Origin of the sequence: Streptomyces adelaidensis (assembly GCF_016598475.1) — a bacterium.
GTDB classification, from domain to species: Bacteria; Actinomycetota; Actinomycetes; order Streptomycetales; family Streptomycetaceae; genus Streptomyces; species Streptomyces adelaidensis.
Window position 1 is genome coordinate 1 of record NZ_JAEMUX010000017.1, and the last position, 113,906, is coordinate 113,906.

General features: G+C 71.2%; 99 protein-coding genes and 3 pseudogenes (1 of these 102 running past the window's edge). 34 read left to right on the forward strand and 68 right to left on the reverse strand.

Annotation, left to right across the window (positions count from 1 at the left end):
* Window positions 1–135: 135 nt before the first annotated feature.
* A complete protein-coding gene (locus I8N67_RS12470; protein ID WP_200303025.1) occupies window positions 136–1,524 on the forward strand; it encodes an OFA family MFS transporter in 1,389 nt (462 codons plus the stop codon).
* An 84-nt stretch (window positions 1,525–1,608) separates the two neighbouring features.
* Here I8N67_RS12470 and I8N67_RS12475 read toward each other — a convergent pair whose 3' ends face one another.
* The 19 genes from I8N67_RS12475 to I8N67_RS12560 form a co-directional block, all read right to left on the reverse strand.
* Window positions 1,609–2,628 carry a sugar phosphate isomerase/epimerase family protein gene (locus tag I8N67_RS12475; protein ID WP_200303026.1) on the reverse strand — a complete coding sequence of 340 codons (1,020 nt, stop codon included), beginning with the start codon at window positions 2,626–2,628 and terminating at the stop codon, window positions 1,609–1,611.
* A gap of 60 nt (window positions 2,629–2,688) precedes the next feature.
* Window positions 2,689–4,110 (reverse strand): alkaline phosphatase family protein, encoded by a 1,422-nt coding sequence (locus tag I8N67_RS12480; RefSeq protein WP_200303027.1) that lies wholly within the window; start codon window positions 4,108–4,110, stop codon window positions 2,689–2,691.
* Complete coding sequence (gene eboE, locus I8N67_RS12485; protein WP_200303028.1) at window positions 4,107–5,276, reverse strand: metabolite traffic protein EboE; 1,170 nt, start codon at window positions 5,274–5,276, stop codon at window positions 4,107–4,109. Before eboE ends, I8N67_RS12480 begins: the two co-directional genes overlap by 4 nt.
* Window positions 5,277–5,279: 3 nt before the next feature.
* Entirely contained in the window at window positions 5,280–6,128 is an 849-nt protein-coding gene (locus tag I8N67_RS12490) for a TatD family hydrolase (protein WP_200303029.1), read from the reverse strand.
* A complete protein-coding gene (locus tag I8N67_RS12495; protein ID WP_200303030.1) occupies window positions 6,128–6,811 on the reverse strand; it encodes an EboA domain-containing protein in 684 nt (227 codons plus the stop codon). Before I8N67_RS12495 ends, I8N67_RS12490 begins: the two co-directional genes overlap by 1 nt.
* Window positions 6,808–7,878, reverse strand: a complete 1,071-nt coding sequence (locus I8N67_RS12500; RefSeq protein WP_234045577.1) for a sugar phosphate isomerase/epimerase family protein — start codon at window positions 7,876–7,878, stop codon at window positions 6,808–6,810. The genes I8N67_RS12495 and I8N67_RS12500 overlap by 4 nt, the downstream gene beginning before the upstream one ends.
* Entirely contained in the window at window positions 7,875–9,041 is a 1,167-nt protein-coding gene (locus I8N67_RS12505; RefSeq protein ID WP_200303031.1) for an inositol-3-phosphate synthase, read from the reverse strand. Before I8N67_RS12505 ends, I8N67_RS12500 begins: the two co-directional genes overlap by 4 nt.
* A 206-nt stretch (window positions 9,042–9,247) precedes the next feature.
* Window positions 9,248–10,657: a ThuA domain-containing protein gene (locus I8N67_RS12510; protein WP_200303032.1), complete on the reverse strand. Its 1,410-nt coding sequence runs from the start codon at window positions 10,655–10,657 to the stop codon at window positions 9,248–9,250.
* Window positions 10,658–10,666: 9 nt separating this feature from the next.
* Window positions 10,667–13,171 (reverse strand): PQQ-dependent sugar dehydrogenase, encoded by a 2,505-nt coding sequence (locus I8N67_RS12515; protein ID WP_200303034.1) that lies wholly within the window; start codon window positions 13,169–13,171, stop codon window positions 10,667–10,669.
* Window positions 13,172–13,286: 115 nt separating this feature from the next.
* Entirely contained in the window at window positions 13,287–14,291 is a 1,005-nt protein-coding gene (locus tag I8N67_RS12520; protein ID WP_200303036.1) for a sugar phosphate isomerase/epimerase family protein, read from the reverse strand.
* A 25-nt stretch (window positions 14,292–14,316) separates the two neighbouring features.
* Window positions 14,317–15,606, reverse strand: a complete 1,290-nt coding sequence (locus I8N67_RS12525) for a Gfo/Idh/MocA family protein (RefSeq protein WP_200303037.1) — start codon at window positions 15,604–15,606, stop codon at window positions 14,317–14,319.
* A 129-nt stretch (window positions 15,607–15,735) separates the two neighbouring features.
* A complete protein-coding gene (locus tag I8N67_RS12530; protein ID WP_200303038.1) occupies window positions 15,736–16,773 on the reverse strand; it encodes a substrate-binding domain-containing protein in 1,038 nt (345 codons plus the stop codon).
* A 47-nt stretch (window positions 16,774–16,820) separates the two neighbouring features.
* A complete protein-coding gene (locus tag I8N67_RS12535; protein ID WP_200303039.1) occupies window positions 16,821–17,837 on the reverse strand; it encodes an ABC transporter permease in 1,017 nt (338 codons plus the stop codon).
* Window positions 17,834–19,498, reverse strand: coding sequence for a sugar ABC transporter ATP-binding protein (locus I8N67_RS12540; protein ID WP_234045579.1), 1,665 nt, complete (start codon window positions 19,496–19,498; stop codon window positions 17,834–17,836). The genes I8N67_RS12535 and I8N67_RS12540 overlap by 4 nt, the downstream gene beginning before the upstream one ends.
* Before the next feature lie 116 nt (window positions 19,499–19,614).
* Window positions 19,615–20,796: an ROK family transcriptional regulator gene (locus I8N67_RS12545; protein WP_200303040.1), complete on the reverse strand. Its 1,182-nt coding sequence runs from the start codon at window positions 20,794–20,796 to the stop codon at window positions 19,615–19,617.
* A gap of 236 nt (window positions 20,797–21,032) precedes the next feature.
* Entirely contained in the window at window positions 21,033–21,707 is a 675-nt protein-coding gene (locus I8N67_RS12550; protein WP_200303041.1) for a GntR family transcriptional regulator, read from the reverse strand.
* A gap of 171 nt (window positions 21,708–21,878) precedes the next feature.
* Entirely contained in the window at window positions 21,879–22,823 is a 945-nt protein-coding gene (locus I8N67_RS12555; protein WP_200303042.1) for a beta-ketoacyl-ACP synthase III, read from the reverse strand.
* Between the two features lie 139 nt (window positions 22,824–22,962).
* Entirely contained in the window at window positions 22,963–23,100 is a 138-nt protein-coding gene (locus I8N67_RS44905) for an MFS transporter small subunit (protein ID WP_443729042.1), read from the reverse strand.
* A complete protein-coding gene (locus tag I8N67_RS12560) occupies window positions 23,066–24,400 on the reverse strand; it encodes an OFA family MFS transporter (protein ID WP_200303043.1) in 1,335 nt (444 codons plus the stop codon). Before I8N67_RS12560 ends, I8N67_RS44905 begins: the two co-directional genes overlap by 35 nt.
* Window positions 24,401–24,645: 245 nt before the next feature.
* Between I8N67_RS12560 and I8N67_RS12565 the strand changes: the two genes are divergently transcribed.
* The 7 genes and pseudogenes from I8N67_RS12565 to I8N67_RS12595 all read left to right on the forward strand — a co-directional run bounded on the left by I8N67_RS12565 (window position 24,646) and on the right by I8N67_RS12595 (window position 33,529).
* Window positions 24,646–25,617, forward strand: coding sequence for a 2-dehydropantoate 2-reductase (locus I8N67_RS12565; RefSeq protein ID WP_200303044.1), 972 nt, complete (start codon window positions 24,646–24,648; stop codon window positions 25,615–25,617).
* 11 nt (window positions 25,618–25,628) lie between these two features.
* Window positions 25,629–27,554, forward strand: a complete 1,926-nt coding sequence (locus I8N67_RS12570) for a molybdopterin oxidoreductase family protein (protein ID WP_200303045.1) — start codon at window positions 25,629–25,631, stop codon at window positions 27,552–27,554.
* 5 nt (window positions 27,555–27,559) lie between these two features.
* On the forward strand, window positions 27,560–29,503 hold the full coding sequence (locus I8N67_RS12575) for an NAD(P)H-dependent oxidoreductase subunit E (protein WP_200303047.1): 1,944 nt from the start codon (window positions 27,560–27,562) through the stop codon (window positions 29,501–29,503).
* Complete coding sequence (locus I8N67_RS12580) at window positions 29,500–30,360, forward strand: 2Fe-2S iron-sulfur cluster-binding protein (protein ID WP_200303048.1); 861 nt, start codon at window positions 29,500–29,502, stop codon at window positions 30,358–30,360. Before I8N67_RS12575 ends, I8N67_RS12580 begins: the two co-directional genes overlap by 4 nt.
* An 8-nt stretch (window positions 30,361–30,368) precedes the next feature.
* Window positions 30,369–31,232: a formate dehydrogenase accessory sulfurtransferase FdhD gene (gene fdhD / locus I8N67_RS12585; protein ID WP_200303049.1), complete on the forward strand. Its 864-nt coding sequence runs from the start codon at window positions 30,369–30,371 to the stop codon at window positions 31,230–31,232.
* A 195-nt stretch (window positions 31,233–31,427) separates the two neighbouring features.
* Window positions 31,428–32,283 (forward strand): annotated as a pseudogene (locus tag I8N67_RS12590) (LamG domain-containing protein); the annotation flags it as partial.
* A 10-nt stretch (window positions 32,284–32,293) separates the two neighbouring features.
* Window positions 32,294–33,529 (forward strand): DUF5005 domain-containing protein, encoded by a 1,236-nt coding sequence (locus I8N67_RS12595; RefSeq protein ID WP_200303050.1) that lies wholly within the window; start codon window positions 32,294–32,296, stop codon window positions 33,527–33,529.
* Here I8N67_RS12595 and I8N67_RS12600 read toward each other — a convergent pair.
* Window positions 33,468–34,508, reverse strand: coding sequence for a bile acid:sodium symporter family protein (locus I8N67_RS12600; protein ID WP_200303051.1), 1,041 nt, complete (start codon window positions 34,506–34,508; stop codon window positions 33,468–33,470). The two genes, I8N67_RS12595 and I8N67_RS12600, sit on opposite strands and share 62 nt — an antisense overlap.
* A 141-nt stretch (window positions 34,509–34,649) precedes the next feature.
* On the opposite strand from I8N67_RS12600, the gene I8N67_RS12605 reads away from it, so the two are divergent.
* The gene (locus I8N67_RS12605; protein WP_200303052.1) at window positions 34,650–35,525 is read left to right on the forward strand and encodes a LysR substrate-binding domain-containing protein; all 876 of its coding nucleotides are present in this window, start codon (window positions 34,650–34,652) and stop codon (window positions 35,523–35,525) included.
* A gap of 313 nt (window positions 35,526–35,838) precedes the next feature.
* Window positions 35,839–37,665, forward strand: a complete 1,827-nt coding sequence (locus I8N67_RS12610; RefSeq protein ID WP_200303053.1) for an AMP-dependent synthetase/ligase — start codon at window positions 35,839–35,841, stop codon at window positions 37,663–37,665.
* A 20-nt stretch (window positions 37,666–37,685) separates the two neighbouring features.
* Here I8N67_RS12610 and I8N67_RS12615 read toward each other — a convergent pair whose 3' ends face one another.
* Window positions 37,686–38,468, reverse strand: a complete 783-nt coding sequence (locus I8N67_RS12615; protein WP_200303054.1) for a Tat pathway signal sequence domain protein — start codon at window positions 38,466–38,468, stop codon at window positions 37,686–37,688.
* Window positions 38,469–38,725: 257 nt separating this feature from the next.
* Between I8N67_RS12615 and I8N67_RS12620 the strand changes: the two genes are divergently transcribed.
* Window positions 38,726–39,562, forward strand: coding sequence for an aldo/keto reductase (locus I8N67_RS12620; protein WP_200303056.1), 837 nt, complete (start codon window positions 38,726–38,728; stop codon window positions 39,560–39,562).
* Between the two features lie 136 nt (window positions 39,563–39,698).
* Here the strand turns inward: I8N67_RS12620 and I8N67_RS12625 are convergent, their stop codons facing one another.
* The 3 genes from I8N67_RS12625 to I8N67_RS12635 form a co-directional block, all read right to left on the reverse strand.
* Window positions 39,699–40,631 carry a class I SAM-dependent methyltransferase gene (locus I8N67_RS12625; protein WP_200303058.1) on the reverse strand — a complete coding sequence of 311 codons (933 nt, stop codon included), beginning with the start codon at window positions 40,629–40,631 and terminating at the stop codon, window positions 39,699–39,701.
* A gap of 95 nt (window positions 40,632–40,726) precedes the next feature.
* A complete protein-coding gene (locus tag I8N67_RS12630; RefSeq protein WP_200303060.1) occupies window positions 40,727–41,323 on the reverse strand; it encodes a dihydrofolate reductase family protein in 597 nt (198 codons plus the stop codon).
* A gap of 217 nt (window positions 41,324–41,540) precedes the next feature.
* Window positions 41,541–43,256, reverse strand: a complete 1,716-nt coding sequence (locus I8N67_RS12635) for a glycoside hydrolase family 6 protein (RefSeq protein ID WP_200303062.1) — start codon at window positions 43,254–43,256, stop codon at window positions 41,541–41,543.
* 591 nt (window positions 43,257–43,847) lie between these two features.
* Here I8N67_RS12635 and I8N67_RS12640 point away from each other — a divergent pair.
* Together I8N67_RS12640 and I8N67_RS12645 are read left to right on the forward strand one after the other, a co-directional pair.
* Window positions 43,848–46,763 (forward strand): glycoside hydrolase family 48 protein, encoded by a 2,916-nt coding sequence (locus I8N67_RS12640; protein WP_200303063.1) that lies wholly within the window; start codon window positions 43,848–43,850, stop codon window positions 46,761–46,763.
* A gap of 129 nt (window positions 46,764–46,892) precedes the next feature.
* Window positions 46,893–49,559: a cellulose binding domain-containing protein gene (locus tag I8N67_RS12645; RefSeq protein WP_200303064.1), complete on the forward strand. Its 2,667-nt coding sequence runs from the start codon at window positions 46,893–46,895 to the stop codon at window positions 49,557–49,559.
* Between the two features lie 232 nt (window positions 49,560–49,791).
* Here I8N67_RS12645 and I8N67_RS12650 read toward each other — a convergent pair whose 3' ends face one another.
* The 5 genes from I8N67_RS12650 to I8N67_RS12670 all read right to left on the reverse strand — a co-directional run bounded on the left by I8N67_RS12650 (window position 49,792) and on the right by I8N67_RS12670 (window position 54,109).
* A complete protein-coding gene (locus I8N67_RS12650) occupies window positions 49,792–51,657 on the reverse strand; it encodes a rhamnogalacturonan lyase (RefSeq protein WP_200303065.1) in 1,866 nt (621 codons plus the stop codon).
* A gap of 38 nt (window positions 51,658–51,695) precedes the next feature.
* On the reverse strand, window positions 51,696–51,854 hold the full coding sequence (locus I8N67_RS12655) for a WCX domain-containing protein (protein ID WP_307835219.1): 159 nt from the start codon (window positions 51,852–51,854) through the stop codon (window positions 51,696–51,698).
* 45 nt (window positions 51,855–51,899) lie between these two features.
* Window positions 51,900–52,640, reverse strand: coding sequence for a class I SAM-dependent methyltransferase (locus tag I8N67_RS12660; protein ID WP_200303066.1), 741 nt, complete (start codon window positions 52,638–52,640; stop codon window positions 51,900–51,902).
* 5 nt (window positions 52,641–52,645) lie between these two features.
* The gene (locus tag I8N67_RS12665) at window positions 52,646–52,951 is read right to left on the reverse strand and encodes a 4a-hydroxytetrahydrobiopterin dehydratase (RefSeq protein WP_200303067.1); all 306 of its coding nucleotides are present in this window, start codon (window positions 52,949–52,951) and stop codon (window positions 52,646–52,648) included.
* A gap of 90 nt (window positions 52,952–53,041) precedes the next feature.
* Window positions 53,042–54,109 carry an ADP-ribosylglycohydrolase family protein gene (locus tag I8N67_RS12670; RefSeq protein WP_200303068.1) on the reverse strand — a complete coding sequence of 356 codons (1,068 nt, stop codon included), beginning with the start codon at window positions 54,107–54,109 and terminating at the stop codon, window positions 53,042–53,044.
* 36 nt (window positions 54,110–54,145) lie between these two features.
* On the opposite strand from I8N67_RS12670, the gene I8N67_RS12675 reads away from it, so the two are divergent.
* Both I8N67_RS12675 and I8N67_RS12680 read left to right on the forward strand, forming a co-directional pair.
* The gene (locus I8N67_RS12675) at window positions 54,146–55,030 is read left to right on the forward strand and encodes a helix-turn-helix domain-containing protein (protein WP_200303070.1); all 885 of its coding nucleotides are present in this window, start codon (window positions 54,146–54,148) and stop codon (window positions 55,028–55,030) included.
* Between the two features lie 39 nt (window positions 55,031–55,069).
* A complete protein-coding gene (locus I8N67_RS12680; protein WP_200303072.1) occupies window positions 55,070–55,933 on the forward strand; it encodes a Sco1979 family transcriptional regulator in 864 nt (287 codons plus the stop codon).
* Between the two features lie 38 nt (window positions 55,934–55,971).
* Here the strand turns inward: I8N67_RS12680 and dnaK are convergent, their stop codons facing one another.
* From dnaK to I8N67_RS12700, 4 genes are all read right to left on the reverse strand, one after another.
* On the reverse strand, window positions 55,972–57,852 hold the full coding sequence (gene dnaK / locus I8N67_RS12685) for a molecular chaperone DnaK (protein WP_200303079.1): 1,881 nt from the start codon (window positions 57,850–57,852) through the stop codon (window positions 55,972–55,974).
* 227 nt (window positions 57,853–58,079) lie between these two features.
* Entirely contained in the window at window positions 58,080–58,505 is a 426-nt protein-coding gene (locus I8N67_RS12690) for an OsmC family protein (protein ID WP_200303081.1), read from the reverse strand.
* Window positions 58,506–58,592: 87 nt separating this feature from the next.
* On the reverse strand, window positions 58,593–60,722 hold the full coding sequence (locus I8N67_RS12695; protein ID WP_200303176.1) for a phage holin family protein: 2,130 nt from the start codon (window positions 60,720–60,722) through the stop codon (window positions 58,593–58,595).
* 214 nt (window positions 60,723–60,936) lie between these two features.
* Window positions 60,937–61,416 (reverse strand): hypothetical protein, encoded by a 480-nt coding sequence (locus I8N67_RS12700; protein ID WP_200303177.1) that lies wholly within the window; start codon window positions 61,414–61,416, stop codon window positions 60,937–60,939.
* 92 nt (window positions 61,417–61,508) lie between these two features.
* Here I8N67_RS12700 and I8N67_RS12705 point away from each other — a divergent pair, with 92 nt between their 5' ends.
* Both I8N67_RS12705 and I8N67_RS12710 read left to right on the forward strand, forming a co-directional pair.
* Window positions 61,509–62,282, forward strand: coding sequence for an MBL fold metallo-hydrolase (locus I8N67_RS12705; protein WP_200303083.1), 774 nt, complete (start codon window positions 61,509–61,511; stop codon window positions 62,280–62,282).
* Window positions 62,283–62,316: 34 nt separating this feature from the next.
* The gene (locus tag I8N67_RS12710) at window positions 62,317–62,940 is read left to right on the forward strand and encodes a DedA family protein (RefSeq protein WP_200303085.1); all 624 of its coding nucleotides are present in this window, start codon (window positions 62,317–62,319) and stop codon (window positions 62,938–62,940) included.
* A gap of 147 nt (window positions 62,941–63,087) precedes the next feature.
* Here the strand turns inward: I8N67_RS12710 and I8N67_RS12715 are convergent, their stop codons facing one another.
* The 4 genes from I8N67_RS12715 to I8N67_RS12730 all read right to left on the reverse strand — a co-directional run bounded on the left by I8N67_RS12715 (window position 63,088) and on the right by I8N67_RS12730 (window position 67,303).
* Window positions 63,088–64,230 carry an MBL fold metallo-hydrolase gene (locus tag I8N67_RS12715; RefSeq protein WP_200303087.1) on the reverse strand — a complete coding sequence of 381 codons (1,143 nt, stop codon included), beginning with the start codon at window positions 64,228–64,230 and terminating at the stop codon, window positions 63,088–63,090.
* 96 nt (window positions 64,231–64,326) lie between these two features.
* Window positions 64,327–65,544, reverse strand: coding sequence for an aminotransferase class I/II-fold pyridoxal phosphate-dependent enzyme (locus tag I8N67_RS12720; protein WP_200303089.1), 1,218 nt, complete (start codon window positions 65,542–65,544; stop codon window positions 64,327–64,329).
* Between the two features lie 102 nt (window positions 65,545–65,646).
* On the reverse strand, window positions 65,647–66,351 hold the full coding sequence (locus I8N67_RS12725) for a hypothetical protein (protein WP_200303090.1): 705 nt from the start codon (window positions 66,349–66,351) through the stop codon (window positions 65,647–65,649).
* Window positions 66,352–66,586: 235 nt separating this feature from the next.
* Window positions 66,587–67,303 (reverse strand): ANTAR domain-containing response regulator, encoded by a 717-nt coding sequence (locus I8N67_RS12730; RefSeq protein ID WP_200303092.1) that lies wholly within the window; start codon window positions 67,301–67,303, stop codon window positions 66,587–66,589.
* Window positions 67,304–67,426: 123 nt separating this feature from the next.
* On the opposite strand from I8N67_RS12730, the gene I8N67_RS12735 reads away from it, so the two are divergent.
* Entirely contained in the window at window positions 67,427–68,536 is a 1,110-nt protein-coding gene (locus I8N67_RS12735) for a PAS domain-containing protein (protein WP_200303094.1), read from the forward strand.
* A 154-nt stretch (window positions 68,537–68,690) separates the two neighbouring features.
* Here the strand turns inward: I8N67_RS12735 and I8N67_RS12740 are convergent, their stop codons facing one another.
* On the reverse strand, window positions 68,691–69,485 hold the full coding sequence (locus I8N67_RS12740) for an RNA polymerase sigma factor SigF (RefSeq protein ID WP_200303095.1): 795 nt from the start codon (window positions 69,483–69,485) through the stop codon (window positions 68,691–68,693).
* Window positions 69,486–69,718: 233 nt separating this feature from the next.
* Between I8N67_RS12740 and I8N67_RS12745 the strand changes: the two genes are divergently transcribed.
* Window positions 69,719–71,527 (forward strand): thiamine pyrophosphate-requiring protein, encoded by a 1,809-nt coding sequence (locus I8N67_RS12745; RefSeq protein ID WP_200303096.1) that lies wholly within the window; start codon window positions 69,719–69,721, stop codon window positions 71,525–71,527.
* A 78-nt stretch (window positions 71,528–71,605) separates the two neighbouring features.
* Here I8N67_RS12745 and I8N67_RS12750 read toward each other — a convergent pair whose 3' ends face one another.
* Window positions 71,606–71,743: a hypothetical protein gene (locus tag I8N67_RS12750; protein WP_200303097.1), complete on the reverse strand. Its 138-nt coding sequence runs from the start codon at window positions 71,741–71,743 to the stop codon at window positions 71,606–71,608.
* A gap of 205 nt (window positions 71,744–71,948) precedes the next feature.
* Between I8N67_RS12750 and I8N67_RS12755 the strand changes: the two genes are divergently transcribed.
* From I8N67_RS12755 to I8N67_RS12775, 5 genes are all read left to right on the forward strand, one after another.
* Window positions 71,949–72,356, forward strand: coding sequence for a DUF2795 domain-containing protein (locus I8N67_RS12755; RefSeq protein ID WP_200303098.1), 408 nt, complete (start codon window positions 71,949–71,951; stop codon window positions 72,354–72,356).
* Window positions 72,357–72,481: 125 nt separating this feature from the next.
* The gene (locus I8N67_RS12760) at window positions 72,482–72,922 is read left to right on the forward strand and encodes a CBS domain-containing protein (RefSeq protein ID WP_200303099.1); all 441 of its coding nucleotides are present in this window, start codon (window positions 72,482–72,484) and stop codon (window positions 72,920–72,922) included.
* A gap of 91 nt (window positions 72,923–73,013) precedes the next feature.
* Entirely contained in the window at window positions 73,014–73,721 is a 708-nt protein-coding gene (locus I8N67_RS12765) for a diguanylate cyclase (protein ID WP_200303179.1), read from the forward strand.
* 6 nt (window positions 73,722–73,727) lie between these two features.
* The gene (locus tag I8N67_RS12770) at window positions 73,728–74,273 is read left to right on the forward strand and encodes a type 1 glutamine amidotransferase domain-containing protein (protein ID WP_200303100.1); all 546 of its coding nucleotides are present in this window, start codon (window positions 73,728–73,730) and stop codon (window positions 74,271–74,273) included.
* Entirely contained in the window at window positions 74,270–76,402 is a 2,133-nt protein-coding gene (locus I8N67_RS12775) for a catalase (RefSeq protein ID WP_200303102.1), read from the forward strand. Before I8N67_RS12770 ends, I8N67_RS12775 begins: the two co-directional genes overlap by 4 nt.
* Before the next feature lie 67 nt (window positions 76,403–76,469).
* Here the strand turns inward: I8N67_RS12775 and I8N67_RS12780 are convergent, their stop codons facing one another.
* The 3 genes from I8N67_RS12780 to I8N67_RS12790 all read right to left on the reverse strand — a co-directional run bounded on the left by I8N67_RS12780 (window position 76,470) and on the right by I8N67_RS12790 (window position 79,046).
* Window positions 76,470–77,048 (reverse strand): TIGR03086 family metal-binding protein, encoded by a 579-nt coding sequence (locus I8N67_RS12780; protein WP_200303104.1) that lies wholly within the window; start codon window positions 77,046–77,048, stop codon window positions 76,470–76,472.
* Window positions 77,045–77,278, reverse strand: coding sequence for a DUF6158 family protein (locus I8N67_RS12785; RefSeq protein WP_200303106.1), 234 nt, complete (start codon window positions 77,276–77,278; stop codon window positions 77,045–77,047). Before I8N67_RS12785 ends, I8N67_RS12780 begins: the two co-directional genes overlap by 4 nt.
* A gap of 148 nt (window positions 77,279–77,426) precedes the next feature.
* Entirely contained in the window at window positions 77,427–79,046 is a 1,620-nt protein-coding gene (locus tag I8N67_RS12790) for an ABC-F family ATP-binding cassette domain-containing protein (protein ID WP_200303108.1), read from the reverse strand.
* 150 nt (window positions 79,047–79,196) lie between these two features.
* On the opposite strand from I8N67_RS12790, the gene I8N67_RS12795 reads away from it, so the two are divergent.
* The 3 genes from I8N67_RS12795 to I8N67_RS12805 all read left to right on the forward strand — a co-directional run bounded on the left by I8N67_RS12795 (window position 79,197) and on the right by I8N67_RS12805 (window position 81,835).
* The gene (locus I8N67_RS12795; RefSeq protein ID WP_200303110.1) at window positions 79,197–80,690 is read left to right on the forward strand and encodes a bifunctional phosphatase PAP2/diacylglycerol kinase family protein; all 1,494 of its coding nucleotides are present in this window, start codon (window positions 79,197–79,199) and stop codon (window positions 80,688–80,690) included.
* 103 nt (window positions 80,691–80,793) lie between these two features.
* Window positions 80,794–81,621, forward strand: coding sequence for a class I SAM-dependent methyltransferase (locus I8N67_RS12800; protein WP_200303111.1), 828 nt, complete (start codon window positions 80,794–80,796; stop codon window positions 81,619–81,621).
* A 43-nt stretch (window positions 81,622–81,664) separates the two neighbouring features.
* The gene (locus tag I8N67_RS12805; RefSeq protein ID WP_200303112.1) at window positions 81,665–81,835 is read left to right on the forward strand and encodes a hydrophobic protein; all 171 of its coding nucleotides are present in this window, start codon (window positions 81,665–81,667) and stop codon (window positions 81,833–81,835) included.
* Between the two features lie 64 nt (window positions 81,836–81,899).
* Here the strand turns inward: I8N67_RS12805 and I8N67_RS12810 are convergent, their stop codons facing one another.
* From I8N67_RS12810 to I8N67_RS12870, 13 genes are all read right to left on the reverse strand, one after another.
* The gene (locus I8N67_RS12810) at window positions 81,900–82,181 is read right to left on the reverse strand and encodes a gas vesicle protein K (protein WP_200303113.1); all 282 of its coding nucleotides are present in this window, start codon (window positions 82,179–82,181) and stop codon (window positions 81,900–81,902) included.
* Window positions 82,178–82,366 (reverse strand): gas vesicle protein, encoded by a 189-nt coding sequence (locus I8N67_RS12815; protein WP_200303114.1) that lies wholly within the window; start codon window positions 82,364–82,366, stop codon window positions 82,178–82,180. The genes I8N67_RS12810 and I8N67_RS12815 overlap by 4 nt, the downstream gene beginning before the upstream one ends.
* The gene (locus I8N67_RS12820) at window positions 82,363–83,121 is read right to left on the reverse strand and encodes a GvpL/GvpF family gas vesicle protein (RefSeq protein ID WP_200303115.1); all 759 of its coding nucleotides are present in this window, start codon (window positions 83,119–83,121) and stop codon (window positions 82,363–82,365) included. Before I8N67_RS12820 ends, I8N67_RS12815 begins: the two co-directional genes overlap by 4 nt.
* A complete protein-coding gene (locus I8N67_RS12825; RefSeq protein ID WP_200303117.1) occupies window positions 83,118–83,483 on the reverse strand; it encodes a gas vesicle protein in 366 nt (121 codons plus the stop codon). Before I8N67_RS12825 ends, I8N67_RS12820 begins: the two co-directional genes overlap by 4 nt.
* Window positions 83,480–84,616, reverse strand: coding sequence for an SRPBCC family protein (locus I8N67_RS12830; RefSeq protein ID WP_200303118.1), 1,137 nt, complete (start codon window positions 84,614–84,616; stop codon window positions 83,480–83,482). The genes I8N67_RS12825 and I8N67_RS12830 overlap by 4 nt, the downstream gene beginning before the upstream one ends.
* Entirely contained in the window at window positions 84,609–85,175 is a 567-nt protein-coding gene (locus I8N67_RS12835) for a DNA primase (RefSeq protein WP_200303120.1), read from the reverse strand. Before I8N67_RS12835 ends, I8N67_RS12830 begins: the two co-directional genes overlap by 8 nt.
* The gene (locus I8N67_RS12840) at window positions 85,172–85,435 is read right to left on the reverse strand and encodes a gas vesicle protein GvpG (protein WP_200303122.1); all 264 of its coding nucleotides are present in this window, start codon (window positions 85,433–85,435) and stop codon (window positions 85,172–85,174) included. The genes I8N67_RS12835 and I8N67_RS12840 overlap by 4 nt, the downstream gene beginning before the upstream one ends.
* Before the next feature lie 77 nt (window positions 85,436–85,512).
* A complete protein-coding gene (locus I8N67_RS12845) occupies window positions 85,513–86,262 on the reverse strand; it encodes a GvpL/GvpF family gas vesicle protein (RefSeq protein ID WP_200303124.1) in 750 nt (249 codons plus the stop codon).
* Complete coding sequence (locus I8N67_RS12850; protein WP_200303125.1) at window positions 86,259–86,699, reverse strand: gas vesicle structural protein GvpA; 441 nt, start codon at window positions 86,697–86,699, stop codon at window positions 86,259–86,261. The genes I8N67_RS12845 and I8N67_RS12850 overlap by 4 nt, the downstream gene beginning before the upstream one ends.
* A gap of 64 nt (window positions 86,700–86,763) precedes the next feature.
* Complete coding sequence (locus I8N67_RS12855; protein WP_200303126.1) at window positions 86,764–87,126, reverse strand: gas vesicle protein GvpO; 363 nt, start codon at window positions 87,124–87,126, stop codon at window positions 86,764–86,766.
* Window positions 87,127–87,195: 69 nt separating this feature from the next.
* Window positions 87,196–88,155, reverse strand: coding sequence for a non-homologous end-joining DNA ligase (gene ligD, locus I8N67_RS12860; RefSeq protein ID WP_200303127.1), 960 nt, complete (start codon window positions 88,153–88,155; stop codon window positions 87,196–87,198).
* A 28-nt stretch (window positions 88,156–88,183) separates the two neighbouring features.
* Window positions 88,184–90,031, reverse strand: a complete 1,848-nt coding sequence (locus tag I8N67_RS12865) for a transketolase (RefSeq protein ID WP_200303128.1) — start codon at window positions 90,029–90,031, stop codon at window positions 88,184–88,186.
* Window positions 90,028–91,488: an NAD(P)/FAD-dependent oxidoreductase gene (locus I8N67_RS12870; RefSeq protein WP_200303129.1), complete on the reverse strand. Its 1,461-nt coding sequence runs from the start codon at window positions 91,486–91,488 to the stop codon at window positions 90,028–90,030. The genes I8N67_RS12865 and I8N67_RS12870 overlap by 4 nt, the downstream gene beginning before the upstream one ends.
* 217 nt (window positions 91,489–91,705) lie before the next feature.
* On the opposite strand from I8N67_RS12870, the gene I8N67_RS12875 reads away from it, so the two are divergent.
* Window positions 91,706–92,671 carry a TIGR03557 family F420-dependent LLM class oxidoreductase gene (locus I8N67_RS12875; RefSeq protein WP_200303130.1) on the forward strand — a complete coding sequence of 322 codons (966 nt, stop codon included), beginning with the start codon at window positions 91,706–91,708 and terminating at the stop codon, window positions 92,669–92,671.
* 83 nt (window positions 92,672–92,754) lie between these two features.
* Here I8N67_RS12875 and I8N67_RS12880 read toward each other — a convergent pair whose 3' ends face one another.
* Entirely contained in the window at window positions 92,755–93,228 is a 474-nt protein-coding gene (locus tag I8N67_RS12880) for a phage holin family protein (RefSeq protein WP_200303131.1), read from the reverse strand.
* A 112-nt stretch (window positions 93,229–93,340) separates the two neighbouring features.
* On the opposite strand from I8N67_RS12880, the gene I8N67_RS12885 reads away from it, so the two are divergent.
* Window positions 93,341–93,694, forward strand: a complete 354-nt coding sequence (locus I8N67_RS12885) for a VOC family protein (RefSeq protein WP_200303133.1) — start codon at window positions 93,341–93,343, stop codon at window positions 93,692–93,694.
* Window positions 93,695–93,715: 21 nt separating this feature from the next.
* Here I8N67_RS12885 and I8N67_RS44590 read toward each other — a convergent pair whose 3' ends face one another.
* The 11 genes and pseudogenes from I8N67_RS44590 to I8N67_RS12940 all read right to left on the reverse strand — a co-directional run bounded on the left by I8N67_RS44590 (window position 93,716) and on the right by I8N67_RS12940 (window position 106,757).
* Complete coding sequence (locus I8N67_RS44590) at window positions 93,716–94,132, reverse strand: DUF5709 domain-containing protein (RefSeq protein WP_200303181.1); 417 nt, start codon at window positions 94,130–94,132, stop codon at window positions 93,716–93,718.
* Window positions 94,133–94,150: 18 nt separating this feature from the next.
* Window positions 94,151–94,471: pseudogene (locus I8N67_RS12895) on the reverse strand (GNAT family N-acetyltransferase); the annotation flags it as partial.
* A gap of 78 nt (window positions 94,472–94,549) precedes the next feature.
* A complete protein-coding gene (locus I8N67_RS12900) occupies window positions 94,550–94,804 on the reverse strand; it encodes a LapA family protein (RefSeq protein ID WP_200303135.1) in 255 nt (84 codons plus the stop codon).
* 83 nt (window positions 94,805–94,887) lie between these two features.
* Window positions 94,888–95,844, reverse strand: coding sequence for a S66 peptidase family protein (locus I8N67_RS12905; RefSeq protein ID WP_307835221.1), 957 nt, complete (start codon window positions 95,842–95,844; stop codon window positions 94,888–94,890).
* Window positions 95,841–97,823: a dipeptidyl-peptidase 5 gene (locus tag I8N67_RS12910; protein WP_200303137.1), complete on the reverse strand. Its 1,983-nt coding sequence runs from the start codon at window positions 97,821–97,823 to the stop codon at window positions 95,841–95,843. Before I8N67_RS12910 ends, I8N67_RS12905 begins: the two co-directional genes overlap by 4 nt.
* Window positions 97,824–97,850: 27 nt before the next feature.
* Entirely contained in the window at window positions 97,851–99,227 is a 1,377-nt protein-coding gene (locus I8N67_RS12915) for a M20/M25/M40 family metallo-hydrolase (protein WP_234045581.1), read from the reverse strand.
* The gene (locus I8N67_RS12920; RefSeq protein WP_200303139.1) at window positions 99,220–100,053 is read right to left on the reverse strand and encodes a M55 family metallopeptidase; all 834 of its coding nucleotides are present in this window, start codon (window positions 100,051–100,053) and stop codon (window positions 99,220–99,222) included. Before I8N67_RS12920 ends, I8N67_RS12915 begins: the two co-directional genes overlap by 8 nt.
* Before the next feature lie 102 nt (window positions 100,054–100,155).
* Window positions 100,156–100,881: a class I SAM-dependent methyltransferase gene (locus I8N67_RS12925; RefSeq protein WP_200303141.1), complete on the reverse strand. Its 726-nt coding sequence runs from the start codon at window positions 100,879–100,881 to the stop codon at window positions 100,156–100,158.
* A 125-nt stretch (window positions 100,882–101,006) separates the two neighbouring features.
* Window positions 101,007–103,511 carry an ATP-binding SpoIIE family protein phosphatase gene (locus I8N67_RS12930; protein WP_200303143.1) on the reverse strand — a complete coding sequence of 835 codons (2,505 nt, stop codon included), beginning with the start codon at window positions 103,509–103,511 and terminating at the stop codon, window positions 101,007–101,009.
* A gap of 237 nt (window positions 103,512–103,748) precedes the next feature.
* The gene (locus I8N67_RS12935) at window positions 103,749–106,121 is read right to left on the reverse strand and encodes an MFS transporter (protein WP_200303144.1); all 2,373 of its coding nucleotides are present in this window, start codon (window positions 106,119–106,121) and stop codon (window positions 103,749–103,751) included.
* 192 nt (window positions 106,122–106,313) lie between these two features.
* Entirely contained in the window at window positions 106,314–106,757 is a 444-nt protein-coding gene (locus I8N67_RS12940; protein ID WP_200303146.1) for an SRPBCC family protein, read from the reverse strand.
* 210 nt (window positions 106,758–106,967) lie between these two features.
* Between I8N67_RS12940 and I8N67_RS12945 the strand changes: the two are divergent.
* The 3 genes and pseudogenes from I8N67_RS12945 (at window position 106,968) to I8N67_RS12955 (ending at window position 110,336) form a co-directional block, all read left to right on the forward strand.
* Window positions 106,968–108,010, forward strand: a pseudogene (locus I8N67_RS12945) (Rv2578c family radical SAM protein).
* A 160-nt stretch (window positions 108,011–108,170) separates the two neighbouring features.
* Window positions 108,171–109,742 (forward strand): alpha/beta hydrolase, encoded by a 1,572-nt coding sequence (locus I8N67_RS12950; RefSeq protein ID WP_200303148.1) that lies wholly within the window; start codon window positions 108,171–108,173, stop codon window positions 109,740–109,742.
* 72 nt (window positions 109,743–109,814) lie between these two features.
* Window positions 109,815–110,336: a GNAT family N-acetyltransferase gene (locus I8N67_RS12955; RefSeq protein ID WP_200303150.1), complete on the forward strand. Its 522-nt coding sequence runs from the start codon at window positions 109,815–109,817 to the stop codon at window positions 110,334–110,336.
* A 70-nt stretch (window positions 110,337–110,406) separates the two neighbouring features.
* Here the strand turns inward: I8N67_RS12955 and I8N67_RS12960 are convergent, their stop codons facing one another.
* A complete protein-coding gene (locus tag I8N67_RS12960) occupies window positions 110,407–110,982 on the reverse strand; it encodes an adenylosuccinate lyase (RefSeq protein WP_200303152.1) in 576 nt (191 codons plus the stop codon).
* Between the two features lie 379 nt (window positions 110,983–111,361).
* Here I8N67_RS12960 and I8N67_RS12965 point away from each other — a divergent pair, with 379 nt between their 5' ends.
* Together I8N67_RS12965 and I8N67_RS12970 are read left to right on the forward strand one after the other, a co-directional pair.
* Window positions 111,362–113,164 (forward strand): 3-hydroxyacyl-CoA dehydrogenase family protein, encoded by a 1,803-nt coding sequence (locus tag I8N67_RS12965; protein WP_200303154.1) that lies wholly within the window; start codon window positions 111,362–111,364, stop codon window positions 113,162–113,164.
* Between the two features lie 172 nt (window positions 113,165–113,336).
* Window positions 113,337–113,906 carry the 5' portion of a TetR family transcriptional regulator gene (locus tag I8N67_RS12970; RefSeq protein ID WP_234045582.1) on the forward strand. 240 nt of this gene lie beyond the right edge of the window, so only the first 570 of its 810 coding nucleotides appear in the window; it begins with the start codon at window positions 113,337–113,339; its stop codon lies beyond the right edge, outside the window.

The following is a 113,906-nucleotide window of genomic DNA, read 5'->3' on the forward strand; positions in this document are numbered from 1 at the left end:
TGGGGGGCGGTCGATGAGCTGAGTCACGGCTCGAACCACGGGGCCTGCGGCGACCGCTCACCGCGGGCCCCGGCGCAAAGAAGCACGGACAGGGGGCGCTGGCCAGACTTCTTCCACGCGAGGGGTTCGATCGACATGGCAACAACTGACATCTCCACATCCGTCCCCTACAGGGAGGTGACGGACGCCAACGGCCGGATGTACCGGGTCGGTGAATCCGACCTGGACATCATGGGCCGCAAACGCAAGTGGATGGTCATCCTGCCGTGGGTGGGCATGATGGGCATCAGCTCGGCCGAGTACGCGTTCGCGTCCGCCGAGGACACCCTGCACACGGCGCACAGCTGGAGCAGTGCGCACATCTTCTGGATGCTGGGCGTCTGGGTCTTCTTCCAGGCGGCCGTGGCCTTCCCCGCGGGCAAGCTGCGGGAGAGCGGCAAACTTCCGGCCCGCTGGGCGATGATGTGCGGCGCCGTGGGCACGCTGCTCGGCTATCTCTCGCTGGCGTTCGCGCCGCATGTGATCGTCGCGTACATCGGCTTCGGCATGTTCAGCGGCATGGGCGCGGGCATGGTCTACGCGACCTGCGTGAACATGGTCGCCAAGTGGTATCCGGAGCGCAAGGGCGGCAAGACCGGCTTCGTGAACGGCGGTTTCGCCTACGGTTCGGTGCCGTTCGTCTTCATCTTCACCGGCTACATGGACCTCACCAACTTCCGCTGGGTGCTCGTCGCGGTGGGTGTGTTCCTGGCCTCGGTCGTGGCCGGGGCCGGCTACTTCTTCCGGGACCCGCCGAAGAACTGGTGGCCGCCCGAGGTGGACCCGCTGAAGAAGCCCACCGACGCGCGCGCCCGGCGCGCACTGGAGAAGAACCCGCCGGCCGTGCACCAGTACACCCCCAGGGAGGCGTGGAAGACGGGCCGCGTGGGCCTCATGTGGTTCTGTCTGCTGTGCACCTCGGGTGTGAACATCTTCGGTATCGCCTTCCAGGTGCCGTTCGGTGACGAGGCCGGCTTCGCCGGCGGCATCGTGGCGACCGCGATGTCACTGAAGGCGATCGTGAACGGCACGGGCCGCGGTGTCATCGGCTGGCTGTCCGACCGCTACGGCCGCAAGCAGTGCCTGATCTTCGTCTGTATCGTCCTCGGGCTGTCGCAGTACGGCATCCTGTTCGCCGGGAACATCGGCAACCTGCCGCTCTTCCTGCTGTTCTCGTCGATCTCCGGTTTCGGCGGCGGCGCCATCTTCCCGATGTTCGCCGCGATGACCGCGGACTACTTCGGTGAGAACAACAACGCCTCCAACTACGGCCTGGTCTATTCGTCAAAGCTGGTGTCGGGCCTGCTCGGTTCCGGCATGGGCGCGGTGGTGGTCAGCGCCTGGGACTACGCCGGCGCCTTCGTCCTGGCCGGCTCGATCTCCCTCTTCGCCGGTTTCATGGCCCTGTTCCTGCAGCCGCCGGGGCGGCCCAGGAGCCGGCACATCACTCCCAACCCCCGTCCGCTCGGGGACGAGGTGGCCTGACGCCTCGGCGTACGGCAGCAGGCGGCCGCTCCGTGGTCCCGCACCACGGGGCGGCCGCCTGCTGCCGTTCTCACCCGACCTCGGTCAGCATTTCTCCCGCAGCGAGTGCAGGTGCTCGCTGGAGCGGCGGGCGAAGGTGAAGGACTCGGTGGGATTGTCGTGTTCGGCCTGCCAGTGGTGGTCGAATCGGTGGCCCTTGAGGCGGGTCACCGCCGAGATGAACTTCTGGTAGTCGATGTCGCCGTCGCCGACGTCCACCATGCGGTAGCCGAAGGGATTCGACGGGTCGCTCTCGCCGTCCTTCACATGGAACAGCGGGTAGCGGTTCGGGCGCCTGAGGACGTAGTCGAGGGGCTCGAACGGCGCGGGCTTGCCGTCGGGCCGCTTCGAGAAGCGGAACTGGGCCACGTACGCCCAGAAGATGTCCAGCTCCAGGAAGACGAGGTCGGGATCGGTCTCGCGGAGCAGGACGTCGTAGAGGCGGACCTTCGGGTTGTCGGTGGCGAAGGAGAACTCCTCGGAGTGGTTGTGCTGGTAGAACTTCATGCCCCGCGCCCTGGCCGCGGCGCCATAGGTGTTGAACTCCTCGGCCGCCCGCTTCCAGGCGTCGACGGTGGAGCCGTAGCGGAACGGGCCTGAGGCGGTGCCGATGTGCTTGAGGCCGAGGGCCTGGGCGTCGTCGAGCACCTTGTCGAGGTTCTGGGCGAAGGTGTACGCGTTCGGGTCGCTGGAGTAGTAGCCGACGTGGCTGCCTATCGGGGTGAGGCCGTAGTTGCGGGCCAGCCGCTTGAGCTGGGCGAGCGTGATGGGGCCCGCCGAGCCCTGGGTGTAGCCGGCGAACTCGACCTCGTCGTAGCCGTACTTCGCCAGTTCGGCGAAGACGGGCGCGAAGCCGAGGGTGGAGACCTTGTCGCGCAGGGAGTAGAGCTGGACGCCGAGTCGGCCGGGCGGGAGGACGGGGCGGCTCCGGCCTGTCGCCGCCGTGGCGGGAGTGGCCGCGGTGCCCAGCAGTGCGGCGGCCGTGGCGCCCGCGGCGACGCCGAGCATGCCTCGTCTGCTGAGACGGTGGGTGAGTTCGGGATCCGTGCGGTGAGTGCGGCTCATGACTGGAACTCCTCTGGGTGGAAGGGCGTTGTCAGTGGTGAGTGCTTCACTTGTGACCAGTCAGGACTTGTGAGTACTTGTCACCGGCCGGGAGAGACCGGCCAGTCGGAGCAGCAGTGCTTTCACATCGGTGGCCGCGACACGGTCGCCGACAGCACGGGGGGTGGAGCAGATGATGAGCGGACCGTCGTCGTCGCTCATGGGCAGGCGGCCGTGGCTGCCGCGAATAGGCGAGGGATCCAGCGGCACGACCGCCATGCGGTAGCGCAGGCCGAGTTTCTTGCGGGCCAGCGCCGTGGCCGCCTTGAGCTTCACATACGGGTCGAGCGGGTCCATGAACAGCTCGACCGGGTCATAGCCGGGTTTGCGGTGGATCTCGACCAGACGCGCGAAGTCGGGCGCGCGGGCGTCGTCGAGCCAGTAGTAGTACGTGAACCAGGCGTCAGGCTCCGCGACGGCGACGAGTTCGCCGGAGCGCGGATGGTCGAGGTGATGGGCCTTCTTGCCCTCGTCGTCGAGGAGTCGCTCGATGCCGGGCAGGTCCGCGAGGGCTTTCCTGGTCGCTGCCAGGTCCTCGGGGCGGCGTACGTAGACGTGGGCGATCTGGTGGTCGGCGACCGCGAAGGCCCGTGAGGCCATCGGGTCCAGGTACTCCATGCCGTCCTGTGTGTGTACGTCGAGGAGGCCGGCGCGGCGCAGGGCGCGGTTGATGTCGACGGGGCGGTTCACCGGGGTGATGCCGTATTCGGAGAGCGCGACGACGGTGCGGCCTTCCGCCCGGGCGTCGTCGAGCAGGGGGGCCAGGGCCTGGTCGAGGTCGGCGGCCGCCTTCAGGGAGCGCGGGTCGTCGGGGCCGTGGCGCTGCAGGTCGTAGTCGAGGTGAGGGAGGTAGCACAGGGTCAGGTCCGGGTGTCGGGTCCGGATGATGTGGCGGGTGGCGTCGATGATCCATCGGCTGGAGACCAGGTCGGCGCCCGGTCCCCAGAAGTGGAAGAGGGGGAAGGTGCCGAGTTTCGCGGTGAGTTCGTCGTGCAGGGCCGGGGGCCGGGTGTAGCAGTCGGGTTCCTTGCGGCCGTCGGAGTAGTAGATCGGACGGGGGGTGACGGTGATGTCGGTGTCGGCGCCCATGGCGTACCACCAGCAGATATTGGCGACCGTGTAGCCGGGGTGTACGCGGCGGGCGGCGTCCCAGAGCTTGTCTCCGGCGACGAGACCGTTGTGCTGCCGCCACAGCAGGACGTCGCCGAGGTCGCGGAAGTACCAGCCGTTGCCGACGATGCCGTGCTCGGCGGGGAGCGTGCCGGTCAGGAAGGTGGACTGGGCGGCGCAGGTGACGGCGGGCAGGACGGTGCCGAGCGGGGCGCGGGAGCCGGACCGGCCGAGGGCCTTGAGGCGGGGCATGTGGTCGAGGAGACGGGGGGTGAGGCCGACGACGTCCAGGACGAGGAGCGGGGTGGGAGCGGCTGGGGTGCGGCCGGTCATGGCAGCTCCTTGAGGCCGAGGTCCGTCAACAGATCTCGGGCCAGGGCGAGTTCGGCGGCGATGCCGTCGGCGAGCTGGGCGCGGCCGCGGGGGCGGAGTTCGGGTGGGAGGGCCTGCCAGGTGTAGGTCTCGACCTCCAGATGGCGGGTGAGGGGGTGGGGGCCGCCGACCAGGTGGGTCAGGGCGGCCTTGAGTACCGGGAGCGTGGAGGTGAGGGGTGCGGCGGGGGCCGCGTGCAGGGGGACGTGGAAGTGGGCGCGCCAGGGTGCGGCGTCGGGGAGGACGTCGCCGGTGAGGGCTTCGCCGAGGTCGTCGGTGCCGCGCGGGCCGGCGGCGGTGGAGGTACGGGTCTGGTGCAGGAAGCGAGGCTCGTCGAAGGCGGCGAGGGCTTCGCGGACCTCGGGGTGGTGGGGGTGTTCGGCGTGCAGGGCGGCCGAGAGCTGGGATTTGACGACGGGGACGCCGGCTCGGGTGAGTGCGTCCAGGGCGGTGCGCGGGTCTTCGAAGGAGGTGGCGAGGTGGCAGGTGTCGACGCAGATGCCGATGCGGTCGTGGCCGATGTCGGTCAGGGGGCCGATGGCGTCGGCGGTGGTCTCGACGGTGCAGCCGGGTTCGGGTTCCAGGCCCACGCGGATGGAGCGGCCGGTCAGTTCGGCGACGGCGTCGAGGCGTTCGGCGAGGGTGCGCAGCGCGGTGCGGGCCCGGGCGGCGCGGGTGTCGTCGTAGACGGTGCGCCAGGCCAGGGGCAGGGTCGAGATGCTGCCCTCGGTGACGTCGTCGGGGAGAAGGTGGGCGAGGACGCGGGCGAGGGAGGTGGTGTGTTCGAGGCGTTCCGGGTCGGCCCAGTCCGGCCGGTAGACGCGGTACTTGACCTCTTCGGCGCCGAAGCCCTCGTAGGGGAAGCCGTTGAGGGTGACGACTTCGAGGCCGCGCCGGTCGAGTTCGGTGCGCAGGCCGCGCAGGGCGGACGGGTCGGTGACCAGCACCTGGGCGGCGTCCTTGGCCAGCCAGAGGCCGATGCCGAGGCGGTCGCGGCCGAGGCGGCGGCGTACGGGTTCGCAGTGGTCGCGGAGTTGGGCGAGGATGCCGTCGAGGGTCTCGGCCGGGTGCACGTTGGTGCAGTAGGCGAGGTGGACGGTGGAGCCGTCGGGGTGGCGGAAGCGCATGGGTCACTCCCCGCCGCGCAGGATGCTGTTGCCCTCGTGGGTGGCGTCGGGGGCGGTGACGTCGAGGGCGAGGCGGCCGCTGAGTCCGTAGAAGGCGACCGGGTTTCGCCACAGGACCAGGTCCACGTCGTCCTCGTCGAATCCGGCGTCGAGGAGGGCGTCGCCGACCCGACGGGTCTTGATGGGGTCGCTTCTGCCCCAGTCGGCGGCGGAGTTGACCAGCACCTTCTCCGTGCCGAACGCCTTGATGACGGCGACCATCCGCTCCTCGTCCATCTTGGTGTCCGGGTAGACGGAGAAGCCGAGCCACGAGCCGCTGTCCTTGGCCTCCTTGACGGTGGTCTCGTTGAGGTGGTCGAGGAGGACCCGCTCGACCGGGAGCTCGGAGGCCCGTACGGCGTCGAGGGTGCGGCGCAGGCCGGTCGGTTTGTCGCGGTGCGGGGTGTGTACGAGGGCGGGCAGGCCGTGGTCCGCGGCCAGTTGCAGCTGGTGTTCGAGCGCGAGGTCCTCGGCGGGTGTCATGGAGTCGTAGCCGATCTCTCCGACGGCCACGACCCGGTCCTTCAGCAGATAGCGGGGCAGCAGATCGAGCACGGGCGTGCATCGCGGGTCGTTGGCCTCCTTGGGGTTGAGGGCGATGGCGCAGTGGTGGGCGATGCCGTACTGGGCGGCACGGAAGGGTTCCCAGCCCAGCAGGGAGTCGAAGTAGTCGGTGAAGGAGGCGGGCGAGGTGCGGGGCTGTCCCAGCCAGAACGCCGGCTCGACGACGACGCGGACGCCCGCCTGGTGCATCGCCTCGTAGTCGTCGGTGGTGCGTGACGTCATGTGGATGTGGGGGTCGAAGATGCGCATCAGGACTCCTTGCCGTCGATGCCGTTCTCGTCGGCCGGTGGGGGCGCGGTCAGGGCCAGGACGCGGTACAGGTCCTCGGGCACGGGACGGCCCGCGGCGGTGCGTTCCTCGGCGAAGTCGCCGAGCATGCGGGCCAGTTCGCTGTCGCCGTGGGCGCGGCGGGCAAGGTCGGTGATCTCGTCGACACGGACGCCGGTGAAGAGGCACTTGAGGACGGCGTGCCGCCAGTCGTGCGAGGCGAGACGGCGGGCGCCGTACGGGCCGAGTGCGGCGGCGACGAGCCGGGTGTCGTTGGTCCGCAGGGCGTCCTCGACGAGATGCAGCGCGTCGGGGCCGGGCACCAGGTGGGGCAGCGCGTGCAGCACTGCCCGGCGTTCGTCGGCGGTGCCCTGCCGGTAGACGCGGGTGAGCGCGTCGGTGTCGGCGCGGGCCGCGTGCAGGATCAGGACGCGGACGGCGTCGGCGTGTTCGGGACCGCAGCGGCGGCCCGCCTCGGCGAGGCGCAGCTCCCAGACGGAGATGGGTCCATGGGTTCCCGGATGATCGGCGGCCTCGTCGAGCGCCCGGCCCAGCCAGGCGCGGGCGGCGCCCGCGAGGTGGGCGTTCAGGTGGCCGCGCAGTTCGGCGGGGGCGGTGCGGGCCGGGTGGGCGGCCGGGGTGGCCCGCGCGTGGTGGTGGATCACGTGGCGCTCCCGTTCGGCGGCGGCGTCGGCGTCGGCGTCATGGGGCTGTCCTGCGGTGCCCGGGGCCTGGCGGTGCCGACTCCGGCCGAGCCGGTGGGGGTGACTGCTCGGAGGAAGGAGAGGGACTGTTCGGCGAAGTGGGGGCCGGCGTGGGAGTGCCGGGGTAGTTCCACGACGGTCAAGGCCCGGTAGTCGATGGCGGCCAGGGCTTCGAGGACGGGTGGGAAGTCGATCTCGCCGTCGCCGAGGGGGAGGTGTTCGTGGACGCCGCGGCGCATGTCCTCGATCTGGACGTGGCGGAGCCAGGGCGCGGCGGCGCGGACACAGTCGGCGGGAGGGAGGGGTTCGAGGCACTGGCAGTGGCCGAGGTCGAGCGTGAGGCCGAGGGCGGCCGGGCTGTCGAGGGCCACGCGGAGGCGGTGGAAGTCGGCGAGCGTGGCGAGGAGGTGACCGGGTTCGGGTTCGACGGCGAGGGGGATGCCGGCGTGGGTCGCGGCGTCCAGGACGGGGGTGAGCGCGTCGGGGAGGCGTTTCCAGGCGGTGTCCGCGTCCGTGCCGGGTGGGGTGACGCCGCTGAAGCAGTGCACGGCGTGGGCGCCCAGGTCGGCGGCGACCCGGACCGCCCGGACGAGCAGGTCGGCCCGGCGGGCGCGGTCGGCGGGCTCGGGGTCCAGCAGGGTGGGGCCGTGTTTGCGGCGGGGGTCGAGGACGTAGCGGGCGCCGGTCTCGACGGTGACGGTCAGGCCGAGGGCGTCCAGCCGTCGGGCGAGCCGCCGGGTGCGGGCGGCGAGGTCGGGGGCGAGGGGGTCGAGGTGCATGTGGTCGAGGGTCAGACCGACGCCGTCGTAGCCGAGGTCGGCGAGCAGGGCGAGGGCGTCGTCGAGCCGGAGGTCGGCGAGGCCGTTGGTGCCGTAACCGAAGGAGAGGGAGGTGGGCGGGGTGGTGGTGCTTGACGAGGTCGGCCGGGGCGACTGACCGGGCTGATGTGACTGGTAGGGCTGGTGGGGCTGTGGTGTGAGTGGTGAAGGCGTACCGATGTTCGTCGGGAAGGGCGGCGGTGGCTTCATGCCGGGCCCCCCTCGGAGAGCCCCGGCCGCTGTCGCGGAATCCGTCGCGGCCGGAGCCGCTCCGCGAACCCCGCCAACGCCGCGTACTGCTCGCCCAGGGACGCGGGCCCCTCGCCCAGCGGGTCCTTGAAATAGAAGCCCAGCTCGGTCAGGGGGCCGGTGAGACCGCGTTCGTGGGCTCGGGCGAGGAGGCGGGCGAGGTCGAGGACGAGGGGGGCGGCCAGCGCCGAGTCGCAGCCCTGCCACGTGGTCTGGAGGACCATCCGCGTGCCGAGGAAGCCGTCGAAGGCGATGTGGTCCCAGGCGGTCTTCCAGTCGCCGAGGGCGGGCACGTCGTCGATGTGGGTCTCACCCTCGGGGGCCGTGCCCAGCGTGTCGGCGACGACGCGTGCCTTGCCGGCGTTCTTGGCAGCGGCGGCGGCCGGGTCGGCGAGGGCGGCGCCGTCACCACCGCCCAGGAGATTGGTGCCGGACCAGGCCCGGACGGTCAGGGCCCGCTGGGCGAACATCGGGCCAAGGACGGACCTCAGGAGTGTCTGGCCGGTCTTGCCGTCGCGGCCCGCGTAGGGGAGGGCGGAGGAGGAGGCGAGGGAGGCGAGTTCCGGGTGGTGGAGACCGGTCGAGGGGGTGAAGTTCACGTAGGGGCAGCCCGCCCGGAGCGCGGCCGCCGCGTACAGGGAGCTCGGGGGGAGGGTGGTGGTGCCGGTGGGCGCGGGTTCCGTCGAGGCCAGGTTCACCACCACGGCCCGGGTCAGTCCCCGTCGCCGTACGAAGTCCTGGATGTCTGCGGTGAAGGACGCGATCAGTTCGGCGGGGGCACGGGTGTCGCCGGGGAGGGGGCCGCCGGGCCTGATCTCCTGGTCCGCGGCGGCCAGTTCGGCGGTGACGGCGGCGGGGAGGTCGTGGGGCAGGACGCCACCGGCGGCGAGGGCCTCCGCGCGTTTGGGCAGAGGGCAGTCGAGTGTGTCGTGGCCACCGAAGACGAGGGTGGCGAGTGCGGGCAGGCCGGAGTCGGTGAAGAGCGGGGTTTCGGTGACCAGGCCCGTCGGGGCGTGCAGGCCCGCTGTCATGGCCGCGCAGCCCGCGACGACGGTGGTGGCGACGGAGCCGCGTGCCCCGATCAGCCATACGCCGACACGCGGTGGGGAAACGGACACGGACATGGGCTGCCTCCTTGTCGAACACGTCGAACACGTCGAGCACATCGAGCACATCGAGCACATCGAGCACGTGGAGCACGTGGAGCACGTGGAGCACGTGGAGCACGTGGAGCACGTGGAGCACGTGGAGCACGTGGTGCGGAATCCCTCGAAGGGACGGGAGAGGGGAGACGGCGGGCGGGGGTCCGGCGTCCCCCGCCCGCCGTCGCTCAGTCGCCCGGAGCCGGAGCCGGGGCCTGGATCGGCGCCGGAGTCGCCGACCCGTCGGCTCGCGCGGGCAGTTCCTTGATCCGGATGTCGCGGAAGGACACCTGGTCCTCGGCACCGTGGTTCTGGATGCCGAAGTGACCGTCGCGCAGGCTCCGCGCCGGATCGGTGTTGGTGAAATCGTTGATCCGCACGCCGTTGAGCCAGACCTGGAGGCGCTCGCCCTCCACGCGGATCTCGTAGGTGTTCCACTCCCCCGGCGGGTTCAGGGCGCGGTCGCGCTTCCTGATGTCGGCGGACCGGAAGCCGTAGACGGACCCGGTGGTCCGCTCGGGTACGTCGGTGGCGTCGATCTGGATCTCGTAGCCGTTGTTCACGGCCGACCACGGGTCGTCCGAGGGCGGGAAGCCCACGAAGACACCGGAGTTGTCGTCACCCGAGGCGCCCGCCATCTTCCAGTCGAGCTTCAGGGAGTACGAACCGAAGCCCGAGGCGGCGTACCAGAGCATGCCCATGCCGCCCGACGACGTCAGCGTGCCGTCGTCGGCCGTGGTGAACGAGCCGGGGCCCGCCTGCCGCCAGCCGGCGAGCGAGGTGCCGTCGAAGAGCGGACGGTAGCCGTTCTCCGGCCGGCAGTCGGCCTGGGCCTCGCCGATCGCCCACCGGATGCCGCCCAGCAGGTGCTGCCGGAAGGCGGGTTCGGCGAACGACTCCTTGGTGTGGCCGCCGCCGGTGTAGAAGGAGCGGCCACCTTGGTAGTTCTGGCACCAGGCGATCGGGTGGTCGCCGTTCATGGTGCCGCCGCTGTACGACGACTCGTCGAGCGAGGCGAGGACATGGGCCCGGTCGCGCGGGTTGGAGCGGTAGTCGTACCACTCGTCCGTGCGGTTCCAGGTCGCGCCCAGGCCGGCGGTGGCCGGATGGGCGTGGTCCTCGACGTCGAGCGTCGCGGGCTGGATCGCGGGGTGCGACCGGAAGTACGCGCCCGCGAGTCCGCCGTAGAAGGCCCAGTCGTACTCGGTGTCGGCGGCCGCGTGGACGCCCACATAGGCAGCCCCGCGTTTGATGTACCGCTCGAACGCGCCCTGTTGGGCCGCGTCGAGGACGTCGCCCGTCGTCGAGAGGAACACCACCGCGTCGTAGCGTCCGAGGTTCCGGGCGGTGAAGGCGGCGGCGTCCTCCGTGGCGTCGACCGCGAAGCCGTGGGCGGCGCCCAGCTCCCGTACGGCCGCGATTCCCTCGGGGATCGAGTCGTGGCGGAAGCCCGCGGTCTTGGAGAACACCAGTACCCGGGACTTGTCGGAGTGGGGAGCGGAGCCGCCCGCCTCATCCGACACGGCCGGTCCCGACACACATCCGATCAGCAGGGCGGCACCGCCCAGCGCGGCCCACATGCGTCCGTTCGTCGTCATGACGCCCCCTCACCGCTTGGTGAAGGTGAAGTCGTCCACGTCGAACAGGCTGCCGGAGCCGGTCCCCTTGAACACCAGATAGAGGGTGGTGGTGGAGCGCGGGGCCCGGGACAGGTTCGCGGTGACGTCCTGGAAGGTCTCCCAGCCGCCGGTCACCGGCACGGTCGTACTGCCGAGGAGACGGCCGGTCGGAGATCCCGCGCGAACCTCCAGCTTGCCGCCGGCGCCCCCGGAGGAGACACGCGTGGTGAGCTTCGTGGCGTCGGACAGGACGTACGGCGTGAAAGAGATCCAGTCGCCGCTGGAGATGTCGCCGACGGTCTTGCCGCCGTGGGCGGTCTCCTTCGACTGCACGGTGATGCCGGAGGAGTCGCCGTAGTGCTCGGCCTGGCGGTGCGTGGGCTGGACGACGCTCTGGTCGTGGGTGGTCAGCGGGGCCTGGCCGCCGCCTCCGCCGTCGGTGTACTCCGCGTCGAAGACCCCGAAGATGTTGGCGTTCTCGTCGTGGCCGCCGTCGGCGCTGGTCTGGATGGTGCCGGTGCAGCCGTTGACGGAGGTCACGGGGTGGCCGTGGCTGTCGTGGCCGAGGACGAAGGTGACCTTGACCTTGGAGCAGTCGATCGGGCGGCCGTCCTCCGGGTCGCTCACCTTCACCTTGAACGGTACGGCGTCACCGAACGCGAACAGCTGGCCGTCCCGCGGGAGTTGCAGCTCGACCTTGGGCGCGGTGTTGCCGACGACGATCTGCACGCTCGCGCTGCCGGTCCGGCCCGAGGCGTCCTCGGCGGTCACGGTCGCCGTGTAGGTGCCGTTCTTCTTGTAGGTGTGCGCCGGGTTCGCCGCCGTGGACGGGCCGCCGTCGCCGAAGTCCCAGCGGTAGGTGAGGGCGTCGCCGTCGGCGTCGGTCGTGCCGGCGGAGGAGAAGCGGACCTTCAGCTTCGCCTGGCCCGAGGTGCGGTCGGCGGCCGCCTGGGCGACCGGGGAGTGGCCGTCGGTGGCGTTCTCTATGCGGTAGAGCGCGGAGTGCTCGTCGCCGCCGAACCAGGAGACGCCGTAGTCGAGGACGTACAGCGCGCCGTCCGGGCCGAAGGTCATGTCCATGATCTGGGTGCCGGTCCACGGGACGGAGTTGATGGACTGCACGGTGCCGTCCTCGTCGGAGGTGATCCGCTTGATCCAGCGGCGGCCGAACTCACCGGCGAAGAAGTCGCCGTCGTACGCCTCGGGGAACTTCACAGGGGAGTCGAGCGAGGCATCGTAGTGGTAGACCGGGCCGCCCATCGGGGATTCGGAGCCGTCGCCGAACTCCGGGACGGAGGCGCCGTTGTAGGGGATCCAGGCGGTCTCGGCGGGTGGCAGATCGGTGAGGCCGGTGTTGTTGGGCGAGGTGTTCTTCGGGGCCGCGCAGTCGAAGGCCGCGCCCGAGGTGCCGGTGGCGAAGTCGTAGTCGACGTAGGCGTCGTTGGCGCCGGTGCAGTACGGCCAGCCGAAGTTGCCCGGCTTGGTCACGCGGGCGAACTCGACCTGTCCGGCCGGGCCGCGCGAGGGGTTGGCGGCGCCCGCGTCGGGGCCGTACTCGCCGACGTAGAGGATGCCGGTTTCCTTGTCGACGCTGAAGCGGAACGGGTTGCGGAAGCCCATCGCGTAGATCTCGGGGCGTGTCCTGTCCGTGCCGGGGGCGAAGAGGTTGCCGTCGGGGACGGTGTACGAGCCGTCGGCGGTCACCTTGATGCGCAGGATCTTGCCGCGCAGGTCATTGGTGTTGCCGGAGGTGCGCTGGGCGTCGAAGGCCGGGTTGCGGTTGGACCGCTCGTCGATGGGGGTGAAGCCGTCCGACTGGAACGGGTTGCTGTCGTCGCCCGTCGACAGATAGAGGTTTCCGTCCTTGTCGAAGTCGATGTCGCCGCCGACATGGCAGCAGATGCCGCGGGAGGCGGGGACGTCGATGACCTTCGTCTCGCTGGCGGCGTCGAGGGTGCCGTCGGTCTTCAGGACGAAGCGGGAGAGCCGGTTGACACCGTCGAAGGGCGCGAAGTCGGCGGCCGTGCCGGTCTCGGGGGCGTCGCCCGCGGGGGTGTCCAGCGGGGGCGCGTAGTACAGGTAGATGAAGCGGTTGTCGGCGAACCCCGGGTCGACGCCGATGCCCTGCAGGCCCTCCTCGTCGTGGCTGTACACGTCGAGCTTGCCCGCGAGCCTGGTGTTGCCGGCCGCGTCGGTGAGACGGAGTTCGCCGTCGCGCGAGGTGTGCAGGACCGAGCGGTCGGGGAGGACGGCGAGCGACATGGGCTCACCCGTCTCCGGTTCGCCCTTGGCGAGGGTGACTTGCTGGAAGTCCTCGGCCGCGGCGGCCTGCGAGGCGGCCCGCGGGGCCGCTTCGGCCGCGCCCGCGGCGGGCGAGGTCAGCGAGAGCGATGCGCCCGCGAGCAGCAGACCGCTCAGCAGTGCGAGGGGCCCGCGGAGTCTCCGGCGTCTGAAGAGACTGGTGGGGTGTCTGTTGTCGTCGTACGGGTGCACGAGATGCCTCCAAGGAGGGGCTGGTCGTACCGAGGTGTGCGGGTGTGTGCGGTACGCCGGGGTGCGCCGTCACCCCGGAGCGACAAGGGGCCGTGTCGGCCGAGCTCGTTCGGGCCTAGTCGTTGCCGCCGAACGCCGCGTCGAAGGCGGCCGTGGGCGGTTCGAAGTCGTACGCCTTGAGGTGGGTCAGGGCCTCGGGGGCGCCCTGGAGCCGGTCCATGCCTGCGTCCTCCCACTCGACGGAGATCGGGCCCTGGTAGTCGATCGAGCGGAGCATCCGGAAGACGTCCTCCCAGGGCACGTCGCCGTGGCCCGCGGAGACGAAGTCCCAGCCGCGGCGCGGGTCGCCCCAGGGCAGGTGCGAGCCGAGGCGGCCGTTGCGCCCGTCGAGCCGCTTGCGGGCCTCCTTGCAGTCCACGTGGTAGATCCGGTCGCGGAAGTCCCACAGGAAGCCGACCGGGTCGAGGTCCTGCCACACGAAGTGCGAGGGATCGAAGTTCAGACCGAAGGCCGGGCGCCGGTCGACCGCCTCCAGTGCGCGCTGGGTCGTCCAGTAGTCGTACGCGATCTCGCTCGGGTGGACCTCGTGGGCGAACCGGACGCCCTGGGCGTCGAAGACGTCGAGGATCGGGTTCCAGCGCATCGCGAAGTCGTCGTAGCCGCGCTCGATCATCGACTCGGGGGCGGGCGGGAACATGGCGACCAGATGCCAGATGGCGGAGCCGGTGAAGCCGATGACGGTGTCGACGCCGAAGGCCGCCGCGGCCCGCGCGGTGTCGGCCATCTCGGCCGCGGCCCGCTGCCGTACGCCCTCGGGCTCGCCGTCGCCCCAGATCCGGGCGGGCAGGATGGCCTGGTGGCGTTCGTCGATGATGGCGTCACAAACGGCCTGCCCCACCAGGTGGTTGGAGACGGCCCAGCACTTCAGGCCGTACTTCTCCAGGAGTCGGTGACGCGAATCTACGTACGACGGGTCCGCGAGGGCCTTGTCGACCTCGAAATGGTCGCCCCAGCAGGCGAGTTCGAGTCCGTCGTAGCCGAAGTCGCGGGCGAGGCGGCAGACCTCTTCGAGGGGCAGGTCTGCCCACTGGCCGGTGAAGAGCGTGAAGTCGCGCGGCATGTGCGGGGGCCTCCTCGGACCGGGGTCAGACTGCTGTCGGGGTGTCGGTCGGTGTGTAGACCGAGTTCTTCGCCGCGCTCTCCTCGACCGCCGCCAGCACCCGCTGCACCTGGAGTCCGTCGGCGAAGGACGGCTCGGGACGGGTTCCGGCCGCGACGGCGTGCACGAGGTCGCGGGCCTGGTGGACGAAGGTGTGCTCGTAGCCGAGGCCGTGCCCCGGCGGCCACCAGGCGTCGAGGTAGGGGTGGTCGGGCTCGGTGACGAGGATGCGGCGGAAGCCGGCGTGGGCGGCGGGTTCGGTGTGGTCGTGGTAGGAGAGCTCGTTGAGCCGTTCCAGGTCGAAGGCCAACGAGCCGCGCTCACCGTTGAGTTCGATGCGCAGGGCGTTCTTGCGGCCGGTGGCGAAGCGGGTCGCCTCGAAGGAGGCGACGGCGCCGGAGGCGAACCGGCCGGTGAACAGGGCCGTGTCGTCGACGGTGACCGCCCCGCGCCCGGCCGTGCCACCGGCGAAGGCGAGACCGCCGGCCGCCCCGGCGGGCAGCGGCCGTTCCCGTACGAAGGTCTCCATCAGCGCGGACACCCCGGTCACCGGTTCCCCCGCCAGGTACTGCGCGAGGTCGACGATGTGCGCGCCCAGGTCACCGAGCGCCCCGGAGCCCGCGGACTCCTTGCGCAGCCGCCAGGTCAGCGGGAACTCCGGGTCCACCAGCCAGTCCTGAAGGTACGTCACCCGTACGTGCCGCAGCGCGCCGAGCCGTCCCTCGGCGACCATACGGCGGGCCAGCGCGGTGGCGGGCACCCGACGGTAGTTGAAGCCGACCATCGCCAGCTGGCCGCGCTTGTACGCCCCTTCGGCCGCCCCCGCCATCGCCTCCGCCTCCTCGACCGTGTTGGCGAGGGGCTTCTCGCAGAGCACGTGCTTGCCGGCGGCCAGGGCGGCGAGGGCGATGTCGGCGTGGCTGTCGCCGGGGGTGCAGATGTCGACGAGGTCGATGTCGTCGCGGGCGATCAGGTTCCGCCAGTCGGTCTCGGTCGCCGCCCAGCCGTGCCGGTCCGCCATGGCCCGTACGGCCTGCCCGTCGCGGCCGCACACGGCGGAGAGGACGGGGCTGAGCGGCAGGTCGAAGACGTGGCCCGCGGTGCGCCAGCCCTGGGAGTGCGCGGCGCCCATGAAGGAGTAGCCGACCATGCCGACCCGCAGCGGGGGCTTCCCGGCGCCTCCGCCTGCCGCCTCCACCGGCGAGTGCCCGGCATCGGGCTCGCCGGCCCCCGCCTCCTCCGCCTCGGCCTGGTCGGGCTGCTGCGGCTGTCCCATGCGTGTGTCCTCCTCGTCGTCGCGGCGCGGTGGGGGGTGAGGCCTGCCGACGTTGCCCGGACAGGTGATGCCCGGTCAGGTGTTGCCCGGTCAGGTGTTGCCCGGTCAGGCCCCGTCCGGCAGGACTCGTCACTTGAAGCCGGTGGGCATGTACTGGTCGACGTTGTCCTTGTCGACGACGGCCGAGTAGAGCGTCAGCGAGGACGGGATCTCGAACTCGGCGAGGCCGCCGACGCCCTTGCCCTGGCCGAGGGCGCGGGCGAGGTCGATCGCGGAGGCGGCCATGGTCGGCGGGTAGAGGACGGTGGCCTTGAGAACGCCGTCGTCCTTCTTGATGGCCTGGAACGCGGACAGGGCGCCCGCGCCGCCGACCATCAGGAAGTCGTCGCGTCCGGCCTGCTCGATGGCGCGCAGGGCGCCGACGCCCTGGTCGTCGTCGTGGTTCCACAGCGCGTCGAAGTTCGACTGCGCCTGGAGGAGCTGGGCCATCTTGGCCTGTCCGGACTCCACCGTGAACTCGGCGGCCTGCCGGGCGACCTTCTCGATGTTCGGGTAGTTCTTCAGCGCGTCGTCGAAGCCCTTGGTGCGCTGCTTGGTCAGCTCCAGGTTGTCGAGCCCGGCCAGCTCGACGACGCGGGCGTTTCCCTTGTCCTTGAGCTGCTCGCCGATGTAGTGCCCGGCGCTGAGGCCCATGCCGTAGTTGTCGCCGCCGATCCAGCAGCGGTACGCCTGTGGGGAGTTGAAGATCCGGTCGAGGTTGACCACGGGGATGCCGGCCCGCATCGCCTTGAGGCCGACCTGGGTGAGGGCCTTGCCGTCGGCGGGCAGGACGACCAGGACGTCGACCTTCTTGTTGATCAGGGTCTCGATCTGGCCGATCTGCTGGGCGGTGTCGTTGGAGCCCTCGGTGATCTCCAGGGTGACGTCCTCGTACCGCTCCGCGCGGCTCTTGGCGTTCTGGTTGATGGCGTTGAGCCAGCCGTGGTCGGCCTGCGGTCCGGCGAAGCCGATGGTGACCGCCTTGCCGGGCTTGTCGTCGGCGGCCGTCTGCTCGGCGGCGGCCGGGTCGTCGTCGGATTCGTTGCTGGTGCAACCGGTGAGGAGGGCGCCGGCCGAGACGGCGGCGGTCCCGAAGAGCAGTCCTCTGCGACTCGTGAACTGTGGCATGGCGGTGGACCCTTCGTGTCGGCTCTTCGTGTCGGCTCTTCGGTGTCTCAGGTGGTGTTCGCCGTACGTCGCTGGACCAGGACCGCGGCGACGATGATCGCGCCCTTGGCTATCTGCTGGACATCGGTCTGCAGGTTGTTGAGCGCGAAGAGGTTGGTGATCGTGGTGAAGATCAGGACGCCGAGCACGGAGCCGGTGATGGTGCCCCGGCCGCCGCTGAGCATGGTGCCGCCGATGATCGCGGCGGCGATGGCGTCGAGCTCGTAGAGGTTGCCGTTGGTGTTCTGGCCCGAGCCGGAGAGCACGATCAGCAGGAACGCGGCGATGCCGCAGCACAGTCCGGAGAGCAGGTACAGGTACAGCCGCTGCCGGCGGACGTCGATGCCCGCGAGCCGGGCCGCCTCCGCGTTGCCGCCGACCGCGACGGTACGCCGGCCGAAGGTCGTGCGGTTCAGCACGAGCCAGCCGGTGATCGTCACGAACGCGAAGACCAGGACGAGGGGCGGGATGCCGAGCACATAGGCGTCCCGCTCGCCGAGGCCGAGGATGGAGTCGACGGTCACGACCTGGGTGCTGCCGTCGGTGATCTGGAGGGCGAGGCCGCGGGCCGAGGCGAGCATGGCCAGGGTGGCGATGAAGGGGACAATCCCGCCGTACGCGATGAGCAGCCCGTTCACCAGGCCGCAGCCCACGCCGACGATCACCGCGGTGAAGAGGATGCCGGCGAAGCCGAACTCCTGGGTGGCGACCGTCGTGGCCCAGACGGAGGACAGCGCGACGATCGCGCCCACCGAGAGGTCGATGCCGCCGGAGGTGATCACGAAGGTCATGCCGACGGTGACGACACCGATCACCGAGGCCTGGGTGAGGACGAGTTGGAGATTGCGGGTGTCGAGGAACTCGTCGGGCCTGGTGACGCCGCCGATCAGGATCAGCACGGCGAGGACGCCGAGGAGCGAGAGGGTGCGGACGTCGGCGCGGAACGCGAGGGCGCGCCAGGCGGGGGGTTCGCTGACAGGTGTCACCTTGTCGGCGCCCCGGGGCGGAGACACGGGCTGGGTCATGAGGCCTGACTCCCTTCACCGGCCACCGGGCGATCCGAACCGGTCGCCGATCGATCCGAACCGGTCGCCGATCGATCCGCACGGGTCGCCGGGCGGCCCGCTCCGGTCGCCGGACCGCCCGAACCGGTGGGGCTGCCTGCACTTGCCACGGGGCTTCCTTCCAGGACTAGGTCGAGTACGCGGTGTTCGTCGAGTTCACGGGCGGGTGCGGTGTGCACGACGCGGCCCTCCCGCAGGACGAGCACCCGGTCGGCGAGGCCGAGGACTTCGGGCACCTCGCTGGAGACCAGCAGCACGGCCAGCCCCTCGTCGGCGAGGCGCCGCACGACGGCGTACAGCTCGGCGCGGGCGCCCACGTCGACGCCCCGGGTCGGTTCGTCGAGCAGCAGCACCCGGCAGCCGCGCAGCAGCCAGCGGGCGAGCACCGCCTTCTGCTGGTTGCCACCGGAGAGGGTGCGGACCGGTACGGCCGGGTTGTCGGGACGCAGGGACAGCTCGCGGGTCGCGGCCCGGGCGGCCCGGAACTCGGCGCCCCGGTCGATCCATCCCACGCGCGCGAAGCGGGACATCGACGACACGGAAACGTTTCTGGTGACGGACTCCAGCATCAGCAGGGCCTGCGCCTTGCGCTCCTCGGGCGCGAGTCCGAGCCCGGCACGTACGGCGGCCCGTACACTCCCCGGCCGCAACGTCCGTCCGTCGACGCTCACTTGGCCCGCGCTGGGCTTGCGGGCGCCGTAGATCGTCTCCAGGATCTCGGAGCGTCCGGAGCCGACGAGTCCGGCCAGGCCCACGATCTCGCCGGGCCGTACCTCCAGGTCGAAGGCCTCGAACTCCCCGTCGCGCGCCAGCCCCCGCACCTGGAGCACGGGCGTGGTGCCGGCGGCCGGGGCGAGCGGCCGGTCCGGGAACACGTACTCGACGTTCCGCCCCGTCATCAGCGCCACGACGTCACGCGTCGGCGTCGACTTCGCGGGCAGGCCACCCGCGACGGCCCGCCCGTCCTTCAGTACGGTCACCCGGTCGCCGATCCGCCGGATCTCCTCCAGCCGGTGCGAGATGTAGACGACGGCCACCCCGGCCGCGGTCAGGTCGCCCACGATCCTGAACAGGTTGTCGACCTCGTCCGGGTCGAGCGCGGCCGACGGTTCGTCCATGACGATGAGCCGTACGTCGTGGGAGAGCGCCCGGGCCATGGACACGATCTGCCGCTGGGCGGCGGACAAGTCTCCGACGAGCCGCGCCGGATCGACTTCGGGATGTCCAAGTCGCTTCAGCAGGGCGGCGGTCGACGCCCGAGAGGCCTTTCCCCGTACGACGAAGCCGGCGGCCGTGGGTTCATGGCCGAGGTGGACGTTCTCGGCCACCGACAGGCCTTCCACCAGGTCGAGTTCCTGGTAGATGGTGGCGATGCCGAGGCGCATGGCGGCGATCGGCGACTTGAGGGTGACGGGTTCGCCCTGCCAGGTGATCGTGCCGTCGTCGGGCTGGTGGGCGCCGGCCAGGACCTTGATCAGGGTGGACTTGCCCGCGCCGTTCTGGCCGAGCAGGCAGTGCACCTCTCCGGCCTGGACGTCGAGGTCGACGCCGTCCAGGGCCCGGACTCCGGGGAACGACTTGGTGATGCCGGACATGGTGAGCAGCGGTGGTTCTGGTGCCATGAGTTCCCCTTGGCGGGCGTGCGGGCCGGTTTCAGGGCGAAGCCGTCTGCTGGGCAGGCGTGTTCGGGCAGGGCAGAGCTGGGCGCTGTACTGGTGATCTCTGTCGGTGGCGTTGCTTACGCGGGCGAGAAGAGATGGTCGCTGATGAGGCGGGCCGCGCCGATGACTCCGGCGGTGGGCCCCAACTCCCCCAGCACGATGGGCAGATTGTTGGTCGCGAGGGGCAGTGACTGGCGGTAGACCTGGGTGCGGATGGCGGCGAGGAGGGTGTGGCCGAGGCCGGTCACCCCGCCGCCGATCACCACCAGGCCGGGGTTGAAGAAGCTGACGAGTCCGGCGATGACCTGGCCGGTGCGGTTGCCGCCCTCGCGTATCAGGTCGAGTGCGGTGGCGTCGCCGGCGGCGGCCGCCGCGGCGACGTCGACGGCGGTCAGGGTGCCGTTGGTCTCCAGGCGGGACGCGAGTTCCGCCGAGAGTCCCTGCTGGGCGGCGTCCTTGGCGTCGCGGGCGAGCGCGGCGCCGCTGAAGTGGGCCTCCAGGCAGCCCCGGTTGCCGCAGGCGCACGGACGGCCGTCCGGTACCGCGAGGATGTGCCCTATGTCGCCGGCGCTGCCGGTCGTACCGCGGTGGACCTCGCCGCCGACGACGATGCCGCAGCCGATGCCGGTGCCGATCTTGACGCAGAGGAAATCGCCCACGGATCGGGCCACGCCCGCGTGCTGCTCCCCCATCGCCATCAGGTTCACGTCGTTGTCGACCATGACGGGGCAGCCGAGGTCCTGGCTGAGTGCCTCGCGCACCGGGAACCCGTCCCAGCCCGGCATGATCGGCGGGGCCACCGGGACGCCCTCGGGAAAGCGGACCGGACCGGGGACGCCGATACCGGCGCCGTCGAACCCCTCCGCGAGCCCGGAGGCCTTCAACTTGGCGGCCATGGACAGGACTTGCTCGAAGACGGCTACGGGGCCGTCCCGTACGTCCATGGGCTGGTTGATGTGCCCGAGTATCTCCAACTCGGCGTTGGTGACGGCCACATCTATCGAGGTCGCGCCGATGTCGACGCCTAGGAAACGGAGTTGGGGAGCGAGCCGGATGTTGTGCGAGCGGCGCCCACCGCGCGAGGCGGCCAGCCCGTCGGCCACGACCAGCCCTGTCTCCAGCAGCCGGTCCACCTCCACGGCGAGCTTCGACCGCGAGAGATCAACCCGGTCCCCGAGCTGCGCACGGGAGTTGGGTCCACCGTCTCGCAACAGCCGCAGCAGCCGGGCCTGATGCGCGTTGGCGGGTCGAGCCGTCATCCGTCTCACAAGCCCCTCCCGCCTCAATCGGCCGCCGAGTCCGCCGCGTATGGCCGTCGCCCTCCGGCCACATCCTCATGACCGACCTTTCGCAGGGGAACGTAGCAGCGGCTGCCGGGAGTGGGAAGAAGTCGCGCATGAATTGCCGTCAACTTTCTCCACTCACAGGACAAAGAAGGGGGCACCGACAAGTCAAAGCGGCGGCCCGCCCGGCCGCCGCTCGGTGTGAACCCCGGTTACTTCTCGCGCTCGTGGTACGTCTTCCGCGTGTGCTCCGTGTGCTCCCGCATGACCTCCGTCGCCCGCTGTTCGTCGCGGGCGGAGATCGCGGTGATCAGATCGCGGTGTTCGATCCAGGACTGGTGGCCGCGCTGGCGGGCGACGGGGGTGTAGTACCAGCGGACGCGGCGGTCGACCTGGGCGGCGAGTTCGGCGAGGACCGCGTTGCCGGCCAGTTCCATGATCTTGGCGTGGAAGCGGGCGTTCACGGTGACCGCGGCGTCGACGTCGTCGGCGTCGACGGCGTGCTCGCCCTCGGCGCACAGCTCCTCCAGGGCCGTGATGCCGGCCGTGCCGGCGTTGGCCGCGGCGAGGCGGGCCGCTTCGGCCTCCAAGAGGGTGCGGACCGTGAGGAGTTGGTCGGCCTCCGCCTCGGTCGGTTCATGGACGAAGGCGCCCTGGGCGGGGCGGAGGTCGACCCAGCCCTCGGTGTTGAGGCGCTGCAGGGCCTCGCGGACGGGCTGGCGGGAGACGCCGAGGTGCCCGGCGAGCTCGCTCTCGACGAGGTGCTGGCCGGGGCGCAGGGCGCGGGTGGTGATGAGTTCGAGCAGGGCCTCGTAGACGCGGTCGCGCAGGGGGCCGGGACGTTCGAGCTTGGGCACGGTCCCTTGCGGAAGTCCTGTCGACAACATCGGGTCCCCCTCCAGAGCACCACCGGGTGTACTGCACACGGAAAGTCAACGGCCCGTACCGGAAAGTCGAGGTCAACAGCCAGTATGGATTGTCTTTCGTCTACAGTCTACGACCGTTGTTGACCAGGGAGCCGACGAGTATGCCTCGTCACATCACCACGGATGTCCTGGTCACGGGCAGCGGACGACCTGTCCCGCGTACGACAGATTGCCGCCGAAGCCGAACAGCAGGACGGGGTCGCCGCTGGAGATCTCGCCGCGTTCGACGAGCTTGGAGAAGGCGATCGGGATGCTCGCGGCCGAGGTGTTGCCGGACTCGGTGACGTCCCGGGCGATGACGGCGTTGACGGCGCCGATCTTCTGGGCGAGGGGCTCGATGATGCGCAGGTTGGCCTGGTGGAGGACGACGGCGGCCAGGTCCTCGGGGGTGAGCCCGGCCTTCTCGCAGGCCGCGCGGGCGATGGGCGGCAGCTTGGTGGTGGCCCAGCGGTAGACGCTCTGCCCCTCCTGCGCGAAGCGGGCGGGCGTGCCCTCGATCCGTACGGCGTGGCCCATCTCGGGCACCGAACCCCACAGCACCGGCCCGATGCCGGGTACGTCCGAGTCCGCGGCCTCGACGACCGCGGCGCCCGCCCCGTCCCCGACGAGTACACAGGTCGTACGGTCGGTCCAGTCCACGATGTCGGACATCTTGTCGGCGCCGATGACGAGCGCCCGGGTGGCGGCCCCCGCGCGCACGGCGTGGTCGGCGGTGGCGAGGGCGTGGGTGAACCCGGCACAGACGACGTTGACGTCCATCGCGGCCGGGGACGGGATGGAGAGCCGGTTCGCGACCCGGGCGGCCATGTTCGGGGAGCGGTCGACGGCGGTGGAGGTGGCGACCACGACGAGGTCGATGGCCTCCGGGCCCAGGCCGGCCGCGGCGAGCGCCTTGGCGGCGGCGTGCCCGGCCAGCTCGTCGACGGGTTCGTCGGGTCCTGCGATGTGCCGGGTGCGGATGCCCACGCGGCTCATGATCCACTCGTCACTGGTGTCGACCATGCCCGCCAAGGCCTCGTTGGTGAGTACCTTGGCGGGCTGGTAGTGGCCGACGGCGGCGATTCGCGAGCCGTTCATGGGTGGTTCCCCTCGTAGCCTGTGGTCAGCGGGATCCACCAGTCTGTTCAGTGACTCGCCGGTACGAGGGCGGGTGAGGCGACAGTAATGCGCGGCCCGTGTTGTGGGCTTCTGTCAGACCTCGGGACGTGCGAACGCCTTACCCGGTGAACAATTGCGTAGCCTTCCGGACGAGTTCGTACAGTCCGTAACCGAGAGGCACACCCACCCAGAGCCAGGCAAAGATGATCAACGGCCGCCGGTCAGGCGGATTCGGGCTGCTGTCGCTGGACGACATCGGCGGCCTCCCTCGGGGCGGGGATGTGGAAGCGGGGGTGGACCGGCCGGACCAGCTCGTTGGCGACGAAGCCGATCACCAGCAGCCCGATCATGATGAAGAAGGACGTGCCGTAGAGGTCGGGGCCGGACTTGCCCGCCTCTTCCTGCCGGTCGGCGATCCAGTTGACGATCAGCGGTCCGAGGACACCGGCCGTGGACCAGGCGGTGAGCAGCCGGCCATGGATGGCGCCGACCTGGTAGGTGCCGAAGAGGTCCTTCAGATACGCGGGGATCGTGGCGAAGCCGCCGCCGTAGAAGGACAGGATCACCAGGGCGCAGACGACGAACAGCGGCTTGGAGGCGTCGCCGAACAGGGCGATCAGCAGGTACATCAGCGCGCCCACGCCCAGGTAGACGCGGTAGATGTTCTTGCGTCCGATCAGGTCGGACGTCGACGACCAGACGATACGGCCGGTCATGTTGGCCGCCGAGAGCAGCGCGACGAAGCCGGCGGCCGCGGTGACGGAGACCGGGGTGGAGGAGTTTGCGAAGAAGTCCGTGATCATCGGGGCGGCCTTCTCCAGGATGCCGATGCCCGCGGAGACGTTCATGCAGAGGATGACCCACAGGCACCAGAACTGGGGGGTGCGGATGGCGTTGCGGGCGGAGACCTGTACCCCGTCGAGGACGGCCGGTCCGGACTCGACCGGCTTCTCGGTGCGCGGCACCCGGACCAGCAGGACGCCGAGCAGCATGAACACGGCGTACGACAGCCCGTGCACCAGGAAGGCGAGGGCGATGCCGGAGGAGTCCGAGCCGAAGGACTCCAGCATCTGGGCGGACCACGGCGAGGCGATGAGCGCGCCGCCGCCGAAGCCCATGATCGCTATGCCGGTGGCCATGCCGGGCCGGTCCGGGAACCACTTGATCAGGGTCGAGACGGGCGAGATGTAGCCGATGCCGAGGCCGATGCCGCCGACGAAGCCGTAGCCGAAGACGATCAGCCAGTACTGCTCGGTGGCCGCACCGAGCGAGGCGATCAGGAATCCGGAGGAGAAGCAGATCAGCGCCACGGTCATCGCCCAGCGCGGACCGTTGCGCTCGACGAGCGTGCCGCCGAACGCGGCGGACAGGCCGAGCATGACGATGCCGAGTTGGAAGGGCAGGGCGCTCTGCGTGCCGCTGAGGCCGAGCGCGGATTCGAGCGGCGGCTTGAACACGCTCCAGGCATAGGCCTGGCCGATGGAGAGATGAACGGAGAGAGCGGCCGGGGGTACGAGCCAGCGGCTCCAGCCCGGGGGTGCGACGGGGGGACTCATGATCCCGGACGGTAGGGAGTGGTGGGGGAGAAAAAAAGGCCGCACGTCGACCGTATGCGATGAGCGGTATCCACCGCGCGCCGAACGGTAGTTCCCCGCCACCTTCATGACCGGGTAATGCCTTGCCCTTCCGTTGCGCGAACCCTTGCTGGGCCAACTTCCATACTGTAGACAATATTTCGTCGACAGAGTTCGGCAGTGCGCCATCTCCGCGGTATCCCTCGACCGAACGGAGCTCCCTCACCATGAAAGTCGCAGTTCTCGGCGCCGGTGCGATCGGCGCCTATGTCGGCGCCGCGCTCCACCGCGCCGGCGCGGACGTGCATCTCGTGGCCCGTGGACCGCATCTGGCGGCCATGAGGCGCGGCGGGGTGCGTGTGCTCAGCTCGCGCGGGGACTTCACCGCCCGCGCCCACGCCACGAACGACCCGGCCGAGATCGGCCCGGTCGACTTCGTCTTCCTGGGCCTCAAGGCCAACTCGTACGCGGCGTGCGGGCCGCTGATCGAGCCCTTGCTGCACGGGACCACGGCGGTGATCGCCGCCCAGAACGGCATTCCCTGGTGGTACTTCCACCGGCACGGCGGCCCGCACGACGGCCACCGCGTCGAGAGCGTGGACCCGGCCGGCGCGGTCAGTGCGGTGCTCGCGCCCGAACGGGCCGTCGGCTGTGTCGTCTACGCCGCGACCGAGCTCGAAGGACCCGGCGTCGTACGGCACTTGGAAGGCACCCGGCTCTCCGTCGGAGAACCCGACCGTACGGTCTCGGCGCGCTGCCGGGCGTTCAGCGACGCCATGGTGGCGGGTGGCCTGAAGTGTCCGGTGGAGCCCGACATCCGGGGCGACATCTGGATCAAGCTGCTCGGCAACATCTCGTTCAACCCGATCAGCGCCCTGTCCCGCGCGACCATGCGGCAGATGTGTCTGCACGGCGGCACCCGCAAGGTCATCGAGACGATGATGGCCGAGACGCTCGCCGTCGCCACCGCCCTGGGCTGCGAGGTCGGCGTCTCGATCGAGCGGCGGATGGCCGGCGCCGAACGCGTCGGCGACCACCGCACCTCCACACTCCAGGACCTGGAGCGCGGCAAGCCGCTGGAACTCGACGTCCTCCTCACCGCCGTCGTCGAGCTGGCGGACATCACCGGCGTCGAGGTGCCGACGCTCCGCACCGTCCACGCCATCTCGGACCTGCTCGCCCTGAGGAGCGCCGCATGAGGAACGGGAACATGAGGAACAGGAAACGGCAACCGAAGACCTACACCCGGCTCACCCACCCGCTCGTCCGGGACTCGCGCGACGAGCCGCTGCGGCGGGCGAGCTGGGAGGAGGCGCTGGACCGGACCGCCCGCGGACTGCGGGCGCACCGCGGCGCGTTCGGCATGTTCTCCTGCGCCCGCGCCACCAACGAGATGAACTACGTGGCGCAGAAGTTCGCCCGCGTGGTCATGGGCACCAACAACGTCGACTCCTGCAACCGCACCTGTCACGCGCCGAGCGTCGCCGGTCTGTCGGCCGCCTTCGGTTCGGGCGGGGGCACCTCCTCGTACGAGGAGATCGAGCACACCGACGTCATCGTGATGTGGGGCTCCAACGCCCGCTTCGCCCACCCGATCTTCTTCCAGCACGTGCTGAAGGGGATACGCAACGGCGCCCGGATGTACGCGGTCGACCCCCGGCGGACGAGCACCGCCGAGTGGGCGGAGAGCTGGCTGGGGCTGAACGTCGGCACCGACATCCCGATGGCGCACGCGATCGGCCGCGAGATCATCCACGCGGGCCTCGCCAACGAGGCGTTCATCGGGCGGGCGACCACCGGCTTCGAGGAGTACAGGGCGCTCGTCGAGCCGTGGACGCTGTCGCTCGCCGAGAAGGTGACGGGCGTACCGGCCGCTGCCATAAGGCAGTTGGCGCACGCCTACGCCCGTGCCGAGCGCGCCCAGCTGTGCTGGACGCTCGGCATCACCGAGCACCACAACGGCACGGACAACGTACGCGCGCTGATCAACCTGTCGCTGCTGACCGGCCATGTGGGGCGCTACGCCTCGGGGTTGCAGCCCCTGCGCGGCCAGAACAACGTGCAGGGCGGCGGCGACATGGGCGCCATCCCCAACCGGCTGCCCGGCTTCCAGGACATCCTCGACCCCGACTCGCGGCTGAAGTTCGAGTCGGCGTGGGACACCGCGATCCAGCCGCGCTACGGGCTGAACCTGACCGAGATGTTCGAGGCCATGGAGGAGGGCTCGCTGAAGGCCGTGTACTGCATCGGGGAGAACCCGGCGCAGTCCGAGGCCGACAGCGAGCAGGCCGTACGGCGGCTGTCGGCCCTCGACTTCCTCGTCGTCCAGGACATCTTCCTGACGAAGACCGCCGAGCTGGCGGACGTCGTGCTGCCCGCCACCGCCGGGTGGGCGGAGACGGACGGGACGACCACCAACAGCGAACGGCGGGTTCAGCGGGTACGCCGGGCCGTCACCCCGCCCGGTGAGGCCCGCGAGGACATCGACATCCTCTGCGACCTCGCCGGGCGCCTCGGGCACGAGTGGAAGTACGCCGACGCCGAGGCCGTCTGGAACGAGCTGCGGTCGGTGTCGCCGGAGCACTACGGGATGACGTACGAACGCCTTGAGGAGCATCAGGGCATCCAGTGGCCCTGTCCGGACACCGACGGGCTCGAACCGACGTATCTGCACGGCCGGTTGTGGGACCCCGATCCGGCGAACCGGGGCCGGCTCGCGCCCTTCGGGATCGTGGAACACGATCCGCCGGTGGATCTGACGGACGAGCGGTTCCCGGTCCGGCTCACCACCGGGCGGCGGCTGGACTCGTACAACACCGGTGTGCAGAGCGGGAGTTACGCCTCGCCGCTGCGGCGCGGGGAGTACATCGAGCTGTGCCCGGAGGACGCCGAGCGCTACGGGGTCGTGGTGGGCGAGGAGGTCCGGGTGTCCTCGCGGCGCGGGTCGGTGGTGGCTCCGGTGTGGATCGATCCGGCGCTGCGGCCCGGGCTCGCCTTCATGACCATGCACTTTCCCGACGAGGTGGACACCAACCAGCTGACGATCGAGGCGAACTGTCCGATCGCGGGGACGGCGGAGTTCAAGGCGTCGGCGATCCGGATCGAGAAGCTGACCGTCGCGACCATCGTGAGGTGACGTAAGTGGACCTGCACTTCGGCGACAGCAAACCCACGGACGAGGAGAGGGAGGCCGTCGACGCGCTGCTCGGGCCGCCGGAGTCCTCCTGGGAGGGGGCGGACCGCACCGACGCCGATCTTCGCTGGGCGCGGGGTGGGCGGGAGGCCCGGGAGCGTCGTGATCTGCTGTTGCCGGGGTTGCACGCGGTCAACGACCGGGTGGGGTGGATCAGTGAGGGGGCGCTGGACCATCTGTGCCGGCGGCTGACGGTGCCGCCCGCGGAGGCGTACGGGGTGGCCACGTTCTACTCCATGTTCTCGGTGAAGCCCCGGCCCACGACGGTCCTGCACGTCTGCACGGACCTCGCCTGCGCGGCGGCGGGGGCGGCGGAGTTGTGCGCGGGGGTCGAGGCGCGGCTGGGGCTCGGGAGCGGGGTTCAGGTCGAGCGGAGCCCGTGTCTGGGGTTGTGCGAGCGGGCGCCGGCGGCGTTGGTGGTACGGGCCGGCCCCCAGGGGGATTTCGCCCCCGCCGCCCCTGCCCGTCCCATCCCACAGGGCTCCGCCCCGGACCCCGCTCCTCGAACGCCGGAGGGGCTGATTGACGCGGACCCCAGCCGGGTGCGGAATCCGCTTCGCGCCACCGCCGTCGTCGCGCCGGCCACCGTTGACGGCGCGGTCGTCGCCGCCACCGCCCCCGAGGCGGCCGGCGCGGAGCCCCCGGCCGCGATGGCGGTCCCGCAGGCGGGGCAGGCCGGGCTGAACCTTCTCTCCCGGATAGGTGTTGTCGACCCCACCTCCCTCGACGACTACCGCGCCCACGGGGGCTACACGGCCCTGCGGCGGGCCTTCGAGATCGGGCCCGCCGGCGTCATCCGTGAGGTCACCGACTCGGGCCTGGTCGGGCGAGGCGGCGCCGCGTTCCCCACCGGCAGGAAGTGGCAGGCGACGGCGTCGCAGCCGGACCATCCTCACTATCTCGTCTGTAATGCGGACGAATCCGAGCCGGGCACGTTCAAGGACCGCGTACTCATGGAGGGCGACCCGTTCGCGCTGGTCGAGGCGATGACGATCGCGGCGTACGCGACGGGGGCGCACAAGGGCTACCTGTATCTGCGCGGCGAGTACCCGCGCGCCCTGCACCGCCTGGAGCACGCCGTCGCGCAGGCCCGCGCACGTGGGCTGCTCGGGGACGACGTCCTCGGCCAGGGCTACGCCTTCGACATCGAGATCCGACGCGGCGCGGGCGCCTACATCTGCGGCGAGGAGACGGCGCTCTTCAACTCCATCGAGGGGTACCGGGGCGAGCCGAGGTCGAAACCGCCGTTCCCGGTGGAGAAGGGCCTGTTCGGGAAACCGACGGTGGAGAACAACGTCGAGACGCTGGTGAACGTGCTGCCGATCCTGGCGATGGGCGCCCCGGCGTACGCGGCGATCGGGACCGGCCGGTCCACCGGGCCGAAGCTGTTCTGCGTGTCGGGGAGTGTGGAACGGCCCGGCGTCTACGAGCTGCCGTTCGGGGCGACGCTCGGCGAGCTGCTCACCCTCGCCGGGGTACGGGACCGGCTGCGCGCCGTCCTCCTCGGCGGCGCGGCCGGCGGGTTCGTGCGCCCCGACGAGCTGGACATCCCGCTCACCTTCGAGGGCACGCGGGAGGCGGGCACGACGCTCGGCTCGGGCGTCGTCATGGCCTTCGACGACACGGTCCCGCTGCCGAGGCTGCTGCTGCGGATCGCGGAGTTCTTCCGGGACGAGTCGTGCGGGCAGTGCGTGCCGTGCCGGGTGGGGACCGTCCGCCAGGAGGAGGCGCTGCACCGGATCGTGGAGCGGACGGGCGCGGACGCGGCGTCCGACATCGCCCTGCTGCGCGAGGTGGGCCGTGCCATGAAGGACGCCTCGATCTGCGGTCTCGGACAGACCGCGTGGAACGCCGTGGAATCCGCCATCGACCGTCTGGGGGCGTACGAATGACCGTGATACCGCTGGGGGTGCCGCGTCGCCTGCTGGAGTTCACCATCGACGGGGAGCCGGTGCGCGCCCCCGAGGGCGCCACGATCCTCGACGCCTGCCGGGCCGCCGGCAAGGACGTCCCCACCCTCTGCCACGGCGACACCCTCACCCCGAAGAACGCCTGCCGGGTGTGCGTCGTCGAGGTGGAGGGGGCCCGGACCCTCGTCCCGGCCTGCTCCCGCGAGGCCGAGCCCGGTATGGAGGTGAGGACGGACACCGAGCGGGCCCGGCACAGCCGGAAGATCGTCCTCGAACTCCTCGCCTCCTCGGTCGATCTGTCGACGACCCCGCAGGTCGCCGGGTGGATCAAGGAGTACGAGGCGAAGCCGGACCGTTTCGGGCCGGACGCGGCCCGCGTCGACGAGGAGCCCCGGGTCGACAACGACCTGTATGTGCGCGACTACGACAAGTGCATCCTCTGCTACAAGTGCGTGGACGCCTGCGGCGACCAGTGGCAGAACACGTTCGCGATCTCCGTCGTGGGCCGTGGCTTCGACGCCCGGATCGCCGTCGAGCACGACGCGCCCCTGACCGACTCGGCCTGTGTGTACTGCGGGAACTGCATCGAGGTGTGTCCGACGGGCGCGCTGTCGTTCAAGTCGGAGTTCGACATGCGGGCGGCGGGCACCTGGAACGAGTCGGCGCAGACGGAGACGACCACGGTGTGCGCGTACTGCGGTGTGGGCTGCAACCTCACGCTCCATGTGCAGGACAATGAGATCGTGAAGGTCACCTCGCCGCACGACAACCCGGTGACCCACGGCAACCTGTGCATCAAGGGCCGCTTCGGCTATCAGCACGTACAGAACCGGGACTGAGAGACGACATGGGACGAGTCACGGAACGACGCAAGGTGATCCGCATCCGGGACGGGGTGGTCTCCACGCGCCCGGACACGCTCGTCGCCGAGGAACCGATGGAGATCCGGCTGAACGGCAAGCCGCTCGCGATCACCATGCGCACCCCGGGTGACGACTTCGCGCTGGCGGCGGGGTTCCTGGTGAGCGAGGGCGTGCTCGCCGAGCAGTCCGACCTGCAGAACATCGTCTACTGCGCGGGCGCGACGGCGGACGGCTCTAACACATACAACGTGGTGGACGTGAGGACGGCGCCGGATGTCGTCGTCCCCGACATCACGCTCGAACGGAACGTGTACACGACGTCGTCCTGCGGCCTGTGCGGCAAGGCGTCGCTGGACGCGGTCCGTACGACCGCCCGCTGGCCCGTCGACGACACGCGCGGCGGTGACGCTCCCCCGGTCCGTCTCGACCCCGAACTCCTCGCGAGCCTCCCCGACCGGCTCCGCGCGGCCCAGCGGGTCTTCGACCGGACCGGGGGTCTGCACGCGGCGGCCCTGTTCAGCGAGGACGGTGAGCTGCTCGACGTACGGGAGGACGTGGGGCGGCACAACGCGGTGGACAAGCTGGTGGGGCGGGCCCTGCAGAGCGGGTCGCTGCCGCTGTCCCGGGTGATCCTGCTGGTGTCGGGGCGGGCCTCCTTCGAGCTGGCGCAGAAGGCGGTGATGGCGGGGATCCCGGTGCTGGCGGCGGTCTCGGCGCCGTCCTCGCTCGCGGTCGACCTGGCGGCGGAGACCGGACTGACCCTGGTGGGCTTCCTGCGGGGGGCCTCCATGAACGTGTACGCGGGTGAGCACCGGATCGCTCTGCGGGCCACGGCCGCGCAGGGCTGACCGGACTCCCCGCGACACGTCGGCGGGGCCCCGGCGGGGAGCGCCCCCTGCGCCGGTTGGCCCCGCCGGTTGGCCCCGCCGGTTGAACGCCGGGTACGCGTCGTGGGTCCGCCTGTCTCGTTGCCGGGTGCGGCTTCGGTGGGGGCTGGTCGCGAAGTTCCCCGCGCCCCTGAAAAGCAGGGGCTGCGCCCCTTGCCCTGGGAGAGCGTGGACCGGGGCACGGTCGTCACCACGGACTGGTCCGGCTACTCGGACCTGGTGCGGATCGGCGGAACGCATGGCAACGATGTCGTGGGCCTGCTGTACGAGGGCGGCGCGGTCGACGCCCGGGACGAGATCCGCTTCGCCCGCTTCACGCAGGACTGGCTGACCCCGCGCCGGGGCCCGGACCCGACGACGCCCGACAAGGCTCCCGGTGGCCGGCCCGCGGCTGTGCTCGGTGGGGCGCGGCCGACGGACGGGGCGTTCGGCGGTGCGATCGAGTTCGACGGCACCGACGACGCCGTACGGCTGCCGTATCGGTCTCGACTCCCATTGCACACCAAGGACTTCACGGCGTCGCTGTGGTTCCGCTACTCGGCCACCACCGGGGAGCAGCCGATGCTGTGGGTGGGCGGGGTGGGGACGACGCAGCCGCAGGTGTGGCTGCGCGGGGAGCCCGCGGCGGGGCGGCTGACCGGGCTGATCACCGTGCGGGACGGGGCCGCGCCGCCCCGCACCGCGTCCGTACGGTCCACGGGCGCGTACAACGACGGGCAGTGGCACCGGTTGGTGCTGCGGCGGGGTGGCGGGGGCGCTCACGCTCTTCGTCGACGGTACGCCGTTCAGCACCGCCGACATCCCCGGATCGGTCAGCCGCAACTCGCCGTTCGGGGCGCACATCGGGCAACGGGTCGACAGCCGGGCCCACTTCACCGGGGCGATCGACGAAGTACGCGTCCATGACCGGGCGTTGAGCGACGCGGAAGTGGCCGGGACGCACCCGCCGGGCGCGGCGACGCGGGGCGCGATCCTGTGGCTGCCCATGGACCAGGTGCACGGAGGCAACTAACGTCCCTTCCGTGCCCGACGACCCGAGAGCACGACAGCGGACGGGGGCCGGACCGGTGCTCGTCCTGGCACTGGTGCTGGCCCTCGTGGTCGTGCTGCTCACCGCCCTCCCGGACGACGACCGGGAGGGCGGCTCCACCTGCACGGCCCGCACGGTCCGCGACTGGGACCCGGATGCCTCCCTGACCGACGAGTTCACCCGGTACGGCGACGACGCCACCCGCACGGACGACTGGACCGGCGGCGACGGCACCCACTCGGTGCGGCTCCCGGACGGGCGGGTGCTGTGGCTGTTCTCGGACACCTATCTGGGCCAGGTGCACGCCCCGCCCAACCCGGTGGGCGAGTCCGTGGCGTGGCGGGACGTCTCGACTCCCCTGGTGCGCAACTCGGCGGTGGTGATGTCCCCCTCGGGCCGCCTCGAATCCACACTCCCCGCCCCCGTCTTCCCGGACCCGGCCCCCCAGCGGTGGCGCTGGCCGGTGGCCGCCCGCGTCGAGCCCCGCTCCCCCGGCTCGGACGAGAAGGTCGTACGGGTGCTGCTGTGGACCCGTACGGCGGGGCGGTCCCCGTGGATCTACGGGGTGCCCACGGCGACCGAGGTCGCCACGCTGTCGCTGCCCGATCTGCGGCTGGAGGGCATCACGACGGTGCTGGACCAGGCGTCGGTCGCCGATCCGGCCCGGCGGGTGCTGTTCGGTACGACGGCCGTGGACGCGGGCGACTGGAGTTACGTCTTCGGCGGCACCGACGCCCAGGCCGCGTCCCGGCCGACCTCGCACGCGTATGTGGCCCGGGTGCCGCGCGGCAGGCTCGGGGAGCCGGGCGCGTGGGAGTACTGGGACGGCTCGCGGTGGGCGGTGCGGGGGCGGCCGGCGGCGGTGCTCGGGGACGGGGCGGACAAGGGGGTGGGCAGCGCCTTCACCGTCGTACGGGACGGCCGTACGTATGTGCTGTTCACCATGGCCGCCGGGACCGAGGGGCTGACGACGGTCACCGCGTACTGGGCCTGCTCCCCCACCGGGCCCTGGCACGGGCCCGCCAAGGGCTTCAGCCCGCCACTGCCGGCCGGCGGGGTCGCGGCGTACAACCCGCAGGCGCACCGGGCGGTCGACGACGGCCGGCTGGTCCTGAGTTACGACGTCAACTGGCTGGACGCGGACGCGGCCTCGGCGCAGCTGAACATCACGCGGAACGTGTCCCTGTACCGACCGCGGTTCGTATCGCTTCGTCTCGCTGCTCCGTGACGGCCGGCTCGACCGGGTCCTTGGCGCGGCGCTTGGCGATGACCGCGCAGACCATGAGCTGCATCTGGTGGAACAGCATCAGCGGCAGCACGGCGAGGGACGCATCGGGGCCGAACAGGACGCTCGCCATGGGCAGTCCGGAGGCGAGGGACTTCTTGGAGCCCGCGAACTGGATGGCGATACGGTCCGCCCGGTCGAAGCGCAGCGCCTTCGCGCCGTACCAGGTGAGGAGCAGCATCACCGCGAGCAGGACGGCCTCGACGACGAGCAGTCCGGCGAGCCACAGCGGGCTGACCTGGCTCCAGATCCCGCGCACCATGCCCTCGCTGAACGCGACGTAGACGACGAGGAGGATCGAGCCCCGGTCGACGAGACCGAGGATCTGCTTGTGCCGGGTGAGGAAGCCCCCGATCCAGCGGCGGGCGAGCTGCCCGGCGAGGAAGGGCACCAGCAGCTGGAGCACGATCTTCAGCAGCGCGTCGGCCGAGAAGCCGCCGACGCTGCCGCCGAGCAGGCTCGCCGCGAGCAGCGGGGTGATGACGATGCCGGCGAGGGAGGAGAAGGAGCCCGCGCAGATCGCGGCGGGCACATTGCCCCGCGCCATCGAGGTGAAGGCGATCGACGACTGGACGGTCGACGGGACGAGCGTGAGGAAGAGCAGACCGGTGTAGAGGGAGTGGTTCAGGAACACCGGTTCGAGGCCGCGGGCGGCCAGGCCCAGCAGCGGGAAGACGACGAACGTGCAGGCCAGGACGGTGATGTGCAGTCGCCAGTGCTTGAGGCCGTCCAGGGCCTCACGGGTGGAGAGCCGGGCGCCGTAGAGGAAGAACAGGAAGGCGATCGCGGCCGTGGACGCGCCCGACGCGACCTCGGCGGCCGTACCCCGCGCGGGCAGCAGCGCCGCGAGACCCACCGTCCCGAGCAACAGCAGGATGTACGGGTCGATCGGCATCCAACTCGGCCACTGCAGGCGTTTCACGGTGCTCCACGTGCGTTCGAAAGATCGGGCGTCGGGGCCGGAAAGCCCCTCTCCATCGTCCTCTGCGGGCCCTTGATCGGGAATCCGTCATACGGCTCTGACTGTGATTGCTTTTTGCGATAACCGGTTAGGGTGTCCGGTATGTACGACCCTTCGCAGCTGCGTACCTTCCTCGCCGTGGCCCAGACTCTGAGCTTCACACAGGCCGCCCGGCGGCTGGGGCTGCGCCAGTCCACGGTCAGCCAGCACGTGCGCCGACTGGAGGACGCGACCGGGCGGCAGCTGTTCACCCGCGACACACACTCCGTGGAGCTGACGGAGGACGGCGAGGCCATGCTCGGTTTCGCGCGGCGGCTCCTTGAGGTGCACGAGCAGGCGACGGCGTTCTTCACCGGGACGCGGCTGCGCGGGCGGCTGCGCTTCGGCGCGTCGGAAGACTTCGTGCTGACCCGGCTCCCGGAGATCCTGGAGGGCTTCCGCCACCATCACCCCGAGGTGGACCTGGAGCTGACCGTCGAGCTGTCCGGCACGCTGCACGAGCGGCTCGCGGCGGGCAAGCTCGACCTGGTGCTGGCCAAGCGGCGCCCCGAGGACCCGCGCGGCGAGCCGGTCTGGACGGACCGGCTGGTGTGGATCGGCGCGGAGCGCCTGCGCCTCGACCCCGACCGTCCGGTGCCGCTGATCGTCTATCCGCCGCCCGGCATCACCCGCGCCCTGGCCCTGGAGGCGCTGGAGCGCGAGGGCCGCGCCTGGCGTATCGCCTGCACCAGCGGCAGCCTCAACGGGCTCATCGCCGCCGCCCGCGCGGGCCTCGGCGTGATGGCGCATTCACAACGGCTGCTGCCGCCCGGTCTGGTCCGGGTCCCGGACCGCGCGGAACTGCCCGAACTGGGCGAGGTCGACTTCGTCCTGGTCCACGGACGGCGGCCCGGCGCGGCCGCCGGCGCCGCGGACGCGCTGGCGGCGGCCATCCTCTCCGGCGGCGACCGGCTGCACGGCAGCGCGCGAGGGGTGTGACGGGAAAGACCGCCGCGCTGGTACTTGTGTCGGTCCCTGCGACCGGGCGGCACTGGGGGCGTTCGCGTTTCCCCAGGCCAGACCGTGTCCATGGGGACGCGGACCGTAGCCGCGCCGTGCGGGTTCGGTGGAGATTGCAATGCCGGAACCCACTACGACGTCAGGAATTACGCCGGACACCTCCCCGTCTGCGTACATTTCCTGTCGGCGACCCGTGCCGTGGGTCCGAATTCGTCCTTTCCGCAACCCCTCCCGTCCGTTCTCCTGGTGAGGTAGCTTTCACGCGCTGTGCGGAGTGCCACGAGGAGCGGGTTTGCGCGAATTCACCAACCCTCCGTTGGCGTCGGCGCCGCCGGTCGGCGGTCTGGCCGACGTCGTCTTCGAGTACGCCCTGGAGGACCCGACATACATCGCGCTCGGCCGTAAGGACGAGCGCGGCGAGTGGCGCGATGTGACCGCCGCCGAGTTCCGCGACGAGGTGCTCGCGCTGGCCAAGGGGCTGCTCGCGCAGGGCATCCGGTTCGGCGACCGCGTCGCCATCATGTGCCGTACGCGCTACGAGTGGACCCTGTTCGACTACGCCCTGTGGACCGTCGGCGCCCAGGTCGTCCCCGTCTATCCGACCTCCTCCGCCGAGCAGGTCTTCTGGATGCTGTACGACTCCCAGTGCACGGCGGCCATGGTCGAACACGAGGACCACGCCATGACCATCGCCACGGTCATCGACCGGCTGCCCCAGCTGCGCCGGCTATGGCAGCTGGACGTGGGGGCGGTGCAGGAGCTGTACGAGGCGGGGGCGCACCTCGACGACGAGGTGGTGCACCGGCACCGGCGGGCGGTGACCCCCGAGTCGATCGCGACGATCATCTACACGTCCGGCACGACGGGCCGCCCCAAGGGCTGCGTCATCTCGCACGCCAACTTCATGATCGAGGCGGACACCGTCATCGAGCGCTGGGCGCCGCTGTTCAAGTCCCGCAAGGGCGACGAGGCGGCGACGCTGCTGTTCCTGCCGCTCGCACACGTCTTCGGGCGCATGGTGCAGGTCGCCGGTATCCGCGGGAAGGTCAAGTTCGGTCATCAGCCGCAGCTCAACGCGGCCGTGCTGCTGCCGGACCTCGCCGCCTTCAAGCCGACCTTCTTCCTCGCGGTGCCGTACATCTTCGAGAAGGTCTTCAACGCGAGCCGGCGCAAGGCCGAGCGGGAGGGCAGGGACAGGCCGTTCGAGAAGGCCGTCGAGGTCGCCGTGAAGTACGCGGACGCGATGGAGGCGCGGGCCTGGGGCACCGGGCCCGGCCCGTCGGCGGGGCTGCGGATGCAGCACCAGTTCTTCGACAAGGTCGTCTACGGCAAGATCCGGGAGGCGATGGGCGGCCGGATCAAGTACGCGATGTCCGGCGGCTCGGCGATGGACCGGCGGCTCGGACTGTTCTTCGCGGGCGCCGGCGTCCACATCTTCGAGGGGTACGGCCTGACGGAGTGCACGGCCGCCGCGACCGCCAACCCGCCGGAGCGCACCCGGTACGGCACGGTCGGCCAGGCCATCCCGGGCATGACCGTGCACATCGCGGACGACAGCGAGATCTGGCTGCGCGGCCCCAATGTCTTCCAGTGCTATCTCAACAACCCCAAGGCCACCGACGAGACCCTGCACGAGGGCTGGCTGGCCACGGGCGATCTGGGCTCCCTCGACGAGGACGGCTATCTCACCATCACCGGGCGCAAGAAGGAGATCCTGGTGACCTCGGGCGGCAAGAGCGTCTCCCCGGCGATCCTGGAGGAGCGGGTGCGCGACCATCCGCTGGTCGCCCAGTGCATCGTCGTCGGCAACGACCGCCCGTACATCGCCGCCCTCGTCACCCTGGACGGGGAGGCCGTCGAGCACTGGCTCCAGATGCACGGCAAGGCGAAGCTGTCGGCGGCCGAGCTGGTGCGCGACCCGGAGCTGGAGACCGAGGTGCGGCGGGCGGTGGTCGCCGCCAACACCCTGGTCTCGCAGGCCGAGTCGATCCGTACGTTCCGCATCCTGGCGCATCAGTTCACCGAGGAGCACGGCCTGTTGACGCCGTCGCTGAAGCTGAAGCGGAAGGCGATCGAGAAGGCGTACGCGACCGAGGTGGAGGCGCTGTACCGGGCGTGAGCGACAACCGCCCCGGGCGGTCACACCAGTTGGTAGCCCCGCAGGTTCCGCAGGAGCAGATGGCAGTTCCGCAGGGAGCCCGAGGTGTCGCCGAGGGAGCGGTAGATGCCCCACTTGGGGCGCAGTCGGTCGGCGAGGAAGGTGTCGACGCCGGTGCGCGAGACGTCGATGAGCGTCGTCGAACTCCTCTTGAGGATCCAGCGCACCGAGCCGGCCGAGCCGTTGCCGACCTTGACCTGGAAGTCGACGTCGACCCAGGAGTCGTGCAGGGGTGCCAGGTCGGTGCGGCCGACGAGGATGTCGTCGACGGGCAGCTTCAGTTCGATGGTCTGCGCGCCGTTCACCCGGCGCAGCGACTGCACGACGAGGGGCGAGGTGCCGCTGCCGGGCTGCTTCATCTGCATGATGTGGGTGAAGGAGGTGGTCGCCTTCAGCGAACTCGGTATGTACATCCCGTAGGTGACGCGCCAGGTCTGCCCCTCGGTCCACCGGAGAAAGCCGCTGCCCGTGCGCAGGCCGGTGACCTCGTGGCGCTGGCGGTCGGTCGAGGTGTCCCGGTCGACGGTGTGCATGTCGAAGCGCCAGGTGTCGCCGGTCGCGTAGATGTGCGGCGAGGCGGAGGTGTGCGAGTCGGCGCGGTCGTCCTCGAGCGTCTCGAAGGCGCGGAGTCCGTCGGCGCTCGCGGACGGGGACCACTTCAACTGCCAGGAGGCGGCGTGCGCGAGAGGGGCCGGCAGTCCGGCAGCCGCGGCGGCACCGCCGCCGAGGGCGGCGCCGAGGAGGTTCCTTCGGGTGGGGATCATGGGCTCCATCCATTCACGTATGTGACCAGAATTCACCGATGTGCGTTGACGCAGAGGACAGAATCCCCGCGCGGCCGTGTTCGGTCAATGGTCCAGACCGATACGGATCGAGATCATGGAACCGCTGGGTCCGTTTCCGGCCATTCTGCGATTCGGCGCGCGATTCGGGGCGTGAGCGGTCCGCTCAGGAATGCATCACGGGCCGTGATCGTTGACGATGGGTTGTACCAACCGACGACTTCAAGGATCGAGAGCTCGTGAGCAGCAAGGTCCCCCCGATCATCCTGAACAACGGCGTCGAGATGCCCCAGCTGGGTTTCGGCGTGTGGCAGGTGCCGGACGACGAGGCCGAGCAGGCGGTCACCACGGCGCTGGAGGCCGGCTACCGCAGCATCGACACGGCCGCGGTCTACGGCAACGAAAAGGGCACCGGCAAGGCCATCGCCGCTTCCGGCGTCCCGCGCAAGGACCTCTTCGTCACCACCAAGCTCTGGAACAGCGATCAGGGCTACGACTCCACCCTCCGCGCCTTCGACGAGTCCCTGGACAAGCTGGGCCTGGAGTACGTGGACCTGTATCTGATCCACTGGCCGCTGCCGGCCCGGGGCACGTTCGTCGACACGTACAAGGCGTTCGAGAAGCTGGCGGCCGACGGCCGCGCCAAGTCCATCGGTGTCTCCAACTTCCTTCCGGAGCACCTTCAGACGCTGATCGAGGCCACGGCCGTCATCCCGGCCGTCAACCAGATCGAGCTGCACCCCCACCTTCAGCAGCACGCGTCCCGCGAGTACCACGCGGAGCAGGGCATCGCCACCGAGGCCTGGTCGCCGCTCGGCCAGGGCAAGGGTCTCCTCGAGGTCCCGGCGATCATCGCCATCGCGCAGAAGCACGGCCGCACCCCGGCCCAGGTCGTGCTGCGCTGGCACCTCCAGCTGGGCAACGTGGTCATCCCGAAGTCCGTGACGCCGTCCCGGATCAAGGAGAACATCGAGGTCTTCGACTTCTCCCTGGACACCGAGGACATCGCCGCGATCAGCGCGCTGAACGAGGACCGCCGCATCGGTCCCGACCCGGCGGCCCTCGACATGGTCTGAGGCCGACGGTCCACGACGGCTGACATCGAATACGGAGACCGCCCGCGGGATGCGATCCGGCGGGCGGTCTCGTGCGTTCGGAGCGGGCCGTGGTCCCAGCCCGGCCCGGCCCGGTCGCGGTGGCGTCAGGCCGGCGTCACAGCTGGGCCAGATGCACGGTGTGTGCCGCGAGGAGATGGACGTCCGTGCGGTGGTGCAGGCTCTTCTTGTCGTCGGGGTCGAGGAGCCGGTCGAGGGTGGAGAGGTCGGACGCGTCGAGCAGTTCCGCGCACTTTTCCCGGCGGCCCCGGAAGGAGGCCACGGCGTAGGCGCGGGCGGATTCCGACAGGGGGGCCGGGAGGTCGAGCAGGAAGGTGCGTGACGTGGCGTCGCGCAGGCCCACGGCGGTGAGCAGCCCCGGCCAGTCCTCGGTCTCCGTGACGCTGCCGGGCAGCGCCGCCCGCATCTCGCTGAACCACAGCGCCTCGGCGACATCGAGCCGGGACTCCAGTCCGGGGCGGCCGATGCCGATGTCACGCGGCAGGAACCGCGCGGGCAGCCCGCCCTCGACGAGCGCCAACACACCGCCGGGGGCCAGCCGTCGGGCGAAGGCGGCGAGTCCGGCACGCTGGTCGCCGAGGTGATGCAGGCTGCGGCTCGCCCACATCAGATCGGCGGGATACTCCAACTCGGCCAGTCCCTCCGGCAGTTCGACCTCAAGGGTGCCGAACCGGTCGGCGCAGCCGAGGCGTTCGGCCCGGGCGCGAGCCCGCTCCAGGAGCGGCCCGGAGCCGTCGACGGCGACGACCCGGGCGCCGGGGAACCCGTCGGCCAGCAGACAGCTCACGACCCCCGGGCCACTGCCGATGTCGACGATCAGTCCCGGCTCGGGCTGCCGTGCGGCCACCCAGGACACGGCCTGCCGGTTCAGCGGTGCGAACAGTTCCGCCTGCTCCTCCAGATGCTCGGCCTGCTCGGCCCAGTCGATGTCGGTGTGATCGTGACGGCCGTGATCGTGACGGCTGTGGTCGTGACGGCCGTGGTCGTGGCTGTGGTCGTGCCGACCCTGACCGTGGTGGTGCTGTCCCATGACGGTGAGCCTCTCTTCCGGGTGCCGTCAGCCTGCTCCGGCGCACCGCGAAGCCGCCACTTCCCTTGCCGTATCGGCAAATTAGGCGTGCCGATTCAGCCCTTTTCCGCCACCCGGTACGTGCAGACGTTCACGCCCGTGCCGCTCGTGGCCGTGGAGACCAGCTCCAGGGTGTGCTTGGCGCCGTCGCCGGGGAAGATCGTCTTTCCGCCGCCGAGGAGCACCGGCATGACGATCAGGACCAGCTCGTCGGCCAGGCCCTCCGCCAGGAGGGTGCGGGCCAGGGTCGGGCTGCCCATGACGAGGAGGTCGCCGCCGTCGGTCTCACCGAGCTTGCGGATGTGGGCGAGGGCCTCCTCGCCGGGGATACGGGTGGTGTTGGCCCAGGTCAGCTCGGAGTCGGCGAGCGTGGCGGAGACGACGTACTTGGGGATCGAGTTCATCCGGTCGGCGAAGGGGTCGCCCGCGCGGGCGGGCCACGCCCCGGCCATCGCCTGCCAGGTGCGGCGTCCGTACAGCAGCGCGTCCGCCTTGTTCAGCGCGGAGTCCCAGGCGCCGCCGACGACCTCCGGGTCGAAGAAGGGGTGCGTCCAGCCGCCGTGCGCGAAGGCGCCCTCGGTGTCCTCCTCGGGACTGCCGGGCGCCTGCACGACACCGTCCAGGCTGATGAACGCGCAGATCACGATACGCATGGGATTCTCTCTTCTTCCGCTGACGGGCTGACGGGGGTGACGAGGTGACGGCGGTGAAGACCACCCCGCCGCCCGGAACTCATCGCTCCCGCCCACCTCCGCCATCGTGACGTAGCTCACACCGACCCGCCACCGGTATGCGCACACGCCGGAACGGTCCGCCAGGGGTTGGGGGAAGCACTGCTCACCCCTGGCGGACCGGTTCAGCCGATCGGCCTTACAGCGCCGGGTAGGCGTTCTGCATCAGCTGCTGGAACTGGGCGGAGAACCAGTGCCCGGAGAGCGGTGAGTTCGGCAGGGCGCCGGAGAGGTTGTTGCCGTTGCGCGGGTTGCCCGTGTACGTCGGGTCGCACATGCGGTCGAAGCCCTTGCCCTCGTCGTTCGGGATGGCGGAGCTGGACCCGTCGGACTCGCCCGGGGGCTTCATCCAGACGTAGGCGTCGATGCCGGTCGCGGGGGCCGCCTGCGGACGCTCACCGAGGCCGGCTCCGGACTGGTTGCACCAGTTGCCGATGTGGATACGACGGTCGTAGCGGCCGCCGTTGACGTAGGTGTCGACGTCGGTCGTGGCGCCGGGGCCGGTGGGCCGTGCGGTGCCGCCCCAACCGTTCCTGGAGGTGTCGATCAGCATGCCGATGTCGGAGTTGAAGCCGACCGAGACCAGCTGGGTGCGGAAGGCCTGGGCGAAGGAGAGCTCGTCGACATAGCGGTTCCAGTCGACCCAGTCCGACTCACGGACGGAGGTGCCGTTCACCGTCGAGCCGATGGTGAAGTTGTTCTCCTTCAGAGCGCTGTAGTTCGCCGTGTTGGTGATGAAGCCGTGGACGTCGTTGACCGTGGCGCCCTCGGCGGTCGCCGCCTCCTTGAAGACCGTGGCGGAGGCGCCGAAGTTGTCGTCCCAGCCGATCCAGCCGTGGTGGCCGGCGTCGACGTAGTTGTAGACGTTCGCCACGTCACCGAGCTTGTTGAGCGCGTAGCCGACGCCCTTGACGTAGTTGCCGTTGGCCTTCATCACATCGCACTCGGGGGTGGCCGTCGGGCGGCTGCCGGTGTTGGTGACGAGGTTGGGCAGCGAGTCGATCTCGACGGTCGTGACGATCCGCAGGGACGCGTACTTCGCGTCGGCGAGGATGGCCGCGATCGGGTCGATGTACTCGGTCCTGTAACGGCCGATCTCCGTCGGGCCCAGTTCGCCGTTGGAGGCGAGGGCCGCGCAGTCACGGCCGGGCAGGTTGTAGATGACCAGCTGGACGACGAGCTGGTCGGAGCCCTTCTGCTCCAGCGCCTCGTCGAGGTGGTCGCGCAGGCCCATGCCGCTGCCCACGCCCTCGATGGCGGCGGTCCGGTCCAGCCACACACCCGTGGGCTGACTGGAGATCCGGCTGCCGCCCGGCTCGGCGGCGGCCTTCGCGGACCACTCGGGGTTCACGTACACCTTGGCGCCCGAGTAGGGGTTGTCGACCTTGGCGCCGGGGGTGCCCGGGTCCGGCGGGTCGGTGGGTCCGCCGCCGCCGTCGTCGACATTGCAGGTCACGCCGTCGAGCGTGAACGTCGTCGGGAGGGCGTTGGTGCCGCTGTAGGTGGCGTTGAAGCCGAAGCTGACCGAACCGCCGGTCGCGAGCGACCCGTTGTACGTCTCGTTGGCGGCCGTCACGGTGGTGCCGCTCTGGGTGAGCTTCGAGTTCCAGCCGTTGGTGACGGTCTGGTTCCCGGCGTACGACCACTTCACTGCCCACGACGACTTCGCGGCGCTGTTGTTGGTGATCGTCACGGCGGTGGTGAAGCCGGTGGACCACTGGTTCTGCACCTTGTAGTCGACCGTGCAGGGGATCGCCTTGGCGCCGACGTCGTCCGGTACGGCGGCTATCGCGGTCCCGGCGGCGCCGGCGACCAGCGCCAACGCCGCGAGGAGTGCTGTTCTGGTACGGCTCATGAGTGCGGGTTTCCTCTTCCGTAGTGGGGTTTACGTGGAGGTTCCGAGAGGGGTGTACGGGAGGTTCCGAGAGGGGTGTACGGGAGGTTCCGAGCGAGGTGCACATGGTGGTCCCGAGGGGGACCGAAGTGGCCCGGGCAGGGCGGACCCGGAAGAGCGGTTCCGGGTGTTCTCGCCGATCTCGTGGGCGCCCAGCGGGACCTGGGCGGCATCTACGCGGGCACGGCGGTGCTCTCCGGCCACGACGCGATGAGCGCGGCGCTGACGCTCGCGCCGACGAGTAAAAGACCTGAACGCGGGGGGTGTCGCATGAGCGACTCCTTACAGATCGGACGTCCGTGACGGACGTGTCGACTGATGGAACCGCTCCCACTGGTGTTGGTGAAGGTAGCGCCAAGTGACGGTAAAAGACAGAGGTGTTGCGTTATTGCGCGTGACGAATCTTTTCGCCTCGTCGAATCTTTTCGACTCTTCAAGCACCTTGACCCCTAGCACCCCTCTCCTCAATATGGGAGCGCTCCCACTGGTTCAAGGCTTGTTGTTGCTGCTCCGCCCCCACCTTCGTAAGAGCCGCACGGAAGGAACCAGAGCATGCACCCCAGACCCGGACGCCGCATCACGCGGCGCCTGTGGACCGCCGTGGTCGCGGCCTTCGCCCTCCCCCTGACGATGCTGAGTGCGGGTTCAACTCCCGCAAGCGCAGCGGCAGTTGCCTGCAGCGTCGATTACAAGACGAACGACTGGGGTTCGGGCTTCACCGCCGAACTCACGATCACCAACCGGGGCACCGAGGCCATCAGCGGCTGGGCCCTGACGTACGCCTACGCGGGCAACCAGACGCTCTCCAACGGCTGGAACGGCACCTGGTCGCAGTCCGGGAAGACGGTCACGGCACGCAACCTGTCCTGGAACGGCACGATCGCCGTCGGGGCCGCGGTGACCACCGGCGCCCAGTTCACGTACAGCGGCACGAACGCGGCGCCGGCCGGCTTCGCGGTCAACGGCACTCCTTGTGTGGGCGCGCACCAGCCGCCGATCACGGTGCTGACCAGCCCGACCGCGGGCGCGGTGTACTCGCAGGGCGACGCGGTGCCGATGGCGGCCACCGCGGCCGCCGCGGACAGCGCGACGATCTCCAAGGTCGAGTTCTACGACGACACGACCCTGCTGGGCACGGACACGACCTCGCCGTACACGTTCTCGGCCACCGGGCTGAGCGTGGGCGGTCACTCGCTGGTCGCCAAGGCGTACGACAGTCTGGGCGCGTCGGCGGACTCCACGCCGGTCGGCATCACGGTCGCCTCGGGTCCCGCCGTGGTGGTCTCGCCGACCCAACTGGGCGTGCGGCAAAGTGAGTCGGGCACGTACGACGTAAAACTTTCGACACAGCCGTCGGGCAGTGTGACGGTGACGACCGCGCGGGCGTCCGGCAACACCGGGCTCTCCGTGACGGGCGGCGCGTCGCTGACCTTCACGTCGTCGAACTGGAACACCGCCCAGAAGGTGACCATCGGCGCCAATGCCTCGGGCACCGGCTCGGCGGTCTTCGAGTCGACGGCCACCGGCCATGCCAAGGCCGCGGTGACCGTGACCCAGCTGGCCTCGTCGGGTGAGTACGACGCACGGTTCCTGGAGCTGTACGGCAAGATCACCAACCCGGCGAACGGCTACTTCTCCCCCGAGGGCATCCCCTACCACTCGGTGGAGACACTGATCGTCGAGGCGCCGGACCACGGTCATGAGACCACGTCGGAGGCGTACAGCTACCTCCTGTGGCTCCAGGCCATGTACGGCAAGGTGACGGGCGACTGGTCCAAGTTCAACGGGGCCTGGGACATCATGGAGAAGTTCATGATCCCGACCCACGCCGACCAGCCGACCAACTCCTTCTACAACGCCTCCAAGCCGGCGACGTACGCGCCCGAGCACGACACCCCGAACGAGTATCCGGCGCAGCTCAACACCGGTGTCTCGGTCGGCCCGGACCCCATCGCCGCCGAGCTGAAGAGCGCGTACGGCACGGACGACGTGTACGGCATGCACTGGCTGCAGGACGTCGACAACGTCTACGGCTACGGCAACTCGCCCGGCAAGTGCGAGGCGGGCCCGACCGACACCGGCCCGTCGTACATCAACACCTTCCAGCGCGGCCCGCAGGAGTCCGTGTGGGAGACCGTCCCGCAGCCCACCTGCGACCAGTTCAAGTACGGCGGCACGAACGGGTACCTGGACCTGTTCACCGGTGACGCGTCGTACTCGAAGCAGTGGAAGTTCACCAACGCCCCGGACGCCGACGCGCGTGCCGTGCAGGCCGCGTACTGGGCGGACATCTGGGCCAAGGAGCAGGGCAAGGGCGCCGACGTCTCCGCGACCATCGGCAAGGCCGCGAAGATGGGCGACTATCTGCGCTACTCGATGTACGACAAGTACTTCAAGAAGATCGGCAACTGTGTGGGGGCGACCAGCTGCCCCGCCGGTACCGGCAAGGACGCGTCCCACTACCTGATGTCCTGGTACTACGCGTGGGGCGGCGCCACCGACACCGCGGCGGGCTGGGCCTGGCGCATCGGCTCCAGTCACACGCACGGCGGCTACCAGAACCCGCTGGCCGCGTACGCCCTCGCCAACTACGCCCCGCTGAAGCCCAAGTCGGCCACCGGGCAGGCGGACTGGGCCACGTCCCTCAACCGGCAGATCGAGTTCTACCGCTGGCTGCAGGCCGACGAGGGCGGCATCGCGGGCGGCGCCACCAACAGCTGGGCGGGGCGGTACGCCACTCCCCCGGCCGGTACGCCGACCTTCTACGGCATGTTCTACGACGAGAAGCCCGTGTACCACGACCCGGCGTCCAACCAGTGGTTCGGCTTCCAGGCCTGGTCCATGGAGCGCGTCGCCGAGTACTACCAGCAGACGGGCAACGCCGCCGCGAAGACCGTCCTCGACAAGTGGGTCGACTGGGCGCTGTCCAAGACCACGATCAACCCGGACGGGACGTACCGCATTCCGTCGACCTTGCAGTGGTCCGGCGCGCCCGACACCTGGAGTGCGTCAAGTCCCGGCGCCAACGCGGGACTTCACGTCACCGTCGCCGACTACACCGACGACGTGGGCGTGGCGGCCGCGTACGCCAAGACCCTGACGTACTACGCCGACCGCTCCGGGGACGCCGACGCGGCCCGGGTCGCGAAGGCGCTGCTCGACGGCATGTGGGACCACCACCAGGACTCGCTCGGCATCGCCGTTCCTGAGACCCGGGCCGACTACAACCGGTTCGACGACGGGGTGTACGTGCCGAGTGGGTGGACCGGGACGATGCCGAACGGGGACGCGATCAACTCGTCGTCGACGTTCGACTCGATCCGGTCGTTCTACGAGGACGATCCGGCTTGGTCGAAGATCGAGGCGTATCTCGCCGGCGGGGCCGCGCCGTCGTTCACGTATCACCGGTTCTGGGCTCAGGCGGACATCGCCTTGGCCATGGGTTCGTACGCGGAGTTGTTGGAGTAGCTCCGGGTCGTATGTCGGCCGCGGGTGATCCGTGGCTGGTCGCGCAGTTCCCCGCGCCCCTTGAGGGCGCGGGGTTGCTGTGCCCTTTTCTGAGAACTTCCCCCCACTCGTCAGGAGAGGACCCCCACGTTGCGAAGAACCCGCATCCTCACCACCGTCCTGGCCCTCGCGGCCGGTCTTCTCGCGGGATCCCCACCCGCGCTCGGCGCCGAGAAGGCCGACAAGCCGGTGTCCATCGCCGCCGACACCTACACCTGGAAGAACGCCCGTATCGACGGGGGCGGCTTCGTCCCCGGCATCGTCTTCAACCGCGAGGAGCAGAACCTCGCGTACGCCCGTACGGACATCGGCGGGGCCTACCGCTGGGTGCAGTCGTCGAAGACCTGGACCCCGGTGCTCGACTCGGTCGGCTGGGACAACTGGGGGCACACGGGTGTCGTGAGCCTCGCGTCGGACTCGGTCGACCCGAACAAGGTGTACGTGGCGGCCGGTACGTACACGAACAGCTGGGACCCGGGGAACGGGGCGATCCTGAGGTCGTCGGACCGGGGCGCGAGCTGGGCGAGGACGAACCTGCCGTTCAAGCTGGGCGGGAACATGCCCGGGCGGGGCATGGGCGAGCGCCTGGCGGTGGACCCGAACAAGAACAGCGTGCTGTATCTGGGCGCGCCCAGCGGCAAGGGGCTGTGGCGGTCGACGGACTCGGGGGTCACCTGGTCGCAGGTGACGGACTTCCCCAACGTCGGGAACTACGTGCAGGACGCGAGCGACACGAGCGGCTACGCGTCCGACAACCAGGGCATCGTCTGGGTCACCTTCGACGAGACCACCGGCACGTCCGGCAACGCGACGAAGAGCATCTACGTCGGGGTCGCCGACAAGGACAACGCGGTCTACCGCTCGACGGACGCGGGCGCGACCTGGTCGCGGGTGGCCGGCCAGCCGACCGGCTATCTGGCCCACAAGGGCGTCCTCGACGCGACGAACGGACACCTCTACCTCTCCTACAGCGACAAGGGCGGCCCGTACGACGGCGGGAAGGGCCGGCTGTGGCGGTACGCGACCGCGACGGGCGCCTGGACGGACATCAGCCCGGTGGCGGAGGCCGACACGTACTACGGGTTCAGCGGGCTGACGGTCGACCGCTCGGACCCGGGCACGGTCATGGCGACGGCGTACAGCTCCTGGTGGCCGGACACCCAGATCTTCCGCTCGACGGACAGCGGCGCCACCTGGACCAAGGCGTGGGACTACTCGTCGTACCCGAACCGCTCGAACCGCTACACCATGGATGTGTCGTCGTCGCCCTGGCTGACCTGGGGCGCGAACCCGTCGCCGCCGGAGCAGGCGCCGAAGCTGGGCTGGATGACGGAGGCGCTGGAGATCGACCCGTTCGACTCGAACCGGATGATGTACGGGACGGGCGCGACGGTCTACGGCACGGAGAACCTGGGGAACTGGGACAGCGGCGGCCAGTTCACCATCAAACCGATGGTGCAGGGCCTGGAGGAGACCGCGGTCCTCGACCTGGCCTCTCCCCCGTCCGGCGCCCCGCTGCTCAGCGCGCTCGGTGACATCGGCGGCTTCCGGCACACGGACCTGACGAAGGTCCCGTCGATGATGTTCACCTCGCCGAACTTCACGACGACGACCAGCCTGGACTACGCGGAGTCCAACCCGAACACGGTCGTCCGGGTCGGCGACCTGGACTCCGGCCCGCACATCGCCTTCTCCACGGACAACGGCGCCAACTGGTTCGCGGGCACCGACCCCTCGGGCGTCAGCGGCGGCGGTACGGTCGCGGCGGCCTCGGACGGCAGCCGGTTCGTGTGGAGCCCGGACGGCACCGGCGTGCAGTACGCGACCGGCTTCGGCACCTCGTGGTCGGCGTCGAGCGGCATCCCGGCCGGCGCGATCGTCGAGTCGGACCGGGTGGACCCGAAGACCTTCTACGGCTTCAAGTCCGGGAAGTTCTACGTCAGTACGGACGGCGGCGCGACCTTCACCGCCTCCTCGGCGACCGGCCTGCCCGGCGGTGACAGCGTCCGCTTCAAAGCGCTGGCCGGTGTGAAGGGTGATGTGTGGCTGGCGGGCGGCGCGACGGACGGCGCCTACGGTCTGTGGCACTCCACGGACGGCGGCACCACCTGGACCAAGCTCTCGAACGTCGAGCAGGCCGACACCATCGGCTTCGGCAAGGCGGCCACCGGGGCCTCGTACCAGACCCTCTACACCAGCGCCAAGATCGGCGGCGTGCGCGGCATCTTCCGCTCGACGGACAAGGGCGCGACCTGGACCCGGATCAACGACGACGCCCACCAGTGGGGCTGGACGGGCGCGGCGATCACGGGTGATCCGCGTGTCTACGGCCGGGTCTACGTCGCGACGAACGGGCGCGGCGTCGTCTACGGCGACTCCTCCGACTCGGCAGGAGGAGGCGGCGGTACCGATCCCGACCCGGAGCCGGAGCCCACGGGCGCCTGCGCGGTGACGTACAAGATCACCAGTGAGTGGTCGGGCGGCTTCCAGGCGGACGTGCGGCTGGCCAACACGAGTACGAGCGCGTGGACCGGCTGGTCGCTGGGCTGGACCTTCCCGAACGGCCAGAGCGTCTCCCAGCTCTGGAACGCCGACCACACCCAGTCGGGGTCGGCCGTCACGGCGAAGAACATCAGCTGGAACGGGAACGTGGCGGCGGGTTCGTCGGTGAGCTTCGGCTTCACCGGAAGCTGGTCGGGGACGAACGGGAAACCGACCGCGTTCAAGCTCGGTGACCAGTCCTGCGCGGTGACCTGACACCCCCGGGCAGGACGAGAAAGAGGGCGCGCGCCGGGTCGGCGCGCGCCCTCACTCGTCCTCGTCGTCACGGTGGCGGATCCACCAGAAGAGCATCACCGTGGCGGCTATCAGCGTGATGATCGCCGGAGCGGCGGTCACGAGGCGGGACAAGGTCATCGACGGATGGTCCCGCCCTTGTCCGCCGACGTCACTAGGACGGCTGAAAATACACCCGTTCGTGTCGCATGAGTTATGGCGTGTACACCGTCGGCCTGGGTGCCGTGGGCATCCCGTTCCCGATGAAGAAGCTGGTGTGCGGGGGCTGGTTGTAGGCGGTGTTCTGCCAGGCCAGACCCGTGCGGTACATCGTGTCGTGCAGCAGGGTCGTGATCTTCGTGCCGGTCTCGACGGGGGTCGAGTAGATCCGCAGCGCCGTGTTGCTGCTGGTGCGCCAGACGACCTCTTCGCGCCAGTCGCCGAGGATGTCGCCGGAGAGGGCGGGGGTGGCCTTGGTGCCGTTGTTGGAGGACACCCCGGAGCCGGTCAGCAGGCGGGTGTCCGAGGAGGTGCCGTACTTGTCGATGCGGGTGCCGTCGAGGAGTTCACGGACCGGGTCGCCGTCCCACCAGGAGAGGAAGTTGACGGAGGAGGGCTCCCGGCCCTTCGTCGCGCCGCCCTCGTCGCGGATGGACGAGTCGGAGGCGGACCACATCTCGGGCCCGTCGTTGCCGGCGTAGATGTCCCCGGCGACGCCCCGGCCGTTGTCGCAGCAGGCGGCGAGCTGCCAGCGGATCGCGCCGTTGGCCGGGTTGATGTACAGCTCGGCGGGCTGCGAGGTGGACTCGGAGACCTTGAAGTACTCCAGGCCCGAGGTGGACGCGTCGAGGTCGCCCAGGTGCTGGGCGTCGCCGTGGCCCGTCCTGGTGGTCCACAGGGCGTTGCCGTTGTCGTCCACGGCCATCGCCCCGTACACGATCTCGTCCTTGCCGTCGTTGTCGACGTCACCGACGGAGAGGCTGTGCGAACCCTGCCCGTCGAAGCCCTTGCCGCTGTTGGTGGAGGAGTTGGTGTCGAAGGTCCAGCGGCGGGTGAAGGAGCCGTTCCGCCAGTCCCAGGCGGCGATCACCGAACGGGTGTAGTAGCCGCGCGCCATGATCAGCGAGGGGCGGGCGCCGTCCAGGTACGCCGTCCCGGCGAGGAAGCGGTCGACGCGGTTGCCGTAGGAGTCGCCCCAGGACGAGACCGTGCCGCGGGCCGGGACATAGTCCACGGTCTGCATCGCCCTGCCCGTCTGGCCGTTGAACATGGTCAGGTACTCGGGGCCGGACAGGATGTAGCCGCTGGAGTTGCGATGGTCCGCGGACGAGCTGCCGATGACCGTGCCGGCGCCGTCGACCGTGCCGTCCGCCGTCTTGGCGGCGATCTCGGCCTTGCCGTCACCGTCGTAGTCGTACACCTGGAACTGCGTGTAGTGCGCGCCCGAGCGGATGTTGCGGCCCAGGTCGATACGCCACAGGCGGGTGCCGTCCAGCTTGATGCCGTCGATGATCGTGTTGCCGGTGTAGCCGGACTGCGAGTTGTCCTTGGCGTTCGTCGGCTGCCACTTCAGGACGAACTCCAGGGCGCCGTCGCCGTCGAGGTCCCCGACGGAGGCGTCATTGGCCTCGTAGGTGTACGCGACGCCGTCCGGGGTGGTGCCCCCCGCGGGCGCGCTGATCGGTACGTCCTTGTAGCCGGTGCGGAGTTGGACCGCGTGGACCGAGTCGCCCTGCTCCACTCCGTTCACGATCGCCCGGACCGTGTAGTCCGCCTGGGAGGGCGCCCCGGAGTGGAAGTAGTTGGTGGAGCCGGTGACCGGCGTCGAGTTGACCTTCGTACCGGCCCGGTAGACGTTGAACGACACGTCGTTCGGGTCGGTCCCCAGCCAGCGCCAGCTGACCAGGTTGCCGCTGTCGACGTGCACACTGACCACGCCTCGGTCGAGGGCCTCGACCTGGCGGGCGGTGGCCGCCTCGGCGGGGGTGACGGTGAAGGTGACGAGTCCGGCGGCGACGAGGGCCGCTGTCACCGCCGAGCGCAGGGCTCGGCGTCTGTGGTACCTGTGCGGGTGCTGCACGTGACGAACCTCCAGAAAGGACGGACGGGTTCCGCCTCTCAGTCGCCGCCGTTCCCGGCCACGTTGCCGTACCTTTCGGCCAGTTCGGCGACCGTGCGGCCGATCCTCGCGCGCAGCTCGCCCGGTGCCAGCACCTCGATGTCCGCACCCAGCCGCAGGAACTCGCCCTGAGCGTGTTCGACCGACTCGATCGGCACCCTGAGGGTGGCCCAGCCGGCCGACGGTCTCCTGAACCCGGACGCTCAGCCCTTGCGGAACGCGCGCAGGGTGAACTCCGGGTCCGGGCGGGCCCGGTCCTGGTCGGGCAGGGCCGCGAGCCGGACCGCGAACCCGTCGGCGCGCGGGTCGCCCGGCGGCAGCGTCACGAACCAGCCGCGCCGCAGGTCGGCGACGGTGCGGCGGGGGCTTCGGCCCTGGCCACGACCGGGGAAGCGGGCGTGTCCGTTGGTGCGCAGGCCGTGTTCGTCGGCGTACTTCTCGACGGTCGCCGCGGTGTCCATGGCCGGGGTCCGGGGGCGTGGGGCGAGGACGGCGTCGATGTCGCTGCCCACGTTGTGGGCGGCGGCCTTGTCGACGGTGGTGACGTAGACCCCGCCGGGGCGGAGCACCCGGGCGCACTCGGCGACGACGGTCCGTACGTCTTCGGCGCCGCCCAGCAGGTGCAGCAGCCACACGCTGGTCACGGCGTCGAACTCCCCGTCCCGGAAGGGGAGTCGGCGGCCGTCGGCGATCACGACGGAGCCGGGCAGCCGTTCGGCGGCCCGGCTCGCCATCGCGTGCGTGAGGTCGATGCCGGTCACCCGCATCCCGTGCCGCCCGGCCGCGAACCGCCGGGTCACGATCCCGGTGCCGCAGGCGAGGTCGAGCAGCCGGCGGGTGCCCTCGGGGACGAGGCCGAGCACCGCCTCGGCGGCGGCCTCGGCCCGGGGCTCGCCGCCGCGCAGCGCGTCGTAGTCGACCGCTTCCTTGTTGTAGTCCAGCACCCGCCTCAGCCCGCCCCGTGGCCGGGCGCGAGCGCCTCCACCTTGCGGGCCAGCTCGAAGTCCTTCTCGGTGACGGCGCCGCCCGCGCTGTGCGTGCTGATGGTCAGCGAGACGGTGTCGTAGCCGAGGGTGAGATCGGAGTGGTGGCCGAGCTCCTCCTGCGTCCGGGCGATGTGCACGACCAGCGCGGTCGCCGCGAGGTGCGAGGCCAGCCGGTAGGAGCGGGCGATCCGGTCCCCGTCCAGCGACCAACCGGGCAGCTCCGCCAGCCGGTCCTCGATCTCCTTCTGCGACAAGGCTTCGACGGCCATGGCCGACTCCTTCCGTGACGTCCCCTCCATGACGTGCGGTCTCTCTCAGCCTGCCACAGCCCGGCCGCCGGGTCCCTGGTCGGACGGTTCTCAGATCCTTGCGCACTCCGTCGCGAAGTCGTCCGCCAGGACGGTGATGTCGGCGCGGCCCTCCGTCACCGCCACCCAGTCGTGCGGCAGGCCGTGGTCGCCGTAGTGGGCGCCGAGGAGGTTGCCGCAGATGGAGCCGGTGGAGTCGCTGTCGCCCGAGTGGTTGACGGCGAGGAGCAGGGCTTCCGTGACGCTGTGGGTGGCGAGAGCGCAGTAGACGCCCATGGCGAGGGCCTCCTCGGCGATCCAGCCGGCGCCCAGGGACTCGACCTTCTCGGCGGTGGGCGCTCCCTCGGCGGCCAGGTCGAGGGCGCGGTTCAGGGCCGTGCTGGTCTCCTCGTGGCCGGGGTGGCGGGCGAGCAGCCGCAGTGCGCGCAGCACGGCGCCCTCCAGCGACTCGTCGGCCACCAGATACGCGACGATGGCGGCCAGGGCGCCTGCGGCGTAGTAGCCGGTGGGGTGGCCGTGGGTCATACGGGCGCCCTGTACGGCCCGCTCGAACGCGGTCTCGGCCGGGACGCGGGCCAGCCCGAAGGGGGCCGAGCGCATGACCGTGCCGCAGCCCTTGGAGTCCGGGTTGATCGGCCCGGGCCGGCCCGGCGGGACGGCCGGCTCGGCGTGGAACGGCTGGGCGAGGCCGGAGAGACAGGCGTTGCCGGGGGCGCGGAGGGCGTACAGCCAGGGGAGGGCGGCGAGGCCGGAGCCGGCGCGCGGGTCGGGGCCGGGCTGCCGCTGGGTGTCGAGCCAGCGGCCGTAGGCGCCCCGGAGCAGCTCGGTCCAGGTGCCGTCGGCTCCCTTGAGGCGCTCGTGCTCGTGGGCCTGGTGGAGTCCCTCGACGGTGAAGAGGGTCATCTGGGTGTCGTCGCTGATCCGCCCCACGACCCCTTCGCCGTCCGGCACCAGCCCGGTCACCCCGCGGCCGCCGTGCTGGGACCGGATGATGTCGAGCGAGGCGAACTCGATCGGATAGCCGAGCGCGTCCCCGACCGCCCCGCCCAGCAGGCATCCTCGTACCCGGGCCCGGTAGACGGCCGTCGCCTCCCAGGACGGGTTCCACGGGTTGTACACGCGCCACACCTCGATCGCCTCGACTACGTTCTTCGCATGACCATTGTCCCGACCCGCGCCGCGGACCGCCCCGCCACCCCCGCCGACCAGGGCGTCGGCCCGCTGCTGCGGTCCTGGCGGGAGCAACGTCGGCTCAGCCAGCTGGAGTTGGCGCTGCGGGCCGGTTCCTCGGCACGGCACATCAGCTTCGTCGAGACGGGCCGCTCCCGGCCGAGCGAGGAGATGCTCCTGCGGCTCGCCGAGCACCTGGACGTACCCGTGCGGGAGCGCAACGCGCTGCTCCTGGCCGCCGGTTACGCCCCGCGTTACCCGGAGACCCCGCTGGACGATCCGGCGCTGGCGGCCCTGCGCGAGGGCATGCAACGGCTGATCCAGGGCTACGAGCCGTATCCGGCGCTGGTGATGAACGCGACGTACGACGTCATGGCCGCCAACCAAGGCATCGCCATGCTGCTGGACGGCATCCCCGACTCCCTGCTCGCAGCACCGCTCAACGGCCTGCGGCTGACCCTGCACCCCGAGGGCCTGGCACCCCGCATCCGCAATCTGCGCGCCTGGCGGGGCCATCTGCTGGACCGGCTGGAGCGCCAGATCGCCCTGCGCCGCTGGGAACCGCTGCGCGCGCTGTACGAGGATGTGGCGGCGTATCCGCTGCCGCCGGGCACGCCCGAGGAGGATCCGGACGGGGACGGGGGCCGGGAGCCCGGAGCCGCGGCGAGCCCCTACTTCGCGCTGCCGATGCGGATCGAGCACGAGGGCCGGGTGCTCTCCTTCGTCTCGTCGGTCTCCACCTTCAACACCCCCATGGACGTGACAGTGGCCGAGCCGGCCATCGAGACGTTTCTCCCGGCCGACCCGGCTACGGTCACGTACCTCCACTCACGGATGACCCGGCCCCATGAGATGTCCACCGGAACATGACAGACTGGTCGCATACTTCGGCGCGTGGGGAGGCGTGGCGTGAGTGAGCGGCGGGCCGCCCCCACCGTGGGCCAGGTGGTCCTCGGAAGACGGCTGCAGGAACTGCGCGAGGCCGCCGGGCTCAAGCGCGAGGAGGCGGCACGCGTCCTCCGGGTCGCCCCGGCGACCGTACGGCGCATGGAGACCGCGGATGTCTCGCTCAAGATCCCGTACGTCCAGGTCCTGCTGACGACGTACGGCATCGCCGAGCACGACGTCGCGGCGTTCGTGAGGCTGGCCGAGGAGGCGAACAAGCCCGGCTGGTGGCAGCGGTTCCACGATGTGCTGCCCGATTGGTTCAGCGTGTACGTCAGCCTTGAGGGCGCGGCGCATCTGATCCGGCAGTACGAGCCGCACTTCGTGCCCGGGATGCTGCAGACCGAGGACTACGCGCGGGCCGTCATGGAGGCCGGAACGGTCGGGCAGACCGGCCCCGAGACGATCGAACGCCATGTGTCGCTGCGCATGGCCCGGCAGAAGCTCCTCACTCAGGAGAACCCTCCGCACCTCTGGGTCATCATGGACGAGACGGCCCTCCTGCGGCCGGTGAGCATCCGCTCCCAGGTCATGCGCGACCAGATCGACCGCCTCCTGGAGATCACCCGGAAGGACCACGTCACCCTTCAGGTCTCCGAGTTCGCCAGTGGGCCCCACCCGGGCACGTACGCCCCGTTCTCCCTCTTCCGCTTCGCCGAACCCGAGCTTCCCGACATGGTCTACACCGAGTACCTCACCGGCGCGCTCTACCTCGACTCCCGCGGTGAGGTCGCCATGCACCTGGAGGTCCTCGACCACATGGCCGCGCACGCGGCCTCCGCCGAACGGACCACGGAGATCCTGCGGCACTACCGCGAGAAGTACTGAGGCCGGTCTCAGCTCCGCCCCCGCCCCGGACCGCCGCCCTACGCGGCGCCCCCCTTCGTGCCCTTCTGATCCCTCTCGTCGTCCACGATCTCCGCGTCCACTACGCCTTCGTCCTCCGCAGGACCCGAGGACGCGTCGTTCGCCGAGTCGCCCGGTGAACCGCCGGCGGCGGCCGCCGCGTACATGGCCTGGCCCATGCGTTGGCTGACGGTGGCGAGTTTCTCGGTGGCGGCGCGGAGGGCGGCGGTGTCCTCGGGGTTCTCCAGGAGGCGTTTGAGGTCGGCGGTCGCGGCCTCCACCTCGGATTTGGCGTCGGCGGGGACGCTTTCCTCGTTCTCGCGGAGGAACCTCTCGGTCTGGTAGACGAGTTGCTCGGCGTGGTTGCGGGTCTCGGCGGCCTCGCGGCGCCGGCGGTCGTCGTCGGCGTACTGCTCGGCCTCCCGCATCATGCGGTCGATGTCGTCCTTGGGGAGGGCGGAGCCGCCGGTGACGGTCATCTTCTGTTCGCGGCCGGTGGCCAGGTCCTTCGCCGAGACGTGCATGATGCCGTTGGCGTCGATGTCGAAGGCCACCTCGATCTGCGGCACCCCGCGCGGCGACGGCGGCAGCCCGGTGAGGTCGAAGACGCCCAGCTTCTTGTTGTACGCGGCGATCTCCCGCTCCCCCTGGTAGACCTGGATGCCGACCGAGGGCTGGTTGTCGGCGGCCGTGGTGAAGATCTCCGAACGCCGGGTGGGGATGGTGGTGTTGCGCTCGATGAGCTTGGTCATGATGCCGCCCTTGGTCTCGATGCCCAGGGACAGCGGGGTGACGTCGAGCAGCAGGACGTCCTTCACGTCGCCGCGGATGACGCCCGCCTGGAGCGCGGCGCCCACGGCCACCACCTCGTCGGGGTTCACGCCCTTGTGCGGGTCCTTGCCGGTGAGTTCCTTCACCAGGTCGGTCACGGCGGGCATCCGGGTCGAGCCGCCGACGAGGATGACGTGGTCGATCGCGGCGAGCTTGACCCCGGCGTCCTTGACGGCCTGGTGGAACGGCGTTTTGCAGCGGTCGAGCAGGTCGGCGGTCAGCTCCTGGAACTGCGCGCGCGTCAGCTTCTCCTCCAGGTGGAGGGGGCCCTCGGCGGAGGCGGTGACGTACGGCAGGTTGATGGAGGTCTCGGAGGAGCTGGACAGCTCGATCTTGGCCTTCTCGGCGCCCTCGCGCAGCCGTTGGAGCGCCATCTTGTCGTTGCCGAGGTCGATGCCGTACTGCCCCTTGAAGCGTTTGACGAGGTATTCGACGACCCGCTGGTCCCAGTCGTCGCCCCCCAGACGCGTGTCGCCGTTGGTGGCCTTCACCTCGATGACCCCCTCGCCGATCTCCAGCAGCGAGACGTCGAACGTGCCGCCGCCGAGGTCGAAGACGAGCACGGTCTGCTCCTCGCCCCGGTCGAGGCCGTACGCGAGGGCGGCCGCCGTCGGCTCGTTGACGATCCGCAGGACCTTCAGCCCCGCGATCTCCCCCGCCTCCTTGGTCGCCTGCCGCTGGGCGTCGTCGAAGTAGGCGGGCACGGTGATGACGGCGTCGGTGACGTCCTCCCCGAGATACGACTCGGCGTCCCGCTTCAGCTTCTGCAGGACGCGCGCCGACAGCTCCTGGGCCCGGTAGCGCGTACCGTCCACGGAACCCTGATCGGGGAAGCGCCAATGCGTGTCGCCCATACGGCGTTTGACGGAGCGCGCGGTGCGCTCCACGTTCGTCACGGCCTGCCGCTTGGCGACCTCGCCGACGAGGACCTCGCCGTTCTTGGCGAAGGCCACCACGGACGGTGAGGTCCGCTGTCCCTCCGCGTTGGCCACGACGGTCGGGTCGCCGCCCTCCAGTACGGCCACCACCGAGTTCGTCGTACCGAGATCGATTCCGACCGCGCGTCCCATCGCCGTCCCCTTCCAGCAAGGTTCCGCCAGCTGTTCCCCCCTCCAGCACAAAACTTGAGTGAGTTCTTGTCAATGGGGTGGGCGGCGGTCCGCGCTCAGGGGTGGGGGCGTAACGGATTCATCTGCGGGGCGCACGACGGCGTCCGGCCCGGAGCCGTGTCACGGCGACGGCCGGGCAGGCCGCCCGCTGGGGCGCCTGTCCGGCCGTCGTGGAGCGGAGCCGCAGGTCAGGCCAGCTCGGCCGTCAGCGTGATGGTCGTGCCGGTCAGGGCCTGGCTGACCGGGCAGTTCTTCTTGGCGCCCTCGGCCGCCGACTGGAAGCCGTCCGCGTCCAGGCCGGGGACCTCACCGCGGACGGTGAGGTGGATGCCGGTGATGCCCTCGCCGGGCTGGAAGGTCACGTCGGCCTTCGTCTCCAGGCGGGTGGGCGGGGTGCCCGCGCCGGTGAGGCCGTGGGAGAGCGCCATGGAGAAGCAGCTGGAGTGGGCGGCCGCGATCAGTTCCTCGGGGCTGGTCTTGCCGTTCGCCTGCTCCGCGCGCGACGGCCACGACACCGGCTGCGAACCGATGCCGGAGGAGTCGAAGGTGACGGTGCCGCTGCCCTTGAGGAGCTCGCCCTCCCAGACCGTGTGTGCGGTGCGCGTGGTTGCCACGATGTGTCCTTTCGATGGGGTCCCGTTGCCGGGTTCCGTGCCCCCATCCGATCACACTCGGGTGCGTTCTTCTTCGAGTGCGGGTGCCTATGCGTCCGCCGGGTTCTGTGTTTTGGCGGGTGCGGGTCCCTCGTGGCCTGTCGCGCGGTTCCCCGCGCCCCTGTCGGGCGCGTCGGTGTGGGCCGGCAACGGGACCTGCGGGCCGTTGGATTCGCGCAGCCACCGCCTCAGTACTCGGTGGATCTGTTCGGCGCCCGTCAGTTGCTCGTCCTCCTCGACCGGCGCGGAGAGGGCCAGCGGGGACAGCAGGAAGGGGCGGGACTGGCAGCCGCCGAGACCGCCGTGGGAGCCGATCTGTTCCTCGAAGGCGAGGACCTCGCCCTCGGCCGGGTCGTACCAGGAGTTGACCATGATGTCGGCGACGTGCGGGAAGGTGTGCGTACGGCGGACGGCGTCGGCGGCGCCGGGCCCGAAGTCGGCGAGCGGGCCCGGGTGTTCGTCGCTCAGCTCGTCGACGGGGATCTCCGCGCCGTGCGCGCCGAGCACGACACCGCCGTGCTTCTCGCTGTGCACGAGGACGAAGCCGATGCCGGGGTGGTTGGCGAGCGTCGACAGCAGCGCCGGGTGACGGGCGTCCATCTCCTCCCGGCTCATCCGGTGCGGCACGTCCGGGAAGGAGACGAGGCCGAGGTTGCCGGAGGCGAGGACGATCGGCTCGGAGCGACGGGTAGGCCGGTACTCCTCGACGCCCTCCTCGACGGGTATGCGCAGCGCGGCCCGTACCGCCGCCCGTGCCTCGGCGCCACTGTGGGTGCGCTCGGCGCGCCTCGGTACGGGCAGGCCGCAGCCGGCGCGGACCAGGCTGCCGAGGGTGAGGCCGTAGCGGCCGAGGAAGGTCTCGCCGGGGCTCTGGCCGTGGTCGGACAGCAGGACGATCCGGTAGGCGCGTGGGGCGTGTTCGGCGACCTGCGCGATCAGCGCGAGGGAGCGGTCGAGACGTTCGAGGACCTGCTCGGCGTCCCGGCTGTGCGGGCCGGAGTGGTGGGCGACCTCGTCGTACGCCACCAGGTCCGCGTAGATCGCCGCGCGGCCCGCGAACATGTCGCCGATCACCGCGGCGACGACGACATCGCGCTCGACGACGGTCGCGAAGGCGCGGATGAACGGGTAGAGGCCGCCGCGCTTGACGCGGGGCCGCTGTCCGGCGAACCGGGCGCGGGTGGACTGGCCGGTCTCCCGCAGGACGTCGGCGACGAAGGAGAAGGCGGTGCGGACGGCGTTGGCGGGGTCGGAGAAGTAGGCGAAGTACCCGGCGCGGGACCGGTTCCGCCTGTCCCGGCGGGCCGCGATCGACAGGACGAGGGCGAGCTGGTCCGCGCCGCCGCTGAAGAGGTTGCCGCGGCTGGCGCCGTCGACGGTGAGCAGTCCGCCGTCGCCGGTGCGGTCGATGGCCCGGCGCTGGAGTTCGGCGGCGCTGGAGGGCCGGTTGCAGACCATCACCTCCCGGCTGTCCTTCTCGTACCAGCGGAAGGCCGGCACGTCGTGGTTGGTGCCGTGCAGGATGCCGAGCTGGCTGGCGCCGGTCTGGCTGGACCAGTCGGTGCGCCACGGGGTGAGCCGGTGGGTGGGCCGGGGGGTGGGCGGTACGCGCGTGGCCCCGGCCGCCGGCCGGCCGAGCCAGCGGGCCACGGTCGGCATGAGGCCCTTGTCCATCGCCGCCTCCAGGACGTCGTGGCCGACGCCGTCGAGCTGGAGGAAGAGGGCGCCGGGACCGGCGGGCCCCGGCCGGCCGCGGGCGTGCCTGCGCCTGCGGTCGGCCAGCCGGTAGAGGCGCCGCCGGTACGCGTCGTCGTCCCGTACGGCGAGGGCACCACCGGTGGCGGAGGCGACGGCGGACATCACCGCGGCGACCACCACGGCGGTCTCGGGCGCGGCCTCACCCTGTCCGGAGGGGTTGACCCACAGGGCGAGCAGGAGCAGCGAGCCGTTGAGGAAGAAGACGAGCAGGCCGAGCACGAGAGCCGGTACGAGCAGCAACGCCCGGACGAGCAGCGGCCACGCCAGGGAGGACAGCAGGCCGAACATCCCGGCGCCCAGGGCGGCGGTCACGGCGATCTGCGTGGCGGTGCTGCCGTCCGCGGACTGCAGCCTGAAGTCGGGCAGCGCCCCCGCGAGCACGAGCATCGTCAGCGTGGACACGGCCCACACGGCGAGCATCCGCCAGACTCCGCTCAGCACCCTCCGCCAACGCCCACCGCCCACGCCCGGCCACCTCACGTCCTGGTCCCGCGCCCAGCCTGTCACACGCCGGGGGCGCCGGGGCGCCGCCCGAGGGGTGGCACGGAGGCAGGGACGGGGCACGCGCGAGCACACCTGGGCAGGCGTGCGAGCGGGCGGGTGCGGCCCTGCGCGCACCGCCGGCGAGCAGGGCTCAGCGTCCGTCGTACCCGGCCGTCGGCATGGACAGACGGCGGTGGACACTGGCCTTCATCTGGGCGTCGTACGCGGGTTCGGCGCGGCCGACGGTCTCGACGCGAATACCGCGTCTCGCGCACTCGGCGGTGAAGTCGTCGACGGAGGCGAGGGCGCGTTCGAGGACGCGGCGGCTGGGGGCGACGAAGAGGTCGACGAGGCCGGCGTCGACATCGGCCCACAGGGCGCCGTGGTCCGGGCGCAGCGCGCGTACGAGCAGCTCGCGCGTCACGACATAGCCGCGCTCGGCGGCCCAGCGGGCGCACATGGCGTGCTGGCTGCGGGAGTCGACCAGGAAGGGATCGGCCTCCAGCTCCTCCAGCGGGGTCAGGCTGGCGATGGCCGCGACCCGCACCACCGTGCCACGCCCGGCCGCCCCACCGCACCCACGGGACACCTCCCGGCAGGGCATGCCGGAGGCGTCACGCTTGTCTCCCATTCCCATGGAGTCCCCCCTCACCTCCGGTCCAGGGCCTGAGACCCTACTCCAGCCCGTACGCTCGGGGGAGTAGCGCGAAGGAGGCGAACGGAGTGCCGGTGGAGATCACCTGGTGGGGTCATGCGACCTGCACCGTGGAGGACTCGGGCACGCGGGTGCTCACCGACCCCCTCTTCACGCGCCGGCTCGCGCATCTGCGCAGGCGCCGGGGTGCGCCGCCCCCGCCGGAGGCGGCGGTCGCGGACGTGGCGCTGGTGTCGCATCTGCACGCCGACCATCTGCACGTCCCGTCGCTGGCCCGGCTCGCCCCGGGCACCCGGCTGGTGGTGCCGAGGGGCGCGCCGCGCCAGGTGCCGGGGCTGCGCAGGCTGGCGCATCTGCGGCTTTCCGAGGCAGCTCCCGGGGACGAGGTCAGGGTCGGTGACCTGGTCGTACGTGCCGTTCCTGCCCGGCATGACGGGCGGCGGCTGCCGGTCGGGCCGCATCGTTCGCCGGCGCTCGGCTTCGTGATCGAGGGTGACGCGCGGACGTACTTCGCCGGGGACACCGGGCTGTTCGAGTCGATGGCCAAGGAGGTCGGGCCGGTCGATGTGGCGCTGCTGCCCGTCGGCGGCTGGGGACCCTATCTCGGCGAGGGGCATCTGAACGCGGGGCGCGCGGCGGAGGCGCTTGCGCTGCTCGCGCCCCGGAGCGCGGTTCCGGTGCACTACGGCACGTACTGGCCGATCGGCATGGACGCCGTGCGCCCCCATGAGTTCCATGCCCCCGGCGAGGAGTTCGTCCGTCTCGCCGCCGCCCGCGCCCCCGAGGTGGCCGTGCACCGGCTGGGCCACGGGGAGAGAGTACGGCCGGGGGCGGCGCGATGAGCCGTCGGCCGAGCGGAGTGGCGGAGGGCGCCCGGTGATCGTCCTGTCCGCCGTGAGCACTCCCCTGCCGCACGAGTCCACGCAGCAGGCCATCGGCTATCCGACGCTGTTCCTGCTGGTGTTGATCGGCGCTCTGGTGCCGGTGGTGCCGACGGGGGCGCTGGTCAGTTCGGCGGCCGTGGTGGCGTTCCATCAGGCGGCGCCGTTCGCGCTGCTGCTGTTGTTCGTGGTGGCGTCGGCGGCCGCGTTCCTCGGGGACATCGCGCTGTACTGGCTGGGGCGGCGCGGGATGGGCTCGAAGAACGGCTCCCGCTGGCTGGAGGCGATCCGCCGGCGGGCGCCGGAGGACCGGCTGGCCCAGGCCCAGGCGAAGCTCGACGACCACGGGGTGACCGTGCTCGTGGTGTCCCGGATGCTGCCGGCCGGGCGTCTCCCGGTGATGCTGGCCTGTCTGCTGGCGAAGATGCCGCTGCGGCGGTTCGCGCGGGGCAACCTTCCGGCGTGCCTCGCCTGGGCGGTCACGTATCAGCTGATCGGCATTCTCGGCGGGTCGCTGTTCAGTGAGCCGTGGGAAGGGGTGCTGGCGGCTGTGGTGCTGACGCTGCTGATCAGTGTGGTGCCGAGTCTTTGGCGACACGTACGGGAGCGCTCCGCTTGAAGGCGTGCGGGCGCCGGGGGGAGCTCGGGAGTTGCCGGTTCGTTGCGGGCTGCGGGTTCGTGGGGGCTGGTCGCGCCCAGGCGGCGGAGCCGCATATCGACGCAGCCCCGCGCCCCTTTGGGGCGCGTCGGTGTGGGTCGGCGGAATTCAGTCGAGCATCTGGGAGGCGCCTACCGGTAGGTCCCACAGGTTCTCGCGCGGTAGGCGCGCCGCTCTCCATGCCGCTCGTACTCGGGTCAGGGGTTCCAGGACCGGTTCCGCGGAGAGGACGAAGGTGGCCCAGTGCATGGGGGCCATGCGGTGGGCGCCCAGATCCTGGAAGGCTCGTACCGCCTCCTCCGGGTCGCAGTGGACGTCGCTGAGCCACCAGCGGGGGTCGTAGGCGCCGATCGGCAGGAGGGCGAGGTCGATGCCGGGGTAGCGGCGGCCGATGCGTGAGAACCAGTGGCCGTAGCCGGTGTCGCCGGCGAAGTAGAGGCGCTTGCCGTCGGGGGCCGTGAGCACCCAGCCGCCCCAGAGCGAGCGGCAGGTGTCGGTGAGGGTGCGCTTGGACCAGTGGTGGGCCGGTACGAAGTCGAAGCGGACGCCGTCGAGTTCGGCTGCCTCCCACCAGTCCAGCTCGGTGACGCGGCCGAACCCGCGCCGCCGGAACCAGCGGCCGAGGCCGGCCGGCGCGAAGACGGGGGTGTGGCGCGGGAGCCGGGCCAGCGTGGGGGCGTCGAGGTGGTCGTAGTGGTTGTGGCTGATGGCGACCGCGTCCACCCGGGGCAGCTCGTCCCAGGCGATACCCACGGGGGTGATCCGGGTGGGCGTGCCGAGGATACGGCGGGACCAGACGGGGTCGGTGAGGACGGTGAGCCCGCCGATCCGCACCACCCAACTCGCGTGCCCCGCCCAGGAGACGGCGAGGGTCCGCGCGCCCACCCGGGGCAACGGCCGGGGCTCGTACGGCAGTCGCGGGATGTCGGTGAGCCCCTCGGCCCCGGGGCGGACCGAGCCCTCGCGGGCGAACCGGGCGAAGGCCTTCAGGCCGGGCAGCGGCGTGGTCAGCCGATCGGCGAAGGAGTGCGGCCACCGGCGCCGCTCGCCGAGCGGGCGGGGCTCGGCGAGCGGCGGGGGCGGGGGCGCGAGGGGGCGGGCGAGGGACGAGGACGGGACGGACGTCGGATCGTCGGTGTCCTCAGTGGTCGTCGTGGAGTTGGTCGCCGAGGTGGTCGCTGAGTTGGTCGCCGAGGTGCTGACCGAGCTGCTGTCTTCGACCGAGGTGGTCGACTCGGACTGCTGCGTCATCGAGGAGGCTCCCGTCGCCGAGCGTCATCACGAAGGGTCGTCGTCGCTGAAGGTCGCTGAGGAGGAGTTGCCGTCCGCCGGCCCGGAGAGCCGTCGTCATCGAAGGTCCTCCAGGGCCGTTCCGAAAGCGGTCAACGCATGTTCCACATGCGGTAGTTCCAGGGGGTCCGGCGCGGTGAGGGCCTTCGCCCGCTCCTCGTCGGTGGTGCCGAGGAACGCGTCGGTGGACAGCCGCACGCGCAGCGCCGCGAGGTCGTCCCCGAACCGGTGGCCGCCGGGTGCGGGCATACCGAGCCGGGCGGTGAGAAAGTCCTCCGCCTCCTGAGCGTCGCCGACGCCGTGCGCGGCGAGCGCCGAGCGCAGCGGGGCGAGGTCGGCGTACAGATGCCGGCCGGCGCGCGGCGGCAGCGCGAACGCCCCGGCGGCCATCACCGCCCGGTGCGCGGCCGCGGCGACCCGCGCGTGCAGTCGTACGGCGGTGGCGAGCCGTTCGGTGACGGGGTCCGGCTCGCCCAGGGCGTAGGCGGCGGCCGCGGCGACCGGGGTGGCGACGCGGGCGCCGAGAGCGGTGAGCACGTCGAGGACCCGGTCGCGCAGACCTGTGCCGTCCCCGTTGGCCGGGAACCGGGCGACGGCGGCCGGCCAGCCGGGGGGCAGGAAGGGTCCGGCGAGGTCGGTGACGACGGTGACCCCGTCGGGCAGCATCTCGGCGGGGCTGAGCAGCACGGTGTCGTGCGGATCGTGCAGGGTGTCGCGCCAGGTCTCGTCGCTGACCAGGTGCAGCCCCTCCCCCAGGGCGGCCTCCATGGTCTCGTGCACCAGTTCGGGAGGGGCGACGGTGGCGGTCGGATCGTCGGCGACGCACAGCACGAGCAGCCGGGGGTCACCGCCCTCGGCCCGGATCCGGCGCACGGTCTCCAGCAGCGCGTACGGGTCCGGTACGCCCCCGCACTCGACGGGCGTGGCGACATGGAACACGGATCTGCCCAACGCCCTCGCCTGGGGCTCCCACCAGGCGGCGCACGGCCGTGGGAGCAGGACGTCGCCGCCGATCGCGGCGGTCAGTGCGAGGAGCAGGGCGGGGGCGCCGGGGGCGGCGACGGCCCGGTCGGGTTCGGTGGGCAGACCACGCCGGTCCCAGTAGCCGCAGGCGGCGTCCAGGAGCGCGGGCGGACCGCCGGGGGGTACGGCGTGGGGCCGGCCCGCCGCGGCGGAGAGTACGGCGGCCAGTTCGGGCAGGACCGGGAGTCCCTGGCCGGGAAGGGGCGGCCCGTAGCGGACCGGACCGTGCCCCTCCGGATCCGTCCGCCGCATGTGTGCCTCCGCGCAGTCGTGGCAGGAAGGCGCCGGGCGCGCCCTCGGCCTGTCAGTACCCAGGTCCGCGCGCCGCATGGGCGCCCGTACGGGTTACCTCGGTCACGGTGTCCACCGGTCCCGGCGGCGCAGCCGGTGTACGGCGGCGCCGAGCGCTCCCGCGATGAGGAGGCCACCGGCGACGAGGGCCGGGACGGAGTCGGTGAAGGCACCGCCGCCGCCCGCCTGGACGCCCCGCTGGACCGACGCGGTGGGGTGCGTGGGGTCATGAGCGGGGTCGTGAGCAGGATCGTGCGTGGGGTCATGAGCGGGGTCATGAGCGGGGTCGTGCGTGGGGTCGTGCGTGGGCTGGTGCGTCGGCTGGTGGGTGGGGTGGTGCGGGTCGCCGCCGAGGGAGACGGTGAAGGTGGCGCTCCACTGCTTGCCCTGACCGCCCGGTGCCGCCGGGCAGGTGCCGTCGACGTTCCACTCGCTGGGGCCCTTCGCGTCGGGGCCGGTCTCGAAGTCCGCGGCGGGGGCGATGCGGGCGGTGCCCTGGTAGGAGGGGCCGCCCGCGGAGTCGTCGTTGCCTGGGAGGCGTTGCAGCTTGACGGTGCCCTGCTCGAAGGCCTGCGAGCTGGCGTCGATCGTCTCGGGGGCGGGGCCGCCGGTGGGGTCGCAGGAGACGGAGACGGTGAGCGTGCCGCCCGGCTCGACGGTGTTCGGATTCACCTCGGCCGCCGGTTCCGCGTACGCGGCCGGTGCTGCGGCGCCCAGAGCGGCACCGATCAGGGCGGTGGCGGACAGGACACGGGCTCTGCGGCGCATGGGGCTCCTTCGACGCGGGGTTGCTCCGCGGTCCATCAGAGCGTGGGGGGCCGCGCCGCGCGCGCGGCCGGGCACCATTCGCGGTAGTCGTGGCCGCCGAGTGGGTGACCTTTCGGTCCGCTCCGGTTCAGCCGATGGGCGCCATTGGAGTTCGGGTCCCTTGTCGGCTACCGGTTCACCGTGGCTGGTCGCGCGGTTCCCCGCGCCCCTTAGAAGCAGGGCGCTGGTTCTGGACTCAGTTCGACAGTGAGACCAATTCGTCCTCCAGGCCCCTGCCTCTCCTGTCCACCACCGCCGACGCCACGTCGGACAGCTTGCGGTTGGTGGTCTGGGAGATTCGGCGGAGGACGGTGAAGGCGGTGTCGGCGTCGCAGGCGAGGACGTGCATGACGATGCCGCAGGCCTGGTCGACGACGGGGCGGGTGCGCAGGGCGGCGCCGAGTTGGCCGAGTTGGGTGAGGGCGTCCCGGTAGGAGCGGTCGCGGACGATGCAGGTCGCGGCGAGGTCGCCGAGGGCGCGGGCTGGGCCGTGGGGGACGTCCTCCAGGACGCCGGGGCGGAAGCTGTAGAGGCTGAGGGTCACGGCGAGACCCGAGCGCCTGAACGGGAGGGTGACACTGGACCGTACGCCCGCGTCGAGGGCCACGGCCCGGTACTCCGGCCAGCGTTCCTCCCGGAGCAGGTCGCCGGAGTCGACGGGCGCGCCGCGCTCAAGGGCGGCCGGGATCGGCCCGTCGCCCGAGCGCAGTTGGACCGAGACCAGTCCGGCGAGGTCGGGGTGGGTGACCGCGGCGGGTCGTTCGGCGCCGCAGTCGGACACCGTGCTGCTGGCGCCGCAGCAGTCGGTGGTGCAGCGCGCGGCCTGTTCGACGAGCTCGGAGAGCCTCCTGCCCGGATGAGCCGATTCCGGGGATTCCCGGCCCAGCAGGCCGAGGTGTTCGGTTTCCGGCATTCTGCCCGCCTCCTCTTCCGATCGCCTTCCCGCTCGCCCGCACCGAAAACGGATCTCCGGCGTTCCGTACCCCCGTTCGCCGGCCCGTCCCCTTCGGCGCCTCCCAGGCATTACGTTCGTCGCATGACGCAGACGGACGAATTCGGTGAGGAACTCGCGGACTTCGTACGCCGTGTCGCGGAGCTCAAGGCGGCCCGCTCGGTGCCGACCGGCGACCTACCGACCGTCCTGGACGCGGCCATCTTCGAACTCGACCATGTCGCCGACCAGTTGTGGCCCTGGTACGAGCGGCTCACGACGTCCGGCCCGTCCGGCGGCACCGCCTTGGGCACCCAGGACCACCAGGTGCTGAAGGCCGTCTTCCAATGTCTGCCGCTGCCTGTGGCGCTGGTGGACCGCGAGACGGTGGTGCGCCGGCTCAACCAGGCGGCGACCGCCTTCACGGGCGTACGTTCCGGCTATGCGACCGGCCGTCCGCTCAGCGGGTTCCTCGCCCACGCCGACCGGGGCGCGTTCCGCTCCCAGGCGGCGGCCGTGGCTCGCGGCGACGGCGACCGCAGCCTCATCGTCCACCTCCAGCAGCGCCCCTCGATACCGGTGCGCGCCACGCTCACCGCGTTGCGCCCCGGCAGCGAGCCGCGCAACACCGTTCTCGTCGCGTTGCAGCCCGCGGGCGACCGGATGCCCTCCGTGGAGCCCCTCGCCCGCCCGCTGCCCAACCTCACCGAGGCCACCCGTCACGCGGCCCTCATGGATTTGCTGGACGCCATGACCACGGCCTTGCTGACCGCACCCGCCGGGGCGGCTCTCGACCGGGCGGCCGACGTCCTGCACGGCCGCTTCGCCGACTGGGTGGTGGCCGACACGACGGGCCCCGCTCTCACCCGTACGACCGTCCTGGCGCCCTCCGAGGGGGAGGCGAAGCTCCTGCGGGCCCAGAGCCCCGCCACCTGTCCCCTCGTCGTCGAGGCCGCCCGGGGCGGCTCGCCGGTCCTTCAGATCCGGCCCGCCGCCCCCGACGCCTTCGGTCACGACAGTTCGGGCGCCCCCGTCCTCGTACGGGCGAACGTGACGTCCCTGCTGACCGTGCCCCTGGCCGCCGCGGACGGCCCCGTCAGAGGCGTCCTCACCCTCTTCCGTTCGGGTGCCCGCCTGGCCTTCTCCATGGCCGAGGCCCAGGCAATGGACACGATGTCCCGCCATATGGCGCTGGCCATGCGAAGCCATGGCTAGGTCGTGTCGTCGAATTCCCGTCGTCGCCCGGAGGGCGGCCTCGCGGCGTCGTGGGGCCCCTCCCGTTCGAGCGAAGCCGAGAATGGAGGAGCGTGCATGGCGTCGCGAGGCAGACGGGAATTCGACGACACGACCTAGGGCTGTGGCGGTGAAGCTAGGCCACGTCCCGCATGACCTGGTCGCGCAACCGGTCGCAGCACCGGCTGATCAGCCGCGACACATGCATCTGCGAGATCCCCAGTTGCTCGGCGATCCGGCTCTGCGTCATGTCACCGAAGAACCGCATGTACAGAATGGCCCGCTCCCGCTCCGGCAGCGCGGCGAGCCGCGGCTTGACGGCCTCGCGGTCGACCACGGTGTCCAGCGCGGGGTCAGGGGCGCCCAGTGCGTCGCTCAGCGAGTATCCGTCCTCGCTTCCCGGTAGTTCCGCGTCCAGCGACAGCGCCGTGAAGCTCTCCAGCGCCTCAAGACCGACCTGGACGTCCTCCTCGCTCATGTTCGCGTGTGCCGCGATCTCCGCGACGGTGGGCCGGCGGCCCGGAATGGTCTGCGACAGGTCCTGGCTGGCGAACCGCACGCGGTTGCGCAGGTCCTGGACCCGGCGCGGCACATGCAGGGTCCACATGTGGTCCCTGAAGTGCCGCTTGATCTCACCGGTGACGGTGGGTACCGCATAGCTCTCGAAGGCGTTGCCGCGCTCGGGGTCGTAGCGGTCGACGGCCTTGACAAGGCCGAGTGCCGCGACCTGGCGCAGATCCTCGTAACTCTCGCCGCGGCTGCGGAATCGTCCCGCGAGCCGTTCGGCCATGGGCAGCCACGCCTCGACGATCTGGTCACGCAGGGTGTCCCGCTGCTGGCCAGGCGGAAGCGTGGCCAGCTTCCGGAACGCCTCGGCGGTGTCCGGGGCGTCGTCGTGAGGGTGGTGCTTCGCGCTTGCCTGAGTACGCATGGTGCGTCGCAACTCCCTAGATGGTGCTCTGGGATGGACGGTCACCGTGGGTCGCGGGCGTGCGCAGGATCGGACACACCCGTGAGGGGAATCTTGCCCCTCCCACGGACGTGCCTCCTGTCCGAAGCACTGAAGTGCACCTGCCCCGGCACATGCCCGGCAAACACACGAAGGTTTTTCTCGTGCCCCGGGGGTGACTCGGGCGGGAGATCGCACCCCGGGAGGCTTCCAGTATGAACAACACGGTCGCCGATCACATCCTGGAGCGGCTGCGCTCATGGGAAGTCGAACAGGTATTCGGCTACCGGGGCGACGGCATCAACGGTCTGCTCGCGGCCTGGGGGCGGGCCGGGGACCGGCCACGGTTCGTCCAGTCGCGGCACGAGGAGATGTCCGCGTTCCAGGCGGTCGGCTACGCCAAGTTCTCCGGTCGGCTCGGCGTGTGCGCGGCGACCTCGGGCCCCGGCGCGATCCATCTGCTCAACGGCCTGTACGACGCCAAGTCGGACCATGTGCCGGTGCTCGCGATCGTCGGCCGGACGCACCGCGCCGCGATGGGCGGCTCGTACCAGCAGGAGGTCGACCCGCACGCCCTCTTCAAGGACGTGGCCTCGGACTTCGTCGAGACGGTGACCGTGCCCGAGCAGCTGCCCAACGTCCTCGACCGGGCGATCCGCACCGCGTACGCCCGCCGGGCGCCGACGGCGGTCATCGTCCCCGGTGACGTGCAGGAACTGGACTACTCGGCGCCGACCCACGAGTTCAAGACGGTCCCCTCCAGCCTGGACCGCGGCACCTGGACGGCCGTCCCCTCGGCCGAGTCGGTCGAGCGGGCCGCCGAGATCCTGAACGCCGGGGACAAGGTCGCCGTCCTCGTCGGACAGGGCGCTGCCGGGGCCCGCGCCGAGGTGGCCCGGATCGCCGAACTCCTCGGCGCGGGCGTCGCCAAGGCGCTCCTCGGCAAGGACGCGCTGAGCGACGAACTGCCGTACGTCACCGGCGCGATCGGGTTGCTCGGCACCCGCCCCTCGTACGAGCTGATGCGCGACTGCGACACCCTGCTGACCATCGGCTCCTCCTTCCCGTACGCCCAGTTCCTGCCCGACTACGGCAGCGCGCGGGCCGTGCAGATCGACATCGACCCGCACATGATCGGGATGCGCCACCCGTACGAGGTGAACCTGGTCGGGGACGCGAAGGCGACGTTGGAGCGGCTGATCCCGCTGATCGATCCGGAGCGGGGCCGCGAGTGGTACGACGAGGTGTGCGCGAGCGTGGCCCGCCGGCGCACGGTGACGGTGCGGCGCGCGGAGCTGTCCGCCGACCCGATCAACCCCGAGTTCGTGGCCCACACCCTCGACCGGCTGCTGCCGGGCGACGCGGTCATCTCCTGCGACTCGGGTTCGGCCGCGAACTGGTACGCCCGGCACATCACGATGCGGGACGGCATGCGCGGGTCCCTGTCGGGCACACTGGCGACGATGGGCTGCGGGGTGCCGTACGCGATCGGCGCGAAGTTCGCCCACCCGGACCGGCCGGCGATCGCGCTGGTCGGGGACGGCGCGATGCAGATGAACGGCATGGCGGAGCTGATCACGGCGGCCAAGTACCAGGACCGCTGGGAGGACCCCCGGCTGGTGGTGGGCGTCTGGAACAACCACGACCTGAACCAGGTGACGTGGGAGCTGCGGGCGATGGGCGGCGAGCCGTCCTTCCTGCCCTCGCAGGAGCTGCCGGACGTCCAGTACGCCGCCTTCGCGCGCTCGCTGGGCCTGACCGGCATCCGGGTCGAGAAACCCGAGGACGTCGAGGCGGGCTGGCGCGCGGGCCTGGCGGCCGACGGCCCCGCGGTGATCGAGTTCCGCACCGACCCGGCCGTCCCGCCACTCCCGCCGCACGCCACCTGGGAGCAACTGGAGGCCACGGCCGCCTCGATCCTCAAGGGCGACGCCGACCGGGTGTCGATGGTCAGGCAGGGCTTCAAGGCGAAGGTGCAGGAGTTCCTGCCGGGCAGCAGGGAGCAGGACAAGGGCGGGAAGTAGGCGGCTGAGGGCGGAAGCGGAGGCGGGAGTCGCGCCCGGTGGCCCTGGCCGGCGGGCGCGACTCCGGCCGGCACCCGTTCAGCGGATGCGGACCGGCACGGCCTGTTCCGGCCGGTCGGTCTCCTCGACGGGTGGCAGCACCATCTCCTCGTAGCGGCCCAGCGCCAGGACGACGCCGAGCATCAACAGCGGAATGATCACAGCGAGAACCGCCATGAGTCCGGTCCTTCCCCAGGGAATGTGCGGTGGGGGGCGTCGCACCGGGTCTCCCCTGTGCGGACGGGCAAACCCGCGGCAAACGGAACCGGACGTCCGGGGATCCGCGAAGCCCCCGTGTCGATGCCGGGTCTTCGGGTACGCGGGTGCCACGAAAGATCTGGAGGAAGGATCCGGATCCTGAGAGAAGATCCGGAGGGGAGTCATGCAGCGAGGCAGCGACCGGCTGAACGTCCACCGTGACGACGAGATGAAGCATGAACTGCAAGGGCTGCTCCGTTCGGGGCATCCCACACGGACCGAGGAGTGGCACGACCCGGAGCCGTACGCCGAGGACGACCCGGAGGTCACGTACGGGCCGGTGACGCCGAGCCGTGCGCCCGCCCGGGCCGAGGCGCTCCGGCTGGAGCTGGCCCGCGTCCTGGGCCGTACGTCCTTCCCGGCGGGCCCCGCCGAACTCACCCGCGTCCTGCGCGGCCGGCACGCACCGGACGGACTCGTGGAGCCCGTGCGGCGGCTGCCGCTCAACGCGCGCTACGACTCGGCGCACCGGCTCGCGGAAGCGATCGTCCAGGCTCAGGACGAAACCGCGGGCGGTGCTCCGCGACCCTAGGCGGCAGGGAACCCGCACACGACCGGGACGCATAGGGGCCCCGCCGGCGGGTACTGCGGGCGGGGTCACGCCGACGTGAGCGTGCCCCCGCAGCTGGGGCGGAGCGACGAAAGGCCCAGGAAGCCATGGCCGAGTTCGTGAGGGAAGTCATGACGGCAGGTGTGGTGGCGGTCCGCCCGGACGCCTCACTCGTCGAGGCGGCGCAGCTGATGCGCGCCCAGGACATCGGGGACGTCCTCGTCGCGGCGGAGGGGCATGTCATCGGGGTCCTGACCGACCGCGACATCACGCTGCGGGCCGTCGCCGACGGCGCCGACCCGCTGACGGTGAGTGCCCAGGCCGTCTGTACGCCGGACCCGGTCGTGATCGGCCCGGACGACGCCGTGTCCGCCGCCGTCGAGCTGATGCGCGACCACGCGATACGCCGTCTCCCGGTCGTGGAGGACGGTCACCCGGTGGGCATGGTCAGCCTCGGCGACCTGGCCGTGTCGCAGGACCCCGGATCGGCGCTCGCCGACATCAGCCGGGCCGTGCCGGACAGCTGGCCGGGCCCGGCCCCGACCTGACAGATCGGACACAGACGACACGGAGGAGACCTGTGTGGTTCTGCCGCAAGCTCTGACGGAACTCACGAAACGCCGCGACCAGGCCGCCGAGATCAGCGCGACGTCCCACTCGGTCGACGTCGCAGAGGTGACCACCCGGTACCTGCTGTACGGCCTGCTGCCGTCCTGGTTCGTGCCGGGCCTCGCGGACTGGATGATGCACCGGCGGACCCGCATCGAGGAGACGGCGGGTACGAAGGAATCGCTCATCCTCTCCCACTGCCTTAAGGACGTGGGAGGTGCCCCCACGCTGATGATGGCCGAGGTCGGTGTGCCCATCGCGCTGACCCTGCGCTACGAGATCAACCCCCTGCTCCTGTCGGTGCAGTTGGCGGGCACCGCGGTGCACGAGGCGACCGCGCTGTGGGACGTGCGGACCGCCGTGAAGAGCGACCGCGAGGTCAAGCCCGTCGAGCAGCACATCCACAGCTTCCTGGAGTCGCTGCCCTTCGGCGCGCTCACCGCCCTGATGTGCCTGCACCACGACCAGGTCAAGTCCCTGCTGCGGGGCGGGCGTTCGGATCCGGACGCCTGGCGGTTCGTACCGCGCCGCAGGCCGCTGTCGCCCGGCTGTCTCGCGGGCATCGGCGTCGCGATCGGCACCTGTGTCCTGCTGCCGTACGGCGAGGAGCTGCTGCGCTGCGCGCGGGCGGGACGCGGGCGTCGGAGGGCGGAGAAGGCCGCCGAGAAGGCGGCTGAGAAGAAGGCGCAGATGAAGGCGCAGATGAAGGCGCAGATGAAGGCTGAGAAAGGAGATTGAGCACCCATGCGTATCGCATTCCTGACCGCACCCGAAGGTGTTGAGCAGATCGAGCTGACCGACCCCTGGCAGGCGGTGACGGACGCCGGTCACGAACCCGTGCTGCTGTCCACGGAGCCGGGTCACGTCCAGGCCTTCAACCATCTGGACAAGGCGGACACGTTCTCGGTGGACGACGTCGTCGGTGAGGCGCCGGCGGAGTCGTTCGACGCGCTCGTCCTGCCGGGCGGGGTGGCCAATCCGGACTTCCTGCGCATGGACGAGCGGGCGGTCTCTTTCGTCCGGGAGTTCTTCGAGCGGGGCCGTCCGGTCGCCGCGATCTGTCACGCTCCGTGGACGCTGGTGGAAGCGGGCGTGGTCCGCGGCCGGGTCCTGACCTCGTGGCCGAGCCTGCGTACGGACATCCGCAACGCGGGCGGCACCTGGGTCGACGAACAGGTCAAGATCTGCGACCACGGCTCCAACAAGCTGATCACGAGCCGCAAACCGGACGACCTCAAGGCGTTCTGCGAGGCGTTCCTCGACGTGTTCTCCCAGGAGGCCGTCCGATGAGCTCTCCCACCGACCGCACCGGCCCCACCGACCCCACCGACCTCAAGCGGCAGCAGCGTGAGGCCGCCCGCCCGGCCGACCCGGCGTCGGGTCCCCTCACCACCGACCAGGGGGTGGCCGTCGACCACACCGACGACTCCCTGACCGTCGGCGAGCGCGGGCCGACCCTGATGGAGGACTTCCACTTCCGGGAGAAGCTCACCCACTTCGACCACGAGCGGATCCCCGAGCGGGTGGTGCACGCGCGGGGCGCGGGCGCCTACGGCTACTTCGAACCGTACGAGTCCTGCGCCGAGTTCACCCGTGCCGCGTTCCTCCAGGACCCGTCCGTGCGGACCCCGGTCTTCGTGCGGTTCTCGACCGTGCAGGGCCCGCGCGGCTCGGCGGACACCGTGCGGGACGTACGCGGCTTCGCCACCAAGTTCTATACGTCGGAGGGCAATTACGACCTCGTCGGCAACAACTTTCCCGTCTTCTTCATCCAGGACGGCATCAAGTTCCCCGACTTCGTGCACGCGGTGAAGCCGGAGCCGCACAACGACATCCCGACCGGCGCGTCCGCGCACGACACCCTGTGGGACTTCGTGTCCCTCCAGCCGGAGACACTGCACACGATCATGTGGCTGATGTCGGACCGGGCGATCCCGCGCAGCTACCGCATGATGCAGGGCTTCGGCGTGCACACCTTCCGCTTCGTGAACGCGGCGGGCCGGGGCACGTTCGTGAAGTTCCACTGGAAGCCGAAGCTGGGCACGCACTCGCTGGTGTGGGACGAGGCGCAGGAGTGCCAGGGCCGGGACCCGGACTTCAACCGCCGGGACCTGTGGAACGCCATCGAGGCCGACGAGTACCCGGAGTGGGAGCTGGGCGTCCAACTCGTTGCGGAGGAGGACGAGTTCGCTTTCGACTTCGATCTGCTCGACCCCACGAAGATCATCCCGGAGGAACAGGTGCCGGTCCGGCCGATCGGCCGTATGGTGCTGGACCGCAACCCCGAGAACTTCTTCGCGGAGACCGAACAGGTCGCCTTCCACACGGCCAATGTCGTCCCGGGCATCGACTTCACCAACGACCCGCTGCTCCAGGCCCGCAACTTCTCCTACCTGGACACCCAGTTGATCCGCCTCGGCGGCCCCAACTTCAGCCAGCTGCCGGTGAACCGCCCGGTGGCGCCGGTGCGGACCAACCAGCGTGACGGCCACCACCAGTCCGCGATCCACGGCGGCACCAACTACTTCCCGAACTCCCTCGGCGCCGGCTGCCCGGCCCACGCGGGCGTCGACAGCAAGGCCTACACGCACTACGCCGAACGCGTCGACGGCGCCAAGATCCGCCGTCGCAGCGAGAGTTTCAAGGACCACCACAGCCAGCCCGCCATGTTCTGGAACAGCATGGCCCCCTGGGAGAAGCAGCACATCGTGGCGGCCTTCCGCTTCGAACTCGGCAAGGTCGGCGCCCTCACCGTCCGCGCCCGTACGGTCGAGCAACTCGCCAAGGTGGACCCGGAGTTGGCGGCCGAGGTCGCGAAAGGCATCGGTGTACCCGTGCCGGCCGACGCCGAGCCGGTGACGTACAAGCTCACCTCCCCCGCCCTCAGTCTGGAGTCGCAGCGCGGCCCCGGCTCCATCCGCACCCGCCAGATCGCCGTGCTGGTCGCCGACGGTGTGGACGCCGGGCAGGTGACCGGGGTGCGGGAGGCGCTGGCCGCCGAGGGCGCGATCGTCGAGGCCATCGCGGCCCAGGACGGCACCGTGCGCGGCGCGGACGGCGCCGAGTACACCGTGGACCGGGCCCTGCCGACCGTCGCGTCCGTCCTGTACGACGCGGTCCTCCTCCCCGGCGGGCCGGTCGGCACCCCGTCCCCGTCGACCGACCCCGACGCCATGCGCTTCGTCCGCGACGCCTACCGCCACGGCAAGCCGGTCGGCGCCCTCGGCTCGGGCGTCGGCATCCTCGCCGCCCTGCGCCCCGAGGGCGTGCGCCTCTCCTCCGAGTTCCACCACGTGGTCGCCGACCGGGGCGTGGTGACGGACACGGCCCAGGGCACGGCGGGCGAGGACTTCGTCCGGGAGTTCATCGAAGCGATCAAGGCCCACCGCCACTGGAACCGCCCACCGACCCGCTGCTGACGACAGCGGAAAGGCCGGGCCCACGGGCCCGGCCTTTCCGGGGCGCGGGGCTGTGCCGAACGGCTCTCTAGGGCCGCCGCCCGAGCAGGCACAACAGCCTGGTCTGCGCGTCAGCGCCCGCCGGCGGCTCCACCGGCGCCCCGAACAACCCGCTCTTCTCCAGCTCCTCCGCATACGGCGCGACCTCATCCGCGGCGAACGACACCAGCTCCTGCGGCAGCCGCTCGTCCGCCCCGATCGCCCGCGACAGATCCCACGCGTGGACGACGAGATCGGCGACCATCTGGGCGCAGTACGCGGTCGCCGGAGTGTCGCCGTACGACAGATGAACCGTACGTTCGAGCGCACCGGGCCCCGCGAACGCCTCGCGCGCGGAGTGGGCCGCCGTGTCCCAGGAGGCGGCGGGGTCCGTCCCCAGCAGATCCCCCTCGAACGTGTCGCCGACCTCCTCGATCATGCAGGCGTCCCGCACCAGCGACGGCACCCACAGCTGCTCGGACACGAGATGGTTGACGAGGTCACGCACCGACCACTCGGCGCAGGGCGTGCCCGCGTCCCACTGGTCGCCGCGCACCGCGTGCACCCGCTCGCCGAACAGGTCGACGGCCCGGCCATGCAGGGTGAGCAGCGCGTCGGTGTCGATCATGGCGTCTCGGGCCCCCGGCCGCGGGCCCCCTCGCGTGTGCGCCCGGCCACGACCGGGCGGCGTGGGTGGCGGCGCAGGTACTCGCCCTCCAGTTGCGCCATGCGCAGGTTGTGGGCGCGCAGGGCGTCGTTCGATCCATGCAGCAGCGTGTCGTGCCGCGTGCGGTGAATGGTCTCCAGCTCCTTCATGAGCTGCTGGTCGTCCAAGCGACCCGGTTCGACTCCGGTCATGTGCTGCCCCACTCGTCGTGTTCCTGTGTGCGGCCCGAGTACCCGCTCGGGAGCACACAGTCCCGGGCGGCATCCGGGAGGGAGCCATGGATTCCGCGTTCTCAGTCCACTCTACGAACATCCGCGGCCCCGGGCCTCCGCGTAGGGCCTACCGCGCCCGCTCCACCCGCCGCTCGTCCCACACCGGCTCCGCCGTCTCCCGTACGCGGCCGTCGGAGCCGAAGACGAGAAAGCGGTCGAACGAACGAGCGAACCAGCGGTCGTGGGTGACGGCGAGGACGGTCCCCTCGAAGGCTTCGAGGCCTTCCTGCAATGCCTCCGCCGACTCCAGGTCGAGGTTGTCGGTGGGCTCGTCGAGGAGGAGGGCCGTGACGCCCTGCAACTCCAGGAGCAGGATCTGGAAGCGGGCCTGCTGGCCGCCGGAGAGCCGGTCGAAGGACTGCTCGGCCTGCTGGGTCAGCTCGTAGCGGCGCAGCCGGGACATGGCGGCGCCCCGGTCCTGGGCGTGCTCCTTCCACAGGATGTCGAGCAGCGTGCGCCCCTCAAGCTCCGGGTGGGCGTGCGTCTGCGCGAAGTGCCCCGGCACGACCCTGGCGCCGAGTTTCCACAGGCCCGTGTGGGCCACGTCGCCGCCGGCGAGCAGACGCAGGAAGTGGGACTTGCCGGAGCCGTTGGAGCCGAGGACGGCGACCCGTTCGCCGTAGAAGACCTCCAGGTCGAAGGGTTTCATCAGGCCGGTGAGTTCGAGTCCGGCGCAGGTGACGGCCCGCACACCGGTACGGCCGCCCTTGAGCCGCATGGTGATGTCCTGCTCGCGCGGCGGCTCCGGCGGCGGCCCCACCTCCTCGTACTTGCGCAGCCGGGTCTGGGCGGCGCGATAGCGGGAGGCCATGTCGGGGCTGTTCTCGGCGGCCTGGCGGAGGTTCAGCACCAGCTTCTTCAACTGGGCGTGCTTCTCCTCCCAGCGCCTGCGCATTTCCTCGAAGCGCTCGAACCGCCGGCCGCGCGCCTCGTGGTACGTGGCGAAGCCGGCGCCGTGCACCCAGGCGTCGGCGCCCGCCGGGCCCGGCTCCACACTGACGATCTTCTCGGCGGCGCGGGCCAGCAGCTCCCGGTCGTGCGACACGAAGAGCACCGTCTTGCGGGTCTCCTTGAGCCGCTCCTCCAGCCAGCGCTTGCCGGGTACGTCGAGGTAGTTGTCCGGCTCGTCGAGCAGCAGCACCTGATCGGTGCCGCGCAGCAGCGCCTCGAGCACGAGCCGCTTCTGCTCACCGCCGGACAGCGTCCGCACCTGCCGCCACTGCGCCTTCTCGTACGGCACCCCGAGCGCGGCCACGGTGCAGATGTCCCACAGGGTCTCCGCCTCGTAGCCGCGTACCTCGGCCCAGTCGGAGACGGCCTGCGCGTACTTCAGCTGGGCCGCCTCGTCGTCCACGGTCATGATCGCGTGTTCGGCGACGTCGACCGCCCGGGCCGCCTCCCGGATCCTCGGCTGCGCCACCGACACCAGCAGGTCCCGTACGGTCGTCTCGTCCCGCACCGACCCCACGAACTGCCGCATCACCCCGAGCCCGCCGGTGACGGTCACCGAGCCTCCGTGCGGCTTCAGCTCCCCGGAGATCAGCCGCAGCAGGGTCGTCTTGCCGGCCCCGTTCGGCCCGACGAGGGCCACCACGGCCCCCTCCCCCACCCGAAACGACACATCGCCGAGCAGCGCCCTCCCGTCCGGCAGGTAGTACTCCAGATGCGCGGCTTCGAGATGTCCCATGGGGCGCATTGTCCGAGGCCGGGGAAGCGGCGGGCAAATCCATTTCCATCGCCCGCTCCCGCTGGGCGCCGGTGGGCGAAATCCACCCGCGCGGCGCCGACCCCCACCCCGCCCGACACGAACCCCCCGCCATGGGGTACCCGTGGACCCATGACCGCAGACGTCGACCTCACCGTCCGCCCGCCGGGCCACCACATCCTCCGGGACCGTTTCCTCGCCGCGGACAGCCGCCTGTTCAACGCGGTGGCGACCCGTGACTGGCCGGGCGCCCACCCCTTGCTGCCGAAGCTGAGCCGCGCCGCGAACCACGGTGTGCTGTGGTTCGCCACGGCGGCGGCGCTCACCGCGACCCGCAGTCCGAGGGCCCGCAGGGCCGCCGCCCGGGGCGTGGCCTCGCTCGCGCTGGCCTCGGCGACGATCAACACGCTGGGCAAGCGCTCGGTGCGCCGCCCCCGCCCGGTCCTGGACAACGTCCCGCTGATGCGCCAGCTGAAGCGCCAGCCGATCACCACGTCGTTCCCGTCGGGGCACTCCGCCTCCGCCGCCGCGTTCGCGGCCGGCGTCGCCCTGGAGTCGCGCGGCTGGGGCGCGGCGGTCGCGCCGCTGGCGGGCGCGGTGGCGCTGTCCCGGGTGTACACGGGCGCGCACTTCCCGAGCGACGTCCTGGTGGGCGCCGCCCTGGGTGTGGGCGCCGCCTACGCCGTACGGGGCATCATGCCGACCCGTGACCAGCTGCCGCCGCCCGGCCGCCCGTACGTGGACGCGCCCGCGCTGCCGGACGGGGACGGGCTGGTCGTGGTCGCCAACCGGGCCGCGGCCACCTCGGACCGGGTGCGCGCGCTGCGGGACGCGCTGCCCGCCGCCGAGACCGTGGAGTGCGAACCGGAGGACGTGACGGCCGAGTTGGAGAAGGCGGCCGCCCGCGCCCGGGTGCTCGGCGTGTGCGGCGGCGACGGCACGGTGAACGCGGCCGCCGAGGTGGCCCTGCGCCACGGCCTGCCCCTCGCCGTGCTCCCCGGCGGCACGCTCAACCACTTCGCGCACGACCTCGGCGTGGAGGACGCGCGGGATCTGAGCCGCGCCCTGCGCGAGGGCGAGGCCGTCCGGGTGGATCTGGGGCACTTCACGACCGGCGGAACGGAAGGCCACTTCCTCAACACCTGCAGCCTGGGCGTCTATCCGGAGCTGGTGCGCGAACGCGAGCGCTGGGAGCGGATGCTCGGCGGCTGGCCGGCCGGGGTGATCGCAGCGCTGCGAGTCCTGCGCTCCGACCGTCATCCGCTCGGGGCCACCTTCGAGGGCCGGCCGCGCCCGATCTGGCTGCTCTTCGCCGGCAACGGCACCTACCACCGGCTGGGCCTCGCCCCGGCCCGCCGTTTCGACCTGGCGGACGGGCTGCTGGACGTCCGTGTCGTGCACGGCGGCCGCCGCCCGGCCCTGCGGCTGCTCGCCGCGGCCGTCGCCGGGCCACTGACCCGCACCCCGGCCCACGCGGCGGTCCGCGTTCGACGGCTCCGGGTGGACGGCATCGCGCCGGGCACCCTCCTCGCGTACGACGGCGAAGTCACCGAGGTGGAAGGGGATCTGACGCTGCGGAAGATCCCGGAGGCGCTGACGGTCTACCGGCCGCTGCCACTGCGCTGACCGATCCCGAGCAGTCCACAATTCAAGACGGCGGTCTCATTATTCGACACGGTCCCGTACGGTTCGAACACGACCTCGCGAACCTCGTGGAAGGGGAACGGCCATGCCGAAGGCACGGGAGACCGCCGTCTACACGCACGGACACCATGAGTCGGTGCTGCGCTCGCACACCTGGCGGACGGCCGCCAACTCGGCGGCCTACCTGCTCGGTTCACTGAAGCCCCACATGAGGATCCTGGACATCGGCTGCGGTCCGGGCACCATCACCGCGGACCTGGCCGCCCTGGTCCCGGACGGCCGGGTCACGGGTGTCGACCACGCCGCCGGCATCCTGGACCGGGCCCGGGCCACGGCCGCCGAACGCGGCCTGGACAACGTGGACTTCGCGGTCGCGGACGTCCATGCGCTGGACTACCCGGACGACACCTTCTGCGTGGTCCACGCCCACCAGGTGCTCCAGCACGTCGGCGATCCCGTGCAGGCGCTGCGCGAGATGCGCCGGGTCACGAAACCGGGTGGTCTCGTCGCCGTGCGCGACTCCGACTACGCGGCGATGACCTGGTTCCCCGAATCCCCGGGCATGGACGACTGGCTCGACCTGTACCGCCGGGTGGCCCGCGCCAACGGCGGGGAGCCGGACGCCGGGCGGCGGCTGAAGTCGTGGGCCTTGCGGGCCGGGTTCACCGGCGAAGACATCACCGCCACCTCCGCCACCTGGACGTACGCCACGGCGGACGAGCGGGCCTGGTGGAGCGGGCTGTGGGCGGACCGGACGGTCGCCTCCGCCTACGCCGAACGGGCGACGGAGAGCGGCGAGGCGACGGTCGGGCGGCTGGAGGCGATCTCGGCGGCCTGGCGGGAATGGGGCCGGCAGGAGGACGGCTGGTTCGCCGTACTGCACGGAGAAATTCTCTGCCGTAAGGCGGCCTGATCGGAGGAATTCGGGAAACCCGGACCATCAGGAGGTTCGCATAATGGTTCCCATCCTGTTGGTACTGCTTCTGGTGCTGATTCTCTTCGGTGCCGGATTCGCAGTGAAGATTCTCTGGTTTATCGCACTGGCCGTGCTGGTGCTGTGGCTCCTCGGATTCCTGGTGCGCGGCACGTCCGCCTCCGGAGGAAGGGGCCGCTGGTACAGGTGGTGAATTCACCCGCGCCGACGGTGAGCCGGCCGACGGTGAGCCGGCCGACGGTGAGCCGAAGGTGAATTCACTCGCGCGGTAGCAATGGTCCGAGCGGCCCAAGGTCCAGATTCAGGTCCTCGGGCCGCAGTCCGTAGCGCTCGCGCAGCTCGGTCATACGGTCGTCGAGCAGCATCAGCGTGAGCCCGATGCGCTCCTCCTGGTCCTCCGAGAGCTCCCCGGTGTCGAAGCGGCGCAGTGCCTGCCGTTCCATGAGCTGGCGAAGCAGCTCGACGACGGTCAGGACCAGTTTGACCAGGTCCCGCTCCACCGTGTCGGGCTCCAGTTCGAGACGGTTGCGGCTGGTCACTCGCTACCTCCCCAGGGTGAGGGAACCTGCGCGTTCACCGAGCTGATGAGCGCGTTGAGATCGATACGGACGAGGTCGACGTCCGCGATGCGCAGGGTGAGATCGCCCGTGATGACGACCCCGCCGGCGAGCAGCCGGTCCAGGAGGTCGACGAGGGCAACCTCACGGCGTTCGACGACGGTCACGAATTCTCCTCCCCGCTGAAGGAATACGCCGCCCACGGACCCGTGAGTTCCACGCGCAGTCCCGGTTCCTCGTTCTTCGTACGGTCCACCAGTTCCACGAACTCCTCCGAGCGGGCGCGCGGCACCAAATAGGCCGCGTTCAGCACATTGCGGCCGGGCACGCCGGAGAGGGCGGAATTCTGGGGCGCGTGCAGACGAGTGTCCTCCGCGAATTCCGAGAGGCTTTCGTGCAGGCGGCGCGCGAACCTCTCGGCGTTCACCCACATCTCCTCGTGGGCCCGATGGCTCCGGCGCCGCTGTCGCAGATAGTCCCGCCCGCTGGCCACCTTCGCGGACTCCTGGGACGGCTCCTGGGCCTCGGATTCCGCGTACACCTTGACGCCCCACTCCACCCGGCCCGTCAGCCGGTCCAGGGTCCGCCGGAAGCCGTCCTCGCGGTCCTCCAGCATGACCCGTACGCCGCTGTCGTCGCGGAAGACGGTGCCGAGCCGGAGCGGCAGGGGTGTGGTGACGACGGTGAGCGCGTCGATCACGCTCTGGTGGGCCCGGGCGGTCGCGGTGAGCCAGTCCAGGTCCTCCAGATGGGCGCGGAGCGGCTCCTCCGCGAAGTCGCGCTCCGGCACCTCGCTGACCACGGCGATCAAATCGTGGTGGCGCAGCTGCCGGGGCGGTGCGCCCGCCACCCCGGTCAGCTGGGCCTGGAGAGGCGCGTCGAAGGGGCGGCAGACGGCGTACACATAACGCAGTCCGGTCATGAGGGCTCCTCTCTGGCACGGCCGCGCTCGATGGCCGGCTCCGGCTCCCCGGCGTACCGGCCGTCGTCCAGCTCGGCCAGCCGGGCGCGCAACTCGGCGTTCTCACGGGAGAGTTCGTCCCGGCGGGCGTGCGAGGACAGCGCGGGGTCGGTCTCCCACCAGTCGATCCCCATCTCCTTGGCCTTGTCGACGGAGGCGACGATGAGGCGCAGCTTGATGGTGAGCAGCTCGATGTCGAGCAGGTTGATGCGGATGTCGCCCGCGATCACCACGCCCTTGTCGAGCACCCGCTCCAGGATGTCGGCCAGGTTGGCGCTCCCGTTCTGGCCGTACGGCTCGGGGACTCGGCTCGGGAATGTCATCGTCGGCTCCCGCCCACGGCGGCCCGCTCTTCGTCCTCATCCTCGTACGGTTCCTCGTCGATGTCCTCCTCGGCGTCGCCCTCGGCCTCGGGGATCTCCTCGTACTCGCCCTCGTCCTCGTACTCGTCCTCGGGAGCCTCCTCCTCGTCGGCGTACTCCTCGGGCTCGTCCGGCTCCCGCTCTTCCTCCTGCTGCTGCTCCCGTTCCTCCTCCGCGAGGGCGTCCTCGTGGCTGACGACGACCTCGCCGTCGCGGATCTCACCGCGCCAGCCGTCCTCGGCCTCGCCCCTGAGGGTGATGAAGCGGGCGAAGTTCTTGAGGTCGAGCCGGGCCCGGCGGCCCTGGGCACGCCAGAGGTTGCCGGTCTTCTCGAAGAGGCCCTTCGGGTAGTACTCCACCACCAGCAGGACCCGGGTGAGGTTGTCCGCGAGGCGGTGGAAGGAGACGGCCCCCTTGGTGGTGCCCTTGGCGCCCTCCGAGGTCCAGGTGATCCGATCGTCGGGCACCTGTTCGGTCGTGTGCGCCTTCCAGCTGCGGTTGGACCAGAACACCTTCAGCTGCCAGTCGGAGTGCGTGTCGTCGGCCCGGCCGGCGCTCTTCACTCCCTTCGCGAAGGTGCTGAAGCTCTGGAACCGGGTCCACTGGTCGTACGCGGTGCGCACCGGCACCCCGACGTCGATGGACTCGATGATCACGGTGGGCTTGTCGCCCGAGCCGCCCTTGCGCTTCCCCTTGCCGCCGCCGAGGTTCTTGAGCGCGCCGAGCACGTTGTCCTTGGCCCGTCCGGCGCCCACCTCCAGGGCGGTGCGCAGCGGCCCCTTGCCCTCGGCGAGCTTTCGGCCACCGTCGAGGGCGAGCTTCGCGAGGCCTGGGCTGTTGCCGGCGGCCATGTCGTCGAGCTTGACGGTCGCCTCGCCGAGCTTGCGTCCGGCCTCGACGAGGAGCCGCTGGGCCTGGGCGGCCAGATACTCCCGGGCCTCCTCCTTGAGATGGTCGACGGCCTCGCTGTGGGCCACCTCGGTGAGCGGGTTGCTCTTCGTGGCGTCCTTCGCCCGGTCCGTCACCCCACCGGACGCCCCATCGGCCGCCCCGCGCGTGGCACGGCCGGTCGCCGAGCCGAGAGTGTCAGTCATCGCGGCCACCTCCCTTCACTGCCCGCGACCGGGTGGCCTTGCGGGCTGTCTTCTTGGCGGCCGTCTTCTTCGCGGGGGCCTTCTTCGCGGGGGCCTTCTTCGCGGGGGCCTTCTCGGCCGTCCCGGCCGCGGTCTTCTTCGCCGCCCGCTTGCGCGGTGGCCGCGGCTCGTCCTCGGGCGCGTCGTGGCTCGACCGCCGTTTCTCGTCCCCGCCGCCCCTGGAGGCCGAATCTTCCGGGGCCACTGCGGCGAGCTGGTCGCGCACCTGCGAGGTGCGCCCGTGCAGCCGGTCGGCGAGCCCTTCGATCCGCCGCTCGACCAGCGCCCCGGTGGCCGCCTTGCCGACACCGCGCAGGTCCTCGCGGAGCTGGTCCCCGACCTCCTTGAACTGCGGGTTGTTCTGCAGCTGCTGTGACACCAGGTCCGCGAGCGCCCGTGGGCTCAGGTGCATCCGCTTGCCGGCCACCATGGTGCCGACCGCGAACGCCAGCTTCATCTTCTTGGTACGTCCGAGGACGTATCCGGCCCCGATGGCGAGGCCCATTCCCAGTCGATTCATCGTGTCGTCCCGTCGCCGGTTCCTGTGCTTCTCCGCGCGCTGATCTCCAGCCGGTCGAGAAGCTCGTCCTCCAGGCGGTCGAACTCCTCCTCATCGAGCTCGCCCGCTTCGAGCCGCTGCTCGAGGCGGGCGAGTTCGGCGCGGACGGCCGCCGGGTCGTAGTACTGGCGCTCGGCCTCGGTGAGCACTTGTCCCACCGTCCAGAGGCTGCCGCGGACCGGTGCGAACGGCAGCAGCAGCACCTCGGTGATGAGCCCCATCTGCTCTCCTTCCTCCTCGGCCCGAGAGCGCCGCGGGTACGCGCCCTGTGCGAAAGGCCGTCAGTGCGGGTGCGTCGTCAGTGCGCCGTCTCGGCGGGCTCCGAGGGCCCCGGCTCGACGAAGCTGTACGGCGGCAGCGGCCCGTTCACGCGCAGTTCGATGTGCGGATGGCTCTTGCGGAGCTGGTCGACGGCGGCGAGGAACACCTCCGCCGACTGCCGGTCCACGAGGAACGACACATTGGCGAGCCAGCCGGTGGAGTCGGGGCCCACACTGGCGGCCGCCGCGGCCGGCTCGAGCGCCCGCTGCAACACCGCCGCGTCCTCCGCCTCCCGGGCCTGCACGGCGGCGACCACCATCTCGCCCAGCCGCAGCCGGTCCTCGTAACTGCCGCCGCCCGCCTGCCGGTTGGCCTCGGCGAGAGCACGCAGATCGGGGTTCTCCCCCATCACCCGGTGCAGCACGGCCTGTTCGTCATGGCTGGCCTTGACGTTGTACTCGACCTTGCCGTCGAGGGCACCGAGCCGCTCCAGATAGTGCTCCGCGCGTTCGGCCAGCACCCCGGTGACGGAGGTGTCGTCCGGGGCGACGCTGCCGAACCGCATGGGCAGCAGGGCGCCGCCCGCACCCGCCTCGCTCAGTACGTTCTGGTGGGCGAGCAGGTCCTTGCGCTTGGGGCGCAGCCCCTCGGGGGCCTCGCTGACGATCGCCGCCAGCTCACCCTCCTTGAGAACGCGCACGGGGCGCGCGGGGTCTCCGACTCCGCCCATGCCCTCGGGGAGTGCGGGGTGTGAGCTCGCGGTGATGCCGTAGACGTACGTGCTCACTCCTGTTCCTCCCTCTTGCGCGAGCTCGTGGTCTTGCGCGCCCGGGGCCGCGACTCGGACTGGCCCTCGTCGCGCTGCCCTTCGCCGCGGGCCTGTTGGAAGGCGCCGGAGATCGTCTCGGCGGCGCCGGACAGCGCCCCCTTGGACTTGCCGCGCGCGCCGGACTCGGTGATCTCACCGACGAGGTCCGGCAGGCCGGGGCTCTTGCGCGGCCCGGCCTCCAGGTCGAGCCGGTTGCACGCCTCGGCGAAGCGCAGATAGGTGTCGACGCTGGCGACGACGACCCGGACATCGATCTTCAGGATCTCGATGCCGACCAGGGAAACCCGTACGAACGCGTCGATGACAAGTCCTCGGTCGAGGATGAGTTCCAGGACGTCGTACAGGCCGCTGCTGCCGCCTCCGCCGCCGGACTGCTGTGCCGGGACTACGGTCATGCCGGCCGTTCCTCCTTGTCTGTATTGCCCGTCTTGTCGGTGGATGTCGGAGCGGGACAGCGGCCTAGTGGCCGCCCGGGCGATGTGGGTCCGCCCTCCCGCGTTCGTAACGGCGGACGCGCCGATAGCCGGTGAGTTCGCCGTCGGGGGCGAGCTCCACCTGATAGCTCGCGAGCAGGCTCATCGTGTCGGGGACCCTGGCGATTTCCAGGACCTCGATCTCCAACACCCAGCCGTCCTCGGTCTGTTCGAAGGACGACACGGACTCCGCCGCCATGCCGGTCAGCTCCGCGAGCTGGGTCCGCGCGTGGCGCAGCACCTCCATGGCGCCGGGCCTGCTGTCCGTCGCGTCGTCCTGAGACGTTCCGGATACTTCTTGTGGTTTACGTGAACCTTGTGCCTTCGGTGCGTTGGGTGTGTTCGACATGGCCATCACCGAGTGGCCCCACGTCCCTTGGCCAAACATGTCGCGGCGGGTGCGGTTGCGCCGCTCGCCTCAGCCGCGCAGCGCCGCGAGTCGCCGCCGCGCCGGCCCCAGGGCGCGGCCCCTGCCGAGCGCTCCCGCCCAGGGGTTGGTGCGGGCCTGTTCGACGGCGTCCGCCGGCGTCCAGCGGCGGGCGTCCACGGCCGGGTCGTCGAGCAACTGCTCCCAGGTGAGGGGCGTGGCCACGGGTGCGCCGGGGCGGGCCCGTACGGTGAAGGGGGCGACGGCGGTCTGGGCGTAGGCGTTGCGCTGCACGTCGAGGTAGAGCCGGTCGCCGCGCTCCTTCTTGCGGGCCGCCGTGGTGAGCCGGTCGGGGTGGGCCCGGACGAGTTCCTCGGCGACCTCCTTGGCGAAGTCGCGCACCGCGTCGAAGTCGTCGTGCCCGTTGACCGGTACGACGACGTGGACGCCCTTGGAACCGGTGGTCATCGGCGCGGACGGCAGCTTCAACTCGTCGAGCAACTCCCTTACGTCCCCTGCCGCTCGACGGACCTGTTCGAAGTCGTCCACCGCCGGGTCGAGGTCGAAAACCATCCGGTCGGGCCGGTCGACACTGCCGGTCCGGGAGAGCCAGCGGTGCAGGGTGAGGCAGGCCTGGTCGGCGAGGTAGACGAGGGTGGCGGCGTCCTGGCACACCGGGTGGAGGACCGTGCCGCCCTCCTTGGCCACCTCGACGCGTTCGATCCAGTCCGGGTAGTGCTCGGGGGTGTTCTTCTGCATGAACATGGGCCCGTCGATCCCGTCGGGGTGCCGTTCCAGCATCAGCGGGCGCCCGCGCAGATGGGGCAGCATGAAGGGGGCGACGGCACGGTAGTAGGCGACGAGGTCGCCCTTGGTGTACTCCTTGCCGCCACCGCCGCCGCTCCCACCACCGCCACCACCCCCCTTCCTGTCGGCGGGGAACAGCACCTTCTCCGGGCGGTGGATCTCGACACCGCGTCGGCCGACCCGAAGCGTGTGCGGGTCCCCCATGGTCAACTCCTCTCCGTCCACGGGCCGTTCAGGGCGTGATCGCGTGCTCCACCAGCAACCGCCCCGCCGCCGCGATCGCCTCCGCGTCGATGCCCGCCTCGTGCAGCTGCTCCTCGGGGGAGGCCGAGCCCGGCATCGTACGGACGGCGAGGCGGACCAGGCGGGGCACCGGGCGGCCGTCGAGGAAGGCGTCGAGGACCGCGTCGCCGAGGCCGCCCTCCTCGTGGTGGTCCTCGACGGTGAGGAGGCAGCCGGTGCGTTCGGCGGCCTCGCGCAGGGTGCGGCGGTCGACGGGCTTGACCGAGTAGAGGTCGATCACCCGGACCTGGATGCCCTCGCCGTCCAGTGCCTCGGCGGCCTTCAGCGCCTCGTGGACGGTGACCCCGGCCGCGACGACCGTGAGCCGGTCGGTGTCCGAGGCGCGCAGCACCTTGCTGCCGCCGACCGGGAAGTCCTCGGTCGGGCTGTAGATGACCGGGCTGTCGCCCCTGGACGTGCGCAGATAGCGGATGCCTTCGAGTCCGGCCATCGCGGCGACGAGCTTGGCGGTCTGGTTGGCGTCGCACGGGTACAGCACGGTCGAGCCGTGCACCGAGCGCATCATCGCCAGGTCCTCCAGGCCCATCTGCGAGGGCCCGTCCTGGCCGATGGAGACACCCGCGTGCGAGCCGACGAGATTGAGGCCGGCCCCGCTGACCGAGGCCATGCGGATGAAGTCGTGGGCGCGGGTGAGGAACGCCGCGAACGTCGAGGCGTACGGCACCCAGCCGCGCGCCGCGAGCCCCACCGAGGCGGCCACCAGCTGCTGTTCGGCGATGTAGCACTCGAAGAACCGGTCGGGGTGTTCCTTGGCGAAGAACTCGGTGCGCGTGGAGTCGCCGACCTCGCCGTCCAGGACGACGACGTCACCGCGCGCGGTGCCGAGGGCCGCGAGCGCCGAGCCGAACGCGTTCCGGGTGGCGACCTCGTCGCCGATGTCGTAGCGCGGCAGTTCCAGGTGTCCGGCGCGTACGGCGTGCAGCATCCGGGCGGCGGGCGGCTGGCTGACCTCGGCGCGGAGGTCGCGGACGCCGCCGAGTTCCTCGATCGCCTCGTCGGCGTCCTTGAGCGGCTTGCCGTGCAGCCCCTCGCGGTCCTGGACCGACTCGACACCCTTGCCCTTGAGGGTGCGGGCGAGGATCACGGTGGGCTGGCCCTTGGTGGAGTCGGCCTCGCCGTACGCGCGCTCCACGGCGTCCACGTCGTGCCCGTCGATCTCGACCGTGTGCCAGCCGAAGGCCGCGAAGCGGCGGGCGTAGGCGTCCAGGTCGTGTCCGTGCCGGGTGGGCCCGCGCTGACCGAGCCGGTTGACGTCGACGATCGCGGTGAGGTTGTCCAGATGCTCGTACGCGGCGTGCTCGGCGGCCTCCCACACCGAGCCCTCGGCGAGTTCGCTGTCCCCGCAGAGCACCCACACCCGGTTGCCGGTGCGGTCGAGCCGCTTCCCGGCCAGCGCGATGCCGACGCCGACGGGCAGCCCCTGGCCGAGCGAGCCGGTGGCCGTCTCCACCCAGGGCAGCCGCCGCGGTGTCGGGTGCCCTTCGAGGCGGCTGCCGAGCTTGCGGTAGGTCATCAGCTCGGTCTCGCTGATCGCGCCGGCCGCCTTGTACGCGGAGTACAGCAGGGGCGAGGCGTGGCCCTTGGACAGCACGAAGCGGTCGTTGCCGGGGTGCTGGGGGCGGTCGAAGTCGTAGCGGAAGTGCCGGGCGAGCAGCACCGCCATCAGCTCGGCGGCCGACATGGACGACGTGGGGTGCCCGGAGCCCGCGGCGGCTGCGCAGCGAACACTGTCGACCCGCAACTGCTGGGCCAGCTCGGTGAGTTGACGGCTGTTCATGAGTCTCCTTCCGAACCCTTGGCGGGCTTCGGCGATGGCTGCGGCTCCTCGGGCGCACCGGGCGCGCTCTGCGCGGCAGACGTGCTCCGCACAGCAGGCGTCTTCTGCGCATCAGGCGTCCGCTGCGCACCCGGCGCCGCCGTCCGTTCCGGGCCGCCCGGCATCCGGGCCAGCTCGGGTGAGGCCGTGTCCAAGGGCACCGCCCAGGACCGTACGAGCCCCAACTGGACGCCCTGGCGCGGCAGTACGGCGTCGAGGAGCCAGTCGGCGGCGACGCGGACGCGGTTGCCGGGCATCGCGGCGAGGTGGTAGCCGCGGGTGACGGCTCCGGCGACAGGGCCGGACAGCGGTATGCCGAGGGGATTGGCGGCGGCCTTGGCACCGCCGAGGTCCACCACGAAGCCCAGGTCGCTGTGGCGGTAGGGCTTGGGCTCGCCGAGGCCGAGCGAGGCGGCGACATTGTGCCCGGCCGTCTTCCCCTGCCGCCAGGCGTGCTGGGCGGTCATCGGCGTGTACTGGCCGGGCTTCGTCAGATCGGGCACCGCGGCCGCGTCCCCGCAGGCGAACACCTCGGGGCGGCCGGGCACATGCAGCGTGGGCTCGACGAGCAGCCGGCCCCGCTCCATCGGCAGCCCGAGCGACTCGGCGAGCGGATCGGGCCGTATGCCCACGCACCACACCAGCGTGCGCGTGTCGACGAACTCCCCGTCGGTCAGCAGCACTCCGGTGGACGTCGCCTCCTTCACGGAGGTCCCCATCCGCACGTCGACACCCCGCTGCCGCAGTACCCGGTCGGCGGTGCGCGACAGCTTCTCGTCCAGTTCGGGCAGTACCCGGTCGGCGATGTCGAGCAGCAGCCAGCGGGGCCGCATGCCCTGCCGCAGCGGCTGCTTGCGTACCAGTTCGTCGGTGAACATCTGGCCGTGGACGGCGACCTCGGTCCCGGTGTAACCGGCGCCGACCACCACGAAGGTGCAGCGCGCGTCGCAGCTCTCGGGGTCCTCGCCGCCGGCCGCCAGCTCCACCTGCCGGGTGACGTGGTCCCTGAGGTAGAGCGCCTCGGGCAGCCCCCGGAAGCCGTGGGCGTGCTCGGCGACACCCGGGATGGGCAGCAGCTTGTTGACGCTGCCGGCGGCGAGCACCAGCCGGTCGTAGGTGAGCGTGCCGACGCCGCCCTCGGGGTCCGAGTAGCGCACGGTGCGCGCGTCGAGGTCGATGTCGTCGGCCTCCCCGAGCACCAGGCGTACATGACGCAGGGTGCCGGCGAGGGAGACGGTGACGCGGCGTGGTTCCAGGATGCCGGCGGCGACCTGGGGCAGCAGGGGCAGATACAGAAAGTAGTCGGTCGGATTGAGCAGGGTGATGTCGGCCTTGTCCCTGGTCAGCCGGGCCAGGGTGCGGGCCGTCCGGTAGCCGGCGAAGCCGGCGCCGACGATCACGATGCGGGGTCGACTCACGGTTCGCCTCCGGCGGGGTCGCGCATACGGAGTCCTCAGAGTCCTCGGAGTCCTCGGGCGTGGAAGTCCTGTGATGTACGAGCCTTCCGCGTCCCCCTGGTCAAGGCGCCCAAACCGACCCGCCGCCCGAACGTCCGTGGGTTTCCCCTGTGACCTCCGGGTACTCGGACCGCGACCCGACCCGCACAGACCCGCACATGTCGCGGAGGTACCTCCCATGCCCGAATACGGCTACTTCCTGGCGACCGAGGAGTTCGGTCCCGCCGATCTGGTCGAGCAGGCGCGAATGGCCGAGCAGGCCGGATTCGAATGCCTGTGGATCTCGGACCACTACCACCCGTGGAACGACGCGCAGGGGCAGAGCCCGTTCGTGTGGTCGGTGATCGGCGCCCTCTCGGAGGCCGTGTCGCTGCCCATCGAGACCGCGGTGACCTGCCCGACCGTCCGGATCCACCCCGCGGTCGTGGCTCAGGCGGCGGCGACCTCCGCGGTGATGACGGGCGGCCGGTTCCGTCTCGGCATCGGCTCGGGCGAGGCGCTCAACGAGCATGTCCTCGGCACTCGCTGGCCGCCCGCGGACGTCCGTCTGGAGATGCTGGAGGAGTCGGTCCAGGTGATGCGGCACCTGTTCACCGGCGAGGAGGTCACCCATCGCGGCCCCCACTACACGGTCGAGAACGCCCGCCTCTACACGGTCCCCGACGCGCCCGTCCCCATCGACATCTCGGGCTTCGGCCCCAAGGCCACCGCGCTCGCCGCCCGTGTCGGCGACGGCTTCATCACCATGGGGCCCGACGAGGAACTGGTGACCCAGTACCGCAAGGGCGGCGGGGGCGGCGGCCTCGTCAGCGGCGGCACGAAGGTCTGCTGGGGCCAGAACCGCGACGCGGCCGTCCGTCTGGTCCGCCACCTCTGGCCGAGCCAGTTGCTGCCCGGCGAGATGGCCCAGATCCTGCCCACGCCGAGCCACTTCGAGCAGTTGGAGCCGCTGGTCACCGAGCGGATGGCCGGCGAGAACACGGTCTGCGGCGACGACGTCGACGAACACGTGGCCGAACTGAGCGCCTTCGCCAAGGCCGGCTTCGACCGCGTCTACGTCAGCCAGATCGGCCCGGACCAGCGCGGCTTCTTCGACTTCTACCGCACGAAGGTGCTGCCCCAACTCCGGCAGAGCGCACGCTGACGATGAGTTCCCATGAGTTCTCGGCCCAGATGGTGTTTTCTCTCCCCATCATCTGGGCCGAGCCCTGTCACCGGCTCACCGGCTCACCGGTCCGGGTGGTGCGGTGCCTCGGGGCCGGTGTCGGCGCCGGGCGCGACGGGCGGCACCGGCGGGTAGCCCGCCGGCCCCATCCCGCCCGGGGGCATCCCGGGCGCCGTACCGCCGACGACCCGGTCACGGTCCGCGGCCGGCTCCCCCTTCCGCCGCCCGGCCGTCGGCCGGGCGGCGGAAGGGCGGGCCGCACCCCTCAGCACATACGCCACCGCACCGAGCACGACAGCCGTGATCAGTGCGGCGGCCCAGTCGGGCAGCCCGAGTGAGAGCGCCAGACCGAGAGCCAGGGCCAGGGCGGCGCCCGCGTACAGGGCGACCGCCCCGGAGGCGGCGTACAGCGCGGCCGTACGCCGCTGCTTGCGCGTCTGCTGCCGCAGTTCGTCGCGTACGGTCTCCCGGGCCACCAGCGCCAGCTCGTCGACCAGGTGCTTGTCCAGATGTTCCAGATGATCCAAGCGGTTCATGGCGTCCGGGTACCCGGGCCGGTGCCCGCGTAACGCGGCGCGCGGCGCACGGCAGCGCGCGAACCGGCCGAAACGATCTGTTCTCGGCCGGTCCCCAACTAGGCTCGCCCATATGGAGATTCTCGGAACCACGCTCCGTATCTGCGTCGACGACCTGGAAGCCGCCGTCCCGTTCTACGAGAGACTCTCGGGCGGCCCCGCTGTGCGCTTCGAACGCGGCGGCGTCCAGGTCGCCGCCGTCGGCTGCTTCCTGCTGATGAGCGGCCCGGAGTCGGAGCTGGAGGTCCTGCGCAAGGTCACCGCCACGATCGCGGTCAAGGACGTCGACGAGGCCCACCAGATCCTCACGGCCTCGGGCGCCCATGTGCTGGCCGGCCCGATCCCCACCCCCGTCGGCCGCAACCTCATCGCCGTCCACCCCGACGGCTCGGTCTACGAGTACGCGGACCGCCGGCCGGCCGAGTAGAACCCGGCCCCCGGAACAGCCTCACGTCGACCGGCCGTCCCCGATGTTCTCGTCGAGGTACGCGTCGTCGAAGTACGCGTCGTCCCTGATCCGGACCGCGGCCTCCTCCGCCGACAGGCCGCTCGTCGTGCCCTCCTGGGAGTAGACGTCCTGGTCGCGGGGGAGATCGGGGTCGGGTTCGTCGTAGAGCAGTCCGGCGGACTCCTCGGGTTCGTCGTACAACAGCGCGGCCTGCGCCTCGGGGGCGCCGGGCTCGACGTACGGCTCGGTCTCCGGCTCCTCGTCCGCCAACCGCTCGTCCAGGGACTCGCGTTCGAGCACCTCGTCGACCGTGGTGTCGCGTTCCTCGGCGATCGTCGGCTCGTCCCCGGCCACGGGCAGCTGCTGAGGGTCGTTCGACCACTGCTGCTCCGGCGACCCGTCCTGCAGATCCGGCATGCCCTCGTCCTCGGGGTCGGCGCCGGGCGCGAAGGCCCCGTAGCCGAGGGCGCCGCACAGGAAGCCGCCCTCGACGATGTTGTTGATGTTGATGAACCCGGCGATCCCCCCGCCGTCCTTCTCGCACACCAGGAACCCGGCCTTCGTCGGATCCTCGATGAGCCGACCCGCGTACGCGGCGTACACGGCGGGTGTGGCCGGCGGAAACAGCCACGGGTGGTGCAGATCCTTGCTCTCCCGCGCCCGCGCGGTGAACTCGGAGCCGTCTTCCCCGGTGAAGTGCCGTATGCCCACGCGGGGGCCCTCGGCGAGATAGCGGTTGCTGACGTTCTCGGACACCTCGACACCGTACGCCGTGACCCGCGGCGCCCGCCGCCCCAGCCCGTTACCCACCCCGCCCTCGCTACCGCCCCCGCGTCACCCGCGCCGCCTCATGAAATACACCCCGCACAGCGCCCCGATCACTCCCGTCCCCAGCAACGCCATCCACAGCGGCATCGTGACCTCGGGAATCAGCAACCGGATCTTGGTGTTCCGGGTGTTCTCGAAGATGAACACGAGCCCGAGCACCGCGAGCACCCCCACGACAACCCTGGCGGGCGTCACCACATCACCCCACCGGCCGCCCCGACGCCCCCTGGCGCTGTCCGATGCCGTCTTCTTCGGGCTCATACCACCAGCATGCGGCCCGCGACCGGCCGGCGCCTGGCGGGAGGTGCCTCCGGGTGAGCCACCGACCCCGGCTCGGCCGGACCTCAGACCAGCGCCGGCTCGTCCAGCGTCAGCGTCCCCGCCTCCGTGTCCAGCTCGGCCGTCACCCCGAACGGGATGGTCAGCGCGCCTTCTCGGTGGCCGAAGCCGAACTCCTCCACCATCGGCACGCCGAGGCCGCCGAGACGGTCGACGATCAGCGTCCGGAGCTGGTCGTACGGCTCGCACTGCGCCCAGGAGCCGAGGATGATGCCGGCGACGCCGTCGAGCCATCCGGCGCGGAGGAGCTGCGTGAGGTAGCGGTCGAGGCGATAGGTCTCCTCGCCGACGTCCTCGACGCAGAGGAGGGCGCCTCGGGCGGAGGGGCGGGCGTGAGGGTTGCCGAGTTCGGCGGCGAGGAGGCAGAGGCAGCCGCCGAGTACGACGCCCCGGGCGCGGCCGGGGACGAGGGCGGTGCTCCCTTCGGCGGCCTTGATCGTGCGTACCGTCTCGGGGGCGAAGAGGGTGGCGCGCAGGTGTTCCTGGGCCCGTGCGTTCTTGATGAAGTCGACGCCCGCAGCCATGGGGCCGTGCAGGGTGACCAGTCCGGCGCGGGTGGCGAACGCCTCGTGCAGGGCGGTGATGTCGCTGAAGCCGACGAGTGTCTTGGGGCCCGCCGCCCGTATCGCGTCCCAGTCGAGCAGGTCCACCATGCGCTGCACCCCGTAGCCGCCGCGGGCGCAGAGCACGGCGGTCACGGACGGGTCGCACCAGGCGGCCTGGAAGTCGGCGGCGCGGTCGGCGTCCGTGCCCGCGAGGTAGTTGAACCCGGGGTGCCGGTCGAGCGCGTGGGGTGCGACGACGGGGTCGAGGTCCCAGCCGCGCAGGATGTCCAGCCCGGCGCTCAGCCGCTCCTCGGGCACCGGTCCGCTGGGGGCGACGACGGCCACGCGGGCGCCGGGGGCGAGGCGGGCGGACCGGGTCGGCGCGGAGACGGGACGGGTCGGCGGGGGTGTCGTCACTTGGTGAGCTCCAGAGTAGGGATTCCTGGAGGATTCAACCCGAAGACCTGCGCGTACAGCGACAGCTCCGCCTCCAGGACCCGCACCATCGTCTCCGCCCGCCGGAACCCGTGCCCCTCCCCTTCGAACGTGATGTAGGCGTGCGGTAGCCGCCGCCCCTCCAGCCGGGCCAGGAACCGCTCGCACTGCGCGGGCGGGCAGATCACGTCGTCGAGTCCCTGGAGCAGCAGGAAGGGCGCGGTGACGCGGTCGGCGTGCTCGGTGGGCGACCGCTCCACGTACCGCATCGGTTCCTCGGCCAGCGGTCCGACCAGGCTCTCCAGGTACTGGGACTCGAAGTCGTGGGTCTCCCCGGAGCCCCAGTTCGTGAGGTCGAGGATCGGGTACAGGATGGTTCCGCAGGCGTAGACGTCGGTCGTGGTGAGGGACACGGCCGTGGTCCAGCCGCCCGCGCTGCCGCCCCGGACGGCGAGCCTGGTGCGGTCGGCGGTGCCCTCGTCGGCGAGGGCGAGGGCGACCGCCGCGCAGTCCTCGACATCGACGACGCCCCACTGCTCGCGCAGCCGGTTGCGGTACTCCCGCCCGTATCCCGTGGACCCCCCGTAGTTGACCTCGGCGACCCCGATGCCGCGCGAGGTGAAGTAGGCGATCGCCAGGTCGAGGACCAGGGGCGCGCGGCCGGTGGGTCCGCCGTGCGCCCAGATGACGTACGGCGGCAGCTCGGTGCTGAAGGCGACGCAGCCGGGGTGGTGGGGCGGGTAGATGTGCGCGTGGATCTCACGTCCCGCGGGTCCGAGGAACGTACGGATCTGGGGTTCGGGGTAGTGGGAGGGGTCCACCGGGTCGTCGTGGGCGGCCCCGATCACCCGGGCGTGACCGGTGGCGGCGTCCAGCTCGACCACCTCGTACGCGCTGCGGGGGCTGGCGCCGATGCCGATGACCCGGCTGCCGTGCACGGCCAGCGACGGGGCGAACTCGGTCCACGGTCCGTCCGCGTCGACGACCTGGCCGGTCTCGGTGTCGAGGATGCCGAGCGCGGTGGCGCCCCGCCCGTGCACGACGGCGACGAGCCCGCCGGCCAGCAGCGCGAACCAGCGCGAGCCGATCTTCCACAGCGGACCGCCGAACTCCTCCTCCCGGGCGCAGAGAACCGTGCGCCCGCCGCCGTCGTGGTCCGCGCGGTACAGGTTCCAGTAGCCGGTGCTGTCGCTGGAGTACACGAGGGTGCCGTCGGCGGCCCACTCGACCTGGGCGACGGACTCGTCCGGGCCGCCCCCGACGGTCCTGGGCTCGCCCAGCAGGCCCTTCTCGGTCACCTCGGCGACGACGAGCGCCGTGCCGTCCCACGGCATGCGCGGGTGGTCCCAGGCGAGCCACGCGGCGCGGCGGCCGTCGGGCGAGAGCCTGGGGCCGGTGACGAACCGGTGCCTGTCGTCGGTGAGTTCGCGTACGGCGTCCCGGTCCTCGGCGGCCGAGCCGTCCAGTGGCACCGCGGCGACGACCCGTCGTACGTCGGTGGGTCCGTCCCCGGTGAACTCCTCCAGGACGCACCACACCTCGTCCCGCTCCGGGTGCGGCCTCGGGTCCACCCAGCGCAGGCCGCCGCCCACCGACGACACCGGAGTGAGCGGGCGGGGCTCACCGCCCGGCTCGCAGCGGTAGAGGCGCTGGTCGGCGAAGTTCACGAAGACCACGAGGGGGCCGTCGTCCCGCATGACGCCGGCCCAGGGCCGGCCGCCGTACTCCATGACCCGGCTGCGTACGTTCCACGGCGCCGGCAGCACCGACTCCTCCGTGCCGTCGGCCGTGCGCCGCACGAGGGTGCGCCGGCCGCCCTCGGTGGGCCGCGGCTCGGTCCACCACGCCTCGTCGCCGACGAAGCCCACGAACTCGGGATGTCCGTCGTGCGCGGCCGCGAGCGACGCGTCGATCGGCGAGGGCCACGAACCGTACGCCAGAGTCTGCACCTTGTCCCCCATTTTCCTCTGTCCCCCGTGTCCCATTTCTCAGGCCGTCCGCAGGAAGCGGTCGAGTACGCGGACGCCGAAGTGGAGCGCCTCGACCGGGACGCGCTCGTCGACCCCGTGGAAGAGGGCCGCGTAGTCGAAACCCTCGGGGAGCTTCAGCGGCGAGAAGCCGTAGCCGGTGATGCCGAGCCGTGAGAACTGCTTCGCGTCGGTGCCGCCCGGCATGCAGAACGGCACGACGTGGCCCTCGGGAGCGAACGCCTCGACGGCGGCCCGCATCCGCGCGTACGTCACCGAGTCCACCGGCGCCTGGAGGGCGACCTCGCGGTGCTCGAACTCCCACTCGACATCGGGCCCGGTGAGCCGGTCGAGGGTGTCCCGGAACTCGTCCTCGCCGCCGGGCAGATACCGCCCGTCCACATGGGCGACGGCCTCCCCCGGGATGACATTGATCTTGTAACCGGCCTCCAGCATGGTCGGGTTGGCGCTGTTGCGCACGGTCGCCTCGACCAGGGCGGCGGCCGGACCGAGCTTGTCGAGCAGCCGGTCGACGTCGTGCGGGTCGTCGAGGTCGGCCTCGACGCCGTACAGCCCCGCGAGTTCGGTGAGGGACGCGCGGACGGTCGGGGTGAGCCGGAGGGGCCACTCGTGCGCGCCGATCCGGGCGATCGCCGTCGCCAGCCGGGTCACCGCGTTGGCCCGGTTCACCTTGGACCCGTGCCCGGCCCGGCCGTGCGCCGTGAGCTTCAGCCAGCCGGTGCCGCGCTCCCCCGCCGCGATGGGGTAGATCCGCCGGCCGCCGCCGTCGTGGAAGGTGAACGCCCCCGACTCGCTGATGCCCTCGGTGCAGCCCTCGAAGAGGCCGGGGTGTTCGTCGGCGAGGAACCCGGAGCCGTCCTCGGCGCTGGCCTCCTCGTCGGCGGTGAACGCGACGACGACGTCCCGGCGGGGCCGTACGCCTTCGCGCGCCCATTGCCGGACGACCGCGAGGATCATCGCGTCCATGTTCTTCATGTCGACGGCGCCCCGGCCCCAGACCACGCCGTCGCGGATCTCCCCGGAGAACGGGTGCACGCTCCACTCCTCGGCCTGCGCGGGCACCACGTCCAGATGACCGTGGACGAGCAGCGCGTCCGCCGACGGGTCGGTGCCCTCGATCCGCGCGACGACGTTCGTACGGCCCTCGGTGCGCTCCAGCAGCGTGGGCTCCAGGCCCGCCTCGGCGAGCAGCGCGGCGGCGTACTCGGCGGCGGGCCGCTCCCGGCAGTCCCCGCCGCCGCGGTTGGTGGTGTCGATGCGGATGAGGTCGGAGGTGAAACGGACGACCTCGTCGAGCGCCTGCTGTCGCAAGGACTCCGCAGGCTTCGTGGTGCTCGTGGTGCTCGTGGTGTTGGTGGCCTTCGCGGACTCAGCCATATGTCTCCTCCACCGCGGCCGAGACGATCGTGGTGACCGCCTTGAAGGTACGGATTCCCTCGTACATGGTCGGGCTGGTGTACGCGACCTTGCGTTCACCGATACGGGTCACGCCCGGCACGACCGTCGCGGCCATCGCCAGGTGTTCGGCGTCGAACTCCAGTGCCACGGTGAACGGCCCGCCCCTGACCGGTTCATGACGCACCGCGAGCGACACGGCCGCCTTCGCCGCCGCTCGGATGTCGGCGGCCGTTCTGGCCGGGGTGCGGCACACCGCCGCGTACCGCGACACATGGTCCTTGACCGCGACCTTGTGCGCCTCGGGCGCATACCCCAAGGCGTCCTCGCAGGCCACGTCGTCTCCGGTCACCAGCACCACCGGTACCCCGTACTCGGCCACGACATGCGAGTTCAGCAGCCCTTCACTGGCCCGCTGGTCGTCGACCCACACCCCGGTGATGGAGTTCGCCAGATACGTGTGGGCCAGGACCCCTTCCATCCCCGCGCCCGCGTGGTAGCCGATGAACGCGATGCCGTCCACGTCCCCGTGTTGCACGCCCTCCACCATCGACAGCGACTTGTGCCGCCCGGTGAGCATCTCCGCGCGCTCGTCCAGCTGCTCCAACAGCAGATTGCGCATCGTCCAGTGCGCCTCGTTGATCAGCACCTCGTCCGCTCCGCCGTCGAAGAACCCGAGCACGGCGGCGTTCACGTCCGAGGTGAACATCGAACGACACCGCTCCCACTGCGGCGTACCCGGCAGCACGTCGGCCGGCCACGTGACACCGGTGGCACCCTCCATGTCCGCACTGATGAGGATCTTCATGCCTCGAACCGTACGCGCTCGTGAAGATGCGTGGCATGCCTGTGGATAACTCCCACCGCCCCGGCCCACCGAGGTGCACCAGGACAGCTCACATGCGGGGCTCTATCCCGTACGGCCCACCACGTACCACCGCGACGGCAGTTCGATCCGGGCCCCGTCGGCCGTGTGGTCGGTGGTGACCAGCGGAAGATCGCCGCTCGTGAGAATGGTCAGCCCGGCCGCGCGCACATACTCCGGGATCGCGTCGTCGCTCACCTCGCCGGGTGCGATGCCGTGACGGAAGACCGGTGCGAGCTTGGCCGGGGGACCGGTCGGGCCGGCCGCGAGGCCCATGAGTACGGGCTTGGCGGCCTCGGCGAGTTCGACGAGACAGGCCCGGCCGCGCTCGCCGAGGAGCGTGGCGATGTTGTCGACGAGGCGGCGGCGGTCTTCGGGCTCGCACTGGTGGAGGACGCCGCGCAGGTAGACGTTGGCGTCGCCGAGGTCGGCGTGCAGGGCGTCGGTGTCGGCCTTGTCGGCCGCGTCGAGCAGACGGTAGGCGGCCCGGCCGTCGGGGTCGGCGCGGCGGGCGTGGTCGAGCGCGGCGGACGACAGATCGGCGCCCACGACGTGCGCGAAGCGGTCGGCGAGGTAGCGGGTCTGGGTGCCGTTGCCGCAGCCGAGGTCGATGAGGGGCAGCTCGCAGGCCGTCAAGTACGGCTCGAACAGGGCGAGATGGACGGCCGCGGTGCGTTCGGGCTCGGCGTCCCAGAAGACCGCTCCCGGTTCGCCGGGGGCCTCCCGCCAGAACCCCTCCCAGGCCTCCCTGTACCGACTCGTCACACTCATGCCCAACTCCCCGTATCCGACGCCGACCCGCCTCTCAGGGCGGCCCAGATCGGTCTACCGCGCCCCGGATGCGGGGACAAGGACCGCGCGCACACCTTTACGTCCCGTTCGGACGCCGCGCCGCCTCAGCGTCGCCGTGGCAGCGTCAGTTCGAACCACACCGTCTTGCCCGCGCCCGTCCGGCTGGTCCCCCACTCGCGGGCCAGGGTGGTGACGACGCGCAGCCCGCGGCCGAACTCGTCGGTGGGGGCCGCGCTGAGCAGTGTGGGGAGGGTGGGGTCGTCGTCGCAGACCTCGCACTGGAGGGTGTCGCCGCGGATGAGGCGCAGTTCGACTCGGCGGCCGCGGGCGTGTCGTACGGCGTTGGTGACGAGTTCGCCGACCAGCAGTTCGGTGGTGGCGGTGAGGGAGTCCAGGCCCCAGACGCAGAGCTGTTCGCGGACGACGGCGCGGGCGCGGCCGACCTCTATCGGATCGGCGGCGAGCCGCCACTCGGCGACATCGTCGGGTTCGATGCCGTTGAGGCGGGCCATCAGCAGGGCCACGTCGTCCTTGCGGCCGCCCCGGCAGGCCGCCGAGAAGGTGGCGGCGAGGGTGCGGATGATGGTGTCGCAGGCGTCGTCCATGGAGGCGGCCGGGTGGGCCGCGGACTCACACAGTGTCGCGAGGCCCACGCCGATGTCCTCACCACGCACCTCGACGAGCCCGTCGGTGCACATCACCAGCCGGTCGCCGGGCTCCACGCGCACGTGTACCGCCTCGAACGGCACCCCGCCGACGCCGATGGGCGCGCCCGTGGGCAGGTCGAGCAGTTCGCTGCGGCCGTCGACCGCGCGGACCAGCACCGGCGGGATGTGGCCGGCGTTGGCGATGTGCAGTTCGCTCGCGATGGGGTCGTAGACGGCGTAGAGACAGGTCGCGAGGTAGTGCTCGCCGAGGCGCTGGGCGAGGTCGTCGAGGTTGCGCAGGAGCTGTGCGGGTGGCAGGTCGAGGGCGGCCATGGTCTGGACGGCCGTGCGCAACTGGCCCATCATCGCGGCGGAGTTGAGGCCGTGCCCCATGACGTCGCCGACGACCAGGGCGGTGCGGGCGCCGGGCAGCTTCACCGAGTCGAACCAGTCGCCGCCGACCCGCCCGAGCAGCGTGCCCGGCAGATAGCGGGTGGCGATGTCGCAGCCCGACATATGGGCCGCGATGTTCGGCAGCATGCTGTCCTGGAGCGTCTCGGCGACGTTCTCCTGGTAGGTGTACATACGCGCGTTGTCGAGGACGAGGCCCGCGCGGGCGGCGAGTTCGGCGCCGGTGACGCGGTCCATGTCGTCGAAGACCTCGCGCTCCGGGTGGCGCAGCAGGATCATGAAGCCGAGCACCACGTGGCGGGCCTTCAGCGGCACGATCAGCATGGAACGGCCCGTGATCAGCGGCCGGATGTCGCGCTTCTCGAACTGCGCGGCGATTCCGTGCCCCATCTGCTCGCTGATGCGCGGCACGAGGACGGGTTCGCCGGTGGTCATGCACTGGAAGAACGGGGTGTGCGCCGGGAACGGCATGGCCTCGCCGACCGGTACGACGTCGTCCCAGCGGCCCGGCTCGTCCGTGTGCTCCAGTGCCACCCGGTGCCACATCGTGGTCGTGTCGGGCACCCCGTCGGGGAAGCCCTCACCGGCGACGACCTGTTCGCGCAGATAGGTGCCGGCGACGTCGGTGAAGCGCGGCACGACGGCCTTGCTGACCTCGACGATGGTCCGGGACAGGTCGAGGGAGGTGCCGATGCGGCCGCTGACCTCGTTGAGGAACTCCAGGCGCTCGCGTACGGCCGCGTATTCGAGGTCCTCGCCCTCGTCCCGCGCGTCCTGCGGGACCGGCAGCCCTTCGGCGACGGCGCGCGCGGCCCGCGCACGGCGCGCCTGCCGCTCCGCACGCCGGGGCACGCCCCAGTCGGGGGTGACGGGCACCCGGTCGTTCTGGCTGAACTCCAGCACCGGATAGCCCAGTTCGAGGACCTGGGCGACGATACGGGCGCTCTCGCCGACGCTCATGCTGGGAAGGATCTCGGGGAGTCTGCGGGCGAGTTCACCGGCGCCGGGGAAGTCGGTGTGCAGGGCGAAACCGGGGGCGATGCGTTCGGTGGCCACGACCACGTCGTCGTCCGCCCGGCACAGTGTCTCGGCGTCGGCGGCCAGCACGAGGAGTCGTTCCGGGCCGGGGCCGACCAGCGGGTAGGCCCACCACAGGACGTCGACCCGGGCACGGTCGGGCGCGGTGAGCCGGGCGCGGCCCGCCGCCGGGTAGGACAGGTGTCCGTCGAGGGAGGACTCCAGGTCGTGGCCGAGCGCGTCGTACGGGCCGTACGCCCCGTGGGCCGGGGTGTCGTCCTCCTCCGGGAGGGCCCCGGAGACGGGCAGCAGGTCCAGGGCGGGCCGGCCCACCGCGTCGTCCTTGGCGGTGCCGAAGAGCCGCCGGGCGCCGGTGCTCCAGTGCGACACGAGGCCCGCGCGGTCGACGACGACCACGGCCAGGGGTATACGACCGGCCGCGGCCTGCTCCGCCATGCCATGGCCGGCGTCATGACCGGCTCCATGACCGGCTCCGTGACCGGTAGTCGCGCCCGTGTCGGTGCCACGGTCCATGGCCAAGGCCCTTTCTCCCCACGGCTCGCAAGATCTGCGCCGCCCCCACTACCGTACGGCTGCGTAGTGTTGCGAGGTGTGGCAATGCACGAATTTTCCCGAAGGAGCCTCCGGCGCACCGCTGGCGGCACGGGCGGCGCACGATTCACTCGCACGCCCCCCGGATGACGACCGGCCCGGCCGACAGCGCAGCCCACTCAGTGCCTCAGCCGCTCCGTCCCTCAGTCCCTCAATCGCTCAGTCCGCGTGCCCCAGCTGCAGATCCCGTTCCGTCCTGCCACCGGCGGCGACCTGGAGCACCTTCGCGACGGGGGGATATCCGGTGGCGATCACCGTGTACTCGCCCGAGGAGAGGTCGACGAACCGGAACGTCCCGTCGATGCCGGTGGTGAGGGTGTCGACGACGTTGCCGCCGGCGTCGAGGAGGGTGACGCGCGCGTCCTCCACCGGTCGGCCGCCCCCGGCGCGGACCGTGCCCCGCAGGACGGCTCCCCCGGCGAGTTCGATGTCCTGGCGGGTCTCGCGGGCGGCCCGGACGGTGACGGGCAGCGCGGCGGGGCGGTAGGAGTGGGCGCCGGCCGCGAGGGTGTACTCCCCGGCGATCAGTTCGGTGATGACGTACTCGCCCTCCTCCCCGCTGCGGGTGGTCACGACGACCTCGCCGTGGACGTTGGTGAGCGTGACGGTCGCGTCGCTCACCACCCGGCCGTCCGCCGTCCGTACGGTCCCGACCAGGCGTCCCGCGCCGCCGAGGACGATGTCGACCTCGACGGGACGCTCGCCGACGGTGACGCTCACGGCCTGCGGCTGGTGGCCGCCGGCGGCCGCGATCAGCACATAGGCTCCCGGCCCGGGCGTGGACAGCGCGTACCGCCCGTCGTCGCCGCTGCCGCCGCGCCCGGTCTGCCGGCCCGTGGCGTCGATGAGGGTGAGCGCCGCCCGGGGCACGACGGTGCCGTCGGGGTGCTGGACCGTGCCGCAGACAGGCACTCCGGGGGCGTACTGCGAGCGATGCGAGACGGGGGTCCCCCCGGTCTGGGCGGAGGGCGTGGGCTCGATGGGTACCTCGTCGTGGGTCACCGGAGGTTTCTCCTTGAGGAAGCAGGCGACGAGGAGCCCGAGGACGAGCACCGGCGCGAGGTACAGGAAGATCCGCGGCATGGCCTCGGCATAGGCCCCGGCGTAGGCGTCGCGCAGCGGGTCGGGCAGGGCGTGGACCAGCTCCGGGGTGAGGGAGTCGGGGTCGGGGAGGACGCCGCGCGCGCGTGCGGGAAGGCGGTCGGCGAGCCGTTCCAGGAGGAGCGCGCCGAAGACGGCCACCCCCAGGCTGCCGCCGAGCTGCCGGAGGTAGTTGCCCGCGGCGGTGGCGCTCCCGGTGTCGCCGGGGCGCACGGAGTGCTGCACGGCGAAGATCAGGACCGGCATCACCATGCCGATGCCCGCGCCGAGGACGGCCGTCCAGATGCCGTACTGCAGCCGGGGCGTGTCGGTCTCCAGGCGGGACAGCAGCCACATGCCGAGGGCGGCCAGGGCGCAGCCGAGGACGGGGTACGTGCGGTAGTGCCCGGTGTGGCTGATGAGCTGGCCGGAGACGACGGACGCGCCGACGATCCCGGCCATCATCGGCAGCATCAGGAGCCCGGACTCCGTGGCGGAGACACCGCCGGCCATCTGGAGCTGGGTCGGCAGATAACTGGCGGCGCCGAAGAGGGCGATGCCGATGGCGATGCCCACGAGCCCGGTCACCACGAAGGCCGAGTCCTTGAACAGCCGCAGGGGGATGAGCGGTTGGACGGCGAACCGCTCCGCGACGAGGAAGAGGACGGTCGCCAGGGCCGCGCCGGCGCCGAGCCCGAGGACGATCCGTGAGTCCCACGGGTAGGTGGTGCCGCCCCAGCCGGCCAGCAGTACCAGGCAGGTCGACGCGGCGGCGAGCAGCAGCGTCCCCAGGACGTCGAGGCGTCCACGGGCCGTGGGCTTCGGCAGCTTCAGCGCGAAGGTGACGACGGCCAGAGTGATCAGGCCGAAGGGCACATTGACGTAGAAGCACCACCGCCAGGAGAGGTGGTCGGTGAACCAGCCGCCGAGGAGCGGGCCCGCGACGGAGGCGAGGCCGAACGCGGCGCCGACCAGGCCCAGATAGCGGCCACGGGCCCGGGACGGCACGAGGTCGGAGATGATCGCCTGCACACCGATCATGAGGCCGCCCGCGCCGAGGCCCTGGAGGGCGCGGAAGGCGATGAGCTGGTCCATGGTGTGCGCGCGGCCGGCGAGTGCGGAGCCGGCCAGGAAGACCACGAGCGCGAACTGGAAGACGCCCTTGCGGCCGTGGAGGTCGCCGAGTCTGCCGTAGACGGGCAGGGTGACGGTGGCGGTGAGCAGATACGCCGTGATCGTCCAGGACATCCGGTCCAGGCCGTGCAGCTCGCCGACGATCTCGGGGAGCGCGGTGGCGACGATCATCTGCTCCAGCGCGGCGAGGAGCAGGACGAGCAGGAGGGCGGAGAAGACCAACCGGACGCGGCCCGGAGCAGGTTGGGGAGGCTCGGCGGTCGGTGGCGGTGCGGGTGTGGTGGTCGGTTCGCCCTTCACCAGAGTGATCGCGCCCATGCGTACCGCTCCCCTCGTCGCACTTACCGCACAATTCCCGCGTTAAGCGGCAACTGTCGGTAAGTGCGGCGAGTTACGGCATTCCGGGGAGCGTCACGGAGATCCACTCGAACCGGTGAGGGCGGCAACATGCCCCGCGCGGCCACCCGTTGGACCGGGGCGCCGCTTCCGCCGTATGCCCTGGTCCCGGCGTTACTTCTCGACCTCGGCGGCGAGGTTGGCGAGCAGGGCGTCGTAGATCCGGCCGAGGCCCTTGGGAGCGAAGGTCTTCTCGAAGAAGCCTCCGATGCCGCCGGCGCCCTGCCAGGTGGTGGTGACGACGACCCGGGACCCGCCCTCGCCGGCGGGGGTGACCCGCCAGACGGTGACCATGGAGGAGTTACGGTCCTTCTCGACCAGCTCGCCGTCGGAGGGTTCGGTGACCTCCAGCAGACAGTCGCGGACGCGCTTGCTGGTGGCCTGGAGCCTCCAGTGGACGAGGGTGCCCTCGCCGTCGCCGCCCTCGCGCACCTCGTACTCGCTGAAGTGCTCGGGCAGCAGCTTCTCGCGCGCCCCGCTGTAGTCGGCCAGGGTGTCGAACACCGTCTCCGCGTCCGCCGCGACGACTCGCTCAGTCGTGGCCTCTACCTGCGCCATTGCACTTCCTCCAGCACTTGGTAACTCGGGGATGTGCGGAAAGCCAACCACCCCCCGCCCGGACGGCCCAAATCGGGGTGCCCCAAGGGCCGCGAGCGGCCTGCCCGGACGACCCCCGGCAAGACCTCCACACGATGTTCGAAAACCAGTTCGCACGATCAAGGGAACGTGTGTTCTATTCTGGGGCTCAGAGCAACCGAGGAGGCGTCCATGCGCTGGGACCATCTGGCCGAGAACCCCGCCACGGCCCGGGACGCCGCGCTGTTCGGCGTGGATGTGGTGACGAGCCGCACCTTCGACACTCCCGAGTTCCGCGGCATGACCTTCCACGAGGTCCGCGCCAAATCGATCGTGAACCGGGTGCCGGAGCCTCACGGATGCCGTTCGAGTGGACGGTGAACCCCTATCGGGGGTGCACGCACGCGTGCGTCTACTGTTTCGCCCGCAAGACCCACAGCTATCTGGACCTCGACACGGGTCTCGACTTCGACTCGCAGATCGTGGTGAAGGTCAACGCGCCCGAGCTGCTGCGCCGGCAGCTGGCCTCGCCGCGCTGGCGCGGCGAGCACATCGCGATGGGCACCAACGTGGACTGCTACCAGCGCGCGGAGGGCCGCTACCGCCTCATGCCGGGCATCATCACGGCCCTGCGCGACCACGCGAACCCCTTCTCCATCCTGACCAAGGGCACGCTGATCCTGCGCGACCTGGACCTGATCAGGCAGGCGGCGGAGGTCACCGAGGTCGGGATCTCGGTCTCCGTCGGCTTCACCGACCCCGAGCTGTGGCGCACGGTCGAGCCGGGCACGCCCGCCCCGGAACGCCGGCTGGACGTCGTACGCGCCTTCACCGACCACGGCATCGACTGCGGGGTGCTGATGGCCCCCGTGCTCCCCTTCCTCAGCGACCACCCGGACCGGCTGCGCGCCACCGTACGGGCCATCGCGGCCTCCGGCGCCACCTCCGTGACCCCGTTGGTGCTGCATCTGCGGCCCGGCGCACGCGAGTGGTACATGGCCTGGTTGGAGGGCCACCACCCCTCTCTGGTACGGCGTTACGAGCGGCTGTACGCGGAGGGCGCGTACGCCCCGAAGTGGTACCAGCGGCAGATCACCCGTCAGGTACATGAACTGGCCCAGGAGTACGGCATGGGCCCCCGGCGCGCGGAACTGCCGAGGCGGATACCGGCGAGCGAACCGCCCGCGCCGGAGACGGCCCCGAACACGGAGCCGACCCAGTTGACACTGCTGTGACGGAAGAGGCCTGACACCTCCGGGGACAACCGGGCGTTTCTCCCACCCCGATCGGGTCAAGTCTCGGCGGAACGAGTTCTTCCCAGGGCGCTGTCCGGGACGATGCGACGGAGGCCGTGACGTGCACGGCCCGAAATCCTCCGTCCTGGGAGGCCTGACGATGAAGAAACGCGCAGCCGCTCTGTGCGGTGCCGCCGCTGTGCTGGCCGGCATGGTCACGGCGGTCCCGGCCGACGCGAGCGGTGGCTCCGCCGCCGCACCGGTGGCGAAACTCGCCTGGAAGAAGTGCGCCACCGCCGAGAACCCGACGCTCCAGTGCGCCTCCCTGAAGGTGCCGCTGGACCACCGCGAGCCCACCGGGCGGAAGATCACCCTCGCCCTCTCGCGGGTCCCGCACACCGCGAAGAAGTTCCAGGGACCGCTGCTGGTCAACCCCGGCGGCCCCGGCGGCAGCGGGCTCACCCTGGCCGGATTCGTCGCCTCCTCGCTGCCGAAGAAGGTGGCGGCGCAGTACGACGTCATCGGCTTCGACCCGCGCGGCGTCGGCGCCAGCAAGCCCGCACTGAACTGCGAGCCGGGTCACTTCTCACCGGTGCGCCCCGACTCCCTGCCCACCACCGCGAAGACCGAGCGGGCCAACCTCGAACGCGTCGAGGCCTTCGCCAAGGCCTGCGCCACGAAGTACGCGGACGTGCTGCCGTACATCGACACGATCAGCGCGGTCAAGGACATGGACGCCATCCGCGAAGCGCTCGGCGCGAAGCGGATCAACTACTTCGGGTACTCGTACGGCACCTATCTGGGCGCCGTGTACGCCAAGCTCTTCCCGCACCGTCTGCGGCGTGCCGTGCTGGACTCCGTCGTCGACCCCACGGGGGTGTGGTACGACGACAACCTCCAGCAGGACCAGGCGTTCAACGACCGCCACCGGGCACTGATGGCCTGGATCGCGAAGAACGACAAGACGTACAGGCTGGGCACTGATCCGGAGAGGATCGAGGCCAAGTGGTACGCGATGCGGGCGGCGCTGGCCAAGAGGCCCGCGGACGGCAAGGTGGGCGCCTCCGAACTGGAGGACACGTTCATGCCCGGCGGCTACTACGACGGCTACTGGCCCTACCTCGCCGAGGCCTTCGCGGCCTTCGTGACCAAGAAGGACGACGACCCGCTGGTCGAGGCGTACGAGAACTTCGCCGCCGTCGACGCGGCCCGCGACAACGGCTACAGCGTCTACGCCTCGGTGCAGTGCCGTGACGCGTCCTGGCCACGCGACTGGGACGAGTGGCGCGACGACAACTGGGCGGTGTACGAGAAGGCACCGTTCATGACCTGGAACAACGCCTGGTACAACGCACCGTGCGCGTTCTGGCCCACGAAGTCCCTGCACCCCGTGGACGTCACCAACACCGAGGTGCCACCGGTCCTGATCTTCCAGGCCACGGACGACGCGGCCACCCCGTACGAGGGCGGCGTCGTCACCCACCATCTGCTGCGCGGCTCCGGTCTGGTCGTCGAGCAGGGCGGCGGGAACCACGGCATCACGCTGAGCGGGAACGCCTGCCTGGACAAACACCTGGCGGCGTATCTCACCGACGGCACGGTGCCGCGCGGTCACGGCGAGGTCGACGCCGTCTGCGAGAAGCTCCCCGGCCCCAAGCCCCTGAGCACCGAGGCCGCGTCCGCCTCCGCGCGCGGCTCGACCCTGCACGGCCTGCTCGGCTTCCGCGGCTGAAGCCGACCTGACGGCACCGCGGGGGCACGAAATTGTCGCCCCCCGCGGTGCCGTCCCCTTTAGGGTGCGGCCATGAACGACGACCTCCTGATACGCGAGATGACCCCGGCCGACTGCCGTCCCGTCGCCGAGATCCGGATCGGCGGCTGGCGGACCGCGTACGCGGGGCTCGTACCGCAGTCGTATCTCGACGCGATGGACGTGGAGGAGGACGCGGAGAAGCGGCGGGCGATGCTCGCGAAGCCGGGCAGCTCTGTGGTGAACCTGATCGCCGAGCGCGCCGGCCAGGTCGTCGGCTGGGCGGCGTACGGACCGTACCGGGACGGTGAAGTCCGCACCGGGGACGCCGAGTTGTATGCCCTCTACATCCGGCCGGGCCACTTCGGCGGCGGAGTGGGCAGCGCCCTGCTACGGGCCTCCACCGACCGCTGCACGACCGCCGGACACGGCCGCGTGCTCCTGTGGGTGCTCAAGGACAACACCCGGGCCCGCCGCTTCTACGGACACCACGGCTTCACATCGGACGGCGCGGAGGAACCGTTCGAGGTGGACGGGGTCGAGGTGCCCGAGGTGCGATACGTACGCGCCCTGTAAGGGGCGCGGGGAACTGCGCGACAAGCCCCCACCGGGCCCGCGGCCGAGTCACGGCTCAAGCAGCGGAGCGCTACCGCTGCTTGGGGATACGAGCCAACGCACGCACTGCCGCCTCGGCGAGGTTCGGATGCGCGAGGGCCTCGTTCAGGACCGTCCTGGCCCGCGCATCCCCCAGCGCCCCCAGCCCCTCCACACACGCGAGCGCCACGCGCCGATAGGGATCGTGCGGTCCGAGCCGCCGCTGAAGCGTGGTGATCAGGGCAGGCACGGCCTCAGGGGCCCGAAGCTCGACCAGCAGCCGCACAGGATGCAGCGCATAGGCGACGCGCAGCTCATTCGTGGCGAGGGCGGCCGCCGCCCGGGCGGTACGCGGGTCGCCGAGCCGGGCCAGCGCGTACGCCGCGGCGGCGCACCGCGGCGGATCCCGGTGGTTCAGCAGCAGGACGAGCGCCTCGAAGGCCCGCCGGTCCCCCGCGACCCCCAATCGGAACGCCGCCAGCTCCCGCGCCCACAAGGGCTGCCCGGGTTCGGTCAGGACGGCCGCCAACTCCTCGGTGCTCTCGGTCACGACAAGTCGCTCGTATCCGGCGGAGCCACCCGCCTCGTGCCGCACACGCTCCGTGAGTGATCGCAACTGCTCGCCCATGCCACCGAGCGTACGGGCGCGAACGCGCTCCGGGGGCGTACATCACAAACCCGAGGGCTGGCGCGCTCGTTACCCGCGGGTTAAGCTCACACGAGCGAGTTACCCACTCGTGTTCGCTCCCGACGGTTTGGTGACGCAGCCGTCGTGAGCACAGTCGGTTCGGTACGTGAAGTACCAGTACGGCTCGGCCCCGGGACAGGGTCGGTCGGTTCAGCCGTTTCCCCTGGGCGTGTGCATGCCCGCGGCGACGGCACCGGGCGTGTGCGCCAGTAGCCCGGCACCACCCACACCCGCACCTTTACGCGCTGGTTGCGCCTTCGTCGGCGTACCCGGGACGCGTTCCTCCTCAAGTCGTCACCCTCATTCCAGGAGTCCCGCGATGGCCACTCCCCTGTCCTCCCCCGTCTCTCCCTTCAAGACGATCGCCGTCATCGGCCTCGGCACGATGGGCACCGGTCTCGCCGAGGTGCTGTCCCGGGCCGGCCGCGAGGTCGTCGGCATCGACATCAGCGAGGAGGCCGGCGTCCGCGCCGTCGCCGCACTGGAGGCCTCCACCGAGCGTGCCGTGGCACGCGGGCGGATCACCGAGCAGGAGCGCGGCGATGTCCTCACCCGCTTCCGCACTTTCACCGACCTGCGGGCCGCGGCCGACGCCGACCTGGTGATCGAGGTGGTCCCGGAGTCGTACGAGATCAAGCAGCAGGTCTTCCGCGAGCTGGACGCGATCGTGCGTCCGGAGGCCGTTCTCGCCACCGGCACCAACGCGCTGTCGGTCACGCGGCTGGCCGCCGAGTCGGCGCACCCCGAGCGGGTGCTCGGGCTGCACTTCTTCAACCCGGCGCCCGCGATGAAGCTGGTCGAGGTCGTCTCCTCGGTGCTGACCGCGCCGCAGGCCGTCGCCCAGGTCACGGATCTCGCCCTCGACCTGGGCAAGGAGCCCGTCGCGGTCGGCGACCGGCCCGGTTTCGTGGCCGACGGGCTGCTGTTCGGCTACCTCAACCAGGCCGCCGCGATGTACGAGGCCAAGTACGCCTCCCGTGAGGACATCGACGCGGCGATGCGGCTCGGCTGCGGCCTGCCGATGGGCCCGCTGGCGCTGCTGGACCTGATCGGCATCGACACCGCCCGTACGGTCCTGGAAGCCATGTACACGGCCTCCCACGACCGGCTGCACGCGCCGGCCCCGATCCTCAGGCAGCTCAGCGACGCGGGCCTGACCGGCCGCAAGTCGGGGCGCGGCTTCTACTCGTACGAGGCCCCGGGCTCCGCCACCGTCGTGCGGGACGCGCTGACGCCCCAGGAGGGGGTCGCGACGGCCGCCGCCCGTACGGTCCGCTCGGTGGGTGTCGCGGGTTCCGGGACCATGGCGTCCGGGATCGCCGAGGTGTTCGCGAAGGCCGGGTACGGGGTCGTGCTGGCCGCCCGCAGCGAGGAGAAGGCGCAGGCCGCGAAGGCCCGCATCGGCAAGTCGCTGTCGCGTTCGGTCGACAAGGGCCGGATGACGGTCGAGGCCGCCGCCGAGACGCTGGACCGGATCACCCCGGCCGGCTCGTACGACGCCTTCGCGGACGTCGATCTGGCGCTGGAGGCCGTGGCCGAGGACCTGGAGGTCAAGCGGCAGCTGTTCGCGACCTTCGACAAGGTCTGCAAGCCGGGCGCGATCCTCGCCACCACCACCTCCTCGCTGCCCGTCGTCGCCTGCGCCCGCGCCACCTCGCGCCCGCAGGACGTGATCGGCATGCACTTCTTCAACCCGGCGCCGGCGATGAAGCTGGTCGAGGTGGTCCGCACGGTCCTCACCGCCGAGGACGTGCACGCGACCGTGCGCGAGCTGTGCACCTCGGTCCGCAAGCACCCGGTGGACTGCGGCGACCGGGCCGGTTTCATCGTGAACGCGCTGCTGTTCCCGTACCTGAACAACGCGATCAAGATGGTCCAGGAGCACTACGCGACGCTGGACGACATCGACGCGGCCATGAAGCTGGGCGGCGGCTACCCGATGGGGCCGTTCGAACTGCTGGACGTGGTCGGGCTCGATGTCTCGCTGGCCATCGAGAAGGTCCTGCACCGCGAGTTCCGCGACCCGGGGCTGGCCCCGGCGCCGCTCCTTGAGCACCTGGTGGCCGCGGGCTGCCTCGGCCGCAAGACCGGCCGCGGCTTCCGCGAATATGCCAAGCGCTGAGTCCGAGGGCGACCGGTTCGCGGCGGGCGGCGAGTGGGGCGGCCTCCTCGATCCGGGCGGCCGCCCCCCGCCCCCGGGCCGCGCGGCGCTCCCGGCCGACCCCCCGTCCGAGCGGGGCCGGGGGATGGCCGGACGTGCGCACTCTCCTGCACGGATGCAGTACGTTCGGGGCATGTCCCAGCCCGCCAAGTCCTCACGTACACCGGCTACGCCCGACGCTCCGGAGAGTGCCGCGGGCAGTCGTGCCGCCGCCCAACGGCTCAAGATGCGCCGGGAACTGGCGGCCGCGGCCATGGAGCTGTTCTCGACCAAGGGGTACGAGGCGACCACCGTCGACGAGATCGCGGCGGCGGCCGGGGTCGCCCGCCGCACCTTCTTCCGCCACTTCCGCTCCAAGGAAGAGGCGATCTTCCCGGACCACGACGACACCCTGATCCGCGCCGAGGCGGTGCTCAACGCGGCGCCCCAGCACGAGCACCCGCTCGACACGGTGTGCCGCGGCATCAAGGAAGTCATGAAGATGTACGCGGCCCGGCCGGAGATCTCGGTCGCCCGCTACAAGCTGACCCGCGAGGTCCCCACCCTCCGGGAGGCGGAGATCGCCTCCGTGGCCCGCTACGAGCGTCTCTTCACCCGCTATCTGCTGGGCCACTTCGACGAGCACGCCCACCACGACGACGGCAACGACGACCCGCTGCTCGCCGAGGTCGCCGCGTCGGCGGTCGTCACCGCGCACAACCAC

Bases quoted from the DNA above. Each gene is read 5' to 3' on its own strand.
- I8N67_RS12470 (WP_200303025.1), top strand. From the start codon at position 136: ATGGCAACAACTGACATCTCCACATCCGTCCCCTACAGGGAGGTGACG.
- I8N67_RS12475 (WP_200303026.1), bottom strand. From the start codon at position 2,628: ATGAGCCGCACTCACCGCACGGATCCCGAACTCACCCACCGTCTCAGC.
- I8N67_RS12480 (WP_200303027.1), bottom strand. From the start codon at position 4,110: ATGACCGGCCGCACCCCAGCCGCTCCCACCCCGCTCCTCGTCCTGGAC.
- eboE (WP_200303028.1), bottom strand. From the start codon at position 5,276: ATGCGCTTCCGCCACCCCGACGGCTCCACCGTCCACCTCGCCTACTGC.
- I8N67_RS12490 (WP_200303029.1), bottom strand. From the start codon at position 6,128: ATGCGCATCTTCGACCCCCACATCCACATGACGTCACGCACCACCGAC.
- I8N67_RS12500 (WP_234045577.1), bottom strand. From the start codon at position 7,878: ATGAAGCCACCGCCGCCCTTCCCGACGAACATCGGTACGCCTTCACCA.
- I8N67_RS12505 (WP_200303031.1), bottom strand. From the start codon at position 9,041: ATGTCCGTGTCCGTTTCCCCACCGCGTGTCGGCGTATGGCTGATCGGG.
- I8N67_RS12510 (WP_200303032.1), bottom strand. From the start codon at position 10,657: ATGACGACGAACGGACGCATGTGGGCCGCGCTGGGCGGTGCCGCCCTG.
- I8N67_RS12520 (WP_200303036.1), bottom strand. From the start codon at position 14,291: ATGCCGCGCGACTTCACGCTCTTCACCGGCCAGTGGGCAGACCTGCCC.
- I8N67_RS12525 (WP_200303037.1), bottom strand. From the start codon at position 15,606: ATGGGACAGCCGCAGCAGCCCGACCAGGCCGAGGCGGAGGAGGCGGGG.
- I8N67_RS12530 (WP_200303038.1), bottom strand. From the start codon at position 16,773: ATGCCACAGTTCACGAGTCGCAGAGGACTGCTCTTCGGGACCGCCGCC.
- I8N67_RS12535 (WP_200303039.1), bottom strand. From the start codon at position 17,837: ATGACCCAGCCCGTGTCTCCGCCCCGGGGCGCCGACAAGGTGACACCT.
- I8N67_RS12540 (WP_234045579.1), bottom strand. From the start codon at position 19,498: ATGGCACCAGAACCACCGCTGCTCACCATGTCCGGCATCACCAAGTCG.
- I8N67_RS12545 (WP_200303040.1), bottom strand. From the start codon at position 20,796: ATGACGGCTCGACCCGCCAACGCGCATCAGGCCCGGCTGCTGCGGCTG.
- I8N67_RS12550 (WP_200303041.1), bottom strand. From the start codon at position 21,707: ATGTTGTCGACAGGACTTCCGCAAGGGACCGTGCCCAAGCTCGAACGT.
- I8N67_RS12555 (WP_200303042.1), bottom strand. From the start codon at position 22,823: ATGAACGGCTCGCGAATCGCCGCCGTCGGCCACTACCAGCCCGCCAAG.
- I8N67_RS44905 (WP_443729042.1), bottom strand. From the start codon at position 23,100: ATGTCGTCCAGCGACAGCAGCCCGAATCCGCCTGACCGGCGGCCGTTG.
- I8N67_RS12560 (WP_200303043.1), bottom strand. From the start codon at position 24,400: ATGAGTCCCCCCGTCGCACCCCCGGGCTGGAGCCGCTGGCTCGTACCC.
- I8N67_RS12565 (WP_200303044.1), top strand. From the start codon at position 24,646: ATGAAAGTCGCAGTTCTCGGCGCCGGTGCGATCGGCGCCTATGTCGGC.
- I8N67_RS12570 (WP_200303045.1), top strand. From the start codon at position 25,629: ATGAGGAACAGGAAACGGCAACCGAAGACCTACACCCGGCTCACCCAC.
- I8N67_RS12580 (WP_200303048.1), top strand. From the start codon at position 29,500: ATGACCGTGATACCGCTGGGGGTGCCGCGTCGCCTGCTGGAGTTCACC.
- fdhD (WP_200303049.1), top strand. From the start codon at position 30,369: ATGGGACGAGTCACGGAACGACGCAAGGTGATCCGCATCCGGGACGGG.
- I8N67_RS12605 (WP_200303052.1), top strand. From the start codon at position 34,650: ATGTACGACCCTTCGCAGCTGCGTACCTTCCTCGCCGTGGCCCAGACT.
- I8N67_RS12615 (WP_200303054.1), bottom strand. From the start codon at position 38,468: ATGATCCCCACCCGAAGGAACCTCCTCGGCGCCGCCCTCGGCGGCGGT.
- I8N67_RS12625 (WP_200303058.1), bottom strand. From the start codon at position 40,631: ATGGGACAGCACCACCACGGTCAGGGTCGGCACGACCACAGCCACGAC.
- I8N67_RS12630 (WP_200303060.1), bottom strand. From the start codon at position 41,323: ATGCGTATCGTGATCTGCGCGTTCATCAGCCTGGACGGTGTCGTGCAG.
- I8N67_RS12635 (WP_200303062.1), bottom strand. From the start codon at position 43,256: ATGAGCCGTACCAGAACAGCACTCCTCGCGGCGTTGGCGCTGGTCGCC.
- I8N67_RS12640 (WP_200303063.1), top strand. From the start codon at position 43,848: ATGCACCCCAGACCCGGACGCCGCATCACGCGGCGCCTGTGGACCGCC.
- I8N67_RS12665 (WP_200303067.1), bottom strand. From the start codon at position 52,951: ATGGCCGTCGAAGCCTTGTCGCAGAAGGAGATCGAGGACCGGCTGGCG.
- I8N67_RS12675 (WP_200303070.1), top strand. From the start codon at position 54,146: ATGACCATTGTCCCGACCCGCGCCGCGGACCGCCCCGCCACCCCCGCC.
- dnaK (WP_200303079.1), bottom strand. From the start codon at position 57,852: ATGGGACGCGCGGTCGGAATCGATCTCGGTACGACGAACTCGGTGGTG.
- I8N67_RS12695 (WP_200303176.1), bottom strand. From the start codon at position 60,722: ATGCTCGCCGTGTGGGCCGTGTCCACGCTGACGATGCTCGTGCTCGCG.
- I8N67_RS12700 (WP_200303177.1), bottom strand. From the start codon at position 61,416: ATGGGAGACAAGCGTGACGCCTCCGGCATGCCCTGCCGGGAGGTGTCC.
- I8N67_RS12715 (WP_200303087.1), bottom strand. From the start codon at position 64,230: ATGACGCAGCAGTCCGAGTCGACCACCTCGGTCGAAGACAGCAGCTCG.
- I8N67_RS12720 (WP_200303089.1), bottom strand. From the start codon at position 65,544: ATGCGGCGGACGGATCCGGAGGGGCACGGTCCGGTCCGCTACGGGCCG.
- I8N67_RS12725 (WP_200303090.1), bottom strand. From the start codon at position 66,351: ATGCGCCGCAGAGCCCGTGTCCTGTCCGCCACCGCCCTGATCGGTGCC.
- I8N67_RS12730 (WP_200303092.1), bottom strand. From the start codon at position 67,303: ATGCCGGAAACCGAACACCTCGGCCTGCTGGGCCGGGAATCCCCGGAA.
- I8N67_RS12735 (WP_200303094.1), top strand. From the start codon at position 67,427: ATGACGCAGACGGACGAATTCGGTGAGGAACTCGCGGACTTCGTACGC.
- I8N67_RS12740 (WP_200303095.1), bottom strand. From the start codon at position 69,485: ATGCGTACTCAGGCAAGCGCGAAGCACCACCCTCACGACGACGCCCCG.
- I8N67_RS12745 (WP_200303096.1), top strand. From the start codon at position 69,719: ATGAACAACACGGTCGCCGATCACATCCTGGAGCGGCTGCGCTCATGG.
- I8N67_RS12750 (WP_200303097.1), bottom strand. From the start codon at position 71,743: ATGGCGGTTCTCGCTGTGATCATTCCGCTGTTGATGCTCGGCGTCGTC.
- I8N67_RS12755 (WP_200303098.1), top strand. From the start codon at position 71,949: ATGCAGCGAGGCAGCGACCGGCTGAACGTCCACCGTGACGACGAGATG.
- I8N67_RS12760 (WP_200303099.1), top strand. From the start codon at position 72,482: ATGGCCGAGTTCGTGAGGGAAGTCATGACGGCAGGTGTGGTGGCGGTC.
- I8N67_RS12770 (WP_200303100.1), top strand. From the start codon at position 73,728: ATGCGTATCGCATTCCTGACCGCACCCGAAGGTGTTGAGCAGATCGAG.
- I8N67_RS12775 (WP_200303102.1), top strand. From the start codon at position 74,270: ATGAGCTCTCCCACCGACCGCACCGGCCCCACCGACCCCACCGACCTC.
- I8N67_RS12780 (WP_200303104.1), bottom strand. From the start codon at position 77,048: ATGATCGACACCGACGCGCTGCTCACCCTGCATGGCCGGGCCGTCGAC.
- I8N67_RS12785 (WP_200303106.1), bottom strand. From the start codon at position 77,278: ATGACCGGAGTCGAACCGGGTCGCTTGGACGACCAGCAGCTCATGAAG.
- I8N67_RS12790 (WP_200303108.1), bottom strand. From the start codon at position 79,046: ATGGGACATCTCGAAGCCGCGCATCTGGAGTACTACCTGCCGGACGGG.
- I8N67_RS12795 (WP_200303110.1), top strand. From the start codon at position 79,197: ATGACCGCAGACGTCGACCTCACCGTCCGCCCGCCGGGCCACCACATC.
- I8N67_RS12800 (WP_200303111.1), top strand. From the start codon at position 80,794: ATGCCGAAGGCACGGGAGACCGCCGTCTACACGCACGGACACCATGAG.
- I8N67_RS12805 (WP_200303112.1), top strand. From the start codon at position 81,665: ATGGTTCCCATCCTGTTGGTACTGCTTCTGGTGCTGATTCTCTTCGGT.
- I8N67_RS12820 (WP_200303115.1), bottom strand. From the start codon at position 83,121: ATGACCGGACTGCGTTATGTGTACGCCGTCTGCCGCCCCTTCGACGCG.
- I8N67_RS12825 (WP_200303117.1), bottom strand. From the start codon at position 83,483: ATGACATTCCCGAGCCGAGTCCCCGAGCCGTACGGCCAGAACGGGAGC.
- I8N67_RS12830 (WP_200303118.1), bottom strand. From the start codon at position 84,616: ATGACTGACACTCTCGGCTCGGCGACCGGCCGTGCCACGCGCGGGGCG.
- I8N67_RS12835 (WP_200303120.1), bottom strand. From the start codon at position 85,175: ATGAATCGACTGGGAATGGGCCTCGCCATCGGGGCCGGATACGTCCTC.
- I8N67_RS12840 (WP_200303122.1), bottom strand. From the start codon at position 85,435: ATGGGGCTCATCACCGAGGTGCTGCTGCTGCCGTTCGCACCGGTCCGC.
- I8N67_RS12850 (WP_200303125.1), bottom strand. From the start codon at position 86,699: ATGACCGTAGTCCCGGCACAGCAGTCCGGCGGCGGAGGCGGCAGCAGC.
- I8N67_RS12855 (WP_200303126.1), bottom strand. From the start codon at position 87,126: ATGTCGAACACACCCAACGCACCGAAGGCACAAGGTTCACGTAAACCA.
- ligD (WP_200303127.1), bottom strand. From the start codon at position 88,155: ATGGGGGACCCGCACACGCTTCGGGTCGGCCGACGCGGTGTCGAGATC.
- I8N67_RS12865 (WP_200303128.1), bottom strand. From the start codon at position 90,031: ATGAACAGCCGTCAACTCACCGAGCTGGCCCAGCAGTTGCGGGTCGAC.
- I8N67_RS12875 (WP_200303130.1), top strand. From the start codon at position 91,706: ATGCCCGAATACGGCTACTTCCTGGCGACCGAGGAGTTCGGTCCCGCC.
- I8N67_RS12880 (WP_200303131.1), bottom strand. From the start codon at position 93,228: ATGAACCGCTTGGATCATCTGGAACATCTGGACAAGCACCTGGTCGAC.
- I8N67_RS12885 (WP_200303133.1), top strand. From the start codon at position 93,341: ATGGAGATTCTCGGAACCACGCTCCGTATCTGCGTCGACGACCTGGAA.
- I8N67_RS44590 (WP_200303181.1), bottom strand. From the start codon at position 94,132: ATGCCGGATCTGCAGGACGGGTCGCCGGAGCAGCAGTGGTCGAACGAC.
- I8N67_RS12900 (WP_200303135.1), bottom strand. From the start codon at position 94,804: ATGAGCCCGAAGAAGACGGCATCGGACAGCGCCAGGGGGCGTCGGGGC.
- I8N67_RS12910 (WP_200303137.1), bottom strand. From the start codon at position 97,823: ATGGGGGACAAGGTGCAGACTCTGGCGTACGGTTCGTGGCCCTCGCCG.
- I8N67_RS12915 (WP_234045581.1), bottom strand. From the start codon at position 99,227: ATGGCTGAGTCCGCGAAGGCCACCAACACCACGAGCACCACGAGCACC.
- I8N67_RS12920 (WP_200303139.1), bottom strand. From the start codon at position 100,053: ATGAAGATCCTCATCAGTGCGGACATGGAGGGTGCCACCGGTGTCACG.
- I8N67_RS12925 (WP_200303141.1), bottom strand. From the start codon at position 100,881: ATGAGTGTGACGAGTCGGTACAGGGAGGCCTGGGAGGGGTTCTGGCGG.
- I8N67_RS12930 (WP_200303143.1), bottom strand. From the start codon at position 103,511: ATGGACCGTGGCACCGACACGGGCGCGACTACCGGTCACGGAGCCGGT.
- I8N67_RS12935 (WP_200303144.1), bottom strand. From the start codon at position 106,121: ATGGGCGCGATCACTCTGGTGAAGGGCGAACCGACCACCACACCCGCA.
- I8N67_RS12940 (WP_200303146.1), bottom strand. From the start codon at position 106,757: ATGGCGCAGGTAGAGGCCACGACTGAGCGAGTCGTCGCGGCGGACGCG.
- I8N67_RS12950 (WP_200303148.1), top strand. From the start codon at position 108,171: ATGAAGAAACGCGCAGCCGCTCTGTGCGGTGCCGCCGCTGTGCTGGCC.
- I8N67_RS12955 (WP_200303150.1), top strand. From the start codon at position 109,815: ATGAACGACGACCTCCTGATACGCGAGATGACCCCGGCCGACTGCCGT.
- I8N67_RS12960 (WP_200303152.1), bottom strand. From the start codon at position 110,982: ATGGGCGAGCAGTTGCGATCACTCACGGAGCGTGTGCGGCACGAGGCG.
- I8N67_RS12965 (WP_200303154.1), top strand. From the start codon at position 111,362: ATGGCCACTCCCCTGTCCTCCCCCGTCTCTCCCTTCAAGACGATCGCC.